Raw genomic sequence first — 115343 nt, forward strand, 5'->3', positions numbered from 1 at the left:
GAGCAAACAGCACATTTCCCTGGTCTTTCGACCAGGTTTTCTCACAGTACAGGGCCTAAGGCTTCCTCAAAGCGCGTCATTTCTTCCTCCAGAGTCCCGCGCTGCCGAAAGCGTCGTCCAGCCCGGTCGTACCAGTTCTCTGCGTCCTCAACATCGCCCTCTTGCAAGTGAAGCAGGCCATGCAGCCATGCGGCAAGAAGGCCTTCATGGTGTTGCACGCGGTCGTGCGCAGCATTCCACTGCCCTGCCCTCATGAGGGAGAGAATGTGGCGCAAATCCGCGTTGGCGTCGCTCATATTGGCTTCCTCTTCGGTCAAGATAGCAGATCCTGCTGCACAAGGTGGCTGTTCACTTACTACACCATGTCCAGACTCTGGCCCTCCATCATTGCAAGGGTTTGCGGCAGCATCCGTGCCGCATGGCCTCAAGTCTACTTTGCATATGCGCGCTGGATTTCCTCGCCGACCAGAGACACCAACTGCTCGACCCCGAACACCTTTAACGGCCGGCCGTTGACAAAGAAGCCAGGCGTCCGAGTGACCTTCAACTCATTGGCGTCGGCGATGTCCTGATTGACTGCCGCCACCACTTCAGGGGACATCATGTCTGCCCTGGCCTTGGGCACATCCAGGCCAGTACCTTCCAGAAAGCCCCAGATCAGCTCAGGCTGAGGTGCATGGTGGGACGCCCAATGAGGTTGGCCGCCAAGCATGGCTTCCGCCACCGGCCAGAACTTGCCTTGCAGTCTGGCTGCTTCAAGAATCTTCACCGCGACGTCAGAGCCCTGGTGCAACGGGGTATAGCGCACGACGAGTTGGACTTTGCCATCGGAGGCATCGACCAAGGTTTTCACTATGGGGTAGAAAGCCCGGCAGGTCTCGCAAGCGGGATCGAAAAATTCAACGATGCGAACCTTGGCGTCCTTGGAACCATAGGTGGGCGAATGCGGCCGGTTAAAGACCGAATTGGATTCGCTGGCCAAACGGCTCAGCGCTTGGTCTTGTTGATTGAAATGGCGGTAGAGCCCAAAGGCAAAGCCCATGAATACCATGAGGCCGCAGAGGATGAGAATCAGTTTCTTGTTGATCATTTTTGAGGTTCCTTGCTTGCCGCCCACAGCAGCAACAAGATGATTGAAAACGCGGCCAGGGACATCAGCGGTATCGTGATGAAGCCCACCAGCTCAAGCTTCTGCTCTGCGCATGAAGCCCCCTTGCCGCAAGGCTGAATGTTCTTGGGGATGAAGCCTGCATAAAGAAGGCAGTGATAAAGGGCAATGAGCCAGCCGACCGCGGCCAGCGGCAGTGCGTACCTCGCCCCACGGGCGTCTTGCGTGTAGGCAGCGATCGCCAGGATGAGCACCAGGGGAAACATGGCGATGCGCTGGTACCAGCACAGCACACACGGCTCCAGGCCCATGACTTCACCGAGGTAGAGCGCCCCCAACGTAGAGATCAGCGCTACCAGCCAGCTCAGCAGCAAATAAAGCCACTGGCGTTCAGATGCAGCGCACGAGTTCAAGGCGGACGACTTATTCATGGGTTTCTCCTCGCATCCGAAATGCCGACCACACCAGCAGCCCTGCACCGCACACAATGCCGATATCCGCGATGTTGAAGGCTGGCCAATGCCAACGGCCGACGTAGAGGTCCAGAAAATCCACCACGTAGCCACGGGTGACCCGGTCGATGCCATTACCCAGCGCACCCCCCAGGATGAGGGCGTAGGCCCATCGCTCACGAGAAGGAAGCGGCTTGCGGAGCGCCCAGATGATCCAGGCAGACACGACAAGTGCGATGACCCCAAAGAAGACGCGCTGCCAGCCGCCGGCGTCCGCCAGGAAGCTGAAGGCCGCGCCGTAATTCCAGGCGTGCACAAGATTGAAGAAGGACGTCACGGGCTGCCGCCAGCCATAGGGAGTGAAGTCGTGCACCCAGTACTTGGTGCCCTGGTCCAGCACAAGGATGAACAAGGCCAGAGCGTAGGCCATCACACGAGAAGACGGGCAAGCGCAGGCGGGACCCGCGCCCACCTGCCGAGCGAAAGAAAACATGGTTCAAACCCCAAAGGTTGAAGGTCAAGCCGCAGATCGGCCCGAGAAAGCAGCCCCTGCCCACGCAGGTCAGCGGTGAAAACGCCGAGTGGCGTGTTCAGGCAATTGGGGGTTTGAAAATGGGCGCCGCCTCTGCGCTGGCGAAGCGCGGCGTCAGCCAGGTAAAGCGGCCTCTTGTAAATGCGGCCAACATAAGCCCTGACAACGTGTCTGCGATGGCAGACGGCTGACCATGGCAGTGGCTGCAAGTTGCACAAGTGGAGCAGGGGGAACAGGAGGTGCAGGAAGAAGCAGACGAGTCGCAGCCCAGTGGGATCTTGGCGTCAGTGGTGTGGGAATGATCTGCGCCTGCGACCTTCTCGACCATGGCGTGCACCGCGGTTTCACCTTCAGGGGATGCTGCCGAATGGACAGGCGTTGCCGGCAAGCCCGCAAGGGCAAGCTGAACGGACGTCAACACCAGGAACAAGAAGATAAAGAGGCGGCGCATGAATTCGGAACGATCAGGCGAATCGTGATTCACCACTTGACCGTTTGATTCTAGCGGCGGACCTACTGCGGCTGACCAATGCCATGCTGGCGCATGGCCTCTTCTTCGTCCCCTGTAATCCAGCCGAATACCTTCAGTGAGCCTGTCGATTCAAGCCGGACCAGATAGGCGTTGGTGAATCGGATCGACCTTTCGCCGCCGTCCACTTCATAAACGGCATTCCAGTCAGTATGAGCCAGCGCATGGAGAGGGTCAACCCCGGTGGCAGTCACGTCTTCTAATTCTATCCGCTTCATACCGACATCCCGATAGCGGCCAAAACCCTCACCGGACGTACGCGTGAAATCGGCGTCATTGGACCCCGTGACGACGCCATCTGGAGCGGCAGCGATGAAGACCTCTGAATACAACGCTGAAAATTTGTTCTCGTCGAACCGGCCATGCAGTCCTTCGTTGAACTGATGGGCGTACCGGCGGAAGAACTCCAACAACGCAGCTTGCCCCAGACGTGAATCTGGCGGCGGAGCGTGGGAAGGACCGTCTTGGGCCATAAAGCCTCCTTGGAAGCTTATTTTGGCAAACGGTGAGCCATGTCCGTGTAGGACACCGGCTTTGTTGAGGTCTCCAACACAGATGGACTTCAGCTCAGGCGACATGCACACCCAGGCCGCTGAGGAGTTGCTGCGCCTGGTCGCTTGAGATCGTGGCGCCCTTGAATACCAACGCCAGCTCTTGCACGGTAATGCTGCCAAGCCTGGCTTCGCGCAGATCGGCACCGTCGAACTTGGCGGCTTTCAGGTTCGCATCCGTCAGGCTCCCGCCTTCAAACACGGCGTCTCTGAAGTCGCAGCCCGAGAGATCAGCGCCGGACAGGTCTAAGCCCTCCAAGCGCTGTTTACGGAACGATACGCCCCGCAAATCGGCGCCGATCAGGCGACATTGCCGCAGGGTCAGGCCGAGCGTTTGCGCCTCGCGGAAAAATGCGCCGTCTAACTTGCAGTCGGTATAGGTCACCGAAGGCATCCTGGCGCGCAGCCAATTGGTCATGTGCAGGTCGCACGCGTCAAAGCTGGCGCCGGTCAAGTCTGCCAGCGCAAAATCAGCTCTGCCAAGGCGGCAACTCTCCCACTTGGTGTCAGACAGTCGAGCGCGGGTGAGGGATGTCCCCGCCAGGCTGCAGGCTGTGAACCGCAGACCACTCAAATCCAGCGAGGAAAGGTCTTCTTCATCGAAGGTGCATTGCTCGAACTGTGTGGCCCGTTCGGAGCTGGAAAGATGGCGCGTGAGCTCGTCACGGGTAAGCGTACTTTGGCGAATAATCATCGGGATCTATTGTGCGGGGTGCGGCGGCTCGTTGGCAGGCGGTCGCCTAACCACCCACACGCCTAAGGTCATTGTGCAGCGCTGTAGCACCAGGTTGAAGTACGTGTACGAATCCAAAAGCCGTTTAATGGCGTATGGACTACATGCCACTATTTTCTAGACTTTCCACCCCTGTTAACCGCCGCCTGGGCCTCATGGGCATCGGTTCGGCCATTGCGACCCTGATGGCCGGCTGTTCTGGTGCCCAGGTGCTGAACCAGCTAGTGGCCCATGACACCTACCACGGCCCCACGGGCGTGCCCTACGGGCCCGATCCGCGGCATCTGCTGGATGTGTACCAGCCAAACACCGGCACGGTGCCCGGCCATGCACCGGTGGTGCTATTTTTATACGGTGGCAACTGGACGAGGGGCGAGAGGGGCGACTATCGCTTCGTAGGCGAAGCCCTGGCCGCCAACGGCATCATCGCTGTGGTGGCTGACTATCGGCTGAGCCCCCAGGTGCAATACGACGGCTTTCTGGGCGATTGCGCATTGGCCCTGCAATGGACCCTGTCGCATGCAGCCCGCCTAGGAGGCGACCCTGCGCGGGTGATGGTGATGGGCCATTCCGCCGGGGCTTACAACGCCGCCATGCTGGCACTGGACCCGCGTTGGCTGGCGCCTTTAAGCTTGACACCTAATCGTCTTGCAGGCTGGATTGGTCTGGCCGGACCGTACGACTTTTTGCCGATTATCGACCCCGAGGTACGGGTTGCTTTTGGCTGGCCGCAAACCCCGGCCAATTCCCAGCCCATCTTCTACGCCAACGCCAAAGCCCCCCGCACCCTGCTGCTGGCCGCGCGCAACGACACGGTGGTGGATGCGCAACGCAACACCGTCGGCCTGGCGAACCGGTTGCGCGCTGGGGGTACCGAGGTGGATATGCGGATTTTTGACAACATTGGCCACGTGACGACCGTCGCCGCCCTGGCCCGGCCCCTGGACTGGTTAGCTCCGATACTGCCGACCGTAGTGGCCTTTGTACGCGGGGAGTCACTGCCTACGGCAGAGTAAGGCGGACTAAGGTGGACAAGGCTCCGAGCCAACATGTCTTTCAAAACCCAGGGAGAAGCCCTTGCCCTCAGGAACGCCGGCACCAACAAAAAAGCCCCAAGTGACGAACACTCGAGGCCTGATTGCAGGACCTTGAAAAAGGTCTGGCTTCAGAACGGAATGTCGTCGTCCATGTCGTCGAAGCCTGACGATGGCCTGGAAGCAGGTGCTGGAGCACGTGGTGCCGCAGCCGGTGCTTGACGTGGAGGAGGCGCTGCACGACGGGGGGCTTCGTAACCACCGTCTCCGCCACCTTGTTCATTGCCGCTGCCGTAACCACCGCCACCACCGCCGCCGTAACCACCTTCGTCGCCACCGCCGCCGCCCATGCCCTGGCGGCTGCCCAGCATTTGCATCTGGTCGACGCGAACTTCAGTGCTGTAACGGTCTTGCCCGCTTTGCGCATCTTGCCATTTGCGGGTGCGAATACTGCCTTCGACGTAGATCTGCGAACCTTTGCGCAGATACTGGCCGACGATTTCTGCCAGGCGGCCGTTGAACACCAGGCGGTGCCATTCGGTGTGTTCGCGCTGCTCGCCGCTGGCCTTGTCTTTCCATTTGTCAGTGGTCGCCAACGTCACATTGGCCACCTGGTCGCCGCTAGGAAAGCTGCGCATCTCAGGGTCGCGCCCGAGATTGCCGACGAGAATGACTTTATTGACCGATGCCATGACTTGAATTCCTGCGCGAGAAAAAAACGAAAACGACTAGTGTCGTGGATTAGAAGTTCGTGGATAAAACAAATTCGTCGAAATCTGTGTCAGGCCAGGAGCGAACCGCAGTGATACCAAGTGTGGTATCGCGAGGAGTTGCAACGACGCATGGCGCTGATTCTCGGCGGATTTGTTCCGCGAACTTCTGATTCACGACACTATTGATTGTGCCAGTAACTGCCATGCCAAAATCAACTATATGAAGGGCGAGCCGGATTTCCTGCGCAGTGTGCGCGACGAGATGACTGATGCACGGGTCTGGATTGACCGCTTGGTGATCGGCATCTTCGCCTTGCTGGCCGGCCTGACTGTGGTGCTGTTCACTCTCTTGACGGACGCGGCGTCGCAATTTTTTGCTGCCATTTCGGACAGGGGCTGGTGGTGGCCGCTTCTGTGGACGCCCGCCCTGACGGCGCTGGTAGTGTGGGCTTTGCGTTGGGCACCAGGTGCCGGTGGATCGGGCCCACCCCAGGTGATGGCGGCTCTGGACTCCCATCTGGATGCCCAGGGGCGCTCCGCATGGGTGTCACTCAAGATCTCGATGGCAAAGGTGTTCGCCGTGACAGGCGGCATTTTGGCCGGCCTGTCCGTGGGTAGGCAGGGCCCCTCCGTGCAGATTGCAGCCGGCGTGATGTATGCAGCGCGTCGGTTTCTTTCCCCTCGCTCAGGCATCACTGCGAGAGAACTTATAGTGGCTGGCGGCGCTGCCGGCCTCGCGGCAGCCTTCAACACGCCCCTGGGGGGTGTTGTGTTTGCCATTGAAGAGCTCTCGCGCAAGTTGGAAACCCGCTCCTCGGGCCTCATGCTGGGCGCCATTGTGGTTTCTGGCCTGGTGGGGGTGGCCGCTTTCGGCAACCTCTCCTATTTTGGACGCGTCCGCATCGAGCGCGTGGGCTGGGGCGTCTTCATGCCGGGCATGCTGCTTGCGCTCAGTTGCGGGCTCGCGGGCGGTTTGTTTGCGCGACTTTTGCTCGCATCCATCAAGGGCTTGCCAGACCGCTTCTGCGCTTATCGCCGCAAGTGGCCTATCCGTTTTGCAGCCGTTTGCGGACTGGCTGTGGCGGTCATCGGCATTCTGACCAGCGGCACCACGGCCGGTGGCGGGCATGACCATACCCGGGCGCTTTTGAGCGGCGAGGAAAATGGTATTCCACTGCTTTGGACCGTGTTGAAGTTCATCTCTACCTGGCTGACGGTGTGGTCCGGTGCGCCAGGAGGCCTTTTTTCGCCAGCCTTGTCCATAGGCGCGAGCCTGGGCCACGATGTGGCGACCCTCATGGCGCCTGAGTACCACATGGTTCTCATGGCGCTGGGCATGGCGGGCTTTCTTGCAGCCCTGACTCAGACGCCCATCACGGCGATGATCATCGTGATGGAAATGGTCGATGGCTACGCCATGGTGCTGGGGCTGATGTCATGCGCCATGGTGGCCAGCCTGGTCTCGCGCATGGTCAGCCAGCCACTTTTCACCACGCTGGCAGAACATATGGTGGAGCAATTGGCGGGGAGCCCTCCTGAACTGAACAAAAGCCCGCCGCCGACCCCTTAGTGTTACACGCCCTAAAGCTTGCTCAGCGTTTGAATCACCTCCTCGCGCAACCAGCGATGGGCTGGGGAGCTTTCTGCCCGTGCATGCCAGTGGACACGTACTTCAAAATCCGGCAGCGCGACCGGGATTTCCACTTTCTTGAGCCTTCTCTGGCTGGCAAAAAGCCCCGCCACGCGCTCTGGAAGTATGACCATCAGGTCGCTGCCCTCCACCAAACTTGGCAAAACTGAGAACTGAGGCACCAGCGCGACAATGTTGCGCCGGATGCCACGCTGTGCAAGCGCTCCTTCGATGAGGGCGTGCCCGGAGTTGGGGGAGGACACCATCACGTGGCGCGCCCGCATGAAGTCCGCGAGCTCGAGTGTGCCGTGCGCCATGGGATGCTCTGCAGAGACGAGGCAGACGTACCGCTCCATGAAGACATGGGCTTCCCGCGTGTGCTGGTGCAGATCCGGAAGATTACCCAGGGCAAGGTCCAGCGCACCTGTCGATAGATCCTCCAGCACCGTGTCAGACAGTTGCACGAACTCGGCTTGAAGTTTCGGTGCCACGGACTGGAAATGCCTCAGCAAAGGTGGAATGAAAAACAGTGCGCCTATATCCGAGGTCGCGATGCGAAAGCGCCGCGTGGAACTGCCCGGCTCGAAGACCTGCTGAGCTTCCAACGTGCCTTCTATGGTGGAAAGCGCGACGTTGACCTGCTCGAAGAGTCGCTCGGCCGCAGCGGACGGGATCAAACCCTGCGCACCGCGCGAGAACAGCCGGTCTCCGTAGCAGACCCTTAACCGGGCCAGTGCGTGGCTCACGGTGGGCTGGGTCAGACCCAGGCGCTCTGCGGCGTGCGTCACGCTGCGGGTCTCGTAGATGGCCACGAAAGCGCGAATAAGGTTGAGGTCAAAAAGCGGTGTCTGCTCGCCCATAGATTTCATCGATATGTAACAGACATTGTATCGATAGGAGGAATGAAAGCTCGAACATAGCATTCGCTTGAACCTTGAAACGACCGTTGAACGCGCCAGAACAGGTTTCATCGGGCGCGTTGACAAGGGTTCAACCCACGAGCTAAAAAGCAGGAGACAAATAATGGAGCGCTCATTTGCCGGAGAGGTGCGGTCGCTCGCCCTCGGAAAAGGCCAGACCTTCCATGGCGAAGGCATTCTGGCGGTGACCAAGGCGCTGCTGCAATCCGGCGTCAGTTACATCGGTGGTTATCAGGGAGCCCCTGTTTCCCACCTTATTGACGTGCTGGGCGATTCGCGCGATCTGCTCAGCGATCTAGGCATTTACTTTGAGGCCAACGCCTCTGAAGCCGGCGCCGCGGCCATGCTGGGCGCATCCATCAACTACCCCGTGCGCGGTGCCGTGACCTGGAAAAGCACCGTGGGCACCAACGTGGCGTCAGACGCGCTGTCGAACCTGGCCTCCGCTGGCGTGCAGGGTGGAGCGCTGGTCATTCTGGGTGAAGATTATGGAGAAGGCTCCAGCATCATCCAGGAGCGCACCCATGCGTTTGCGATGAAGTCGCAGATGTGGCTGATGGACCCCCGCCCCAATCTGACCTCCATCGTCAATTCGGTAGAGCAGAGTTTCGAGCTGTCAGAAGCCAGCAACACGCCGGTGATGCTGCAACTGCGCATCCGTGCGTGCCATGTCCATGGCACCTTTGAATGCAAGGACAACCGCGGACCCAAAATCTCCACGCATGCCCCTATTGAGTCGCCGACCTTCGATTACGCACGCATCAACCTTCCCCCTTCGATTTACGAGCACGAGCGCCAAAAGGTGGAAGAACGCTGGCCCGCCGCGGTGAAATTCATTCGCGAGCGCAAGCTCAATGAGCAATTCGATGGCGATCTGAGTGACGTGGGCATTGTTGTTCAGGGCGGGCTCTACAACGGTGTCATCCGCTCACTTCAACAGCTGGGCCTGGCTGACTCCTTCGGGGTTTCGCGTGTGCCGCTTTACGTCCTCAACGTGGTGTACCCGCTCGTGCCCGATGAGTTCCTGGAGTTTTGCAGCGGAAAACGCGCGGTCTTGATGGTGGAAGAAGGCCAACCCAACTACATCGAGGACTCGCTGCAGTCAGCACTGCGCCGCGCGGACGTAGCCACCATCATGCACGGCAAGGACATTCTGCCGATGGCCGGCGAGTACACCGGCGAAGTCCTGGTGCCTGCCATTGCCCGATTTCTGGAAAAGCTTGAACCCGAAGGTTTTGATGCTCGCCGGGCCATGGCTTTCGCCAATGCGATGAAAGACGCCAAGGAGCGTTCGAAAGAAGCGCTGGGCTCTCCAGTGCCTACGCGCCCCCCGGGTTTTTGCATCGGCTGCCCGGAGCGCCCGGTTTTCTCCGCCATCAAGCAGTTGCAAACAGAGATTGGCAAGGTGCACGTCAACGCCGATATCGGCTGCCATACATTCGGCACGCTGCCGCCGTTCAATGTGGGGAGCAGCGTTCTCGGCTATGGCCTGGGCCTTGCGAGCTCTTCAGGTATTGGCCCCCTGCTGCCCAACCGCACCATCAGCATCATGGGCGACGGTGGTTTCTGGCATAACGGCTTCACCAGTGGTGTCGTCAATGCGGTCTACAACGGACAGGACTCCGTGCTGGTGATCCTGAAGAACGGCTACACCTCCGCCACCGGCACCCAGGCCATTCCCTCGTCACCGACACAGCCAACCGCTCGCCCGCTGACACTCGACATTGAGAAAGCCATGCGAGGCGTGGGAGTGAAGTGGATTCGCACTGTCAGCAGCTACCGTGTGGAAGAAATGGTCGAGACCTTGCGCGAAGCCATGACCACTTCGGAAGGCGGCCTGAAGGTCATTTTGGCGGATGGCGAATGCCAACTGGAGCGCCAGCGCCGGACAAAGCCGCAGGTGGCTCAGAAGCTGAAAGACGGTGAGCGCGTGGTGCGAACTCGGTTCGGCATTGACGACGACGTGTGCACGGGTGACCACTCTTGCATCCGCCTCTCAGGCTGCCCTTCCCTGACCATCAAGCCCAACCCAAGCCCACTTCGCCAGGACCCCGTGGCCACGGTGAACAACGGCTGTGTGGGTTGCGGGCTTTGCGGCGAGAACGCGCACGCTGCTGTGCTGTGCCCATCGTTCTACAAGGCCGAGGTGGTGCAAAATGCCACGCGGTTCGAGCGCTTCATGGCGCGCGTACGCGGTGCCGTACTTGAGAGGCTTGCAGCATGACACGTCCGGTTTGCATTCTGGTGGCCGCATTGGGCGGCGAAGGTGGTGGCGTGCTCGCCGACTGGCTGATAGATGCCGCCACCCACGCCGGCTATCCCGTGCAGAGCACCTCTGTGCCAGGGGTGGCTCAGCGGACCGGCGCCACCACCTACTACGTGGAAATCTACCCGCGCCCACGCCATGAGCTGGGGGGCCGCGAGCCGGTGATGTCGCTGACGCCCACACCTGGTCAGCTGGATCTTGTAGCTGCATCCGAACTCGTAGAGGCCGGCCGTTCCATTCAGGCAGGCTATGTAGATCCCGAGCGGACCACACTGGTGACCTCCACGCACCGCGAGTATGCGGTCTCCGAGAAGTCGGCCATGGGCGATGGCCGCTACGACAGCGACCGCATCATCGACGCGGCAAACCAGCGCAGCCGCCGGGCCGTCATCTTTGATATGCGCACCATCGCTCAAAACAATGGCACGGTCATCAATACAGTGATGTTCGGGGCCATGGCAAGCTCAGGTGTTCTGCCTTTCGATCGCGCTGCATGCGAAGAGGCCATTCGGCGCTCCGGCAAAGCAGTCGATGCCAGCCTGCGCGGCTTCTCAGCTGGTTTCGATGCCGCGCAAGGGCGTTTTGCTGCTGCCGATAAGCTCGATGCCAGCGTAAAGGCCAGGCCAGCGGTATCACCGCGGGTCGCGAAGCTGCCAAGCGCACTGCACGAAGTGGCTACCGCTGGTGTCGACCTGACCACGGATTTCCAGGATGAACGCTACGCCGACTTCTATATGGACCGCGTGCAACGGCTCGTGGACAAAGCCGGCGAAGCCGAGCTTGGTCTTGCGGCTGCGGTGGAAGCTGCCCGGTATCTGGCCCTCTGGATGTCGTACGAGGACGTCATTCGCGTCGCCCAACTCAAGACCCGCCGCGAACGGCTGCAACGCGTGAGACGCGAAGTGGGCGCACGGGTCGGTGAACCTATCCGGATGACCGAGTTTCTGAAACCAGGGCTCGACGAGATTGCATCCGTCTTGCCTCCGAAGCTGGCGGCTTGGCTACGGCGCAAGGCCGCAGCCCGCCAGTGGCACCGGGGCATGTACATCCGCACCGACACCATTCGCGGTTTCCTGATGCTTTGCGGATTGCGAAGCCTGCGCCCGCTGCGCCGGCACATGTCCCGCTATGTGGAAGAGCAGGCCGTTATTGAACGCTGGCTCGCTGCAGTAGAAGCCGCCATGCCTGGCCCGCTAGGACTTGAAATAGCGCTGTGTGGCAATCTGGTCAAAGGCTATGGGGAGACCAGCCGCCGGGGCCACCGAAATCTTGAAGTGATCCTGCAGCAGGTCGCCGAGGGCGCCACGGCGGAGAGAGTCAAAACAGCACGCGTCGCGGCACTGGCCGACCCCGAGGGCCGTCAGCTCTCGGCGGCGGTAGGGCAGCCCATCGTGCGACCTATTCAGATCATCAGACGAAAGCCTTCCAACTAGTTTTTCACCCTCACGATTCAAAGGAGACAAGCATGAAAAATAACCGTAGAACATTCATCGCCGGCATCGCACTGGCATCCCTGGCCACGGCCGCGACTATGGCCATAGCAGCAGATGGCCCCATCAAGATCGGTGCAATCGTGTCTGCTACAGGCCCGGCGTCCTTCCTGGGCGATCCCCAGCAGAAGACGCTGGAGCAGTACGTGGCCAAGATCAATACAGAAGGCGGCGTGCTGGGCCGCAAACTGAGCCTCGTCTTGTACGACGATGCCAGTGATGCGAACAAGGCCAATGCTTTCGCGCGCCGGCTGATCATTCAGGACGAGGTGGACATCATCCTGGGCGCTTCGAGCACGGGCTCCACCATGGCGATGGTGCCGCAGATCGATGCCGCCAAGATCCCCAACATCTCGCTGGCCGCAGCCTCCGTGATCGTGGAGCCGGTCAAGCCCTTCGTCTTCAAGATGCCTCACTCCGACCGTATGGCGGCCTACAAGGTGCTGGAGGACATGAAAAAGCGCGGCTTCACGCAGGTAGCGCTCCTGTCTGACACCGGCGGCTTCGGTAAATCAGGCCGGACCGAGACGCTCAAGGCAGCCGAAGCACTGGGCATGAAGATCGTGGAAGACCAGACCTACGGGGAGAAGGACACAGACATGACGCCGCAATTGACGCGTGCGAAGTCATCGCCTGCACAAGCCATCTTGCTCTTTGGCACTGGTCAGGCGCCTGCGATCATTGCGCGCAACTACCAGCAGCTTGCGATCAAGCAACCGCTCTACACCACCCACGGCCAGGCATCGCTCGAGTTCGTGCGGATTGCCGGCAAGGCTTCGGAAGGGATCCGCATGCCCTCACCCGCTCTGCTGATCGCCAAGGCCCTGCCCGCCAATGATCCCCAGCGCAAGGTGAGTGTGGACTACGCCACCAGCTACGAAACCAAATTCAAATCAGACGTCTCCACCTTCGGTGGGTACGCGCACGACGCGCTCTATCTGGCCGTAGATGCCATCAAACGTGCAGGTGGCACTGACAAGGCCAAAGTCCGGGCGGCGATCGAAGCCACCAAGGGATTTGTGGGCGTGAGCGGTATCTACACGATGACTCCGCAAGACCACATGGGTCTGGACAACTCAGCCTTCCGAATGGTGGAGATCGTGAACGGCGCGTTCAAAGAAGTTCGCTGATTTCCCATGATGCTCCGGACTGCTGATTTCCGGACGCGCGCGCGCTCCCGGCTGCCACGCTTTGTCTTCGACTATGTAGACGGCGCAGCCGAGGACGAGCAATGCATCGTCCGCAACGAGACAGATCTGCGCTCACTTCACCTGCTGCCCACGTGCCTGCGGGATACGACTGAGCAGGACATGTCCATTGAAGTGTTTGGCCAGCGATGGGCTGCCCCGGTGGGCATCGCACCAGTGGGTTTCGCCGGCCTCGTGCGCCCCGGTGGAGATGCCATGCTCGCACGCGCGGCGGCTTCTGCCGGAGTTCCCTTTGTGCTGTCCACCGCATCGAATGAGCGCCTGGAGCTGGTACGGTCGGGAGCCGCCGGGGGCATGCAGTGGCTGCAGCTCTACGTCATGTCAGATCGCGCCATTGCAGAGCAGATGGTGCGTCGTGCGAAGAGCGCAGGCTATGGCGCGCTCGTGCTGACCGTGGACGTGCCGGTGAGTGGTATGCGCGAGAGGGATCTGCGCAACGGCTTCAAGCTGCCCTTCCGCCCGGGTGTGCGAACGCTGGCCGATCTGGTGACTCACCCTGCGTGGTCGCTCTCCATGGCGTTCGCGGGATCACCAGGCTTTGTCAATCTTTCGGACGGCACGGGGAAAACCTCGCCTCAGCTTCAAGCTGCCTTGCTGGCAAGAACGATGGACCGGAGTCTCACCTGGGAGTCGCTGAAGTGGCTGCGCGGCCTATGGGATGGCCCCTTGCTGGTGAAAGGCCTTCTGCATCCGGACGATGCGAAACGCGCGCTGGCGCATGGGGTGGATGGCATTGTTGTCTCCAACCATGGAGGACGCCAGCTCGACTGCGTGCCTTCCACCATCTCAGCGCTCCCGGCGATCGTTCAAGCTCTGGACGGGCGGGTGCCAATCTTCATCGACGGTGGGTTTCGCAGGGGAAGCGATGTCGTCAAAGCCATCGCGCTCGGCGCCACAGCGGCCTTTGTCGGCCGGCCTGCCATCTGGGGCCTTGCAGCGAACGGCGAAGCCGGCGTTGCAGCCACCTTGCGACTTTTCATCGACGAATTCAGCAGAACCATGACGCTCCTCGGAGCTTCACGCGTTTCCGATGTTCAACCGCACCACGTACAAAAAAATGTCTGACCTCCCACAGTTCCTTTTCTCGGGCCTGACGACAGGCGCGGTCTATGCGCTTGCCGCCCTGGGCTTCTCGCTGATCTACAACGCCAGCGGTGTCATCAACTTCGCGCAGGGCGATTTCTTGATGCTTTCGGCTATGGTCACTGCCACGCTACTGACCAAGGGCATGGCTCTCAGCGGCTCGATTGCCATCGGCATTGCAGTCACGGTGCTGGTGGGGGTGCTGCTTTACCGATTAGCCATACAGCCTGCTGGTAACGCGGATGTTGTGACGCTCATCATCATCACCATTGGGGCTTCGATCTTCATACAGGGTGTGGTGCAGGTCACCTTGGGCAAGAACCAGCAGGTTCTTCCTCCGTGGACGGGCGATGCACCCCTTCAGATCCTGGGCGCTTACGTGCTGCCGCAGGCGCTCTGGGTGCTCGGCACGGCTGCGGTCCTGGTTGCCGGTTGCGCGATCTTCTTCAAGGGCACATTGACGGGAAAAGCCATGCTGGCCGTGGCAGCCAACCGCATGGCCGCCATGGCTGTGGGCATCCCCGCCAAGCGCGTGCTTCAACTCTCTTTCGGCCTCTCCGCACTGCTGGGAGCAGTCGCCGGGGTGGTGTCAGCACCTATCACCACCACGGTATATGACATTGGTCTCATGCTAGGCATGAAAGGCTTCGTGGCAGCTACCCTGGGCGGTCTGGGCAGCGGTGTGGGCGCCGTCGTCGGTGGGCTTCTCGTGGGCATTCTCGAGGCTCTGGTGGCGGGCTACATCTCATCGGCGTACAAGGATGCTGTGCCCTTCGTGCTCATCATCTTGCTGCTGCTCGTGATGCCCCATGGCCTGTTTGGATCACGCAAGACGGACCGCGTATGAACCAGCGCCTCCCTCTCATTCTGACGGCGCTGGCGCTGATCGCCCTGCCCTTCGCGCTGCCGAACAACTTCATGCTCGACATCGCGATCCGCATCGGCCTGGCCGCCATTGCCGTGATCGGCCTGAACCTGCTCATGGGCTTCGCCGGGCAGATCAGCATCGGACATGCGGCCTTCGTCGCCATTGGCGCGTATGGAAGCGCCATCGTGGCCACGCGATTCGGATGGCCTCCCTTGCTTTCAATTCCCGTCTCTGCCGTGGGTGCAGCCATCGTCGCCTGGTTGATCGCCAAGCCCATCCTCCGGCTGAAAGGCCACTCACTGACCATGGCCACGCTGGGCCTCGGAGTGATTGTCAACATCGTGCTCATCAACGAAGTGGATTGGACCGGCGGGCCCGACGGTATGCCCGTACCTCCATTGGCTTTCGGCAGCTTTGCACTGGTGAAACTGGGCCACTGGTACATATTGGTGGCAGCCTTGCTGTTTGTCGCCATCGTGCTTTCTCTCAACCTCTTCGGATCGCCTGCGGGTCGAGCATTGCGCGGACTCCATGGATCTGAGTACGCGGCCCGGGTGGTGGGTGTGGATGTCAGCGCATTCAAGGTCAGGGTGTTCATCGCTTCAGCCGTTTTCGCCACTGTATCGGGCAGTCTGACTGGTCACTACCTGGCGTTCATCAGCCCATCCATTGCATCGTTCGCCCACTCGGTCGAGCTGGCAACCATGGTGGTACTGGGCGGGATGTCGAGCACTTTCGGCGCGGTGCTGGGCGCCGCGTTGCTGACGATGCTCCCTCAGCTCGTGGGCGGCCTTCACGGCTACGAAGCCATCGTGTTTGGACTGGTGCTGATGCTCACCATGATGTTCATGCCCAAAGGCCTGGTCCCATCGATTGCCCTGCGCCTGAAGAAGAACAAGGGGAAATAAGTGCTTGCCATCAAATCCCTATCCAGAAGCTTTGGCGGCGTCGCTGCCGTTGACAATGTCTCCTTCGATGTGCAGAGCGGCCATGTGCACTCCGTCATCGGTCCCAATGGCGCAGGCAAGACCACGCTGTTCAACTTGATCAGCGGAGTCTATGAACCCAGCTCAGGCGAAGTGCTGCTGGACAACACGCCGATCAACGGCCTGCCACCGGAAGAGCTGGCGCGTCGCGGCATGTGCCGAACTTTCCAGAACCTGCAGATTTGTATGAACATGACCGCTTGCGAGAACGTCATGCTCGGGGCGCACCTGCACGCCAACACCGGGCTTTGGTCAGGCTTTCTCGGCTTGACGCGCACAGCTGACCGCAAGCTGGAAGCGCGTGCCTACGAGCTGATGGATTACGTGGGCGTAGAAAGCGCCCGCCACGCCCACGCCACCCAACTGTCCTTTGGAGTGCTGAAACGCCTGGAGATCGCACGTGCGCTCGCGGCCAACCCCCGACTTCTGCTCCTGGATGAACCAGCGGCGGGCTTGAACGACAGCGAAACCCACGCCGTGGGCGAACTCATTCGCAAGATCGCAGCAGGAGGCACCACAGTGCTCCTGGTAGAGCATGACATGAAGATGGTGATGGCCATCTCGGATCACATCGTCGTGATGGATCAGGGCAAGAAGCTCGCTGAAGGCACAGCACAGCAGGTTCGCGCCAACCCTGCGGTGGTGGCGGCCTACCTGGGAGTTGACGCATGAGCAGCGCTACCGTTCTGAAAGTGACCGGCTTGACCTCCGGCTATGGGCGTATTGAGGCCTTGCGAGGGGTTGACCTGGAATTGAAGGCTGGTCAACTGGTCGCGCTGGTGGGCGCCAATGGCGCCGGCAAGACCACCTTGCTGAGAACGCTCTCCGGACTGATCACTGCACGCAGCGGCACCGTCGAACTGCTTGGACAGGACATCACGCGCCTGGCTGCAGAGACCCGGGTGCGCCGCGGATTGGCCCAAGTGCTGGAAGGTCGCCAGGTGTTCGGGCCTCTATCGGTGATCGACAACCTGCGCCTGGGCGGCTATACCCACAAGCCCGATCCTGATCGCATTGAAGAGATGTTCAATCTTTTCCCCATCCTGCGGACCAAGAAGGATCAGGCGGCATGGCAACTCTCGGGCGGGCAGCAGCAGATGCTCGCCATGGGTCGCGCTCTCATGAGCCGCCCCAAGGTCCTGCTGCTGGATGAGCCCTCAATGGGCCTGGCGCCTCTCCTTGTGAAGGAGGTGTTCGAAGTCATCAAGCGACTGAAGGACAGCGGAGTACCCATTTTGCTGGTGGAGCAGAACGCACGCGCCGCGCTCGCCATTGCAGACCACGGCTACGTGCTCGAGACGGGGCGCATCGCCCTGTCCGGCCCGGCCAGTGAGCTGGCGGCTGACGAACGCGTCCGCTCGGCCTATCTGGGTATATGAGGCGCTCCGAAGTCTGGGAACGCTTTCATATTCAACGCCCATGCAGAGCAACGCCTGCGGCTTGCGCCAGCGCCTTTTGATTTCCTGCGTTCACCCCCTTGAGGGTGGCGCACAACACCGAGGAGAACTGAGATGAACGCCCCCTGCATCCAATCGATCGAGGCACGCGCGGTCAACGTCCCGCTGGAGTTCCCCGTCAGAACCAGCGTGGGCATCGTAGATACGGCCCCTCTCGTCCTCATCGACCTGAAAACCAACTCTGGCATAGTGGGTCGAAGCTATGTGTTCACCTACACGCCGCTCGCACTCAAGGCCACCCTGGAAATGGTGCACTCACTGGGAGGCCTGTTGACGGGCCTGCCACTCGCTCCTGCCGACCTGGACACCCTCCTCTCGTCTCGCCTCCGGCTGATTGGCAAGACCGGGTTGACTCAGATTGCCTGCGCTGGCCTGGATATGGCCGTATGGGATGCCCACGCCCAGTTCCTTGGCCGCCCACTGGTGGAAGTCTTGGGCGGAACGCGCAGACCCATTCCAGCCTATGACAGCCACAGCATGGACGGCATAGAACTGGGTTGCCAGCGTGCCGAACGGTCAGCGAAAGCCGGCTTCAAGGCGATCAAGACAAAGCTCGGCCACGCCACCCTGGAAGAAGACCTCAAGGTCATTCGCGCTCTGCGCAAGACGGTGGGCACTAGCGTGCAGATCCTTGTCGACTACAACCAGGGTCTCACGGTGCCCGAAGCGATTCGGCGCATCCATGTTCTGGAAGCAGAGGACCTCGGATGGATCGAGGAACCCGTCATTCAGGAGAACTTGCGCGGCTACGCTGAAATTCGGAGCCGCACGCGCACACCTATCCAGATGGGCGAGAACTGGTGGGGCCCGGGGGACATGCACAACGCGCTGGAAGCTGGCGCCTGCGATCTTGCGATGCCCGACGCCATGAAGATCGGCGGCGTGACGGGATGGATGAAAGCAGCCGCACTGGCGCAAGTCCATGGCATTCCCATGTCCAGCCACGTCTTCGAAGAATTCAGCGCCCACCTCATGATGGTGACGCCCACTGCGCACATCTTTGAACGTATGGACCTGGCCGGTCCCATTCTGGCCAGATCCGTCCAGTACGAGAACGGGCATGCCGTTCTGGATGACACGCCGGGGGTCGGTATCAGCTGGAACGAGAGTGCTGTGGCCCGCTACGCTGCCTGATTAGCCAGTGGCGCATCTTCATCTTTACGAAGATCTACAGTAGATTCGAGGCGGCCAAGGCTTGGTTGGAGATCAATTCGCCGTGGCCCGCCACGCCATCGGGATTGCCGTCAGAGGGGACCAGCTACGCCAGGGCCGAGCGAAGCAATGGCCCGATCCATGTTCCCCACCCCTTTGGCCGTGCCGAGGAGCGCAGGGCCAGGGGCGGGCAAGAGCACTGCAAGATGCTCTTGCTTCGTGAACTAGCTTGCGGCAGCTGTTTGACCGAAGAGAGCGAAGTGAACGAAGGGAGTTCTGCCGCGCCGCCCCTGGACCAAGCACCGCAGGTTGCCCGTAGCGAAGTGTGGGGTCGCGGCCGGCATAGGCACGGACTTGGGGCCGCCTTTCTTTTGCCTACTTTTCTTCGGCCGGCGATCCGGGGGCCGGCCATCCGGTGGCGGAGCAAAGAACAAGTAGGTGCGCCGCCGGGCGCACATCCCGGCCTCCGACCTCACTGAAAGAGCAGAAGGTAATTAGTAACCACTGCGACTAAAACAACCGCTGCTTGCCCTCACCGGTTGGCCGGCCCCCCTGCCCTCTCTCGCAAGCGGGAGAGGGAGTAAATACCCCCGACTCGGCGAGCGCGGCTATGACAAGGCGTGCAACGCCTCAGAAGGGCCTATTTCGCAGCCTGCGGGACACGCTGCCCCCACCCCACCAACAACCACAGCAAGGCAAGCCCGGTGGTCGCCGCAAATACCGTATTGGCGCTACCGCTCTTGAGCAGCAACCCACCCAACGCACCGCCCGCAAACAAGCCAAGCGACTGCAAAGTGTTGTACACCCCCAGCGCCGCGCCGCGCGCATGACCGGGCGCCAGGCGCGAGATCAGGCTAGGCTGACTGGCTTCCAGAATGTTGAACGCCACAAAGAAAAAGAACAATACGATGCCCAAGGCCCAAAGACCCGGCATCTGGCCCGACAGTAGCCAAAACGCCACCTGAACTGCGAACAGCAGTGCAATCGCGCCCCGCAGGACCGCGCGCAGGTAACCGCGCCGCTCCAGGGAGAACAAACCGCCCAACAGCAGGAACGAAGCGAGCACCGCCGGCAGGTAGACATGCCAGTGCAGCGCCTTATCCAAGCCGGCCTGAACCAGCAGGCCGGGCACCACCACCCACATGGCCATCTGCACCGTATGCAACACAAAAACGCCCAGGTCCAGACGCCATAGATCCGGATGCATCCACACATCCTTCAAACGGCCCCGGGGTTGGTCAGCGTGCTTGGCGGGTTCAGGCGGCGTCCAGCCCAGAATGACCACAATGCCCAACACAGCCAGCACCGCGGTCAGGATGAACAGACCGGAAAGTCCGAACCACGCCGCCAAAGCCGGTGCTGCCATAAGGGAAATCGCAAAGGTCAGGCCTATGCTGGCCCCCACCAGAGCCATGCCCTTGGTGCGCACTTCATCACGGGTCAAATCAGCCAGGAGCGCGGTGACGGCTGCCGAGATGGCGCCTGCACCTTGCAATCCACGCCCTACAGCCAGCATTTGCACACTGCCTGCACTAGCTGCCAGCAAGCTGCCCAAGGCGAACACGATCAAGCCCAGCACAATGATGCGTTTGCGCCCGAAATGATCGGACGCCAGGCCCAGGGGCACCTGCATGAGCGCCTGGGTGAGGCCGTAAACGCCCATTGCCAAGCCGACAAGGGCTGGATCATCGCCACCGGGCAGGCGCGCGGCTTCCAGTGCGAACACCGGCAGCACCAGGAACAAACCCAGCATGCGCAACGCGAATATCGCCGCCAGCGAAAAGCTGGCCCGGCGTTCGGTGGGCGTCATGCGGTGGGTGGGGGCAGAGATTTTGGGATCGGGGGAGGCAACAGACATGGGCGCAAACAGGCACCAGCCGAAAAATCGGCGACGGCGTATTGTCATTCATCTGACCCGCCTGCACTTGACTCAAGTCAAGCGTGAACAAATTCCAGCGTTCGGCGACCCGCCGGGGAGATGAGAAAGCGCCTGTTTTGAATCAGCCTGACCCATGCAACTGACAAACCTCTGCACAAAAACCCAGTACCGCCGATAATCTAATGTTGCCCTGCCGATAGCCTTATCTTGAACGCACGCATTCCTCCCGAGCCCACTGAGCAGACCCAGCCGACACCGCAGACGGCCCCTGCAACCGATGAATCCCGCCACCTTGCCGCCGCCTTGCGCGCGCAGCGGATCAGTGTGCGCGGCGCACGCACGCACAACCTGAAGAACATCGATATCGATATTCCTCGCAATCAGCTGGTGGTGATCACCGGCTTGAGCGGCTCCGGAAAATCTTCGCTGGCTTTTGACACGCTCTACGCCGAAGGCCAGCGGCGCTATGTGGAAAGCCTGTCTGCCTATGCGCGGCAGTTTCTGCAGTTGATGGACAAACCGGATGTCGATCTGATTGAAGGGCTTTCGCCCGCCATCAGCATCGAGCAAAAGGCCACCAGCCACAACCCGCGCTCCACCGTGGGCACCGTGACTGAGATTCACGATTACCTGCGCCTGTTGTTCGCCCGTGCAGGCACGCCCTACTGCCCCGACCACGACCTGCCTTTGGCCATGCAGAGCGTGAGCCAGATGGTAGACACAGCCCTGGCACTGCCCGAAGAAACCCGCCTGATGATCCTGGCGCCCGTGGCGCGTGAGAAAAAGGGCGAATATGTGGAGATGTTCGAGCAGATGCGGGCGCAGGGCTACGTTCGTTTCCGCGTGGATGGCCAGATTCTGGAGGCGGAGAACCTGCCGGCCTTGAAAAAGGCAGAAAAGCACGATATCGACGTTGTGATCGATCGGCTCAAGGTACGCCCAGACATGGCTTCGCGCCTGGCAGACAGTTTTGAGGCCGCCCTGCGCCTGGCCGATGGCAGAGCCATTGCGATGGAGATGGATTCTGGGCGCGAGCACCTGTTCAATGCACGCTTTGCCTGCCCCGCTTGTGGCTACTCGATTGCCGAACTCGAACCACGCCTGTTCTCTTTCAATTCACCAGTCGGCGCGTGTCCGACTTGCGACGGCATCGGGACCACGGAGGTCTTTGATACAGACCGGGTGGTGGCCTTCCCTTCGCTGAGCCTGGCCAGCGGCGCCATCAAGGGCTGGGACCGACGCAATGGCTACTACTTCGCCTTGCTCGAAAGCCTGGCCAAGCATTACAAATTCAGTGTCGAGACGCCATTCGAAGATTTACCCGAAGCTGTACGCCATGCGATCTTGCACGGCTCGGGTGAGGAAGAGATCAAATTCAGCTATACCTTTGACTCCGGTGCGTCAGCAGGCAAGAAAGTTAACAAAAAGCATGCATTCGAAGGCATCTTGCCCAATATGGCAAGGCGCTACCGGGAAACTGATTCCCAGGTGGTGCGCGAGGAGCTGGCTCGGTACCGCAGCTACCAACCCTGCACGGACTGCGGCGGCACGCGCCTGAAGCGCGAGGCGCGCAGCGTCAAGCTGGGTGACGGCGAGCAACGCCGGGCCATCTATGAAATCAGCCATGTGACGCTGGGTGAAGCCAAAGCCTACTTTGAAACCCTGCAACTCACCGGTTCCCGGGCCGAGATCGCCGACAAGGTGGTGCGCGAAATCGGCAACCGGCTGAAGTTCCTTAACGACGTGGGCCTGAACTACCTGAGCCTTGATCGCAGCGCTGAAACACTCAGCGGCGGTGAATCGCAGCGGATACGACTGGCCAGCCAGATTGGCAGCGGCCTGACGGGCGTCATGTACGTTCTTGACGAACCCAGCATCGGACTGCACCAGCGCGACAACGACAGGCTGATAGGAACGCTGCAGCATCTGCGGGACATCGGCAACAGCGTGCTGGTGGTCGAGCACGACGAAGACATGATCCGCGCGGCTGACCATGTGATTGACATGGGCCCCGGCGCTGGCGTGCACGGTGGGCGCGTGATGGCGCAAGGCAACTTTGAGCAGGTGGCTGCGACCCCTGGCTCCGTCACAGGACAATACCTGAGCGGCACACGCCGCATCGAGATTCCCGAGCGCAGGCCGCCGCCTCCCGGCATGTCGGGCGCATCTGAGGGAAAGCAGGAAACACCCGCACCTGAAGGCGTTCTGCGCATCGTCGGCGCCAGCGGCAATAACCTCAAGAACGTCACGGTGGACTTCCCCGTGGGTCTGCTGACCTGCGTGACAGGCGTTTCCGGGTCCGGCAAGTCCACGCTGGTCAACGACACGCTGCACAAGGCCGCTTCGCGCCATATTCACCGAGCGCACGATGAACCGGCACCCAATGAAGGCATAGAGGGCCTGGAGCAGTTCGACAAAGTGATCGCTGTCGACCAATCTCCCATCGGCCGTACGCCGCGCAGCAACCCTGCCACCTACACGGGCCTTTTTACGCCGATTCGGGAGCTGATGTCAGAGACCAATACCGCGAAGGAACGCGGCTATGGGCCTGGCCGGTTCTCGTTCAACGTGCCGCAATCGAGTGGTGGCGGACGCTGCGAATCCTGCCAGGGCGATGGCGTGGTGAAAGTCGAGATGCACTTTCTGCCAGATGTCTACGTGCCTTGCGACATCTGCCATGGCAAGCGCTACAACCGCGAGACCCTGGAGATCCAGTGGAAGGGCAAGAACATCGCGCAGATTCTCGAAATGACGGTCGAAGCCGCGCACGCCTATTTCAAGGATCAGCCCACTATTGCGCGCAAGCTGCAAACGCTGCTGGATGTGGGCCTGAGCTACATCACGCTGGGCCAAAGCGCGACCACGCTGTCGGGCGGCGAGGCGCAGCGCGTCAAACTGGCACTGGAGCTGAGCAAGCGCGATACCGGTCGCACGCTGTACATCCTGGATGAGCCCACCACGGGCTTGCACTTTGCCGACATCGACTTGCTGCTGAAGGTGCTTCACCAGTTGCGCGAAGCCGGCAACACCATCGTGGTGATCGAGCACAACCTGGACGTCATCAAGATCGCCGACTGGCTGATCGACATGGGGCCCGAAGGCGGTGCAGGGGGCGGCACGGTCGTGGGCGTGGGCACACCGGAAGACCTGGCTGCGAACACAGCCAGTTATACGGGTCGGTATCTCAAGCGCTTGCTGTAGGGCGCGGCTGCACAGCCAGGGGAAACGCCTTCATTCGGGTTGCACGCCAGCTTCTTTGAGGCCTTTGCCCCACGAGTCGTACTGCTGCTGAACGTGGCGCTTGTGCTCTGCGAGGCTGATCAGCTTGACATCGAAGCCTTGAGATTCGAGCCTTTTTCGGAACTCGGGATTGCGCGAAATTTTTTCAAGTTCGGTGTTGACGCGCGACAGAATCTCCGGCGGCGTACCCGGAGGCGCCGCGATGCCGACCCAGACGATCAGGTTGAACGTCGTGATGCCGTTTTCCGCGAGCGTCGGCACGTTGGGATAAGACGCAATGCGCACAGGCGATGCCGCTGCCAGCGCGCGCAGTTTGCCCGCCTTCAACTGGGGGCCAGCAACAGAGACGTCCAGCCAGGCGTAATCGACCTGGCCACCCAAGAGGTCTGTGATGACCTGCGGCACCGTTTTGTAAGGCACGGGCAGCACCTTGATCTTGGCCATCGATGCGAAGGTGGCGGCAGTGGCCTGCTGGCTGCTGGATCCGTAACCGTAGGTCAGCTTGCCGGGATTGGCCGTCGCGTCATCGACCAGTTCCTTCATGGTCCTGAACCGAGACGTTTCGTTGACACACAGCACCAGCGGTATCGTCACCAGGTTGGCAATGTGAGCGAAATCATTGACCGCGTCGTAACCCACGTTCTTCATCAACCACGGCGCTGCCGAATTGGACGATGACCCCGTGATGCCCAGCGTGTAGCCATCCGGCTGTGCTTTAGCGATCATGCCTGCACCGAGTGCGCCATTCGTTCCCGGCTTGTTGTCGATCACCACCGGCACGTTGAGCGCGACGCGCAATTCATCAGCCACCACCCGCGCCATGTTGTCCGCGCCGCTCCCGGCGCCGAAAGGCACGATCAGCCGGATAGGTTTGCTGGGCCAGGAGGGATCTGCTGCAAAGGCATCTGTATGGAAACAGGCCGCCAGGCTAGCGGCACCAGCTGCCAGCAGCAGTTGGCGTCTTTCTTGAAATGCGGTCATGTGTCGCTTGTCCCTTGGCCGTTCGGCCTGTCGGCTCTCGTGAAAATCGCCAATGTTTTGGCGTCTGCCGCCCCACTTCCAGCGACCTCGAGAATTATCAAGTGACCGAAAGAGCCGGCAACAGGGTTTCCACCTAACTATGCAGATACAGCCCCAAGCACTTCAGACCCCAAAGGCCAGTGATCTCATCCACATCGAGCGCAATCAAAAAAGCAAACTGCCCGCTATTCCTTCGCGTTCAGGTGCCATCCATCAGAGCGAGGGCATATCGCTGCGCATCACGCCTTCCGCGCACTCTCCAAAGCCTTTGATCAAAACCTTCTTGGGAGAGGCCCTGAGCCACAGCAAGCCCAGCACGCGCGCAGCCCTGGCTTGCGGCAGCGGAATGCGCACCAGCGCCTGAGCGTCCCTGAAGGGGGAGATGGTGTCAGGCACCAATGCCACACCCAGATCACGCTCCACCATCAGCGACACCGCCAGCAGCGAATTCAACTCAAAGCGCTCCTGCGGCACGATGCCGGCGTCGCGCAAGAATTGATCGGCCAGCTTGCCCCCGCCCAAAGTACGGTCGTAGCGAATGAGAGGTTGTTCGCGCAGCAGCCGCAAAGGATCGGACCCTGCGAAGCGACTGTGGGCCAATACGATCAGTGGCTCTTCCCGTATCACACGCCATTCCAGCGTCTTGGGAATGTCGTACCCCGGCTGCAAGGTGAGCGCCACGTCCACGGCACCTTCTGCGACCAACTCGTTCAACTGGCCGGCCAAGCCAGCCCGGATGGAAACACGCGTCTGCGGATAGCGTGCGGTGAAGGCTTGCAAGATACCAGGCAAAGCGCTGTGCAACATGGTGGCTACGGTGCCCACATGGATTTCATGCTGAAGTTCATCGCCATGCACCCAGGTGCGCAGGCTGGCTGCTTCGCGTACCAGGGCCTCGGCTTTTTCCATCAAGCGGTGGCCGGCCTCCGTGGGGCGAACGGTGCGACCGGCGCGCTGCAACAACGGCGCGCCCAGCTCGCGCTCCAGCACCCGCATTTGCTGGGCCACGGCGGTGGGGCTCAAATCAAGCTGGCGAGCGGCTTCAGACATCGAACCCTTGCGAGCCACGAGCAGGAAAGTGTGCAAGAAGGCAGTATCCACAACCAACATTATGTTGGATGTGATCGCACTCAGACGTGATTCTTTCTTTGTTCCCTAATCCGCATACTCCGGGTCAGCGCGCTCAGGCTTGATTTCCTCCGCGCCCAATTCATCAGGAGACTACCCATGACATCATCCCAACTCACTCGCCGCCACTTGCTCACCCTCTCCGCGCTGGGTGCCGCCATGCCCGCCTGGGCACAAAACGATAGCCAGCCCGTGCGCATCGTGGTGCCTTTCGCACCCGGAGGTGGGAATGACGTCCTGGGCCGCCAGATGGCCAATGGCTTGTCCACTTCGTTTGGCCGCACCTACATCGTTGAAAACAAAGCGGGTGCGGGCGGCAATATCGGCACCGAGTACGTAGTGCGTGCCGCTGGCGACGGCAACACGCTGCTGCTGGGCCACACCGGCACCGTCTCTATCAACCCCTACTTGTACAAGGGGCTCAAGTTCGATGTCCAGAAGGGTTTGAAGCCGGTGGCCATGTTCGCCTCTGCCGCCTTGTTGCTGGTGGTGCCCGAATCCTCACCCATCAAGACCTTGGCACAGTTGGTGGACGCCATTCGCCAATCCAAGGATCCCTATACCTATGCCTCCAGCGGCGCAGGCACGGGCGGTCATCTGGCTTCCGAGATGTTTGCTGAGGCCCTCAAAGTCAAGATGACCCACATTCCTTACAAGGGAACCAACCCCGCCTTGACCGACGTTGTGGGTGGTCAGGTGCAGATGATGTTCAGCGTGATTCCACCCGCTCAGGCCCTGGTCACCAGCGGCAAGCTGCGGGCACTGGCCGTGACGAGCGCGAAGCGCCATGCCCAATTGCCGCAGGTGCCTACCGTGGCCGAATCTGGCATTGCTTCGTTGGCCAACTTCGAGAGCACGCTCACGTACGGCCTGTTGGCCCCAAGCTCCACACCAGCCGCCCGGATCGAGGCGCTCAGCAAGCAGATTCTGCAAGTGGCCGGAACACCCGCCTTCCAATCCAAGCTGGGTGTGGAAGGTGCTGAACCGCTGTTGGGAGACGCCGCGCAGTACGGCGCCCGTATTCAGAAAGAGTCTGCCAAGTGGGCTGCGGTGATCAAGAGCTCGGGCGCCAGCATCTGAACCTCCTACCACCAAGTTTTCTAGCCACGTGAACGCCTTCGGCCAATCCCTGCTGCCCGGTGCTGCACACCAGTTATTCGATGACGCAGCCCTGTGTCGGGCGTTCCTCGATTTCGAATCAGCACTGGCCGAGGCGCAAGCTGCCGAAGGCCTGATCCCCCTCGAAGCCGCTGCGGCCATCACAGCCGCTTGCGAAGCAACGCCACTCAACGCACAAGCGTTGGCTGATGAAGCGCGCCATGGAGGTGCCATGGCGGTGCCGCTGGTGGCGATGATTGCAGCCACACTGGAGCAACGTGGCCAGACGCACGCCGTTCGCTACCTGCACTTTGGCGCCACCACTCAGGACGTGGTGGACACGGCTCAGGTGTTGATGACACAGCAGGCCCTGGCGCAGCTGCTCAGCCCCCTGGAGCAATGCATCGCACTGTTGCAAGACCAGGCGGCTCGCCACGCCAGCACCCCCATGCTTGCTCGCACGCTGCTGCAGCCTGCTCAGATCATGAGTTGGGGTTTGAAATGCGCTTCATGGTTGCAGCCTCTCCGGCGCAGCCACGCCCATCTGCTGAGCTTGTCCAAACAGGCTCTGCTGCTGCAACTGGGCGGCGCCACGGGCAATCAGTCCGCACTGGGCGAAGCCGGCGAGCGCATCGCTGCACGCATGGCCAAGCGGCTGGGTCTGGGCCACGCAGCCAGCAGCTGGCACACACAGCGCGATGCCTGGCTGCGCTTCGGGCTGGAGGTGGCCGTGCTGATGGGGTCCTTGTCCAAGATCGCCAAGGACCTCGCTCTGCTTTCGCAGGCCGAGGTGGCTGAAGTCTCAGAAGGCGCTCCCGCCAGCGCCACCCCGGGCGGCGCGGCACGAGGCGGCTCCAGCGCCATGCCGCACAAACGCAATCCGGTGGCCTGCATGCAGGCCATTGCAGCCTGCGCTCAAGGCCCCGGCATTGCGGCCACCTTGCTGTCCACGATGGCCCAGGCCCACGAGCGAGGCCTGGGCGAATGGCAGGCCGAGATCGCCGTCTGGCCCCAACTGTGGATACAAGCCTTCGGTGCCACCAGCGCGATCCGGGATGCGCTGTCTGGCCTGCAAGTGGACACCGTGCGCATGGCCCGCAATATCGACAGCCTGCAAGGACTGGTTCATTCGGAAGGGCTCACGCAAGCGCTGGCCGCCGCAGTAGGCAAGCCACTGGCCCGCGCCCGGATACAAGCGCTGGGGCCGCTGGCACTCGCCCGGCAAACGCCGCTACTGCAATTGCTGATCGAAGATACTTGCGTCCAGGCTTTGCCCGAGGGCCCACGCACAGCGCTCCATGTTTCACTGGCCGCAGCGTGTGACCTGGGCTTGGTCACCGAGCCATCTGCCCGCCTGTGTAACCGCCTGCTGGAAGAAGCTCGTATTTGAGGTTTTTCGCAACGTGCGCGCGTCCTGAACTTCAGGCCACGCACGCGCTATTGATTGTTTAAAGGGATCTATCCCCATGGCTTCCACGCTGTCGTACACCTTGCAGAACGAGGGCTCCGGCCCGCTGATTGTCCTGAGCCACGCACTGGGCATGGACCGCAACGCCTGGTCACCCTTGCTGGCGCACCTGGGCCCGCAGGTACGCACTCTGATGTTTGATCACCCCGGCCACGGCGGCTCTCCTGGCCAACCCCAGGCGGGGACGATGAACGCATTGGTCGACGAAGCAGCAGCCCTCCTGCGAGACGTGGCGCGTGGGCCGGTGGTCTGGGTTGGGCTATCCATGGGCGGCATGGTGGGCATGGGCCTGGCGATTCGCTACCCTGCGTTGATCCAAGGCCTGGTACTGGCCAACACCACCGCGCACTACCCAGACGCTGCACGACCCAACTGGGACAGCCGCATTGCCACGGTACGAAGCGAAGGCTTGAACGCCATCGCCGACACCGTGATGGAGCGGTATTTCCATGCCGACTTCCGCACCGCTCATCCAGACGCCGTGGTCAAAGCCCGCGCCACGCTGCTAGGTACTTCACCCACGGCCTATGCGGCCTGTTGCGAGGCAGTGCGCGACGTCGACTGGCGCGAGGGTCTGTCCGCCATCCACATCCCCACCTTGGTGATCGCCGGCAGCCTGGACGCCGGTACACCACCGGCCATGGCCCAAGCCATCGCTGAAGCCGTACCCGGTGCCGAACTGACAATACTTCCCAAGGCGTCACACATCAGCGCCATTGAGCAACCTGCGGCCTTTGCGCGCCTGCTGCGCGCCTTTGTGCGTGACCGATGCCCGCCCCCGCCGACCGCGACATCGGATGCCTCAACCACCGACTACACCCAGGGCTTGCAGCACCGCCGCCGCATTCTGGGTGATGCCTGGGTGGACCGTTCGCTGGCGAACCGGACCGCCTTCAACACCGAGTTTCAAGAGTTGATCACGCGCCACGCCTGGAATGACATCTGGGGCCGCCCGGCCCTGGGCGATCGCCTGCGCCGTTTCATGGTGCTGTCGATGATGATTGGCATCCACGCCTGGGATGAGTTTGCGCTGCATGTGCGAGCGGCACTCGATGGACAGGAGGACTCTCAGCTGACGCCTGAGGACCTCAAGGAAGTGGTGCTCATGGCCGCTATCTATTGCGGCGTGCCAGCGGCCAACCATGCGACGGGGATCGTGGGGGGGATTTTGCGCGAGCGCGAATAGGCCACCCCCTGAGGCGCTCGCGCGCCTTCCCCCCAAGGGGGACGCAGCCAGCGGCCGGGCAAAGCCCGCTCCGCGGCTACTCCCGAATGGCCTGCTCCGCGGCCGTCCGTGTCGCTTGGGACTGACGGTGTGGGGCTGGGCGCGACAGGAAGCGCGAGTGGTCTTGGCCAGCCGCTGCGGTTCGACTAAAAAAGCCGAACCGAAGGCCCCGCATGCGAGCGATGGGGCCGGCAAGAGTTGATGAAGAAAGCGTGTGCCAGCGGCGCTGTCGGCCCTCACGCCGCAGCCGGCCGCACCAAGCCCCTTCCCCTAGCCGGGCGCCCACAAGCAGGAGAGGGGACGAAATCTCGTGCAAACGACTAGCTATTCGGGGGCCGAGCGAAGCAATGGCCCGAGTCATGCTCCCCACCCCTTTGGCCGTGCCGAGGAGCGCAGGGTCCAAGGCGGGCAAGAGCACTGCAAGATGCTCTTGCTTCGTGAACTAGCTTGCGGCAGCTGTTTGAGCAGAGTGAGCGAAGCGAATGCCGCGAGTTCTGCCGCACCGCCTTGGGCGCGAGCACCACAGGTTGCCCGGAGCGAAGCGAAGGGACGCGGACAGTGGGGCCGCCTTTCTTTTGCCTACTTTTCTTTGGCGGAGCAAAGAAGAAGTAGGTGCGCTGCCGGGCGCACTCCCCGGCCTCCGACCTCAATGCAAGAGTAGACGGCAATTAGTTCCCACAGCGCCTAAACCATCGCCGCTTGCACTTGCCCTCACCCCGCCCTCTCCCTAGAGGGAGAGGGAGAGGGAGAGGGAGAGGGAGAGGGAAAAGATCATCGATTCTCAAACCCCATCCCCTTCAACGCCTCCACCAACCTATCCCTCCCCTGCAAACTCTCCGCCCCCCGCACCCGATGCAACGAATGCTGAACCCAATCGCCATTGGTCTTCATTCCCTGAGCCTGATAAAAGCTCAGCATCCGCGCCGCATAGTCTTCCACGGGCTGCTCGTTGCGCGCCGCGTCGTAGCGCTCTTCGTGCAAGACGACAGACGTAGGCAATCTCGGCTTGACGTCACTAGGGCGTTCTGGATCGGGGTAGCCCACGCACATGCCAAACACAGCAAATGCGCGTGGCGGCAGCCCCAGCTCCTGCGCCACAGCCTCCGGCTTGTTGCGAATACCGCCTATGTACACAACCCCCAAACCCTGGGCTTCTCCGGCCACAGCTGCATTCTGGGCTGCCAGCGTGGCGTCAATCACACCCACCAGCATGAGCTCCAGATAGTCCAGTCCGCCCCGCGGCAAGTTATGCCTTGCACCCGCGGCCTCCAGGCGGGCCAGGTCTGCAATCCAGACCAGAAACACCGGACACTGTTCAATGTGGCGTTGTCCTCCAGCCAAGGCGGCAAGGCGTTTTTTCCGCTCCGGATCCTTCACCGCCACCACACTCCATGCTTGCAGGTTGGAAGACGTGGAAGCTGATTGCGCGGCCGCCATCATCAGATCCAGCACAGGCTGCGCGACCGGCCGAGGCGAATACGCCCTCGCCGACCGGTGCTGCAGCAGCACCGCCAAAGCCGCTTCCACGGATTCGGACTCTGGATGGAACTCAGCCATCTTCGGCGACGCATCCGCGTAGCGCGCATCCAGAAGAGCTTGCAGGGGGTGTAGGGTTTCTGGCATCAGTTCCTCAGCGTTTAGCAGCGTCGGTTGGCTTGAGCAAACGGCCCCAGCGCGCCAACTCATCGCGGATCAATTTATCGAAAACTTCCGGACTAGTGACTTCCACCTCGCCATCGATAACGGCAAGGCGCTCCACGATAGCAGGATCAGCCAAAGTCGTCTTCAGCGCCGCGTTGAGCTTGGCAATCACGTCCTTGGGCGTGCCTGCCGGTGCCAGCATGCCCCACCAGACCACCGAGTTGAACCCTGGCACACCCTGCTCTGCAATGGTCTTGACCTGCTTGGCCGAAACCATGCGCTTCAAGCCCGAGGTGCCCAGCACCTTGACCTTCTTGCCGTCGAGAAAGGGTTTGACCTGGGACATGCCCGTGAAGGTCAGGTCCACATGTCCGGCAGCTACATCTGCGATGGCCGGGCCAGCACCCTTGTAGGACACGGTGATCATCGATACGCCGGTCGCTTCCTTGAAGAGTGTGGCTGCCAATGCAGAGCCCGATCCTTCGCCCGAATTGGAGATGCTGACCTTGTCCGGATTCTTGGAAGCGAAGGAAATCAGTTCGGGCACCGTGTTGTGAGGAAAATCACTGCGCGCTGCCAGCACAAAGGGGTAGGTGATCACCAGGCCCACCGGCGCGAAGTCTTCTGGCGTGCGGTAGCGCAGCCCGGGGATCAAGGTCGGGTTGGTTGCCAGCGCGGTGCTGGTGAACAAGAGCGTGTAGCCGTCAGGCGCCGCACGGGCGACATACTCCGTTCCTGTGACGGTACCGGCGCCGCCACGGTTTTCAACCACCACAGGTTGCTTGAGCACTTGCGCCAGCCGCTCCGACCAGGTACGCACAATGAAATCGCCGCCGCCGCCTGGTGCGAAAGGCACGACGATGCGCACCGGACGATTGGGGTAGTCCGTGTTGGCGGACACACTGGAAGCCAGCCCCAGCATCAGGGTTCCAAACAGCAATGACCAACGCTTCATGACAGTCTCCTTGAATATTGATTGTTGTGTGACAGTGGATCAGCGGAAGTGCGCAGTAGCTTGCTCTTCCACCATGGTTTTCATTTCGCGTGCAATGGGGTTGCGGCGCTCCTCAAGCACATGGGCCACGAGGCCCACTGCTCTGGCCAACACCCCAATGCCGCGCACGATGTCCCAGGGAAGCCCCATTTCGCATGCAATGGCAGCGATAGCGCCCGTGGCGTTGACCGGCAGCGACTTGCCCAGCTGACGCCCGGCTTCGTCCGCAACCTTTTCCATCAAGGCGATGTAGGGGCCGTCAAAGCCATTCGCGCGTGCGATCGCAAACAGCGCAGGCGCTCTAGGATCTTGCGGCTTATGAATGTGATGGCCTATGCCGGGCAGGCTGCGTCCAGCGGCGATTTCTCGCGCCACAAGTTGCTTGGCAAGCTCCTCGATGTTGGGAGGTGTGCCGGCAGGTACCTCAGACTTCGGCAACGCTTCTTGAAGCAAGCGCGCAGCGTCTTCCATACTGCCCACAAAGACGCTTCCCAGGCCACACAGCCCCGCGCCGACGGCGGCCTGCATGGCCTCAGGTGCCCCTGCCAAGGTCAGGCGGGTCACCAGCGCACTGGGGGTCAGGCCATGCTCGACCAGACACACCGCAATGGCATTGAACACCAGCGATTCCGCTGGCGTGGGCAAGCGGTCCGTCATGCCCAGAAACGCCATATCACCCAGCGACACTTTGCCCAGAATGTCCTGGCAGAGATCCAGGCCTTTGACGGTGATGGTGTCGGTGGTGCTCCAGGCGATGTCGGTGCGAAGAGGTTTGCGGCGAGCCATGTTGATTCCTTGAATACGTTGAAAGGATTGCGACGTTCAGCCGCGTTGCAGATCGGTTGCGCGCTCGCGCAAAGTGGTGTCTTGTCTCATCAAGGACTTGGCAATCTTGTGGGTCGCGGTATGAGGGATGGAATCGACAAACACCACGTAGCGCGGCACCTTATGGACCGCCAGTCGCTCGCGGCACCATTGGGCTAAGGCTTGGGCTTCAAGCGAAGCACCGGGGTGCAAAACAGCGGCGACCAGGATGTCGTCTTCACCCAATTCAGAGGGCACGGCGATGGCAGCGGCTTCATACACCGAGGGGTGCTCACCCACCACGCGGTCCAGCTCCGCCCCCGCAATGTTTTCTCCCCGGCGGCGGATGATGTCCTTGGCTCGGGAGACATAGAAGAACCAGCCATCGGCGTCGCGGCGCACCATGTCACCCGTGCGGAACCAACCATCCTGAAATGCTGCGGCGGTCTGTTCGGGGTCGTTGTAGTAGCCCAGCATGCAGACAGGCGTTCGCACCCACAGCTCACCCACGACGTCAGCTTCTACGTCGTCGCCCTTGTCGTCCACCACGCGACATTGCGCCCAGGGTTGCGCAGGATCAGGGTGCTGCGCCAGCACGCCCATGGAACCGGGTTTTCCGGGTTCGCCGTAGGGATTGCAAGTAACCCCTGGCACTTCGGACATGCCGAAACCAGAGAGAAGGTTGGCAATGCCAAACTCCTGCTGAAAAGCCTGGTAGGAGCTTTGCCTGATGCCGTAGGCCACCCTGATGCGATGGTCTTTCCTGAACTCCGAACGGTCGCGCGACTTCAGGATATTGCCCATGGCCTCAATGAAGTTGACCACCGTGGCCCCCGCGTCCACCACAATGCTCCAGAAGCGCGACGCAGAAAAACGCGGCGTCACGATCAAGGCACACCCTGCGGCAATCATCCCGCACAAGGAGTAGCACAGTGCGTTGACATGAAAGAAGGGCAAGACAATGAGAATCCGGTCCTCAGGCTGCAAACGCATGCGTCCCAGATTGGCTTCGCCCACCAGCAAGATGCTGCGCTGGCTATGCAACACACCTTTTGGATACCCAGTCGTACCGGACGTAAAGATCATCAAGCACGGAGCGTCGGCGGATGGTGCCGCGGGCAAATCAGTCGCAGGTGCGTTGTCTTGCCATTGCTGCAAGCTGGGCAGGCTGGCTCCATCCCCATCGACCAGGACCTGCCAGGCTTCTACGCCTGATCCTTCAAGCGCCTGATCCACGGCAGCGCGGACAGCTTCATCCAGGACCACACCGGACACCTGAGCGTGCCCCAGCGCATAGCGCAGTTCGGCCACGCCAAACTCCGGGTTGATCGGAACCATGATGGCGCCCAACCGTGCCAAGGCAAACAGCAGAAACACATGTTCGCGCCCGTTGCGAGCGACGACGGCCACCCGGTCTCCGGTCTGCACACCACGCGCAGCGAGTGAGCGCGCGAGTGCATCAATGGCCTCAGCCCCCTGGTTCCAGGTCAGCCCCCGGCCTGACTCGTCCAAGATCATCGGTGCCTCGCCTCTCTGGGCGCGGCGGCTGTTCAGGACACCGCTCAGGGTGTAGTCGTGTGGCGCATAACTGCGCAAAACCTCAAGGGGCGTCTTCATGCAGAGGTTCCTGTGAATGGGTCAGAGAGCATGGTGGCAATATGGCGTGGAGTTGGAGGGTCAGTCCGAGCCCAGGCCGAGGGTGTTGGGCTGGCGCTTCTCCACCGCGTTGCGTACCAAGGCAGCGCTGCGGAAGATGCCATGCGCGAACTTGCCATAGGGCATGGTGAGAAACAAGGCCATCACCGCGCCCAGGTGCACACACAACATCAATGCCATGGCCGCCGTGCCGCGTGCCCACCAGAGCAGCATTCCGGTGGACGCAATCAGGAACAGCAGGGCAATGAACCCCAGGTCCATGGGCTTTTGTTCTGCAGCGCCATGCGAAGGATGGCGCTTGCGGTTGAGCTGCCACAAGCCTGCCGTGCCTATCATCAAGCTCACCCCGCCCGCAGCGCCCAGGAGCTTGGGAATCGAGGGCAGGTCATAGGGCGCCACCCATCCAAACAGGTAGTGGTACACCGTGGCGAGCGCGGTGGCCGCAAAGCACAGCGCAAACCCATAGAAGGTGAAGTGGTGCATGCGCCTTCTCGCCAGGGTGTAGGCCTCGTCTGATTCGTGGCAACCTTCGCCATGGCCCCCGTCCAGGTACTTGAGCGTCAACGCATCGCGAGTGGCCTCGCCAGCTGCCGCACCGCCCACGGGCGCGCCGCTGGTAGCGGGCGTGACCTCTTTCAGAAACCGCCGTACACCCATGCCCAGCGCCACAACTGCAAAAATGAAGATAGGAGCAAACAGGCTCACCATCAAGTTGTGCGGAAAGATGGCATAGAAATCACCGCCGGGGGCTGCGCCCCAGATGGACGTCTTGAGCATCGCGGCTAAGGCCAAAAACAGCGCCAAGCCCAATGCCAGTGCCATGCACAACACCAAACCGTTGCGCTGATAAAGCACACCCAGGGCAGGAGGCCATGCGTAGTCCGAATAGGTCTGGCCTCGCACACGCGCCATGGATTGCGGCACATTGACAGCAAACTCATGCGGCGGCGCGTACTGGCATGCATGCAGGCAAGCGCCGCAGTTGTGGCACAGATTCGCAAGGAAATGGACGTCGGCCTTGCCGAACTCCAAGCGCCTTGTCATGGCAGGGAACACCGCACAAAAACCTTCGCAGTAGCGGCACGCATTGCAAATCTGCATTTGCCGCGCCACTTCTGACTCTGCCGCGTTCAGCACCACCTCTCCATTGGCCAACGCTCGCGCATCTCGCGCCAAGGCTTCAAGCGACTGCATGCGTGATCCCCTGCTTCAAAGCTGCACGGGCAGCATTCGTACCGGCAATACGACCGAACGCCGTGCCAATGGACATCCCTACCCCAGCGGTATAACCTTGACCCAGCACATTGCCCGCCATCATTTCTCCGGCTACAAAAAGGTTTTCGCTGGGTTGGCCACCGAAGCGCGCCGCTGCCGTGTCGTCTGTCAACAGGCCCAGATAGGTGAAAGTCACACCTGGCCGGACCGCATAGCCGTAGAACGGCGCCGTATCCACGGGCCTGGCCCAATGCGTCTTGGCGGGAGAGATGCCTTCGGTATGGCAGTCATCCAAGGTGGTGTGGTCAAAAGTGCCTTGCACGCATCCCGCGTTGTAGGTGTTCAAGGTGCGCATGAAGGTGGCTTCATCCAGTTGCAGCTTGCGCGCCAGCTCAGGCAGGGTGTCGGCCACCACGCCATCGAATACAGGCGGCATGAAGCGGCCGATCGCCTTGGCGTCAATGATGGAATAACCAATCTGACCCGGCTGCTGCGCCACCAGGCGGCCCCAGATCGCATACCGCTTGGGCCAGAAGTCTTCCCCCTCGTCATAGAAGCGCTCGCCATCGCGATTGACCACTACCCCCAGAGACACGCAGTCAATGCGTGTGCAAATGCCTCCGTCATAAAGCGGCGCCCGCGCATCGATAGCCACCATGTGCGCCTGGGTCGGGTCGCCAATGCGGTCCACGCCGTGGTCGTCGAGCAGATGCCTCAGCAAGACGCCTTGATTGAAGCGTGTGCCTCGGATGAGAAAGTTGTCGGCCGGCCATTCGCCGCGTGCGTTCTGCCCCCAGGCGTCGCGCAGCCATTCCCGGTTGGACTCGAAGCCGCCTGCAGCCAACACACATGCCCGAGCTTCGATGCGTTCACCGCCGACGTAGGCGGCCACAAAACGGCCATCCTTGATCTCAAGACGGTCCACAGGCGACTCATAGCGGATCTGCACGCCAAGGCTTTCTGCACTGCGGTAGTAGGCATTGATCAGCGCTTTGCCGCCACCCATGAAGAAGGCGTTGGTACGGGCCACGTGCAAGGCACCGGACAACGGCGGCTGAAAGTGCACACCGTGGTGACGCATCCAGTCACGGCAGTTACTGGATGCCCGTATCACCAGGCGAGCCAGGTGCTCATTCGTTTTACCGCCGGTCACCTTGAGCAGGTCTTGCCAGAACTCCTCTTCCGGATAGGCTTCGATCAGCACATCCTGCGGAGCATCGTGCATGCAACGCAGGTTTCGCGTGTGAGCGGAGTTTCCGCCACGCCATTCGCGCGGCGCGGATTCCAGCAGCAGTACGCTCGCGCCCGCCTCGCTCGCCATCAAGGCAGCGCAAAGGGCGGCATTGCCGCCACCAATGACGAGCACGTCGTGCACTCTGGTCTCCTGTTATTTCCGTGGGAGAACAGAATGTAGGCATGCCCAGCCTCCCCGGCAAGGCGGGATTCGTCAACAGGCGTTCAGTTTTTGTGAAGGGTCACGCCCGGCCAGTCACCGCTGCGCACCACGCTGCGTGCCACGTCGCCGAGAACAACGCGTGCAGCCAAGGCTGCAGGAGACAACTCTTCTTCTGAAAGACTCGCCAGGTAATTGCGCCGGCCAGTGGCCACATCTTGGAGAGGTACGCTCAAGAATGCTTGCGCATCGAACCGCGCAATGGCCGCGCTGGGTTGAATGGTGGCCCCATATCCCGCACGCACCGCATCCATCAAGAGAGACAAGCCATCAATCTCCGCCACGATATGGGGAGCGGCGCGCATATGCGCAAACGCGGCGTCCATCAAGGAACGCAGGCCATGGCTGGCACTGGGCAAAATGAGCGGCAACTGGACCAGTTGAGCCAGGCGCACGCTGGGACCGGTGGGCATTCCGGCAAGACCCCTGGCGCCGATGACAAACAATTCTTCATCCAGCAGGGGGGAAACGCTCCAGCCCCGAGGGGCATCCACTCCGAACAGGATCGCCAGATCCAGTTGGCGCGCATTCAACATCGTCGCCAGGTGGCCAGACAAGGCCTCGACCAGGTGCAAGCGTACCGCTGGGTACCGTTCAGCCATGGCGGCCATCAAAGGCATGCCCAGTACGGCGGCAGTGGTGGAAGCCAGGCCGATATTGACGTGGCCGGATAAGCGCGCCGTCTGCGCCGCCCGCACCGCTTCATCGGCGTGGCGCAAGGTCAGATGCGCCTGCTGCAAGAAGGCCAAACCCGCATCCGTAGGTTGAACGCCTGTCGCTTTGCGCTGCAGAAGCCGGGTGGCCAATTCCCCCTCCAGGCGGCTGATCTGCTGGCTCAGTGCAGAGGTGGCCAGCCCAAGCTCAAGCGCAGCCTTGCCCATGCTGCCGAGCTCACAGACCTTGACGAAATAACGTAACTGGCGCAACTCCATGGCTTGGAATGTAAACCTCCTCAGACTCCTCAGGATTTTCAGTGATGAATCTACAAAAGCGTCTAGCTGTTGCAATACCGAGTTCTTTATAAGAAAAAGAAATAAGCATCTTTCCAAACTGTCTAAAGCACCCTTCTCCCGGCCCGGAAAATAGGACGTTTCATAACCCACGTTCAAATGCGCCAAGTTCGCCTTTTAATAGCCATCGTGGCGCTTGGCCTGCCCGTATGGGCCATGGCGGCGCAGGTGCTGCTCACCCCGAAAGAGTTGGATACGCTCAGTCAAGCCCATGCCGTGCGCATTGTGGATGTGCGCGAAGCGGAGGCTTATGGCTTGCAACATGTGCCAGGCGCCGTGTCGGCCCCCTACAGCCGCTGGCGCGGACCGGGCGACAACCCGGGCAAGCTCCCTGCTCTTGGTGAACTCACGTCCCTGGTGCAGGAGCTGGGCCTCACGCCTGAGACGCCTACCGTCATTGTCTACACCGGCATTGATTCCACCGACTTTGGCTCGGCCGCGCGCGTGTACTGGACACTCAAGATGCTGGGCTTGAAGGAGCTTTCCATCCTCAATGGTGGCTTAGCCGCCTGGAAGAGTGATGGTCTACCCGTCAGCAACAAGCCCGCCACGGCCCCGCGCAGCAGCTATCAGCCTCGAATGGACACGAGCATGATCGCCACCGAGTCCGAAGTTCTGTCCAAGATCGGCGACGCTCGCACCAACCTCATAGATTCCAGGCCTGCCCCCTTCTACACTGGCCGCGTGGCACTGGATTCCGCCCGTGCCAGGGGCACCCTGCCAGGCGCGATCAATATAGACAGCGATCTCTACTTTGAACCCGGTAGCGCAGCGCTGATGGACAAGGCTTCGCTGGAACAGGAAGCCGACGCCCCATCGCTCAAACCCGACGGAGATGTCATTGCTTTCTGCAACACAGGCCACTGGTCAGCGACCGAATGGTTTGTACGCTCCGAAGTCCTGGGGCAAAGCCACGTCAAGCTCTACCCGGGCTCCATGGTGGAGTGGACACAGTCTGCCAAACCACTGCCCATGATGAATGAACCCGGCCGGTGGGCGCAACTGCGCTACAAGCTCATGACCTGGTCACACCGCAACCTGGGAACCAAGGCCCCTCAATGAATACGCTTGCCACTACGGCCGACCGCGCCGCGTCACCGCCCACCCCCACACGGGTCAACCTCTGGACCCATCGCCTTCCGCTGGCCATCGCCGTCATGGGACTGTTTGGATGGCTGGTTTGGTCTGTTTCCGCACGCCAGGGCCTTTTGCTGCTGGTAGGCGTTGGCTTGGGTTGGGGCCTGGCCGCCGCCCGTTTCGGATTCACCACAGGCTGGCGCCATCTGGTGGAAAACAAGGACCCTGCCGGCGTGTATGGGCAGATCCTGTTGCTGGCACTGCTGGCCGCAATGTCCATGCCCCTGCTCGGGCATTTTCCTGAAGCCACCGCGGCCCTGGGCCCGCCTTCTTTCAGCCTGCTCATAGGTGCCTTCGTGTTTGGCCTGTGCATGCAGATCTCCGATGGTTGCGGCTCCGGCACCTTGTACAAGGCCGGGCTTGGCGTACCGCTGAACATGGCCATCTTGCCCATGTTCGCGATCGGCAGCTTCATGGGCTCTGTGCACCTGAACGACTGGCTGGCGCTGGGTGCTACAGAGCCCATTGGCCTGGTCGACAAACTGGGCGCCGGCGGAGCACTGACTGCCACGTTGCTCGCACTGGCCGTAGTGGCCGTAGGAATTCGCCTGTGGAGCGGCAAGCGCTTGAGCCTGAAAACCATTCCATCGCGCTGGCTGTGGGGTGCAGCCGTCTTGGCGGTGTTTGCCGCCTTGAACCTACTCATCGCCGGCCAGCCCTGGGGCGTGGTGTATGGTTTCGGTCTCTGGGCCGCCAAGGGCGCCACTGCACTCGGCCTGTTTGATCCCACGCAAAACGCCTTCTGGAGCGACCCTGGCCATGCACAGCGCCTTTCACAGACGCTTTTCCTGGACATCACCAGCATCACCAACATTGGCATCCTGGCCGGCGCGCTTTGGGTTGCCCCCAAACGTCCGCAGGAAACTCGCCCTCTCACGGGTGTGCAATGGAGTGTCGGCCTGTTGGCGGGTTTTCTTTTGGGATACAGCTCCCGCCTGGCCTTCGGTTGCAACGTTGGCGCCATGGTGAGCGGCATCTCTACCGGCAGTATTCACGGCTGGATCTGGGTGCCCATGGCCTTTCTGGGCACCTTGATCGGCATCCGCGTGCGGCGGCATTTCAAGTTCTAAGGCGGGGAAGGACACACATGACCACGACCGCGACCCGCCGCTGGATCTTCTGGCTCGCCCTCATCGGCTTTGCTTCCTGGGACCTGGTGCATTCCGAACCTGTGAACGTACGGCTGGAGCCGCCCATCATCGCCTCAGGCTCTGGACTGCCCACGCAGGGTGGGCATTGCGCGATGCCGAAGTAGTCACCCCTGATCTATTCAGTTTCAGGCCGGTCCCAGGTGAGATAAGCAGCTTCCTCTCCTGGTTGGCCCGACTGTCTGCTCGTGCCTAGGGACCATGCAGACAGTCAGCGCGTCACTTGCCAGGCCGCTATTCATATCTGATGTTCTGATTGATCCAGCCCACACGCGTTGTCATCCAATTGCGCAGATAACGAACCTCCGCCTCATACGAGCCCAGGACGGCTGTGTTGGCGATGACCTGTGTATCAAGAATGGGCCACCGCTGAAAATTTCGTTTCTGTGACGGCTCCATCGCCACGGCCGAACTCTCCAAGAACTTATCGACCCGATTCATCTGAGTGCTCAGGTACTTCCAGCGCGCTTGTCTCAAGGCTCTGAATTTGGGCTCTTCCATCATGGCCTTGAAATACCATCCATTCACAATCGTAGGCAGATGCCAACCATCAGGTTGGCCCACCGGTTGATTAATGTCAGTGTTGGCCGCGGATAAATCAAAATCCCAGATGGGTCCAAAATTCAGCTTCTGATTCACCGAACTTCTGTACATGAAAGTGCTGCTGAAGAACGCGTCTTTGTTTTTCAAGACTTCATTCACCAGAGAAAAATCCACCAAGGATTCGAGGTTGATGTATTTTTCTGCCTGGTTAAACCGCTCCCCAGACGACCCACTTATCAATACGTCTTCCAAGTGGTTGATCCAGCGTTCCACCCTTGCAACCTGCATGGCATCTGTATCCGTCTGCAAGGTATAGGGAATGGTGGAGGCGCTCCTGAACCAATAGTCCGCATCCAGCCGCGCATCCATCTCAAGAAGAAAAATATCGTTGAACTGGTCCAGGGGCATCTCCGTATTCACGCCATCGCCCTTGGCTTGCTTCTTGAGTTCAATTTCAATTTCGTCGGTCTTGTTGGTCAATTGATACTGCCCAACATAGTCGCCATTGAGCGTCAGCTCCACGAACCGGCTCTGCGGCGTATAAGGCATGCCCAGAATCCTTGCCATGCAAAAAGCTAATTCATTGCGCAGCAAAGTTTTATCGGCATAGTTGGCCAGGAGGGTCCAGTCACGCCCACTTTTCATGCCCAGCAAGCTCGCTTCCTTATCCAGCTTGAGCTTGAATGGCATTTTGGGCATCTCCCACGTGTAATTGCCCCGGCCCCGGATCTTGAGGTCCATTTCTTGCGCAAGCGCCACGCCATTGCCGTCTTGCAAGCTGGCAACGGCGTTGATGTAGTTCTCCTTGTCGAGAATGGGAGCACCTCCCTCGGTCGCGATCTCCAGCCGTTGCACCTGCGGAACCGTACAGATATCCAGACCCAGCGTCCCTCGCACATCGGTCTTCACATAATGAGAGGTGACGCCAGGCAATAGCTGACCCGTGGACCCATCGATATAGCGAGCCAGGCTGTCGATCAACGCCAGCGATGCATTGGAGACCACAGGCACCGAATAGTCATCCACGCCAGCCTGCTCGCGGGCGATTTCGGCAGCTTCGCGCAACGCGGATTGCGCGGTGGAATCAATGGCGGCCCAAGACGCATTCAGGCTCACATTATTCGATACGCCAAAGGCCTTCACGATATCGTTGTAGGCCCCACTTGCATCTGCGGCGGATTGGGTCAAGACCTTCGCCGCCACCATGGTGTTGAGCACATTGATCTCTTTCGACCAACCGGCCAGAGTGGCGAGACGAAGTGGTGCAACTCCCTCTGGCGTCGACGCCGGCTCTCCCACCAGCAAGATGGCTGATGTGCCCGACTCTGGGGGCGTCGCAATTTCGTAGCGGCTCTCTGAGTCTGCAAAAGTAGCAGGCTCATCCGCTTCACAGCGGAGATTCTGATTGAGGTCAACGCAAATTTTGGAGCCCGGCCCCAGGCTGGTGGTAGCACCCGTCTTTACAGGCGGGTCTGTCTCGGATCCTCCTCCACACGCGCCCAGAGCAGCAGCGGCCATGACCACCGCCAGAAATTGAGGCCGTACGAAAATACTATTCATCATGGGCATCACGTTTTCCTTTTTATCGCGACACAAACACCACGGCAGAAACCTCTCTGCTGTCGCTGTTAAGTGAGAGTATGCAGAAGAATCGCTGGCCTGTCCTGAGGGCTTGGCGAAGCCTCTTGATGGCGGAAATGCCAGTTTCCAAAAAATGCTCCATAGAGGTAGGGAAACATATTGCGTTGCGCAGCAGGACGCTGCGCTCGCTCACCAAGTTGGCCTAACCTCGAACATGGCCACATCGGCGTGGCTTAAGCGGAAGAATTTGCGCTGCACAACAAAAAACGCCGCAAACAGTCTCCTGTTTGCGGCGCAGCGGCTGATCACTCAACCGGTATATCGGGTCTTGCGTCAGTTGAGGCGCTGACCGCGGCGGCGCACAGCACCAGCGCCCACCAGAGTGAGGCTGAGCAGCATCAAGCCGGCTTGGCCCAGCGTTGGCACCGGTGCAATCATGGCCACTTCCTTTTTCTTGAAGGTGACGTGCACGTTGCAGTCCGCGTACACCGGCAAGGTGGTGTAGCTTGCATTCGCGGCCGTGCCACCGCTGCAGGTGGTGGTGATTTCATCCACTTCGTAGCCTGCGTCCGGCGTGATGGCCAGCGTGGCGGTATTGCCGTCTGCCACCTCCTGGCTGCCAGGGCCGATGCTGCCACCGGGGCCTGCGGTGCCTGTGACCACATGGATGACGCTCGCCACGTCGACGCGTGCGTCTTGCGAAACCAGCACAGGGCTCGTGCCGCTCAAGGTGCCCAGGGCGCGGAAGTTGTTGATGTAATTGCCGCCACCGCCATTGCCTGTGGCTTGAAGGCTGATGTCCACGTTGTAGACAGCGCCGGAAGTCAGCGCAGCCGCCTCGAATCGCAATGCCGTGACTTCAGCAAGGGATGCGGGACATGTGCCTCCACTCAAGCCTGCGCACCAGGTGCTGCCGAGCGTGGCGTTACTGGCGTGGCTCGGGTCAGGATTCAGGCTACCTGGGCCCACCTTGGTGTAGGTGATGGTCACGCCAGGTGGCGCTGTCACGGAAGACAGTGCCAGCGTGCCGGTGAAGTTGGAGCCAGCGGTGGTGCGAATGCCGGCATCACCGTTGTAGGGCAAGATGTCGATCCAGCGGGCATTGGTAACGTCACCGCCAATGCCGGTCAGGGCCAGATTGAAATCAATCGTCGAGTTGATAGGACGCGTGGGCGATGGTGTGGTCTTCGCCAGATAAAACCCTGGAGGAGCCGAAACCAACAAGGATTTATGACTGGCCTTCAGGCACCCTGCCCCACCGAACCCTGTTGCAGGGCCTTGGTAGGTGCAATCACCCGCATAGTCATGCTCCGAATCCATGGTCGAGGAATTCAATAGCTGAGTTCCGCTTGCCACGACACCTACGACGGCGTCGAACTGAATCGCGCCGAGTCGACTGTTCTCGTCCGCATTGTCGAAACTGAGCGCGGGTTGTGTGTCATTGATGGTCCAGACTACGGTCGTGCAAGTCGGGCACCCGGCGGCGCCGGCAGTCACTAAGGGCTCACCCGCAAGAGTTCCTGGCAAGCCGCCTCTATAGCCTGAAGAAATAACCGTCCCGTTCTGATTGGTGTTCGGGGTGTACATACTGCTGCCAGGCACATACGACAGACCAGGTGGGAGAACGTCTGTTACCGTCAAGGTTTCTGGACCTGGATAACCAATGTTGCGGCTGTAGACCGTCAATTGGTATTTCACAGTCTGGCCGATGCCCACCGGGTCTGGAGAGGTTTGGACGGGCGACAGGCTGATCTTGCGTATGGAGTTGAACACGCTAGGACGACGAATACCTACGGATACCGCCGCGGTTGGTTGCGTGGTCCAACCATCAGCTGTCGCAGTCGCCGTGTTGAATACGCGGTAATTGGCATTACCGTAAAAACTGTCGTCTGGGACGATTTGGCTGCCGGCTGGGTAGGTGCCGGCAACCGCAGTTGGGGCCACAACGTTGGTGGTGTAGCGCCAAGTCGATCGCAATTCCACGCCATAGCGCATGGTGATGGTGGCACCCGCTGGTAGACCACCGGCACCCACGTAACGGACACGGATGCGTGTCACATCATCCCACCCGTCGGGGAAGGTCGTGGGATCTACTGTCCATGTCACGCCAAGATCATTGCATCGCGCCTGGTACTGGGCGGAATTAGAGGCCCCCACACTCACCCACTGACCATTTGGATCCAGCGCACCGCCGGTACCGTATTCGATCACGTAGTTCGTCGCAGGAATGACAGGACGGGGGGCACCTGCACTGGGCGCCACTTCCTGCGCAATCACTGAGACCCTGACGCCGGGGGCAGTTTCAATCAGATTCTGGCGTGCATTATCGAAATAATCGCACACGAGAAGGTTGGTAAACGGCATCGTCGTGGCGTTGTTCAGCGTCACACGAGGCCTCCAGCGTGAACCCACGACGGTCGTGTTGACAGCGTCCGCGAACCCGGTAGGAACACCGCCAGGAGCGTCCGTAGGACCCACAGGCATCCCTGGGGTGTCGTAGTGCCACGGGACACTCAACTTGCCGATGGTTCCGGCCCCGCCGTTGCGCAACCCGTACGTGGCCGAATTGTTGGAAGTATTGGGCTCGGTGTAGGTCTGCGCTCCATCCTGCGAGGTGAACGTGGTCGCCGGAACGGTATTGACAATGTCAAAGACATTCCCGTCTGGGGGAACATCAGACTGCGGAATCCAGACGTACAGATTCTTGGAGATGATTGTGGTCGTGCGAATGTCGCTTGTTGGAATGGCATCTCCAGAAAACGTGCTGGGGCGATGCGTCAAGCTGGAGTCCACACCTGTCAAGGTCAACGTGGCCGTCTGCCCGGTCTGCGTAACGGCGCAGCTCCCACCATTAGCCACGTGTACCGTGCTTGTGCTGCTGCTTGGGCCTGAGTCCGCGATGGAGCTCAGATACTGGTTGAAACCCGAAGGATGTCCGGTGCAGGCAGTCGCTTGGTATGGATTTGGGTAATCCATGATGCGCGCATTGGCCGTAGGTAGGGTGTCGTTGATGACGACGGTGGAGGTCAAGGGGGCGAGCCCCTTCAAGGAACCGTCTCCGCCACGGCTCTGGTAGTCCTGAGCTTGCACCATGATGTTGTAGGGCAGGATGTACCCAGGTGCGCCACCAGGACCGGAGTCCACGCGGAACACATGTCCGTAGCCTGCCGTTCTTTTCACCACATCCCAGCGCGGCGCTGCTGAACCAGTGAGCGTGGGAGGTGGGATGTAGGCAGGAGGGGTTGGTGTCTGGTCAGAGGTGAAGACGGCCGTTGGCGGTGCTACGGTGGCGCCCTGCGTGCGGGCTCCCGCATTCATCTCGAAATCGATACTCTGAGTTTGCGGGTTCGGAAGGTCGCCCAAACGGCAAGTCAGTACCAGGCCCGCGATGCTGGAACCCGGCCCGCAGCCGGTAGGCATATAGCTCCAGCGAGCGCCAGCCGGTGCTGTGAACACCACCTGGGTATTGGCGTCGCCACCGGTGGTTTGATAGAAGAAGCGGTATCCGACGCGATCATTGCTCCGAATGACGTTATTGGTCGAGTCTGCATCGTTGCCTGCCGCATTGTCGCTATCGAACGGTGCCGTACCACTGTAGAGCATCGTCAAGTTGCCCGCGGACAAGCTTGCTTGAACAGCCAAGGGTGACAAAGTGGCCACCAACGCCCCCACGGCAACCCACGCGGCCATGCCGCTCCAACGAGCAGGCACAGGGCCCAATTGATTTCCAACTCCCATCGCCCGCCCTCAAATGTAATAATTTATGACTATTCGGCTACGCTGTGCCGGAAAAAAGCGAATTCTATGTTCGTTGAGTTTCAACTATTAGGAACTAGAAATTTAGTGAACCCACAAATCTGCATTTTTTAACGGTTTAAGCCGGTAATTGATTTGCGAGCGCAGTCCAGCATAAAGGCCACAGTGATAAATCGAACCAATGTTTGGTTAGATTAAAAAAGGAGGAAGCCGGGCATACCCGGCTTCCTCTTTTGTCGTCCCGCTCGGCCGGTTGCAGCCTATAGGCCTAAATTGGGGGCCAACGCTCGCTCGACTTCACTTAGTCCCGCACCACTGCGTTCAGCCATGTCGATGGCCTGATCTTTATCGATCTTGCCGACGTTGAAGTAAGTGCTCTCAGGGTGGCTGAAGTAAAAACCACTGACGCTGGCTGCGGGCAACATGGCCAACGATTCGGTCACGCTCATACCCACTTCGTGAGCCTGCAACAGATCAAACAAGGGGCTCTTGACCCGATGATCCGGACAAGCTGGGTAGCCCGGGGCAGGACGGATACCGCTGTATTTTTCGCCAATGAGCTCTTCGTTGCTCAAGCTTTCGTCTGCGGCGTAACCCCACCAGTCGGTTCGCACTCGGTGGTGCAGCCATTCCGCCCCAGCCTCGGCCAGGCGGTCTGCCAGGGCTTTGAGCATGATGGCGTTGTAGTCGTCATGATGGCCGATGAACTCAGCCTCTTTCGCATCTACACCCAAGCCTGCCGTGACGGCGAATGCGCCCAGATAATCCTTGACACTGGCAGGCTCAGCTAGGCTGCGGGGTGCCACGAAATCAGCCAGACAACGGCTTGGGCGCATGCGGCCCTCTGCGTCTTCCTGCTTTTCAGCCTGCTGACGCAGACCGTACCAGGTCAGCGCCACGGCTTCACGAGACTCATCTGCGTAGAGCTCGATGTCGTCATCACGTACGGTGTTCGCCGGCCAGAAGCCCACCACCGCATTGGCAGTCAGCCAACGGCCGTCAATGATCTTTTTGAGCATGGCCTTCGCATCGGCCAGGAGGCGCGTCGCTTCCGCGCCCACGACCTCGTCTTTCAAGATGGCCGGGTACTTGCCCGCCAGATCCCAGGTCTGGAAAAACGGTGTCCAGTCGATGAAAGCTGCCAGCTCTTGAAGGTTGATGCTCTTGATCACCCGGCGGCCAATGAACTTGGGCACGGGCGGCACATAGCCTGCCCATTCGATGGCGGTTTTGTTGGCGCGCGCCTTGCCAAGAGGCCAGATGGGCAGCTGCTTCTTGTTGGCATGTTGATGGCGCACCTTCTCATAGTCGGCCAGGGTGTCGGCAATGAACTTGTCAGCGCTATCGCTGAGCAAGCCTTGGGCTACGCCCACACTGCGCGATGCATCTGGCACGTAAACCACCGGGCCTTCGTAATGGGGTGCAATCTTCACAGCCGTGTGGACACGGCTGGTGGTGGCGCCCCCAATCAGCAGCGGAATTTTCTTGATGCGAAAGTGCTCGTCCTTCTGCATCTCACCGGCCACGTATTGCATCTCTTCGAGGCTGGGGGTGATCAGGCCCGACAAGCCAATGATGTCGGCCCCTTCCACCTTGGCCTTGGCCAGGATTTCATGGCAGGGCACCATGACGCCCATGTTCACCACCTCGAAGTTATTGCACTGCAGAACCACGGTGACGATGTTCTTGCCGATGTCGTGCACGTCGCCCTTGACGGTGGCAATGACGATCTTGCCCTTGCTTCGCACATCTCGGCCTGCGGCTTCGTCGCGTTTTTTCTCTTCTTCGATGTAGGGAATCAGGTGCGCCACGGCCTGCTTCATCACGCGGGCCGACTTCACAACCTGCGGCAGGAACATCTTGCCAGCACCGAACAAGTCGCCCACCACGTTCATGCCGTCCATCAAGGGACCTTCAATCACATGCAAGGGGCGGCCGCCGGGCTGGGCGACGATGATCTGGTAGGCCTCTTCGGTGTCTTCTGTGATGAACTCGGTAATGCCGTGCACCAGAGCATGGCTCAAACGCTCATTGACGTTGGCGTTTCGCCATTCAAGCCTTTTCGATTCGTCCTTGGCCGCACCCTTGGCCGATTCTGCGATTTCCAGCAGGCGCTCTGCCGCGTCTGGCCGGCGATCAAGGACGACGTCTTCCACGCGTTCGCGCAACTCCGGGTCCAGATCGTCGTACACGCCAACCATGCCGGCGTTGACGATGCCCATGTCCATGCCTGCTTGAATGGCATGGTAGAGAAACACGGTGTGGATGGCTTCACGCACCGGGTCATTGCCACGGAAGCTGAAGCTCACGTTGCTGACCCCGCCACTGACCTTGGCACCTGGCAGGTTCTTCTTGATCCACTCCGTGGCTTCAATGAAGTCGACTGCGTAATGGTTGTGCTCTTCAATCCCCGTGGCAATGGCGAAGATGTTGGGATCAAAAATGATGTCTTCGGGCGGAAAGCCCACTTCGTCCACCAGAATTCGGTAGGCGCGCTCGCAGATTTCGATCTTGCGTTGAAAGGTATCTGCCTGACCCTGCTCATCAAAGGCCATCACGACGGCCGCGGCACCGTAACGCCGCACCAGCCGAGCCTGTTGCTTGAACTGCTCAACCCCTTCCTTCATGCTGATGGAGTTGACGATACCCTTGCCCTGCAGGCAGCGCAGGCCAGCTTCGATGACGCTCCATTTGCTGGAATCGACCATGACTGGCACCCTGGCGATATCGGGCTCGCTGGCCATGAGGTTGAGGAATTTAACCATGGCGGCCTGGCTATCGAGCATGGCCTCGTCCATGTTGACATCGATCACCTGGGCGCCGTTTTCCACCTGTTGGCGGGCCACAGCCAGCGCTTCCTCAAACTGGCCGTTCAAGATCATGCGCGCGAAAGCCTTGGAGCCTGTGACGTTGGTGCGCTCTCCGATGTTGACGAAAAGGGTGCCCTCACCAATGCTGACCGGCTCCAGGCCGGAAAGCTTCATGGGCGGAAGGGGAAGTTTGTCTTGGGTAACGGTCATCATGGGCTCACCTGCGCGCGGCAATCAGGTGAGCGTCGTTACCGTGCTACTTAAAAGCCTCCAAGCCTGACAGCCAGTGGCCGCTGCAACGCTCCTTGGGGCAAGGCGAGGATTTTAAGGCAACAGGCAGCCTTCAACATATCAGGGGCATGGAGCGCTCTGAAAGTCGCCCCCAGGAGCTCCCGAGTTCCACCAACAAATTGAATGTTGCCAGCCTCAACGCTAAGCGGGCGCGGCTGCAAGGCCCGCAGGACCGGAGGGGCCAGTGGAACCGTTCGCGCCAGTTTTATCTTCCGAGTCCGCAGGAACAAACTCCTCTGCCTCATGCAGGGCCCACACACCACCCCCCTTGAGTTCCAGCACGTGCGTGTGGTAGTTGAGGACGGCACTTCGGTGCGCAATGCTAAGCAGGGTGGCTTTCATGGCCAGCAATCGCTGGTAGAGCCGCGCCTCGTTGGCCGTATCAAGTGCGCTGGTGGCTTCGTCAAGAATGACAAAGCGCGGCTTGGTAATCAGAACCCGTGCAAACGCCAGGCGCTGTTGCTCGCCCAGGGAGAGTGTTTTGGCCCAGTCGACTTCCATGTCCAGACCACCACTGCGCTCGCACAGCTCCGGCAAGTTGACATCCGCCAGGGCCTGCATCAGGGTTTCATCATCCACATCACGCCCAAGGTCAGGGTAGAGCAACTGGCTGCGCAAGCTGCCGACCTGCATATACGGACGCTGGGGCAGGAACATGCTCTCGGCCACCGGCGGACGTTCGATATCACCGCTACCTGCCCGCCAAAGCCCCGCAATGGCGCGCAGCAAGGAGCTCTTGCCGCTCCCGCTCTCTCCCACGATCAGCAGGCTATCCCCTTTTTGCAGCGTGAAACTCAGATCGTGCACCAGCTCTCGTTTGAGGTCGGGCGTGTGCAAGGTGACATTTCGCAAACTCAGTTCGGGCGCTTCACTGGTCTGAATGACCTGCCGCTTGCGCCTGGGCAGGGGCGCGTCTTCCTGCGCGGCGTGGGCCGCTGCTCCCGGCTCATCGGCTTGGGGAGGAAGCGCCCGCATCAGTCCATGAATGCGCTCTATCCCGGCCGTGAAGCGGGAAAGCCCCTCAAAGTTGTCGATGATGAGCGAAACTGCCCCGAGCACGGCCAAAAATGCACCTGCCGCCTTAATGGCCTGCCCCACCTCCAGATGACCTGAAAGAACCAGATTGGCGATCAGAATATTGGGCAACAAGATAGCGATCTGGTTGTAGGCTTGCTGAAAAAAGTTCAGATTGAGTTGCTGGCGCAATAGACGCTTGTAGTTGCGCAGCGCACCTGCAAACCTGCCTTTGATCTGTTTCAGCTCAGCTTCCTCACCCCGATAGAAGGCGATGGATTCCGCGTTTTCACGCACACGCACCAGACTGAATCGAAAATCAGCCTCTCGTTTGAGCTGAAAGAAATTCAAGCGCATCAAGGGGGCGCCAAAGACCTTCACGGTCAGCCAGGTGCCAAGGGCGGTGTAACCTACCAGCACGTACACCAGCAGGTGGGAAATGCTCCACAACACCCAGCTGAAGGCAACCAGCTGCATCATGGATCCCAGTCCAATCAACAAAAAGTACAGAGATCGCTGCGTAAAGGTGTTGACGTCTTCTGCAATCCGCTGATCCGGGTTGTCTACCGCGGTATCTGCCGTCAGCTCATAGAAGCGCTGGTTGTGAAGGTAGCGACCCAGCAGACGATGCGAAAGCCAACGCCGCCAGTGGTTGCCCAGCGTATCGCGCACAAAGTAGTACAGCGAGCGTGTAGGTACAAAAACCGCGACGACCACCAGGCAGTAGATGATGGCGTTCCAGAAGCGATCTTCTTCCCGAGCCGCCAGCGCGGAAGTCATTTCACCCGCCTGATCGTTCAGCAGAACGGCAATCTGCGTTTCCGCCAGAAGCATGCCGCACAGCACGATAAGGTAAGTCCAGGCCTTGCGTTTCTCGTCTTCTTTCCAGTAGGGAGTGGCAATGGCCCAGAAACGGCGCCAGACTTCTGGCGAGAAGAAGTCGAAATTCGGGCGCTGGCGCTCCGCCCCTGGTGGCACCGACCCGGCTTGCACCGGTGCGGCCAAATTCTGGGGAGAAGCGTCTGGATTGTGCTCTCGGCGGCTCATGGAATCATGGGCCCCGTGGGCCAAAAAAAACTAAGAACGTTCTGTCTTGAACGAATGCTGAGGCTGAGAGCTAAGAGCGGGAATCAGTGGAGTGCTGCTCTCCTTGTAATCCGTTTCCGATGAATCTGCGATCTTGGACCCGCTCCAGCAGATCCGATCAAAGCGCTTCATCCGACGGCACGCTCAAGTTGAGCTTTGTTCATCAACGACCTGCCCTTAACACCCTTGGCTTTGGCTTCGGCGTAAAGCTGATCGCGCGTGCGCCCTCCTGCGCCCTTATGGGAGCGCAGGCCACCTCTGCGTGAAGAAGAGATATCGTTCAAGGACGTCGGGCTGGCTTCTTTGGATTCCCCTGCGCGGGCCCGCTCCTTGTTGACTGTGCGCGCCGCTATCTCTTCCGCGAGTGATTCGCTCTTGCCACTTCGCTTCAAGCCATTCTTGATGTGCTTGTACTGTCGCTCGCGCTTGGCGCTCCATGCACCTTCAGGCATGATTTTTTCCTTGAGAACAGACAAGCAGTCATGTTCTCTCCTGCAGTGCGCTGAGTAAGTCAGAGAACGCCGATAGCTGCGTCGGCGCAGGCCGACTACACGCTTATCCGACCAGATTCACTTCCCACTTTTGCGCCCGAAGCTGGCTGATGATGTCCTTGACATGCTCGTGCCCTCGCGTTTGCAGCACCATTTCAATTTCCACGCTCTGGGCAGACAGCGCAGTGAAGGCGCGCTGATGATGCACTTCGTCGATATTCGCACCGGCGTCGGCCACCAGCGCCGTGATGCGCGCCAGCATGCCCGGCACGTCTCGGGCGCTCACGACAATCCGCGCCAATCTTCCTGAGCGCACCATGCCTCGGCCAATGATGGAGGCCAGCAACAGAGGGTCAATATTGCCGCCGGAGAGCACCATGCCGACTTTCTTGCCCGCAAAGCGATCCCGGTATTTGAGCAATGCGGCCAGCGCCGCCGCGCCCGCCCCCTCCACCAGGGTTTTTTCGATTTCCAGCAACATGACGATGGCTTGCTCAATATCGCCTTCATCCACCAGAAGCAGCTCATCAACCCGCTCTTGAATGACTTCCACGCACAGCGCGCCTGGCGCACCGACAGCAATGCCTTCTGCAATCGTGCTGGCGCCCTGTTCGTACGCCTTCTCTTTGATGAGGTTGAACATGGCCGGAAAGCGTTGAACCTGCACGCCGACCACTTCAATACCTGGCTTGATGGCCTTGGCTGCCGTTGCGATGCCCGAAATCAGCCCGCCCCCGCCTACAGGCACGATCAGGACCTCCAGCTCAGGCTGATCACGCAGCATTTCCAGACCCAGGGTGCCCTGCCCCGCCATGACAGCCTGGTCATCATAGGGATGCACAAAGGTCAGGCCTTCCGTCTTGGCCAACGCCAGCGCATGCGCGCGGGCAGCTTCCAGGGTGTCACCATGCAGCACCACTTCGGCGCCAAAGCCACGTGTGCGAGACACCTTCACGCCGGGAGTGAAGCGCGGCATGACGATCACGGCGCGAAGGCCTAGCCGCTGTGCATGGTAGGCCACACCTTGCGCGTGGTTGCCGGCGCTCATGGCAATCACGCCTGGACGGGAGCCTCCGGCAGTCAGTTCCGCCAGCTTGTTGCAGGCGCCCCGCTCCTTGAAGGAAGCCGTGAACTGAAGGTTTTCGAATTTCAGGAAGACGTCTGCGCCCGTGATCTGGGACAAGGTTCGCGATTCAACACAGGGTGTGTCGAGTACCTGGCCCTGCAGCCGGGCCGCAGCGTTTTGAATGTCTTGGAACGAAAGCATGCACCATTGTGACCAACTTTGTCGGCCAGCAGCAAGGCTGAGGCCTCTCATGGCAAGGACTGCGATAAGCTGCTCCAATGACCGCCCCCATTCTTTATGGCCCTGACCGCCCTGATCTGCTGCGCCCGGAAATACTGGCAGACATCTTTGAGGCCACGGCAGCTCGGGTGCCCGATAAAGCGGCCCTGATTTTTGGTAGCCGGCGGCTGAACTACGGTGAGCTGGACCAGGCGGCCGATCGCGCGGCCCACCGCCTGATGGAAGCCGGCGTGCTGCCAGGGCAGATGGTGGGCCTGTGGCACCCACGCGGGATAGAGCTGCTGGTCTTGCAACTGGCCATCGCCAAGACAGGCGCCGCCTGGTTGCCGTTTGATGCAGACGTTCCCACCGATCGCATGGCCGTTTGTCTGGAAGACGCCCGAGCGGTAGCCCTGCTCATAGACGAGCAACATGGTCAGGCAGCGCGCTCCCAGCCTGATATCTCGGCCCGGCTGTTCACCGCCCATGAACTGCTGGCGCCACTGCCCGCAGGCACACGGATGCGGCGGCGGGAAGGAGCGCTGGCGGAGCACACGGCCTACGTCATCTACACCAGCGGATCGACCGGCAAGCCCAAGGGGATTGCCATTACGCAAGGCAGCATCTGCCACTTTCTACGCAGCGAAAACGCAAGGCTGAAAGTACGTGAAGACGACAAGGTCTACCAAGGCTTCTCGGTTGCCTTTGACATGAGTTTCGAGGAAATCTGGATCAGCTACCTCGTCGGTGCGACCTTGTGGATTGCGCCGAAAGAGATGGCAGGCGACCCGGAAGCGCTGCCGCGCGGCTTGATAGAAAACGATGTGACGGTGCTCCACGCGGTGCCGACCCTGTTGGCCCTGTTTGCGCAGGACGTACCCGGCCTTCGCATCATCAACCTGGGCGGAGAAATGTGTCCCCAGGCCCTGGTGGACCGCTGGGCACACGGACGACAGCTCTTCAACACCTATGGGCCCACCGAGGCTACGGTCTCTGCCAGCCTGGCCGAGCTCAAGGCCGGTGAGCCCGTGACCATTGGTGAAGCTTTGCCCAACTATGGCCTGCTGGTCATCGAGGTGATTGACCCGGACAGCATCGTCAACGGGCAGGTACCTCCTTTGAAGATACTGCCTTTCGGAGAGACGGGTGAGCTGTGCATCACAGGCCCGGGCGTGGCAGCGGGTTATCTGGGCCGGCCTGAGCTGACCGCCGAGAAGTTCCTGCCCAACCCCTGGGCAAGAAATGAACAAGAAGCCCGCCTGTACCGCACCGGAGATCTGGCGCGCGTGGAGACACATGCCCATGGTCAGTCACAAATGCAATGCCTGGGCAGGGCCGACGATCAGGTGAAGATTCGCGGTTTTCGCGTCGAGCTGGGTGAAATTGAGGCGGTGCTGGCGGAACAGCCCGGCGTGGGCACCACCGCCGTCCTGCTGCGAAAAGAAGAAGATATCGATCAGCTCATCGCGTTCTACGTGCCATCTGGCCAGGTGCAGCCCCAGGCGCAGGCGCTGCGGTCCGCCTTGGCTGAGAAGCTGCCAGCCTACATGGTTCCAGCGCGGTTTGAAGCCCTGCCCGCCATGCCTCGCCTGCCCTCCGGCAAGATCGACCGCAAGGCTCTGAAGGCCCTGCCGCTGGCACCTGCGGCCCCGGTTGAAGGCAGTGACACCCCGCAAACCGAGGCTGAGCAAGCACTCTTTGGCGCTCTGGAAAAGCTCTTTCCTGGCCACCCCATCCGGCGTGAACTGGATTTTTTCAACGACCTGGGTGGCCATTCGCTGCTGGCAGCGCGCCTGATTTCCTCGTTGCGGCAGGACCGGCGGTTCGCTCAGGCTGCCGTCACCGATATCTACCAAACCCGCAAAATTGGCCTGATGGCCGAGGCACTGCAAGCCGCCATGTCGGCGGGCGAGTCTACGCAAGCCGAGCGCCCATTCCTGCTCCATTCACCCTGGCGGCGCTGGCGCTGCGGCATGGCCCAGGCCGTCGCCATTCCGTTTCTGGTGCTGCTCAAGATGGCGCAGTGGCTGGCACCTTTTTTTGCCTACCACTTCTATACGGGGGACCCCGCCGATTCAATCGCCCGCGCGGTCGCGATGTCGCTGGTGGCGTTCTTGCTTGCCACCGTGGCGGAGTTTGTTGTCGCCTGGGCGGGCAAGTGGCTGATCGCGGGGCGACTCCAACCTGGCAGCTACCCACTCTGGGGCTTGACCTACTACCGCTGGTGGCTGGCCGACCGCCTGATGGAAGCCGTGCCGGTGTACATGATCAACGGCTCTTCTCTTTATGTCGGGTGGCTGCGGGCGCTGGGAGCCAAGATTGGTCGAGACATCAATCTGGGCGCCATGACCTTGCGCGCCCCTGAGTTGCTGCGCATCGGGGACGGCAGCAGCATAGGCAACGCGGTGAACCTTGAAAACGCCCGAGTGGAGGGCGGTTACCTGCACCTGGGTCCCATCACCATCGGGCACCAGGCCTGCATAGGCTCCTATGTGGTCATTGAGGGCCACACCCATGTTGGTGACTACGGCCACCTGGAAGGCCAGGCGGCATTGCGCAGCGGACAATCCGTGCCAGACCGCAAGGTCTGGGCCGGATCACCTGCGCGCGAACGGAGCGATTTCGATCCTGCCAGCCTGCCGGCCCGCCCACCGGTATCTGGCGGGCGGCAGGTATTCGAGACCATCTTTTTCGCCGTCGGGTCACTGGCGATGGCGGTCCTGTTCTTTATGCCGGTGTTTCCGACCTTCATGTTGATCGATCTGCTGGACATCGAGCAGATATCTGTGCGCCCCCTCCTGGACGCCGGCACCATCACCGCCTTGCAGGCATTCCTGTTGCGCTTTTTGAAATTCTTCCTGCTGGCATTGCCCGCCAGCGTGGTGATGATCGTGCTCACCGCCCTCGTGGCCGCGCTGATCCGGTACGTATTCCTGCCCCGCATGAAAGCGGGGTCCTGGCCCATTCACAGCAACCGGTACCTGGGCAAGTGGCTGGTCAATCAGATTCAGGAAGGCAGCCTGGCGACGCTGCACGGTATCTACGCCACCATTTACTCTGCCTGGTGGTATCGCCTCCTGGGCGCCAAGGTCGGCAAGGAAACCGAATTGTCCACAGCACTTGGCGTGGTGCCCGACATGCTGACCCTGGGTGACGAATGTTTCATAGCAGACGCGGTGATGCTGGGCGACGAGCACATCGACGGCGGCTGGATGACGGTACAACCGACCGTCGTCTCACGGCGCAGTTTCGTAGGCAACGGCGCCTACGTGCCAGATGGCACCACCGTCCCTGAAAACGTGCTGATTGGTGTCATGAGTGCTGTCCCGCGTAACGCCACCATGAAGGACGGTGACACCTGGCTGGGCTCGCCGCCCATGCTGCTGCCTGCGCGCGAAGTCGCCGCGGGGTTTCCGGAACACCTGACGTTTGCCCCCTCACCCTGGCGCCGGGTAGCACGCGGTCTGGTAGAAGCTTTCCGCATTGCCGCGCCCCATGCACTGGTGATTGCTGCCGGCTATGCGATGGTGCTGGACGCCATGCCTTTGGCTGAACAAGGCCGCTGGAGTGCCGTGGCGCTGGAGCTTTGCGTAGGTGGTGTGGTGTTTGGCTTTGCCACCTTCCTGTTTGTGGCCCTTTTCAAATGGCTGCTACTGGGCCGCTATCGGAAACGCTCCGTGCCCATGTGGACCCCCTTTGTCTGGCTGACGGAAGCTGCCACCAATATGTACGAAGGTATTGCGGTGCCCTGGTTTTTGCGCTATTTGCGCGGCACGCCCTGGCTGTCAGACGCGCTCAACCTGATGGGTTGCAAGATCGGCCGCGGTGTCTACATGGACACCACCGACATCACCGAGTTCGACTGCGTGAGCATTGGTGATCACAGCGAACTGAATGCCCTGTGCTGCCCGCAGACCCACTTGTTCGAAGACCGTGTGATGAAAGTCGACGACGTGGTCATCGGCAGCCGGGTCACGCTGGGCCCCCGCTGCACTGTGCTCTATGGGGCCCGCGTGGGAGACGGCGCGCAATTGGGGCCGCTGACGCTTGTGATGAAGGGCGAAAGCATTCCGGCTGGCACTCGCTGGCACGGGTCGCCCGCAGCGCCTTGGCGAAACTAAGGCGAGTCAACGCTTCTTTTTTTACGTCAGTCGGGACTATTCAGCGCGGTTGACAGCCGCTGCGCAGCATAAATGACCTGTGCTTCGACGTTGGCACGAGGTATGGTTCCAAAACGCTCCCTCATGCCAAAAATCGCTATCGCATAAACCACATGGGTACGCGGATCGACGACTGCTGTCGCGTAGCTGAGAATGTCCGGATCAAATTCGTTCTCACAGATGGCGATGCGGCGTTCCCGCACCTCGGCAATCTCTGCGCGGATACTGGCTTCATCGATCTGCGTGTGGGGGGTAAAAGCGTGCCGAGGCAGCGCCAAATAGCCGTCAATGAACTCATCGCTTTGAGATGCCAGCAGTATCTTGCCTGATGCCGCTGCATACAGCGGCATGCCGCGTCCCGGCTGCGCGTAGGCTTTTCCAACTGCAGTCGGTGTACAGGTCGTCATGATTTCCACATTGTGGTCATTCAGGCGTGCGAGGAATGCAGTTTCACCGAATCGGTCTGCCAGCTCAGTCAGGATGGCAACCGCCGGCTGAACAATGTCTGCTCCGTTGGTGAGCAATGAAGTAATTCGCCACAGGGCCTCTCCAGGCACGAACGTTTTGTTCTCGGTCTTTCGAACGATCTGGCAGCCGACGAGCGTCGCCAATTGGCGGTGCGCGGTCGTCACGACCAAGCCACTCTCCCGCGCGATCTCGGATAAAGTCAGCCCATCGGGGTGCAAGGCAAGCACTTCTAAAAGTCGAAACGCCCGTCCGATCGGGCTATCGTCATACGCCATTGCAGCCGTGTTCATATTCTCACGCTTCATGTGCCTCCAGCTTGCCCCGCTTCTGTTGGGCTACCAAACTCAAACATTGGCGTGCCAGACTTTAGCTGCAATCCTCCAACTTCCTTCTACCTTGAGCAAAGTGAGCTCGTTAATGTAGTGGCCGGGCAGGTAGCAGTCTTTCACTCGGGCATGAGCAAGCGTGGGCGCAGATACAGTCAGTGACAAAATCTCGTCCTCGCGCGCGTCGCCCCGCGAACGTGGGGAAGGACGACCCCCCACGCGTTTGAGATACGCATCGTAGTCTAGCGTCATGACGCCCTCGTCCACAGCAGTAAAAAGACGACAGGCGGAATGAAAAACTCTCCCGAATTTTTCGACGTCGCCGTCGTAAAGGGCGTCAAAGTAGTCTTGAATGACGGCGCGTACAGCGGAGGTTTGATCAGACATCTGAAATGTTCCTAGGGTGTGTTGATGGTTGGTTTAAAAGTTAGAACGGTGAGGCTCATTGAGCTTGCTGGGCATAGACAAGATCTGCTGCCTCTAGCGCGTGATCAAGGCCCTGAAAGAGCAACTCCAGTTCGGAGTCAGAAATGATGAGCGCTGGTGCAATGAAAAGCGAGGTCTCCTCACCCGATGTTCCAAGCACGACACCCGCTTCAAGAGCAGCTTTCACTGCGAATGACGCGATCGGTACTTGAGCGGTAGCGGCTTTCCAGTTTTTCCAGTGGCTGCCATGAAATTCGACCGTCCAGTGCAGCCCCCGGCCGTCCACGCGGGCAACCGAGGGATGCCGTTCACCCAGTTGAATCAGGCGCGCCGCGATTCGCGGCTCCAGCGCAGCGACACGTTCGAGCAACTGATCGCGCACGATCGTTCTCAGATAAGCGCTCACACCCTCCATGGCAGTGGGGTGACCACGGAAGGTGGAGTAGTTTTGCCAGGCGGCACCCTTCAACTCAGAGCAAAGCTCCTTTGAAAGAACTACTGCGCCAATAGGCCCGATTCCACCCGCCAGCCCTTTGCCCATGGTCACCATATCGGGCCGGCTTTCGCCTCCTTGAAATGCAAACCAACGTCCGGAGCGACCTGCGCCCGTGACCACTTCGTCGGCTATCCACAATGCGCCAGCTCGCTTAGCTGCACGGGCTACACGATCTTGGTAGGCGGCATGGTGGTAGATCCCTCCCTGCGTGTAATCAATGATGACGGCGGCCGCTCCCTCCAGAGAAGTCGCCATGGCGCCCTCATCCATCTGTGCCAGATCAGCAACGCGTTCACCATAACGTGACGCAGTCGGCGCGGAAAGTACACGGACCTCGTCAATTGACGGTGCGGGCATGACGCGTCCATCCGCCCGGGATAGTCCGCCATGCCATTGAGGCTGTGTCGTCACCGCACGTGAAAGGCCGGTCAGGCCATGGTAAGCACGTTCCCTGGTCGCAATCGGTGTACGTCCAGTCAGCACTTGGCAAAGTGACAAAGCCATGTCGTTGGTCTCAGACCCCGACAGCCCAAAGCGTACCGCTCCCACCCAGGAACGTTCACTACCGTAAGAGATTTCCAGAAGATCTTGCGCCGCCTGTTCGCGGCCCTTCCACGCCCAGCCCTCTGAAACAGTTGGATGCGAGGCGGCGCGTTCCATAGCTTCCACGATGGCTGGATGGCGGTGCCCTAATGCAGCGGCTGTGTTCGATCCGTCAAGTACTTTCCGGCCGTTTGACAAGGTGTACCAGCACCCCTCTCCACCCGTCACAAAGATGGGATCAGAGTCATTGGTAGTAAGCGTAGTGACTAGAAGACTCGACATCGCGTGGGATTCCAATCCAATCGAAAAATGGAAATGAGACCGGAAGGTGTCTGAGTGGGGACTTGAAAAACCGATTTTTTCGGTCCCAGACAACTTCCGAGTTGCGAAAAATCATAGTTTAGTTCATTATTAGGAAACCATCACATCACTTACGAAATCTTATTCCGTTTTTCGGAAAACGTACGTTACTATGAATGCACCTTTGCAATCGCAAACCGGTTGGCGCCTTGGCATTGACATCGGCGGAACCTTCACAGACGTGGTCGCCGTGTCGCCCGAAGGAACGCAGCACCGTTCGGCAAAAGTACCGTCAAAGCCAAACCTGCCGATCGAAGCCATCACTGAGTCCATCGCTGCCGTCGGGCTCGATTGGGAACAGGTGCAGGAAATCGTGCATGGAACGACCATCGTCACCAACGACATCGTCGAGAACAAATTCCGACCCTGCGCGATCGTCACGACCAAAGGCTACGGAGACACTATTGAAGTTGGCCGACTCTCGCGGCGCCACCTCTACCGTCTAGACCTCGAGCCCAAAGCGCGCCCCCTGGTGCCGCGCGAGTTGCGCTTTGAGGTCGATGAACGAGTGCTCTCCGATGCATCCGTTCAAACCCACCTCACCGATGCGCAGATCGAGCACGTCGTTGCCGAACTCAAGGCCAGCGGTGTCGATACGGTTGCCGTGTGCCTCATCCATGCGTTTCGCAACCCAGTTCACGAGATCGCTCTAGGCGCCAAGTTGCGAACTGCCTTCCCATATGTATCGCTAAGCCATGAGATCTCGCCAGAAATAAGGGAGTTCGAGCGGATGTCGACGACGGTCCTCAACGCGATGATGTTGGCAAAGATCAAAAGTCATCTTGGCAAGATCGATGAACGAAAACCTGCAGAGAGCCGCATCTTCTTGATGCACTCGGCCTCAGGCATGGCAACGCCCGACCTCATTAGCGAGAGGCCGTTAATGTTGGCCATGTCGGGGCCAGCCGCAGGAGTAGCAGCCACTTGCCAGGTAGCGCGTAATTTGGGTATCCGCAACGCCCTCACGTTTGACATGGGTGGCACGACAACTGATGTTTGCCTCATCGTTGACGGCCGGGCTGATATCGCCGCGAACCGGGAGCTGGGAGGACAAAAAATTCGACTCCCCATGGTGGCAGTCGACTCCATCGGTGCTGGTGGCGGCTCCATCGCGCGCTTGGTCTCCGGAGCGCTCGAAGTTGGACCTCAATCAGCAGGGTCATCGCCTGGGCCAGCTTGCTATGGAAAAGGTGGCCTCCTGCCCACTGTGGCGGACAGCGATGTGTTGTTAGGCTATCTGAGCCCCACTCGCACGCTGGGCGGCTCCGTCCGCATTGCACCAGCCAAAGCAGAGCAAGCCATCGCCGAACTCGCAAGCGCATTGGACTTCAGCACCGTCAACGCCGCCCTGGGCATCGCCCGTGTCGTGCATTCGACCATGGCTCGTTGTCTGCGCCGAGCCACGGTCGAGCGCGGCGTCGACATTCGAGACTTTGATTTGGTTGCATTTGGAGGCGCCGGCCCCATGCACGCCGCGGAAGTGGCGCGATTGTGCGGCATTCGGAAAATAGTCGTCCCCATGTTCTCGTCTGGCTTCTCCGCATTGGGATGTGTAGATGCCACGATGAATTTCTCACGTCAATTCACAGTGGACATGCGCTCCGCCGAATGGGATGGCGATCGACTGTCCACCGTGCTCGCTGCAGAGGCCGAAGCGCTAGCCCAGCCGCTTGTGAAGGCGGGCTATCCACGTGCAGACCTGCTCATCTCGCGCACTGCCGGGATCAGGTATTCAGGCCAGTCCTCCGAAATATCCATACTTGACGCCGCGCTGGACGATGCCACGGCCCTTGGTCGGCAGTTCACTCAGGCCCACGAGCAGTTCTATGGCTATTCGACCGAAGAGCCTTGGGAGCTTGTCACTGTGCGCACGGAAGTTTCGGCTCCGGCACGCAACTTGCATGCCTCTACACAACATCCGTCCCGAGCAGATGCTGACGCAGCGACGTTTCGCCGCGTGATATTCGAGAACGGCACCCAGGCGGACACACCTGTGCTGAATCGATCCGAGTTACGAACGAACGAGCGATTGCAAGGACCCTTGGTCATTGAAGATGAGTGGTCGACAGTGATCGTGCCGCCACAAGACAGCTTGTGGGCCGACCAGCATGGGAACCTGCATATTGAAGTGGATTTGGCGCAATGAAAATCGATCCTGTATCTCTTGAAGTTATCCGAAACGGCCTGACGGCTATCGCTGAAGAAATGTCGAGTGTCGTGATGCGCGCAGCGCGTTCGCCGCTGCTTCGCGAGGCAGGGGACCATTCCTCTGCTCTAACCGATTCGCACGGCTACCTCGTTGCTCAGGGCAAGGACGTTCCCGTCCATTTGGGGGTCTTGTCTTTCACTGTCAAAGAGTTCCTGAAGCACGTCGGGCTAGATGCACTGCGGCCCGGAGATGTGTGGATTCTTAACCTGCCGGAAATCGGCGGCAATCATCTTCCGGACGTCAAACTTATTCGCCCGGTGTTCGACGACACAGAACTGTATGCGTTCGCGGTCTCGCTGGCTCACTGGGCGGACATCGGTGGAGCCGCCCCTGGCAGCTACTACGCGGCTGCAACTGATAGCTGGCAGGAAGGCCTGCGCATCCCCCCTGTTCGTCTGGTGTCTGGTGACGCCATAGACGAAGAAAAAATGCTTTTCATCATGAGTAACGTGCGCGGCGCCGAAGAGCGCAGAGGTGACGTACTTGCACAGATCTCTGCAACGACGGTCGCGGCTCGAAGGCTGGGCGAGTTGGTCAAAGCCCACGGGACACCGTTTCTGAAAGCATCGTTCAACGCCATCCACGATCGTGCCGAACGCCAAATGCGAGACGCCATACGCGCAGTGCCCAACGGGGTGTACCAAGGCGAGGACTATCTTGACGACGATGGGCACGCAGGTGATCCCGTACCCGTGCGCGTGTCAATCACTATCGAAGACGAAACCGCCATATTCGACTTTTCGGAGTCTGGCGACGCGGTTCCCGGGCCTCTCAACACGACCCCCGTGATTGCTAGCGCGGGTGTTTTCTATGTCATGAAATCCCTCTTCGGCGCGGATATTCAACCATCAGCTGGCTGCTATCGCCCTATTCAAGTCATTACCCGCCCGGGCTCATTGTTTCAGCCCGAGCAGATGCTTCCGGTGGTGGGCGGCAACCATGAAACGAGCCAACGTGTTTGTGATGCTGTGTTCCGTGCCTTCGAGCCCATTGCTGCGCCGCTGCTCACAGCAGGTGGACCTACGACGGCTGGCCTTCTGATATTCAGCGCAAAAAAGGCTGACGGGTCATGGGCGACATTCTACGAAGTGCACGGAGGTGGAGAAGGTGCGCGGGCTGACCGCGATGGCATGTCCGCCATTCGCTGTCATCTCGCGAACGTCATGAATACCCCAGCCGAGGTCGTCGAAAGCGAATATCCATTTCTGATCGAAGTCCAGGGCATCCGGCGCGGCTCAGGAGGCCGAGGCCAATTTCGCGGTGGGGATGGGTTGCTGCGGCACTATCGCATGTTGCAGGACCAGGTGTCGCTGACCACCATGTATGAGCGAGCCGTCATACCGCCCTACGGCTTGCAAGGAGGTGAGCCAGGGGCAACATTCCGAGTCACGCTTGAGCGAGCGAACGGATCGATTGAGCCTCTACGCGGCAAACAGAATGTCATCGTCAATCGTGGGGATCTTGTGAAAGTCGAGACCTGTGGAGGCGGTGGTTACGGGCAGGCTACTGCATAGCATCGACATCGAGCATCAACAAGTGAAGGGAAAATTGTGAAAAAACGCGAATTTCTGCAATTGGGCGCACAAGCCGGTGCAGCCTTGACCGGGCTTTGGTTGTCTAATGCGAGCGCCCAAACGGCGACGCCTTCCGTCTTGCGCGTGTTGCTGGAAGATGGCGCCAATACGCTGGATCCGGCTGGCACTGGCTACAACCAGTCGTCCATTAACCTCACTTGGAATTTATACGACCGGTTGGTGACATACGGAACCAAGCCAGTTGAAGGCGTGCCTGGCGCCATGATTTATGACTATGACAAGATTGTGGGTCAGGCTGCAGAACGGTATGAAGTTGCACCGGACGGGCGTCAGTTCACCTTTCACATGCGTCGCGGAGCCAAGTTTCACGACGGCACCCCAGTCACAGCACACGACGCGAAATGGTCGCTGGACCGCGTGATTTCAGTCACCACCGGTAAAGCACAAATGGCCACCGGATCGCTGACCGACCCTTCACAATTTGAGGTGATCGACGACATGACCCTGCGCGTGACTGTGCCGCAGGCAGACCGATTCACCTTGCCTAACCTCTGTGTCCTGTTTCCTGCCATTCTGAACTCCAAGGTCTGCAAAGCTAATGCCACTGCCAGCGATCCCTGGGCTGAAAACTGGTTGAAAACCAACGCTGCCGGCGGCGGGCCATTCAAGCTTGTGCGATTCGCATCCGATCAAGGCTTCATGCTCGAGCGCAATGAGGGTTGGACCAACGGAGCAAAGCCCGGTTATGCCAGGGTGGCAGCGCAAGTGGTTCCTGTAGCAGCATCGCGCCGCGCCGCAGCTGAACGGGGTGAAGCTGACATCATTCGCGGTTTGAGTGGGCGCGACATTGAAGACCTCAAGGGCCGCGAGAAGATCCGCTTGCTTGGAATTCCTAATCCCGGTGCTGCGACCTTCATCGCCCTCAACACGCAAATGGCACCGTTTGATAACAAGAAGGTACGTCAGGCGATTGCCCATGCTGTTCCCTATCAAGAGATCTTCGATAAGGTGTTCTACCGTCGCGGGGCGCCAATGTTTGGCGGGAAAACCGACGCGGCTCAGCTCGTGTTTCCACAAGCTCTGCCTTACACATACAACCTGGAGAAAGCGCGCGCGCTGCTAGCCGAGGCGGGCATGGCCAGTGGATTTTCGACGACCTTCGTGATTGATAGCTCGCTCGCCAAAATCGCCGAACCCACCGCCATATTGTTACAAGAGTCCTTGGGAAAGATTGGCGTCAAATTGAAGATTGAGACGTTGCCTTCTGGACAAATGGCAACGGCTCAGGCGGAGCACAGAATTCCAATCAATATGGCAACAGGAACGGCCTGGTTGCGCAACCCGGACTATTACTTTCGAGTCTATTATTCTTCGCCCACGCGCTGGAACTACGGGAATTTCAAGAACGAGGAAATGAACCGGCTGACGAGCGAGACTCGGTATGAGACCAACGGTTCGGTCTACAACACCAAAGTCAAGCGAATGATCGAAATCGCGCGTGACGAGGTCCCGTTGATTCTGATGTGGTCCGCTTTCCAGGACACCATTGTCTCGCCCAGTTTGCGCGGCTATACCTATATGTTCCACGGACAGCTTGAGCTGCGACACCTCAGCAGAGCCTGACAGGCAGCAACTAACCGACTCAATTTCCTGCATGTCAAGCAAGACTCTTGTACTGATCGGGCGCCGTATCACCACGGCCCTACCCATTCTCTTTGGCGTCGTGGTGGTCACTTTCGTTTTGATTCACATTTTGCCGGGGGATCCAGCTGCGATGTACGCCTCTGGGCCGAATGCGGGCCCAGACGAAATTGCAGCCGTGCGCACCGCATTGGGACTGGATAAATCGTTGATCGAACAGTTCTGGATTTACCTCCAGCATCTCGCACGATTGGATCTTGGCCGCTCCATGAGCACGGGCCACACCGTGCTTCACGACTTCTCGGAGCGCCTGCCGGCGACCCTTGAATTGGCTGCCTTCGCGTTCACCCTGTCAGTGATCATTGCTTTGCCATTGGGAATTTTGGCTGCGCTTTATCGAGACAGCGTGCTTGATCAGGCCATACGAGCCATTACGTCAGTTTCCGCTGCAATGCCTGGCTTTTTCTTTGGACTCATCCTTATTTTCGTATTCTATTTTTTGCTAGGCGTATCCCCTGATCCGGTCGGACGATTGTCAAGCTGGTCGTTCCCTCCTGAGAGAGTCACTGGCTTTTATCTTGTGGACGCCCTGATGGCTGGCGATTTCGTTTTGATGCGTGAGGCCGTGGCAAAAATGTTGTTGCCTGCAGCGTCAATGGCCATTTTTGCAATAGCGCCGCTCATGCGCATGATGCGAGGGGGAATGATCGACGCGCTCGACAGCGACTATGTGCGCGCGGCTCGTGCGTACGGCTTGGCACCATGGCGCGTCACCCTGCAATATGCGTTGCCCAACGCCATGCTGCCCGTCCTGGCGACGATGGCCATGGTTATTTCAACCATGTTGGGTGCCAATGTCATGATTGAAAAACTTTTTGGCTGGCCGGGGATTGGTGCCTATGGCGTCAACGCACTGGTGGGTCTTGACTATGCGCCGGTGCAGGCGTTTGTCTTGATTGTCGCCGTCATGTTTGTGCTGCTTACGCTGGTGATTGACATTGTGTCGTCACTCATTGACCCCAGATACCAACTCAAGGGGTAGCGCCATGACTCGCCACGCGTTGTTGTACTTTCTCCGGAGGAATGTCACGACGACATTTGCCTTCGTTCTCTTGGGCGTACTTCTGCTTGCGGCAGCTGTCGGTCCGGCTCTGGTACCTTACGACCCACTTGCAACGAACATGGCGAATGTGCTGCAGGCTCCGTCTGCCGCACATTGGTTTGGTACCGACCAACTTGGACGCGACATTTTTTCTCGTGTCATCGTGGCGAGCAGGCTCGACTTTGCAATTGCTATTTCGGCCGTGATGGTTTCGGCGGTGACAGGTGTCTGCGTGGGTGCGTTCAGCGGGTACCTGGGTGGCATCCTCGATTCAGTGCTGTCGCGAGTTGTCGACGTACTGTTGGCATTCCCTCTGTTCGTTGCGGCGATGGCGCTTGTGGCTGTATTCGGAAACTCGGTTCAATCGGTGGTGCTCGCCACGGCCATCATCAATTTTCCATTCTATTTTCGGCTCGCCCGTGCGCAATCCATGTCTCTGCGTACTATCGGATATGTTGAAGCAGCATTGATCAACGGCAACTCAGGCTCGCGTGTCATCCTTGGTTTTATTTTGCCTAATTCTCTGCCGCCCGTGGTCGTACAGATCTCACTCAACCTCGGTTGGGCCATTCTGAATACGGCAAGTCTCGCCTTCATCGGGTTGGGCGTCGGACCTCCTACTCCTGAATGGGGCGTGATGATCCAGGAAGGAGCCGCCTTGATGATCGCTGGCCAGTGGTGGACGGTGGTCTTCCCTGGAGGCGCTTTGGTGCTCGCAGTGTTTTGTTTCTCCCTATTAGGGGATGGCCTGCGCGACATCATCGATCCGCGGCGGCGCAGCTAAAGTGGTGGACTGTATGAGTGAAGACCGAGATCGCATCGATAAATCGGTGCTCGATATCCAGAAGCTTAGCTTGAGTTTCATCACGAGGGCTGGACGCGTTCATGCACTGGACAAGGTAAGCTTGCAAGTGAAACGTGGTGAGTGCGTGGCCCTGATCGGTGAGTCTGGTTCCGGTAAGTCCATCACCGGCATGGCGGTCATGCGACTGCTTGGCACAAACGCCGAGATCTCCGCCGAGCACATGAGCTTGGCTGGCCAAGACATTCTGGGGATGCCGCCAAGTGTGTTGCGCCACTATCGCGGACGGCGCGTCGCCATGATCTTCCAGAACGCGAAAGCTGCCCTGAACCCTATCCGGCGTGTCGGCGATACGCTGGTAGACATTCTGGTCACTCACGCGCCCCATCGCACGACTCGCGCTCAAGCACGCAAAAAAGTGTTGGAAGTCATGGTACAGCTTGGCATTGCTCACGCTGAGGAACGCATGGCCGCCTATCCAGCCGAGCTCTCTGGTGGAATGTGTCAACGCATCATGATCGTAGCGGCACTGGTGTGCGAACCAGAGCTCATCATCGCCGACGAACCCACGTCTGCATTGGATGTCACCACCCAAGTGAAGGTCATGAACTTGCTGATCGAAGCGTGCCGACAACGTCATCTGGCGTGCCTTTTTATTACGCACGATCTTGCATTGGCTGCCGAGCACTGTGACCGAGCGGTCGTCATGCATGCTGGTCAGGTCCTTGAGGTCGGAAGTTCCGAAGAGGTGCTCAGCAACCCTGCCCATCCCTATACCCGCATGCTTGTGGCCGCTATGCCTTCAGGCAAAAGCAGTCATCACGAGCTGCAGCCCATGCGAGGTGGCTTACCGGATCTGCGTCGCAATGATCTCCCCGCCTGCCGGTTCGCCGAGCGCTGTTCGCGAGCAGAAGACATCTGCCTGCGTGTCGATGCGCCACGCCAAACGGTTGCACCCTTTCACCATGTCAGCTGCCACCATCCCCATGTCTCATGATTTCCTTGAGGTCATCAGTCTGTCGAAGAATTTCGACTTAGGCCGAGGTCAAATACTTAAGGCGGTACAGAACGTCACCTTCAGCGCGGCCAAGGGTAAGGTCATCGGATTGGTGGGCGAGTCTGGTTCTGGCAAATCGACGCTGGTGCGCATGATCGCCCGCTTGATACCGCAAAGCTCCGGGGAGGTGCTACTGGACCGCATCAACATCAGTCCCCTGGTGGGTTCCACTTTTTCCCGCCATCCCGCTCGACGGGACATTCAGATGGTGTTTCAGGATCCCTTGGCTTCACTCAACCCGCGATTTCGCGCTCGGCGCGCTATCGCAGATCCGGTTTTGCGATTGGGAACTGAAGCGGAGAAAGCTCGAGTGGATGAACTCGTTGAGCAAGCCGCCACGCGTACGGGCTTGCCTACTGAACTACTTGACCGTTTTCCGCATGAATTGTCCGGCGGACAACGCGCCAGAGTGGATATCGCACGTGCAATCGTCCTCACCCCCAAGCTCGTCATCCTCGACGAGCCGACGTCCGCGTTAGATGCCTCTCTACAAGCTCACGTCGTACGGACCTTGATGGCGTTGCGTGACGAGCTCGATTTAACCTACATTTTTGTAAGCCACGACCTCAATCTCGTGCGCCTTCTCGCAGACGAGATCATCGTCATGTACCAGGGGCAGGCCGTGGAGCAAGGCGACACCCAGCAGGTGTTCCATGACCCGAGCAACGACTACACCAAAACTCTCTTGGCAGCTTTGCCCCATATGCCCAGTCAGCGTTGGTGACAAGAGCCGCCCTCTATAGCTAGGTGTAGCGAGCGCGATGCCGCCAAATCTTTGGGCTCGATCCGTACGGAACGAAGGCGCGATTCTGGTGTGTGGATATTTGCTGGCACAGGATCGATCATTCTCAGCGCGAACGGCTTCGCATACCTCCATGAAAATGGATATCAAGCCGGTGTGCTGCCCTCAGGCCGGCGGGGCAGCCACTACCCTCAACACAATGGCTTGGCAGTTGGCGATCACGCTGCCGCTAGTGTTCCGGTCAAGGCTCTGGGCAGGCTGGCAAGTTCGGCCAGCCGATATAAGTAGTACTTTCACACTACAATACAGAATTCTCGTGAAGAGTTCTAATGACCTATCTTCTGGACCCCTGCGTTCTACACAACGCGCGGTGCAGAGCGACTGATTTCCAAGGCGAGCGACATCTCGGCATCTGTTGCCAGATGGCTCCACCCCTAGTCCACGCCCTTTGTTGCACTGATCCTGACACTGTCGGGACCAAGCGAAGGCTTTGTCGCGCCACGGAACTGTCAGCGTTTTCAGGACGGTTCCTCACGCACAAACCCTACCGGTTGAGCAGCGGAGATGAAGATAAAAAAATTGGAACGAAATGAGTTCTTTAGTTACTCATCTCCGTGTTCAGCGCATTAGCGACAACGCATTCAAAAAACCAAACTAGTCAGAATCATGAAATTCAAACTTGCTGCCCTTTCCCTGATCTCCGTTCTCATGACCGCCTGCGGTGGCGGTGGCGATGATGGCCCTAAAACACCTGAAGCTCCTCCCGCCGCTGCGAGCGCCAGCCCTGAGGGACGCTGGAGCATGAGAGGAAGTGACGGCGTGGCCAGGGTGATGACCGTGCTTGAGAACGGTGAAGTCTGGAGCAGCTACTCACGCGAAGAAGAAATCGGGCAAGTCCATGGAAGTGCCTCCATCGAAGGCCAAGCATTGACCTTCAAACTGATGGATGTCAACTTTGTCTCACGGTACATCAACGAAGTGAGTTTTACTGGGGCGGTCACACCGCAAGTCAGCTTGCAACTCAAGTCGGGCGAACGAATCACGCATGACATGACCTACGACGTGACCTATGACGAGCCAGCGCAGGTCGAGGCTCTGGCGGGACAGTACGCAGGCGTCGCGCACAGCTACACGTACAAGTCCTCGCCTGCTGACAGTGGCGTGGAAACTGCAGATTCCAGCAAAAGCACGGACGGCATCAGAACAAGCTTCACATTTTCAGATGATGAATCAACCGTCGAGATTTCCGACAAGGGCGAGATCAACCTGACGTCAGAACGCAATTGCTCGGCGTCTGGCACCATTTCGCCGCGCGCGACGGGCAAGAACGTACTCGACGTTGCACTGGTCCTCAAGGGAAGCGCTTGCTCGCTGGCAGACGGCGCGAACCTCAAAGGTATCGCGTCCTATGACGCCGACGGCGGTCAAGTGCGTATTCAAACCATGAATGAGTCCAAAGATCAAGGTCTCAGCTTTACCGCCACCAAGACGAAGTAAGCCTGACCACGGCCCCGGGCAATGGCAGGGCGCGGCGCACTTGATTGCATCGGCATGCCTTTCCCTGGGCTCGGTCTTTTTACGTGCGCCCCGCAAAACTGACGGGCTCGCCGCTATGGCACTCACGAAGCCACAGGATCAAAGAGTGGCCGCCAGCGTCTTCTCAGCCTAGAGCAACCATGTACCTTCTACTAAGCCTTCTCAGTGGCGCAGCCTCATACGCGCTTCATAAGAAGGAACAAGACTCCGCCGCCTGGTTTCTTGAGGCGATCGCCCTGATCACCTTGGTGATTTCTGTAGCGCCTTAGGCAGCACGGCCTCCCCCCTTGCACAGTGTGAATGCGATGAGGTACCCTCTGATCGCACGCCAAGCGCACTCGCACAACCATGCTCTTCCTTATCACCCTTGTAAGCACCGTGGGCGCCTACGAACTCCATAAACGGCGGCACCATGCCATCGCCTTGGTTTTGGACGCCATTTGGGTTGTAGCCTTGGTGATGAGCTTCATGCCGTAGTTCGAGACTTGTTGTGCAGGAGTAGATACCTGACCCCAGCGCATGACCTGAAAAGCGTGGAAAGCTTGGCGTTTGCAGCTCAAGCACAATCCCCGCATGACTGCTCTCTCTCGCCGCCAACTAGTCGGGTTGGTCGCGCTCACGTTCATGTGGGGCCTGAACTGGCCTGTGATGAAATTCTCGCTGCGCGAAATTGGACCGCTCCACTTTCGCGCCATCACCATGTCCCTGGGTGCGCTGGGACTGTGGCTGTTCTTTCGCGCCCAGGGCCTGCGCATGCTGCCGCGTGGCGCGAGTGAGTGGCGGCACGTGGTGGTGCTGGGACTGCCCAACGTGCTGGGCTGGCATGGGCTTTCCATCATTGCGCTCACGCAGTTGCCCGCAGGGAGGGCGGCGATTCTGGGGTTCACCATGCCGGTCTGGACCGTGCTGCTCATGGTTCTTTTCTACCGTGAGCCGCTTAGCAAAAGACTGGGGTTGGCCGTGGCAGCTGTGATTACAGGCATAGCACTGTTGCTGGGTGATGAGTTTGTGCAACTGGGCGGCAGCCCCGCCGGAATCTTGTGGATGCAAGGCGCTGCGTTTTGCTGGGCGCTTGGAACCATATGGATGCGGCGCGCCAAGCTGACGCTGCCACCTGAAGCGCTGGTGGTGTGGATGATGGTGCTCTCATCCGTCGTTCTGGCCGTCATGGCCTGGACTTTGGAGCCAACCCAGAAGTGGAACTTCAGCATACCGATGTGGATCAGCCTGATCTGGGCAATAGCGATCAACTACGGTGCGTCACAGGTGGTGTGGTTTCGCCTGGCGCGCGCACTGCCACCGTCCACGAGCGCCATGAGCATCATGGCGACACCGCTCATTGGCATTCTGAGTGCCCCGTTGATCGTGGGTGAATGGCCGCGCTGGCAAGACCTGGCGGCCATGGTCTGTGTGGTGGTGGCCATTGCTGCTGTGCTACTGAAATGGGACGCCAAGCCGGCTAACCCTTAGACAACTCCCAACGCTGCGCGATCCCGATTGCAGGGCTTATCGCCCCTGCTCAAGGCTCACTCACAGTGGCTGCGTTGCTGCCATGCCAATCGGTCGTGATTTCTCTGGCCATAGCCGCGAAGGCCTGCGCCACGGGACTCAAGACAAAGCTTTGGCGCGATAGCAATCCTATGCTGCGCCATGCTCTGGGTTTTTCTATCGGCCTGACCAGCACCTTGCCCACATTCAAGCTTTCCACCGCCAGGCTGGGAATCACGGCATAGCCTAGTCCTGCGCGCACCAGGGCCACAGCCGTGGTGAGCGAATCAACCTCATAAGACGGCCTGAGATCCTGGCCGGCCTCTGCGGCAGCCTGGTCAGCACGCACACGCACACTGGACTGTGTGGTCACTGATATGTAGTCATGCCCCACAAGCGACCGCCACGTGATGCTGGAACGATCGGTCAGAGGATGATCCAGCGGCAAAAGGGCGACGAGGTGGTCACGCAGCAGGGGCTCGAACTGCAAGGCATCATCTGTTTGAAGTACAAGCCCCAACCCAATTTCCGAGCGACCGGAGCGGACCATCTCTGCGAAGTTCATGGCCTGCTCCTCTCGAAGCTCCAACCTAATTCCCGTGTGCAGACCATGGAAGCGCTGCAAGATGGCGGGCAGGAGCCCACATGCCACAGAGGGCACGACAGCCAGGCGCAAGATACCCATACGCAACTCTCTGGCGTCTTCAGCGACGCGACAGGTTTCATCCATGGCCTGCAGGGTACGCCGAGCATAGGCCAGAAGATCCAGGCCGGCCTGCGTGGGCTCCACATGCCTGGTGGTGCGCTGGAACAGCCTCAGACCCAACTCACTTTCAAGTTGCCTGATCAATAGCGAATAGCCAGGCTGGGTCATGCCCATACGCGCCGCTGCGGCCGAAAAGGACGTGCACTCAATACCCAGCACAAAAGCACGAAGCTGGCGCAGCGAGACATTCATACTTTTTTGAAATTAAATATTAATATTTTTAAATTTTACTTATTTAATGCACAGCGCCAGAATCAAGCTTGAACTCACTTCATTCCGGCTGTCCGCTATGTCCGCACCCTCCGTCAACGCTCCAGCGCGCTCCGCATCCACCTCCTCCACCTGGCCCAAAGTCGATGCCCGACAAGTGCAGGCCATGCTCTCTGACGGGCAGGAGCTGGCCTTTCTGGATGTGCGTGAAGAAGGTGCTTTTCACGACGCTCATCCGCTGCTGATTGTGTCGGCGCCGCTCAGCCACCTGGAGACTCGTCTGGCCGACCTGGTGCCACGTCGCGACACCCGCGTCGTGCTTCTCGACGCGGAGGGCGAAGGTCTATCAGAGCGGGCTGCCGAGCGGATGGCCCGGTGGGGCTATACCCAGGTTTCCATCTTGGAAGGCGGGCTCCAGGGCTGGAAGAACGCTGGCTTGCAGGTATTTTCTGGCATCTACGTGCCCAGCAAGGCCTTTGGCGAGTTCGTCGAACACAGTTATGGCACACCGTCCATCGATGCCCAGGAGCTTAAAACCTGGATCAGCGAAGGTCGCGACATGGTGATTCTGGACAGTCGACCCTATAGCGAATTCCACAACTACAGCCTGCCGGGAGGCATCAACTGCCCGGGAGCAGAGCTGGTCCACCGCGTATTCGATCTGGTGGAGCGTGAAACCACGACCGTGGTGGTGAATTGCGCCGGACGCACCAGAGGGATCATTGGCGCGCAGTCGCTGATCAACGCAGGTCTGCGCAACCCGGTGGTATGCGTTCGCAATGGCACGCAGGGCTGGCATCTGAGCGGCGAGACCATGGCCCGCGGCAGCCGCGCTGTGGCGCCGCCACCCACGCCCGAAGGCGTGCGCCTGGCTATGGAGGCTTCCGAGCGCGTGGCACGCCGCTTTGGCGTCAAGGAAATCAACGTGGCCCAACTGCGCGAATTGCAGCAGCAAGCTACCCAGCGCTCGCTCTACATGTTTGACGTGCGCACCCCTGAAGAATATGAAGCTGGCCATATTCCAGGAGCACGCAGCGCTCCGGGAGGACAGATGGTGCAATCTACCGACCATTACGTAGGCACGCGAGGCGCGCGTATCGTCCTGTGCGACGACAACGGAGTGCGTGCCCGCATGACGGCGTCCTGGTTGATTCAACTGGGCTGGAAAGAGGTCTTCGTATTGCAAGGGGGCTTGAGTGCGTGCGGTCTGGCACTGGAAAAAGGCCCCGAAGTGCCGACCCAACTGCCCGTTGAGGCAGCCACGCAGGTGCAGCAACTGAGCGTGCTGCAAGTCCAGAAGAAAGTGCAGTCAGGTGAGGCGGTGGTCGTAGACCTGTCGAGCAGCCTGCGCTTTCGCGATGGGCACATCCCTGGCGCATGGTTTGCGGTGCGGTCTCGACTGGCCAGCGCCATGTCGCAGTTGCCAACGCACAAGCTTTTGGTCCTGACCTCCGTGGACGGCAAGTTTGCAGAGATTGCCGCAGCCGATGCACAAGCTGTGTCGTCCGCACCCGTTGCGGTATTGCAAGGTGGCAACGCCGCGTGGACTGCCGCCGGATTGACCCTTGAGCCTGGCCTGACTCACATGACCTCCACTACGGACGACGTCTGGTACAGCCCTTACGACCATGTGGATATGGTGAAAGCCATGAATGCCTACCTGAGTTGGGAAATCGGCCTGGTCGAGCAGATGGAAAAGGAAACCGGCGCCCTGTTTGAGTACTTCGAGTAGAGCACGGTACCGCAGTGACTTGAGACGCACGCAGAGACCGCGCGGGGCTTCATACACATTAACCAGAAGAAAGAGACATGGAACATTCTCTATTTCGCCCCAACCGGCGTCGCGCGATACAAGCCTTGGGGGCGCTGATCAGCGCCCCGGCTATTGCTCAGCCTGCGGCACAGCGCGCAGGCACCATCAAGCTGATGGTGGGCTACGCCGCAGGTGGCGGCGCGGATGTGCTGGCGCGTTTGCTGACGCAGCACCTGAGCCAGGCACTTGATCAACCCGTGGTAGTGGACAACCGTCCTGGTGCGGGCGGCACCCTGGCGGCCAGCGCTTTGGTCAATGCGCCTGCCGACGGCTCCGTGCTGTACATGGCAGAGTCGGCCGTTCTGGCAGCTCCGGCGATCTACGACAAGATCAACTACGACCCCACGACTTTGACCGCGGTCGGTGCACTCGCCCAGATCCCATTTACGGTGGTGGTGCATCCTGATTTTCCGGCACGCAACGTGGCAGAACTCATCAGCGTGCTCAAGGCCAATCCAGCCAAGTACGCCTATGCTTCACCGGGTGTGGGCAACATTGCTCACCTCAGCGCGGAAATGTTCAAGCGTGCGGCCCATGTAGACATGCTGCACGTACCCTACAAAGGAGGCGCGCCCGCGCTGGCTGACTTGATCGCCGGCCAGATTCCGATCTGCTTCGTCAGCATGCCACCGGTGCTGCCCCTGGCCAAAGCCCAGAAGCTGCGCGTGCTGGGTGTGACGACCACCACGCGCTCTGAGATCGCGAAAGACGTACCGACTATCGCAGAGACATTGCCCGGGTTCAATGCGGCTGCTAACAGCTTCATTCTGGCACCACCGAAAACGCCCGCTGACATTGTGACGCGGCTGAACACAGCGTTTCGCAGCGTGATGGCCTTGCCTGAGGTGCAACGCGAATACGCCGCCCAAGGCGTCACCGTGCGCACCGGAACGCCGCAGGAACTGGCGGCGCAGATCCGCAGCGAGCTAAAAACCTGGGACACGGTGGCGCGAGGCGCTGGCATACGGGCCAGCCTGTCTTGAAGTCTTAAGCGTGTTCAACCATTTTCCGAGATTCGCACATGAGCATTGATCCTTCGCGCAGGTTGATTGAGGCCCGTGCGGCGCTGGTGGACGACACGATGGCCCGCATTCGCTCGCTGGTAACCAACCGTCCGCTGACTCGTCCATTGCTGGCCGAGGTGGCTGCGCTGCTGCAGACCCTGGCAGATCAGCAGCAGTACTTCACTGCCGAAGATTTTCCTGTGGCCCAGGCTGGGGGGAAGGGCATTGCAAGGTATCTGCTGGCCTCGCAGCCCGACGACACGTTTGCCCTGTATCTGAATTCCATCAATCCGGGCATGAGCTCGCCGCCGCACGATCACACCACCTGGGCCGTGATCGTGGCACTGGAAGGGCAAGAACTCAACTGCCTCTACGAGCGGGTGGACGATGCCAGTGAGCCCGAGCGGGCGGAACTGGTCAAGCGCGGGGAGTTCATGGTGGAGCGCGGGCGCTCCATCCAGTTTCTGCCGGACGATATCCACAGCATTCACATCCAGGGAGATCAGCCTACCCGCCACTTTCATCTGTACGGACGAGCGCTGGAGGTATTGGACGATAGGGTGGGCTACAACCTTGAGACTGGAGCGGTGGTCAAGTACAACCGCAACTTCCTGGACAAACCCCTCTTCATGCCCAGATGACCGCCGCGCAAGCACCTGCAAGCGGTCTGCTGGAGCGGCTGCCGACCTACCCCATTCAAAGGCTGACAGCCTTGATGGCAGACGTTCCACCCGCGCCAGGCTTGGCGCCGATTTTCTTTTCCGTCGGCGAGCCACGCCACGCGCCTCCCGCCGCCGTGGCTGAGGCCATGGGGCAATGCGCGCCCGGCAGCCTGGGTGCGTACCCCAGCGTGGTGGGCTCACCAGCCTTGCGCGAGGCCATTTCGGGTTGGCTGGGCCGCCGCTTTGCGCCCGCCACGGTAGACCCCGGGTGTGAAGTCCAGGTGGTCAATGGCACGCGTGAGGGCTTGTTCTCGTTGACGCGCACGGTGCTGGATTCGTCCGGACCGGACGCCTATGTGGTCTATCCCAACCCAGGCTATGCGATCTACGAAGGTGCCACCGTGCTGAACGGCGTGAAATCCTGGGCGTATGACTCCACCACGACATCTCGGCATGGAGAAGTATTTCTGTCAGTGCCTGAGCATGTGTGGGCACGCACGGCACTGCTGTTTGTCTGCTCGCCCGACAACCCGATGGGCGGCGTGCAGCAGCTGCAAGCCTGGCGCACCGTATTCGAGCTGTCAGACCGGCACGGTTTTACCGTCGTGGTGGACGAATGCTATTCAGAGATCTACACGGGAGAGGAACCACCTCTGGGCGCACTGCAGGCCGCTGCCATGCTGGGCCGAAACTTCGACCGCCTGGTGGTGCTCTCCAGTCTGTCCAAACGTTCCAACGTGCCAGGATTGCGCTCTGGGTTCATGGCTGGAGACCGCGCCATTCTGGCCAAGGCTGCGCGCCTTCGTGCGTACAACGGGGGCGGTATGAACCAGGTGGTTGACGCCGCCAGCGTGGCCGCATGGAACGATGAAACTCATGTGCATGCCAGCCGCGAGAAATACCGGGAAAAGTACCGGTTTGTCATTCCGCTCATGCAGCGCTCACTCGACATCCCAACGCCCGATGCTGGCTTTTTTCTATGGGCGGATGTGAGCCGTACCGGGCTCAGCGACGAAGAATTTACCAAGCAACTCTTTATGCAGCAGTCCGTGCTGGTCATGCCAGGTTCCTACCTTAGTTCCGCCTTCTCTCCCGAGCCCATTCGCCAACGTGTCCGGATTGCTTTGGTCGCCAACCTGGAAGAATGCAGGGAAGGCGCCCGCCGCCTGCAGGCATTCGTGGAAAGCCTGGAATCGGCTCAACAATTGAATGGAACGACGGCATGACCGACTCTCGACCCTTGCACCCTCACACCCGGCTGCTGCATGCCGGACAACCCGGCTTCAACGGCGATGGCAATGCACCGGTGAATGCGGCTATCGTGCGCACCAGCACAGTCCGATTTGCCACGGTGGCGCAGATGGACGCGCTCAAGAAACGCCGCCAAGTGGGTGAACAAGTCTCACTCTATGGCCGGCACGGTACTGATACGCACCGTGCCCTGGAGGCCGCCTTGTGCACGCTGGAGGGTGCCAACCATGCCTGGCTCGCGCCTTCCGGTGTCGCAGCCATCACCCTGGGCATGCTGTCATTACTGGGCCACGGCGATCATGTGCTGATTACCGACAGCGTGTACGACCCCGTGCCGCACCGCATCGTCAGTACTTTGTTTGCACGATTCGGTATTGAATCGAGCTATTTCGATCCCCTGACCCAACCCATTGAAGAGCACTTGCGATCCAATACGCGCGTGGTCTATGCGGAGAGCCCAGGCTCCATCCTGTTCGAGGTACTGGATATCCCCGCCATTGCCCGCGCTACCCACGCGCATGGCGCGTTGCTGATGGTGGACAACACCTGGGCCGCCGGTTATCTGCAAGCACCGATGGACCTCGGTGCAGACCTGGTGGCCTGCGCGCTGACCAAGTACCAGGGTGGCCATTCGGACTTGATGCAAGGCGCTCTCCTGGCGCGTGATGACGCGCTGGCGCGGCGAATCCTGGCCACTTACGAAGCCCTGGGTTATGCGGTCTCGGCAGATGACGCCTCCCTGGTGCTCCGGGGGCTGCGCACTTTGCCCGTGCGCATGGCCCAGCATGGCCGCCATGTGCTCGAGGTGGCGAACTGGCTGCTTGCACAACCCGAAGTCGAAAACGTCTATTGCCCCGGCCTTCCATCCGATCCCGGACATGCTCTATGGAAGCGTGATTTCAGCGGCCACAACGGTTTGCTTTCCGTGCAGTTCAAGGACTTCACAGGCCAGCAGCTCAACGCCTTTGCAGACGCATTGCAGCTGCATTCCATTGGCGCTTCGTGGGGCGGTTACGAGAGCCTGGCATTGCCCGTGACCAGCGCCGCATTGGCCCCGCATCAGGGGTGGCAGCGCGCCCAGAAGCAACGCGAACAAGCAGGTTTGCCGCCGAGCGCTGGTGTGGTGCGCCTGCATGTCGGGCTGGAGGATGTGGGCGATCTGACTGCAGACCTGCAACAAGCCATCCAGCATGCGTGTAGCGTGCGTTAGAGCACGTTGGTGCGGCGCGTTGGCTCGAAGTTAAAGCGGAGTTAGTGCAATGAAGCGAGGAAATCAGCGGCGCTGATGTCTGCGCTTCATTGGCGTGGGTTCATAAAAAGGAGACAACCGATATGCGACTGCCCAACCTCTTGCGTGGCCTGCTGGCCACCGCCGCCCTGGCTTGTGGAGCCGTCGCGGCCCATGCAGCCTGGCCCGAGCGTCCGGTCAAACTGGTGGTGCCCTTTCCTGCCGGTGGCAACGTGGATGCGTACGCCCGCCTGCTGGCCCCCGCGCTGTCAGCCGAACTGGGACAACCCGTCGTCATTGACAACAAGGCGGGCGCTACTGGGGCCATCGGTGTGGAGGCCGTGATTCGAGCGGAGCCAGACGGCTACACGGTGCTGATGGGCAACATCACCTCCGTCGTCAGCAACGCCATTGGTGACGCACCCAAATTCTCACCGCTCAAGCAGTTGGTGCCGGTGTGCACGCTGATAGACGCGGACGTAGTGGTTTTTGCCCCCTCGCGCCTTGGCGTCCGCAATCCAACGGAACTCAAGGCCCTGGCGCAGAAATCGAACACACCTCTGACCTATGGTTCCTCAGGTGCTGGCTCGATTGCCCATATGGTGATGGTGCAGCTCACAGATGCACTGGGCATCAAAGCCACTCACGTCCCCTACAAGGGCAACGGCCAATTCATGACTGATTTGCTCGCCGGCCATATTCAGCTGGGCGCCGCCGATTTGCCGAATTCAGCCCAGCACGTCAAAGCCGGCACATTGGTTCCCCTGGCAGTAGGCGGTGCCAACCGTTTCGCTGAGCTGCCAGACGTACCCACCACCCGTGAACTGGGAATTACCAGGCCCAGCTTCACTGCATGGAGCGGCCTGCTTTTGCCCGCCAACACCCCGCAGGCCATTGTGACCCGCCTGGAAGCTGCAGCGCAGAAGGCATCACAGGATCCGAAAGTACGTGAGTTCAGTTCCACCAACGGCAATCACGCCGTGTTTCGCAATGCGGCACAGACGCGGCAAATGATTGAAGAAGGGGTTCGGGACTGGGGGGAGTTTGTGCGGACTACGCCGGCGATGCAGAGTAGTCGGTGAAGTCAGACACGGAAGCAGACAAAGCATCGCTTGCGACTGAAACGTGCAGGGCCGAGCGAAGCAATGGCCCGATCCATGTTCCCCACCCCTTTGGCCGTGCCGAGGAGCGCAGGGCCAGGGGCGGGCAAGAGCACTGCAAGATGCTCTTGCTTCGTGAACTAGCTTGCGGCAGCTGTTTGAGCGTATTGAGTGAAGCGAAAGCAGCGAGTTCTGCCGCACCGCCCCTGGACTGAGCACCACAGGTTGCCCGGAGCGAAGCGCAGGGACACGGACTTGGGGCCGCCTTTTCTTGCGCCAGGTTCTTTTGGCGGAGCAAAAGAAGGTGGCTGCGCTGCCGGGCGCACTCCCCGGCCTCCGACCGCAATAAAAAAGCAGAAGGTAATAAGTAACCCCCTGCTTAAAACTATCGCCGCCTGCCCTCACCGGTTGGCCGGCCCCGCCCTACCCTCTCCCAAAGGAAGAGGGAGTTAAATCACCGGTTGCCCGGCCTCACCTAATCCCGAAGCGAATGAAGCGTCAAGCCGCTTCCCTATAAAACCCCACCCTCTTCACCCCCCGAGGCGCCAACGGCTCCACCGTATTCGCAATAGCCCCAATGTGATCCGGCGTAGTCCCGCAACATCCACCCACGATATTGACCAACCCCTCCGCCGCAAACTCATGCAGCAACCGGCTGGTCACCTCCGGCGTCTCATCAAACCCGGTGTCACTCATAGGATTTGGCAAGCCCGCGTTGGGATAGCAACTGATGAACGTATCAGGCGCCACGCGATTGAGCTCCTGAATGTAGGGACGCATCAGCGCAGCGCCCAGAGCACAGTTAAGCCCAATGGCGAGAGGCTGCGCATGGCGCACGCTGTGCCAGAAAGCGGTCACCGTCTGGCCTGAAAGCACCCGGCCCGAGGCATCGGTCACTGTGCCGCTGATGATGATGGGCAAGCGCTCGCCGGTGTTGTCAAAAAATTCTTCTATGGCGAAGAGCGCAGCCTTGGCGTTGAGGGTGTCGAAGATGGTTTCCACCAGCAGCACATCCGAGCCGCCTTCCACCAGGGCTTCTACCTGTTCGTAGTAAGACGCACGAAGCTCTTCGAAACTGGTGTTGCGCGCACCGGGGTCATTGACGTCCGGGCTGATGCTGGCGGTCTTGGGCGTAGGGCCCAAAGCGCCAGCCACGAAGCGGGGACGGTCCGGCGTGCTGTATTTGTCGCAGGCTGCGCGCGCCAGTTGGGCGGAGACCAGGTTCATCTCGCGCGCCAAGTCCTGCATATCGTAGTCGGCCTGGGCGACTTGAGTAGCGCCGAAGGTGTTGGTCTCGATCAGATCTGCACCGGCCGCGAGGTACTTTTCATGGATATCGGAAATGACATCGGGCCTTGTGAGGCTGAGCAACTCGTTGTTGCCTTTGACGTCCTTGTGGAAGTCTTTGAAACGCTCGCCCCGGTATTGTTCTTCATTCAGTTTGAAGCGCTGGATCATGGTGCCCATGGCGCCATCGAGAATGGCAATGCGTTTCTCAAGGATGGCAGGCAGCTCGGCAGCTCGGGTATAGGCAGGCGATTTCATACCGGGTATTGTAGGAACCCCGAAATGACTTATTGAAACTCACAAAAAAAACCGTTCGGGCTGAGCCTGTCGAAGCCTGGCGCCAGGCTTCTCGGGTTCGCCAGCTTTACCTGCGGTAGGGGGCAATGTGAGCCAGTTGCGAATCCAGGACTTCGCGCACATGCTCGGTAAAAGCGGTCATCAGTCGCGAATGCGGTGCGCCGGGCGCTTGCATCATGCCAAGGCGCACCGTCACCGCCGGTTTGAACGGCCGCACTTCAATATCCAGGTAGCGCTGCTCTTCCAGCGCCGCGAGCGGATTGATCACGCTCACTCCCATGCCGTCAGCAACCAGTGAGCATACGGAAGCTCCCAGATCAGATTCCAACGCGGTCTTGGGCTTGATCCCGGAGGCCACCAATATGCGGTCTATGCGCTCGCGGGGCCCGCTGCCGAGCGGAAAGGACACGAAAGCCTCACCGTCCAGATCCGCTGCGTGAATCTGCTTCTTGTGGGCCAGTCTATGCTGCTTCGGAAGTATGCAGACGCAATCCATGCTGAGCAGCACAGCGACATCTATGCCCGGCGGGTCCTCATCGTAGAGAACGGCAAGGCCCAGTTCGCACAAGCCCGAACTGATCCATGTGTTCACCGTGGACGCCGCGCCCGAATGAATCGTGACCAGGGTGTCTGGATAGTCGCGCTTGAAGCGCGCGACCGCTTTGCTCACGATCCCGCCAGCAATGCGCGGCATGGCCGCCACGGCCAGACGATCCCCCCCAAATGTGCGGATATTGGAAGCAGCCGATTCCAGCCCTTGAAGACCAGCAAAGGCTTTTTCTACATCCTGGAAGAAGCGTTTGCCATCAATGCTGGGCAACAGGCGCGTGCCGATGCGATCAAACAGCGCAAAGCCAACGATAGCCTCCAGCTGGGAGACCAGCCTGCTGACCTGGGGCTGGGAGGTGTGCAACCTGCGTGCGGCCTCCGTCATGGAGCCCGTCTGCATGACGGCCCGAAAAGCTTCGATGTGCTTGAGCGACATGCGGCGCGTTGTCATATCAGTATTGTATAAGCCATATGCATATTCGCATTTCGCGCATTGGTTGATCGCTGCAATACTTGCAGCCATGATCTCCCCCACCTCGCTTTCCCCTGCAGTGAACTCACCTTCTCAGGATGGGACGAGGTTGACAGACCTGCGCAGCGACACCGTGACGCTGCCGACCGCCGAGATGTACGAACGCATGCGCCATGCCGCACTCGGCGACGATGGCCTGGATGGCGATCCCACGGCGCGTGAATTGGAAGCGCTTGCGGCCCGCACATTTGGCAAAGAGGCGGGCCTTTATGTGCCGACCGCCACCATGGGCAATCTGCTGGCCGTGTTGACGCAGGTAGCACGCCAGGGCCAGGTCGTGATGGAAGCCTCGGCACACATGTATCTGACCGAACGGGGTGGCGCCACCCTTGGCGGCATCGCCTACCACGGCATTGCAGGAACCGCCGGTGAAATGGACCTGGGCGCCCTGAAGAACGCCCTGCAAAGCTCCAGCCCCCTCCGCACGGAACTGGTGTGCATGGAAACCACGCACGTCAATGCGGGCGGCGCCGTCTTGTCCTTGGCGCATATGCGCGCGGTCCATGACATGGCGCATGGCGCGGGCGCTCGTGTGCACCTGGACGGTGCGCGCATTTTCAATGCCGCAGTGGCCCTGCAGGTAGCTCCGGACGCCGTGGCCTGCTTTGCAGACACCGTGTCTATCTGCCTGTCGAAAGGTCTGAGCGCCCCCGCGGGCGCGGTGTTAGTCGGGCCTGCGGAAACGCTTTCCCGTGCGCGGCAATTGCGCAAGGTGCTGGGTGGCACGCAGCGACAGATAGGCATTCTGGCCGCTTCTGGCCTGGAAGCCATTGAAGCCATGCCCCAACGGTTGGCGCAGGACCATGTCATGGCGCAGCAGTTGGGCAGGGGCTTGCGCGCGGTGCTTCCTGATCACATCGGTCTGACCGGGCCGGTAACCAACATCATCTTCGTCGAGCTGCCAGAAGGCGTTCCAGACAGTTCCGCGTGGGCGCGTGAAGCCCAAAAACACGGTGTGCTGATTCGACCTTGGGGGCTGCGCCGAATAAGGCTGGTCACGCACAGACATATCGACTCGGCAGGCGTTGCGGCCGCCATCACAGGATTCGAAAAAGCCGCTACCGAACTCATCGGCTGAAATCTCCCCAAGCCAGCCCCTCCCGACCAGCAACAAGCACACCACAGGAGTTATTGCCATGCCTACTCTCTCACGACGTCAATTCTCGACCTCTCTTCTGGCCTTGGCTGCCGGATCAGGAACTCAGGCTGCATGGGCCAACGACTTTCCAAACCGCGTCATCCGGCTGGTCGTACCTTATGGTGCCGGCGGCGGCTCCGATTTCGTGGGCCGGCTTATCGCTCAGAAGCTGACAGAGACGTTCAAATGGAACGTCGTAGTGGACAACAAAGCGGGCGCTTCCAGCATGATTGGCACAGACGCCGTTGCCAAGAGCCCTGCCGATGGCTACACCTTGCTGCTGGCCGACACTGCGCACGCCACCAACGCTGCCGTGGTTCCAAAGCTCTCTTTTGACCCGGTCAAGGACTTCGCCCCGATCACACTGGTGGGCTCTTCGCCCCAGCTGCTGGTGGCGCACCCGTCGCTGCCGGCCAATAGCCTGAAGGAATTGCTGGCGTTGCCGCGCAGCCAATCGCGCCAGTTTGGCGTGGGCACCCCTGGCCAAGGCTCTGCCCCGCACCTGCTTTATGAAATGCTCAAATTGCAAAGCGGCATGGAGCTGGTCAATGTGCCCTACAAGGGCGGCGCCCTGGCACTGAACGATGCCGTGGGTGGACAGATTCCCATGGTGATCAACTCCATGCCTGCCTGCATGCCGCACATCGAGGCCAAGCGCCTCAAGGTCCTGGCCATCGCCAGCCCGGCGCGCAACCCCAAGCTGCCCGGAGTTCAAACCTTTGCTGAAAGCGTGCCGGGCATTCTGGGCAGCGCATGGTACGGGTTCATGGCGCCTTCCAACACACCTGCGGATGTTCTGCAGCAACTGGATACCTCGATCCAGAGCGTGTTGAAGCTGCCGGAAGTTCAAGCCCGCATGGCCAGTGCCTTCATTGACCCCCTGCCACCTGGCCCCCAAGCGTTCTCCAAACTGCTGAAAGACGAGATTGCGCGCTTCCAGGATGTGGTCAAGCGCACGGGCTTCACACCGAATAGCTAATTGCGTCGCGACCCTCCGTACGGTCGCTGCGGATTGAACGCACGCAGGAATCAACCGCCCCTGAATGCTGCGGCTTCCTGCTCGTGATAGGCTCCTGGGCTGCGTGTCTGCAGGCACGCCCTATCTCGAATTGCGCTCTCCGCTAGAAACTCCATGACGACAGAGGTTGATCGCGCGCCCGCGCGCGCGCCGCTTGCCATACTGCAAGAGGTCTTTGGCTATTCCGCCTTCCGCGGCCAGCAGGCTGCCGTGGTCGACCATGTCGCTTCCGGCGGTGATGCGCTGGTACTGATGCCCACAGGCGGAGGCAAAAGCCTTTGCTACCAGGTGCCCGCCATCGCTCGGCAACGCGCAGGGCGTGGGGTGACCCTGGTGATCTCACCCCTGATCGCCTTGATGCATGACCAGGTCGGCGCTTTGGATGAGGCAGGCGTGCCCGCCGCGTTTCTCAATTCAACGCTGGACTGGGAGCAAACGCAGGACGTCGAGCGAAGGCTGCTCTCGGGCAAGATCACCTTGCTGTACGCGGCGCCTGAGCGCATCTCTACCCCCCGCTTTCTGGGGCTGCTGGACACCCTACATGCCCACGGGCAGTTAAGCCTGTTTGCGATTGACGAAGCGCATTGCGTCAGCCAGTGGGGGCACGACTTCCGGCCGGAGTACCGTGCACTCACGGTATTGCACGAGCGCTGGCCCAGTGTGCCGCGCATCGCGCTGACGGCCACGGCCGACGATGTGACGCGGGCGGACATCGTCGAGCGACTGCAGCTTCAGCAGTCGCAACAATTCGTGAGCAGCTTCGACCGCCCGAATATCCGCTACACCATCGTCGAAAAGAAAGAACCCGCTGCACAGCTTCTGCGTTTTATCCAGAACGAGCATGCAGACGAATCGGGCATTGTCTATTGCCAGTCTCGCCGGCGGGTAGAAGAGCTGGCTCAGATGCTGTGCGAGGCTGGCCTGGACGCCATGCCCTACCACGCGGGTCTGCCCGCTGCCGATCGGCAAGCCAATCAGGACCGCTTTCTGCGTGAAGAAGGCGTGGTGATGGTAGCCACCATTGCGTTCGGTATGGGCATCGACAAGCCAGATGTGCGCTTTGTGGCGCATATCGACATGCCCAAGAACATCGAAGGCTACTACCAGGAAACAGGCCGCGGCGGACGAGATGGCGAGCCCGCACACGCCTGGATGGCCTACGGCTTGCAGGACGTGGTCAACCAGCGCCGCATGATTGACGAAAGCCCCGCTGAAGACGCTTTCAAGCAGATCATGGTGCGCAAGCTTGATGCCTTGCTGACGCTGGCCGAGGCCACGGATTGCCGGCGTGCAAGGCTGCTGGCATATTTTGGCGAGCAGATGGTGCCCGCCAAAGACCCCTCAGGCACGCACGCCCAGCCGTACTGTGGCAACTGCGACAACTGCCTGCAACCACCTGACGTCTGGGACGCCACAGACTGCGCGCGCAAGCTGCTGTCCACCATTTACCGGGTTCAACAGATGAGCGGCATAGGCTTTGGAGCCGGCCACATCATGGACATCTTGCGTGGCAAGTCCACTGACAAGATGAAGCAGTTCGGCCATGAGCAGATATCGACTTACGGCATGGGAGCCGAGTTCAGCGAGCCGCAACTGCGCGGCGTGCTGCGGCAGTTGATTGCCATCGGCGCCTTGCAGGTGGATGCGCAGGCCTTCAACACCCTTCGTTTGCTGGATGGTGCACGCCCCATTCTTCGTGGTGAACAAGCCGTCCGCTTGCGCGCAGCGAGCGCCAAGCCGGAGCGCGCGCGCAAAGTGCGTGGCGAGCGCGGAGAGCGCACCTCTCGCAGCCGCACTGCATCACCAGCGGCGGCGGACCTGGACGCCGCCTCGCAAGAGCGCTTTGCAGCACTCAAGGCCTGGCGCGCAGAGGTGGCGCGGGAGCACAATCTGCCGGCCTATGTGATCTTCCACGACGCCACCCTGGCCGCCATTGCCGCCCGCGATCCCCAGTCCATCGAAGATCTGCAGGGTGTGAACGGCCTCGGTGCCACCAAGCTGGAACGCTATGGCGAGGAAGTGCTGAGAGTCTGTCGCCACGCTTAGGCAAGCGCTGCACAAATGAGTTTCCGCGTGCATTCACCGATGCCGCACAGAAATATCCGCTATGACGCCCGATGTATGGCTGAATTGCCATCATCCCCGTAGCGCGCTCTGCACTGTGGATCGAGAATGGTGGGTTGCCTCCGAGCAGCGAACCCGGAAGCACTGCTCACAGCGGAGCTCTCATGTTCGCCGCGGGCGTCATGTGAATTGATAACAAAAGGAGATGGTCAGCATGATTTCAAAATTGGTCGCTCAAGGGGTTGTGGGCGTTTTGCTTGCAAGTTCCACCGTGGCATTCGCTCAGGACTACCCTAACCGCCCCATCAAAATGGTCGTGCCTTTTGCAGCCGGTGGCGGCGCGGACATCGTGGCACGCGCGGTGGCAGCGCCGCTAGCCAAACGTCTGGGACAGCCCATCGTGGTGGACAACAAACCAGGTGGGGGTGCGACGCTGGGCGCCGATCTGGTCGCCAAATCTTCAGCTGACGGCTACACCATCCTGTACACAACGCCTGGCCCTCAGATGACCAATCCGTATCTGATGAGCAAGCTGCCCTATGACCCAGCGCGAGATCTCGTGCCTGTTTCTTCGGTCGCCATCGTGCCCAATGTGCTGGTCGTGAACAAGAACGTTCCTGCGCGCAGCGTCAAGGAATTCATCCAGTTCGCCAAGACCAACCCAGGCAAGGTCAACTATGCCAGCGCTGGCATTGGTGCCAGCAGCCATCTGGCGGGCGAACTCTTCAAGCAGTCCGCCGGTATCCATATGGTTCACATCCCCTACCGAGGGACTGGCCCGGCGCTGGCGGATCTGCTTTCGGGCGAAGTTCAAGCAGCCATCGACAGCATCGCTGTCTACAAGCAGCACATCGACTCCGGTGCACTCAAGGCTCTGGGCGTTGCCACGCGCCAACGCTCCAAAGCGCTGCCCAACGTGCCGCCTATTGCCGATGAGCTCAAAGGCTTTGATGCAGCGCCCGTGAACTACATCTCCGTGCCCGCCAAAACCCCGCAAGCCATCATCGATCGCCTGAACACCGAGATCAACGCGGTGCTGCAGTCAACCGAGTTGCAGGAGCAACTGGCCACCCATGGCGTTATTCCTCAAGGCGGCACGCAGGCCGAGATGGTTGCCCTCGTGCGCAGCGAGGCGGCCAAATGGAAGAAGGTGATTGAAGCTTCCGGCGCCAAGCTGGACTGAGTTCGACTTGTTTTAATCAAGATGAACCGTTCACACTAAGTCTGTGGAAACCCCGCGCAAGGCTTCGACAGGCTCAGCCCGAACGGTTTTCTAATGTCAACGCCACTCACCGATTGACCGAAACAATAGATCATCAACCCGAACGGGGTTGATTGTTCAGACGACACGTGCCGCTTGACGAAATCATAGAAGCTCAGTGAGCAGCATTGTTATTCTCGAAGAGTCAGCGTTCACAACCATCCGTTCGCGCTGAGCCTGTCGAAGCGTTGCGCAAGGCCACTTCGGTGGAGCTCAGCCCGAATGGATTTTTCCTTTTGTCGTGGCGTCCTCAGGCTGCCAATGCTTCGCGCTCGGCCTGACGTTGCTGCCACCAGTTGCGCAGCACACCGTTGGAGCCTCCCACGGCGATGATCTCGCGCAGCACATCGGGCAGCGGCTCATATTGAGCTGTGGCGCCTGAGGTGAGGTTGCTAAAGCGCCCTGTCAGGAAATCCATTTCAGTGCGATCGCCATCGTTCACAAGCTCGGTGATGCCGGTGCAGTCGGTCAGGAACAGCAGCCCTGCGCAAACCGCGCCGCGGTAGGCCAGAAAGGGCATGGATTCGCTCAGCACACCCACGCCTAATGCGCGCAGGCCAATGTAGCCCTGTATCTTGGCCTTGCCTTTCCCAAAGTTCTGGCCCGCGATTACCAGATCGCCGGGTTTGACAGCCTTGGAAAACCCTGGGCGGACCAACTCCAGAGTTCGAGGGGCCAAAACAGCCGGATCAAAAATTCGATCCGACGCGAAGTGCGCGTCGATCAGGCCGTCGTTGTGGCGCAGGTCGTCGCCGAACTTGTGGCAGACACCGCTCAACTTCCATTGGATGTCGGACATAGCTTTCTCCTGTGGAAAATAGGGAAGCGGCCTCAGGCCGCTATGACGCGGGCATCCGCAATGTGACCCGCCAACGCGGAAGCGGCTACTGTGGCCGGGCTGCCCAGGTAGATCTCAGAAGTCTTGTCTCCCATGCGGCCAGCGGTGTTGACCGCGGCAGTAGAAATAGATACCTCGCCAGGCCCCAGCGATCCGGATTTCGCGCCCGCACAGGGGCCGCAGCCGGGCGGCAAGATGATGCAGCCAGCCTCCTGAAAGGCCGACATCAAACCCTCTTCCGAAAGACGCCTGGCAGTCGCCACCGTGCCAGGCACGATGGTCATGCGGGTGCTGGGCGCAATGCGTTTGCCTCGCAGGATATTGGCTGCCACCAGCATGTCCTCGTACATCCCCGACCCACAGGAGCCAATGAAGGCGTGGTTGATAGGCCGTCCGAGTACGCTGGAGAGGTCCACTGACCGCTCCGGGCCGCCCGGCAGGGCGACCTGAGGCTCCAGGCAGGAAAGATCGAACTCGCCCTCGGCTTCGTATTCGGCGTCGTCATCGCTGTAAACGCCGGTGAACGGACGTCCTGCGGCCTTGGACTGACGTTCCACGATCTCACGCGTAGGCGGGATGAAGACATGGGCCACACCCACTTCGGTGGCCGTGTTGATCAACGCCACACGGGCCGCCAGATCAAACTGATCCAGATTGCCAGCCAACTCAATCACACGATAAGCAGGGTTCACTCCGCCGTAAGCGCGGTCGGCCAGGTTGCGTGCCAAGCAATAGCCGACATCGCGACCGTAGACGCCAGGTTTGAGCTGCCCGGTGAACTTGATGCGAATCGTACTTGGCACCTTGATCCACAACACGCCCATGGCGATGGCATTGGCAATTTCTGTCCCTACGCGAAGCGCCACTGCGCCCACCGCACCGAAGTTGGTGCAGTGCATGTCGTTGGCATAGATGAACATGCCAGGGCCCACGAGGCCCATCTCGATCGGAAAGATGTGCCCATGCCCACCCTGGCCCACATCGAAGAATTTGTCCACCTTCCAGGCCTTCGCGGCCTCGCGGATGCGCAGACCGCGTTGGGCGGCCTTGGGCGTCGAATAAACCACCTCGTGGTCGGTCACGAATACCACCTTGGACGGATCGTCCAGCTCCGTGATGCCGATCTCATCCAGTTCAATCTTGGTGGATTCCACTTGCCCGTCGTGCAGGAACATCAGGTCTGCGCGCGGGTAGACGAATTCACCAGGCTTGACAGATGACAGTCCCGCGGCGCGCGCGGTGATCTTTTCAAATGCGGTCATGCCCATCTCAGTTCACCTCCGCCACAGCAGGCTGTTCGGCAGCGCGTGCGGCTAAATCCTTGGCCTTGGCTTCCAGCACCTTCTTGGCACCGGCGGCCACCAGCTTGGCGGAACTGATCTCCACCACGATGTCTTCGCGCATCAGCTTATTCGCGGCATGCACACGGTCAAACAAGTATTGGCGCGCCTTGAGCACTTCCGGATGATCAGGCTCGCCGGGGTAACCCAAACCTTGCGAGAAGTCATTCATGCCGATGTAGAGAAAGTCGACGCCGGGCACAGCCATGATCTCATCGATCTTGTCCATGCCTTCTCGGTCTTCGATCATGACCCCCACCATCATCTGCTTGTTGGACTCGGCGTAGTACTCCCGCCCGTCTTCTTCCCAGAGCTGAAAACCTGCGCCGCGGGCACTGCCTAGCGATCGGTCGCCAATGGGGCCGAAGTACGCGGCGTCCACCACTTGCCTGGCCTGTTCGGCGTTGGAAATATGCGGCGCAATGATGCCCTTCACACCTCGATCGATGTACTGCAAGATGGTGCTGGAGTTGATGTTGGGAATGCGCGCAATGGGCGTCATGCCATAGAGCTCGGCGGCGCGACAGGTGTTTTCCACGTCTTCGAGAGAGAAGAGGCCGTGCTCGCCATCGATCTGCACATAGTCCATGCCCAGCGTACCCAGAATCTCCACCATCTGCGGCGCAGGCCAGGACAGCACGAAGCCGTAGACCTTGGTGCGGTGGTTGGCCGCCTGTTTGACTTTGTTGACTCTGATCATCGTGTTTCCTTGAGAAGACAATACGGCTTATTGAAGTTTTCGTAGTTGAGGACAACCCACCTAGTGCCGTTCACGCTGAGCTTGTCGAAGCGCCGCGCGAGGCTTCGACCTTTCGACAGGCTCAGGACAGGCCAGGCTCAGCCCGAACGGCTCGTTGTCATGCTTTAAAGAAACTTAGCGGCCTCACTGCACCTTGATGTTGAGAGCTGAAATCAACTTGCCCCACTTGGTGAACTCCGCACGAATGAACGTGTTGAATTCGTCGGGTGTGGAGACTTTCACCACCAGGCCAGTGCTGGTGGTGATTTGATCGCGCACCTCTTTGCTGTCCAGTACTTTTGCCACGTCCTGCGCCATCTTGTTGATGACCTCTCGCGGTGTCCCCACGGGAGCCACGATGCCGTTCCAACCCTGGATCACGACGTCATTGAACGCTGCGCCTGCTTCCTGAATGGTCGGAACATCAGGAAACGCGGGCAGGCGCTGCGTGCCGCCCACGGCAATCAGGCGCAAGCGGCCAGAACGTGCATGGCCGGCCACCGCAGGAATGCCCACGAACATCACCTGGGTCTGACCCGCCATCACATCCTGCAGCGCAGGCGCGTCGCCCTTGTTGGGGATGTGGTGCATGCTGAAGCCGCCACGGTCAGCCAGCAATTCAGCCGCCAGATGGCCAATGTTGCCGATGCCTGCGGAGCTGTAGTTCATCTCTCCCTTGAGTGATTTGGCGTAGGCCACCAGTTCCTTCACGTTGTGCACGGGCAGCTTGGGGTTGACCACGAGCGCGAAAGGCACGCTGCCGATCTGCGCCACGGGCACCAGATCCTGCAACGGGTTGAAGGGCATCTTGTAGAGAAAGGGATTGATGGTCATGTTGCTGGGCACGCCCAAGCCCACCGTGTAGCCATCTGCTGGCGCTGTGGCCACGGCTTGCATGCCGATGTTGCCGTTGGCTCCTGCCTTGTTCTCCACCACCATTTGCTCGCCCCACACGTCTGAGAGCTTGAGCGCGATCTGGCGCGCCGTGGTGTCCGGGCTGGAGCCTGCCGGTTGAGCAACGATCAGCTTGACCGGTTTGTTGGGCCACGTATTGGCCAACGCGGGGCTGCTCACACAAGCTGCCGCGAGCAGGCTCGCGCATAGTCGTGCCAAGGTCTTCATCGGGGTCTCCTTCTAGGTATTTTCAATACGATCTCAATCGAAATGACATCGATATCATTTGCAGCGAATGTTATCGATGTCATACCCAACTGTCAACTTGGTTTTTGGAACGTGAGCGGCCAAGCCATTAGCCTCCCACGAGCACCCGGCGATCAGGTGCTTTGGCGCACGTTCAAGGTAAAGCCCAGGTCGATGCTGCGGGAATCGGATAAGGGCGCGCCCGATTCCAGGCTTTCGAGCAGCAGTTCGCCTGCTTGCCTGCCCAACTCATAGCGAGGAATTCGCAACGAAGTAATGCCTGGATCTACATGGGCTGCCAATTCGCTGTCGTCATACGCGGCGACTGCAATGCGGCCAGGCACGCTCCAGCCCTGGCGTTGGCACTCGATCATGGCGCCAGCGGCCAAGTCATCACCGACGAAAAATCCGGCATCTGCCGGCTGCGCAAGCCCCATCAGGTACCGCAGGGCCGTGGCGGCGCCTGCAAAACCGGGTTCAGCGGCCACTTCCAATTCAGGGGCGAAAGTCAAGCCAGCATCAGCCAGGGCTTGCCGGTAGCCACTGCGTCGAATCCAGGTTCGCTCGTTGCCAGGGCCGCGGTAGATGAATGCGATGCGCTTGCGCCCGGTCGCAGCAAGGTGTGCCGTCATGGCGCGCGCCGCCTCGTGGTTCGAATAGCTCACGACATGGCCCAAGGGCTCTGCAATCAAGTCACCCGTCTCGATCAGTGGCACGCCATAACGAAGAAGCTCCTCCCGAGTACGCGCGGTATGCACTGTGTTGTGCATCAGGATGGCACAAGGCCGCAAAGGCAGGAAAGCGCGAATGGTGCGCTCTTCCCCTTCAGGCGTTTCCTCGGTGGTCCCTAGTACGAGGTGCAGGCCGCGGGGGGAGATCACATCCGATATGCCTTGGATCATGTGCGCCAGATAGCTGTGCATGATGCTTGGAATGAGCACCAGTACCAGGTTCGTGCGGCGTGACTTGAGGCTGCCCGCGACGCTGTCAAACACATAGCCTGTTTGCTGGATGGCCTGCTCGATGCGCTCCCGCGTGGCGGGCGCCACCGTTTGAGGCGCACGCAGTGCCCTCGACACCGTGATGGTGGACACGCCAGCAATTCGAGCCACATCGGCCATGGTCACATTCGGCGAGCTGGCAGGGTGCGAGAAAGACATGCAGAAAAGAAAAACCTGGTTGGGGGTACAGCACCTGGCGAGCCACTTGCACGCCAGGAGGCTGAAGCGCAGACTGTAACTGCAACACCCAGGAGCCCAGGCAATCAAGGTCCTGAAATTATGTTCATGACAGGGAAACGGGCAAGTCGCACGGCGAGCGCATCAATGGCCCGAGCACGGCCGCGCTCTTGCTAGACACCGCAAAGCCTAGGCCTGCCGATTGCCGAGCACGAGCTCGGCGCCCCCAGCAGTCACGACCCACTCCTAATGCATGAACCCCATCGACCGGTGCTCCCGCACCTCAGGCTTGATGCGATGCTCGGCTTCAAGTTGCTCGATAAATTCCTCTATCGAAAACTCTACCGCCAGAATGTCGCACTGGCGCTTCACGGCAGCGAAGTCGCCAGGAGCCAACTGCTCCAGTTTGGACAGGCGCCGGCTCACTTCAGGAGTGAGTCTTTCGGCATTCCCCGCCAGCGCTTCCGTCACGAACATCTTCTCGCGTTGCAGCGGCGTCAGCGGCATGAACTTGATCTTGAAGGTAAAGCGCCGAAGTGCAGCCTGGTCCATACGATCAAGCAAATTGGTCGTGCAGATGAACACGCCATCGTGGCGCTCCATCTGTTGCAGCATCTCATTGACTTCAGTCACTTCGTAGCTGCGCTGAGCGCCGCGGCGATCAAGCAGGAAGCTGTCGGCTTCATCCAGCAGCAGCACGGCTTTTTCCTGCGTGGCCTCAGCGAACATGGCGGCCATGTTCTGTTCCGTGTCGCCCACGTATTTGCTCACCAGGTCGCTGGCTTTCTTGATGATGAGCGGCTTGCCCAGGTGCTCGGCGATGTATTCACCTAGCGCGGTCTTGCCGGTACCAGGCGCGCCATAAAAGCACAGTGCGCCATGGCCGCGCGCCTTCAAGGCCTCGACAATGCGCGGGATCTCAAAGCGGGTCTCCACGTTGAGCATGTCCAGGTCATATGTGGTGACCTGGCGGCGGCCTTTTTTGCCGGTGTCGGGCCTGCGGCCCAGGGCTGCGTCCGAATTCTTCAGTTGCCGCTCTATCAGCGCTTCGAAAGCTTCTCCACCGGCTTCAGTACCTTCATGAGCCAGATCGGCAAAGCGCACAGCGGTACGTATCTGCGCAGGCGTGAGGCCTTTGCGCTCCGTCAGGGATGTCACGAAGGCATCGCTCAGTGCCACACCCTCCAGTGTCTTGCGAATAAGTTGCTCGCGTGCGCCTGGCGGGGGCGATTTCAATTCCAGGTGGTAGGCAAACCGGCGGCGGAACGCCGGGTCGATCTGCTCGATCCGGTTGGTTACCCAGACTGTGGGCACGGGGTTGGATTCAAGAATCTGGTTCACCCACGCCTTGCCATTCACAGAATGGCTCACGGCGGCGCTCATGGCCTGTTGCTCGGCGCGCGCCATGAGGCCTGCTGCATCCACACTGATGGGCGGAAACACATCTTCCACTTCATCAAAAAGCAATGCGGCTGCATCCGCGCCTTTGAGAAACACCTGCGCAATCTGCAACGAGCGGTAGCGATCCCGGCCCGAGAGGCTGTTGCCATCACGGTCTGCGTATTCCACTTCGAACAGATCCAGCCCCGCCTCACGGGCCACCACCTTGGCCAGCTCTGTCTTGCCCGTGCCGGGCGGGCCATACAGCAGCACATTGACGCCCACTGCCTTGGTCTGCATGGCCTTGCGAAGCAGGTTGACCAGCACCTGGACGTCGTCGCCGACAAACTCGAAATCACCCGCTTTCAGTTCGCTCTGCGTCGCCGGCCGGGTAAACACCGCCATCAACTCGGCGCGATCGCGGTATTCCCGCATCAACACGGGCGGAAGCTTTTCACTAACCTTCATGAGGTCTGCCAGGTCCGTGATGCTGTGCTCGGAAATCAAATTCTCCACCAAGCCTATGCGCTCGAGTCTGCCTCCCGCACGCAAGGCGTCTGCCACCTCCGTGGCCGACACGCCTGCAAGATCAGCAATGGCCGCATAGGCTTCCGGGGCGTTATTGACCTTGAACTCAACCAGCAAGCTGCGCAGGTCGCGTTGATAGCGAGCCAGCGTGCCATACAGCAGCAGCGCACGCTCTGCCTTGTTGAGCTGCAACAGGTTCGCCAGTGAGTCAATATTCTTCTCGACCAGCGTGGACTGCTTCTTGAGCGCATGGCTGAGCCACTGGCCCGTGCTCGTCAGCAACGCCAACAGATCCTTGGGCGAATCCTTGGCGTATTCGTCCAGATAGAAAAACAAGGTGCCTTCTTCATACGGCCCGCGCCATATGCCGTGGCGCTCCAGGAACTCGGCATTGGAGAGCTGCTCATGCGCACGCCAGAAATCGTTTTCCTTGCAGCGGCGGCCCAGAAATTCGCGCACCCGTGCCAGCACGGGCTCTGGCCACATCAGGTGCCGGCCAGCCAAGGCCATCAGTCCATTGATGTCCCTCCGCACATTGAACTTGGCCCCTTGTTTGGCGGCCAGCGTCAGAACAAAGTGAGAGCACATCAAGTCCAGCACCGGAGCAGCGTGAAGCCCTGGCGATGCCAGCATGCCTGCAGGTTCACGAACCTGAATCATCCGCTTAGTCATAACAGGATCTCCTCAAGAACGCGTTGACGATCTATTAGGAACGGGGGCCTTCGCTCACACAAGTTTCACCATAACGCAATCCGATGCCATGCGGAAGACATCTGTGCATGATCACCTTCAAAAAATGTGGTGTGAGATTGACAACTATTTCGCATATGAGCTGATTGATCGCGTTCCTGGACCTCCTAGGGAATAACTCGTAAGCTCTAAGGTTGACGCTGGCGCGTGCTCTCTGCCATCATGGGGCGGTTTCAAACTGTGTGAGGAGTAAGGGCATGAACATGACCACCATGTGGGACTCGCTTCAGAGTTCAATGGGGGTGCATCTTCCCCAGGTGCTGGGTGCATTGGCGATCTTTATCATTGGCTGGTTAGTGGCAGCTCTTGTGAAAGCTGGTGCACGCAAAGCCTTGGGACTCTTGCGCCTGAATGAACGCTTTTCGGGCAGCACCGGCCAACGTGTCGATATCGAAGGCGTCATATCGCTCAGCCTGTTCTGGCTGGTTCTGTTGCTCACACTGGCGGCGGTGTTCAATGCGCTGAACCTGGCCATGGTGTCAGGGTCTCTGTCAGCCCTCACAACCCAGTTGTTCGAATATGCGCCACGTGTGCTTGGCGCCTTGTTGCTTGCTCTGCTGGCCTGGCTTCTGGCCACACTGGTGCGTGGCCTCACGCAAAAAGTGCTGGATCGGACCACCCTGGACGAAAGGCTTTCAGAGCACGCCAATATCTCGCCCATCAGCGAGAGCCTTTCAAGTGCGCTGTACTGGCTTGTGATCCTGTTGTTCCTGCCCGCCATTTTGGGCGCGTTGCAGATGGACGGCCTGCTCAGCCCCTTGCGCGAAATGACTACCAAAGCGCTCGATATGCTGCCTAACGCAGTGGCAGCGATGATCATCGGTGGCATCGGCTGGATTGTCGCCACCGTGTTGCGCAACCTCACCACCAATCTTCTGCGTTCGGCAGGCATTGATCAAGTCGGCACCAAGGCCGGCCTGTCAGACACTGTGCAGCTGTCGGGCCTGGCAGGCCTGCTGGTATTCATTCTGGTGTTCGTGCCGTCGCTGATCGCAGCGCTTGACGCACTCAGGATTGACGCCATCTCGGCTCCGGCTACACAGATGCTCGCTTTGCTGATGGAGTCCGTTCCACGCATCGTGGCGGCTGGGTTGATCCTGGCCATTACCTGGATGGTCGCATCCTTCGCTTCTCGCCTGCTGGCCAATCTTCTGGCCAGCGTGGGCCTGGACACTGTGCCAGCCCGGATAGGCATGTCGCATGCGTTTCAGAAGACACCCCCGTCCGTGCTGATAGGGCGCATCACCCTGGTCTTCGCGATGTTGTTTGCCGTCGTAGAAGCAGGCAACCAGCTTGGTTTCCAGCGCTTCTCGGACATGATCACCACCTTCATCGAGTTTGCTGGCGATGTGCTCCTGGGATCGGCGATCCTGGTGATCGGGTTCATGCTGGCCAACCTGGCCTATGAAGCCATTGCACGCGCCAGTGAGCATGAAGACGGCTCCAGCAGCGATGGCGGCATCGGTCTGGCACGCGTTGCCCGAGTCGCCATTCTGGGCATTGTCGTGGCCATGGGCTTGCGCGCCATGGGCATCGCCGATGACATCGTCAACCTGGCGTTCGGACTCACTCTGGGCGCGGTGGCCGTTGCAGTGGCATTGGCCTTTGGCCTGGGTGGCCGTGAAGCCGCGGGACGCCTGGCCTCCCGCTGGGTAGATCGCTTGTGCAACAAGCAAGACCGCACGGTCTCCGCCACTCCACCCGCTGCACCCCCCACATCGCATCCATCGCCCATATCTCCCTCAACATCGGTCGCGCCCGTAACGCCGGAAGCTTCCACTCCTTCTGTCCCTGGCGTGCCACGCGCCAATCCCAACGATCAACCTTAAGCCGCGCTGTTAATAAGCCCCATGAACCCTACTGTCGACATCGCTAGCCTTCAATCCGCTCTCAAGGAACTATTTGCGCCCTGGGTGCAGGCTTTGGACCTGCAAGTTGTGCAGGCCAGTGAATCATCCGTGGTGCTGCGCCTGCCCACCAGCGATCAGCTCGCACGCACAGGCGGTATGCTGTGCGGGCAGGCCATGATGGCTGCGGCAGATACCGCCATGGTGCTGGCACTGATTCAGCACTTTGGCGAGTTCCGGCCCTGCACCACCGTGCAGCTTTCCACCAGTTTCCTGCGGCCGCTTTCCAATCAGGATGCCTTGGTAGAAGCGCGGGTGTTGCGCGCCGGCAAGGCACTGGCGTTCGGCGAGATTGAGCTGCGTGGCGCTGACGATGGCAAGAGCGTAAGCCGGGCCAGCACCACCTACGCTCTACTGTAAGTACCGTTTGCGATCTGTCCGAGCAGTCGGAGCCGCTAAAGAAGGGATGGCCATAGGCATCTGCCTCATTGAAAAAATTCGCGCAGATTGTCCAATTCCCGCCGCAGCAGACGCGCCGTTTCCATTTGGCGCTTGATGGGCATGCGATCGGTGATGGAGCTGACACTTAATGCCAGTATAGGAGCCCCATCCTCGCGCGTCAGCGCGCAGCCCACGCCCAAAGCACCGCTGACCGCATAGTTCTGCATCACCGCATATCCGCGCTCTTGAGCATTCAGACGTAAGCGGTGGATCATCTCGGCGGACAGGCCACCGTACTCCTCAAGCCTGGAGGAGTTCGCCTCCACCACCGCTCTGGCTTCGGCGTCAGGCAGTGCTGATAAAAGCGCCATGCCGGCCGAGCCTACCCCGAGCGGGTGGCGCTTGCCAGGAAAGCTGGCCAGGATCTGCATGGGGTAGTCGCCGATTTCGCGGTGGATGCCCACAGATTCAGCGCCATCCCTGCCTATAAGAAACACTGCATCCCCCAATTGCTTGGCGAGCCTTCGCATGCCCTCCATGGCGGCATATATCAACTCTCGGCTGACATGATGGGGTGCCCAGAGCAGCGCGCTGAGGCCACCTACCTCGCCCCCTGAATAAAAACGTTTACCGGCTTTGTTGCGTCGGACCCAGCCACCATTCTCCAATGCGAGAAAAAGCCGCTGAACGCTCACGCGGTCTATGCCTGTTCTGTTGGCTACTTCGGTCGCTCCAAATCCGTCAGGCGCGGCGGATTTCAAGAGGCTCAGAACCGTCAAGCCCTTCTGCAAAGTGCGCGGCCCGGCAGATTTGGCGGAAGGAGCGTTCTCAGTCTTCATCGATCTTGGAGCAGGTGTGAAACCGATTTCATTGTACACATAGTGAACTATCAATTATTGAATACTGGTCACTACTCGTACTATTCATCCGTTCGATAAAGACTAAGGAGAGAAAGATGATCGGATTGCGGATTGGCAAGCTCCAGTGGGCCTTAAGTGCAGTCGTAGCGATTTCGTGGGGTGCGCTGGGGCTGGCGAGCAGCAGCCATGCGGCCTACCCGGACAGGCCGATCACTCTGCAAGTGGGATTTGCAGCGGGCGGGCCGACCGACGTCATGGCGCGCGTCATTGCCTTGGAGATGGGCAAAGAGTTGAACCAGACTGTCGTGGTGGACAACAAGCCAGGCGCGGGTAGCAACATTGCGGCAACGCTGGTAGCCAAATCAAAACCTGACGGCTACACGCTCTTGATGATGGCAGTCACCAGCGCCATCAACCAGACGCTTTACTCCAAGCCAGGCTTCAACCTCAGTACAGATTTCGAGCCCATCGGGTTGGTAGGAACGATACCGAGCATGCTGGTGGTGAACCCTGAGTTGCCGGTCAGAAGCGTGCAGGAGCTCGTGGCGTACGCCAAAGCCAATCCAGGCAAGCTGACATTTGGGTCATCCGGAAACGGCACGTCTATTCATGTGGCCGGTGAGCTTTTCAAAAGCGCCGCCAATATTGACGCCATCCACGTTCCTTACCGGGGAAGCGCGCCAGCAGGGGCTGCTGTCATTGCAGGACAAATTTCCTACATGTTTGACAACGTGCCCACCGTCTGGCCGTTTGTGCAGAGCGGGCGCATGCGCGCATTGGCGGTGACCACAAAGGAACGCATTGCGACGGCGCCGAACATCCCGGCGATGTCCGAATCTGGATTTCCAGACTTCGATGTGTCCTCCTGGTATGGATTGACAGCGCCGGCCAAGACACCTGCGGAAGTCATTCAAACGCTCAACCAGGCGCTGCAGAAAGTTCTAGCGCGCAAAGATTTCCAGGATCGGATGAAGGGCATGGGCGTCATCGTTAAGGAGGGCAACCCTCAATCCTTTGGCGCCTTCATCAAGGCCGAGACCGACCGTTGGGCGCCCATCGTCCGGGCCTCCGGAGCAAAGATCGACTGATGAAGACGCCGAAGTTTTGATTGAGAAAACGATGAGTTTCACCATTAACAAATCAGCTCTGGACGGAGTCGTGGTTCTGGATATTTCCCGCGTTCTGGCCGGTCCGTTCGCCGCGCAAATACTGGGTGACCACGGCGCAGAAGTCATTAAGCTGGAGTCCTACGAAGGAGATGACACCCGCGCCTACGGGCCGCCCTTCCTGGATGGAGATGCGCCCTACTACATAGGCTTGAACCGCAACAAGAAAAATCTCGCGGTCGATCTTTCCACTGCCGCAGGTCGCGAAATCTTGTTCCAGCTATTGCAAGACGTGGATGTGCTGGTCGAGAACTTCAAGATGAGCACATGGCGCAAATGGGGGATTGAAAACCCCAATGAACTGGCCCGTAAATTCCCAAGGCTCATCCATTGCCGCATATCTGGCTTCGGCGAGGAAGGCGAATTTGGCGGCTTGCCGGGATACGACGCAGCAGTGCAAGCCCTGTCTGGGCTGATGTCAATCAATGGAGACCCTTCGCTCGATCCTGTGCGGATTGGCATCCCTTTAGTGGATACGACAACGGGCATGAACGCGGCCATCGGGGTTTTGCTGGCCTTGTATGAGCGCGAGAAATCCGGCAAAGGACAGTCGATTGAGGTCACCCTGTTTGACACGGCACTTGGCATGCTGCATCCGCATACGAGCAACGCTCTCAACGGCGGTCGATCGGCCCGCACTGGCAACGGTCATCCCAATATTGTTCCGTATGACCTCTTCCCAACTAAGACAGAAAAGCTGTTCGTTGCCATCGGCAATGACCGTCAGTTTGTTCAGTTGTGCGAAGTGCTTGGAAAGCCCGAACTGGCCACCAACGAGTTGTACCGAAAGAACCGTGATCGCGTGGTTAATCGCGACTCACTGCGCAATGAACTCATCGCGTTGCTCAGCCAGTTCGATGGAAAGAAGCTCTTTCACCAACTGATGGAGCTCGGCGTCCCGTGTGCCCCCATGCTCGGCGTAGAGCAAGCCCTTGCGCTGGAACACACGGCCACTCGGAAGATGTCCACCTCCATCGGCAAATACCGGATGACGGGCATTCCGATCAAGCTGGAGCGCACACCGGGCGCGCTGCACCTTCCGCCATCAAAGATTGGCGAGCACAGCCGTGAGCTCTTGAAACGATTCCGATTCAGCGACGCCAACGTGGACGCCGCGCTGGCAAGCGGAGCCATCAAACAATTGCAAGAGGTATGACATGAACCCACAAAGCGAATTTGAAATGATCAAGGTCCAGGAAGCGGACTCCGTCGCCATCGTGACCTATGACCGTGGTGAGCGCCGCAACGCGCTGTCTCTCAAAGCCATGAACGAGTTGATCCGGGTCGCAGACAGTTTTCAAGCGCGCTTCGATATTACGGCGGTCGTGCTGACAGGCAGTGCCCAGGCTTTCTCAGCTGGTGTTGACCTCAAAGATCCCGAGCGCTGGGCGATTGACGACAAATCACTTGACGAGCGGCGCTACGTCGCCTCGACTGGCGCCCGTATGTGCAAAGCCTGGGAAAGCCTCCCCCAACTCACCATCGCAGCCATTGAAGGTCTGAACGTGGGAGGAGGTATCGCGTTGACGCTCGCTTGCGACTGGCGCGTGATGGCTGAGAACGCGTTTCTCTATGTGCCAGAAGTTCAAATTGGCATCCCCCTTGTGTGGCACACGGTTCCGCGGCTCGTGAACATGGTGGGCGCTTCGCGTGCCAAGCAGATCATGCTTCTAGGCGACAGGATGTCCAGTGCAACCGCCAAGGAATGGGGTTTGGTGGACTGGCTTGTGGCTGAAGGCCAAGCGGTAGAGCACTCGAGGATGTTGGCCACCAAGGTAGCGCAATCACCCTCCCATGTTGTGAAGATGAGCAAACAAAGCGTCAATGCCCACGCTAACGCGCTGAACTTCGTCAGTACCTATATGGACGTCGATCAGGCGCTGGTGTGCGGGCAAAGCGACGAGGCTCGCGAGGCTCGCCAGAACTTTAAGTAAGCACTCATGCCAGGTAAGAGACAAGAGATAGAAATGCACAAGAACACCATCCTTTCCATCGTTTCCCTCACGGCGCTACTGCACACGGGCTTGGCTCACGCAGATTGGCCCGATAAGGCGATCACCTGGGTCGTACCGTTCGCCGCAGGTGGCCCGATGGATGTCGTTTCCAGGCCGGTGGCCAAGAAAATGAGTGAAATCCTGAAGACGCCCATCGTCGTTGAAAACAGGCCAGGCGCGGGAGGCGCCATGGGCATAGACTATGTGGCACGCGCCAAGCCTGATGGGTACACGATTGGCATTGGAAGCGTGGGCACGCAAGCCATCGTGCCTAATCTGGGCGGCTCGATCAAATACGACCCCATTCAATCATTCACCAATATTGGACTGCTGGGTCGATATACCAATGTGCTTTTGGTGAACGACAAATCGCCCATCACCAAGGTATCCGAGCTGGTGGGCGCCGGCAAGAAGCCCGATTCAAATGTAACATTCGGATCAGCGGGGAACGGCTCGTCGAACCATCTCTCCGGTGAGTTGCTACGTGCATTGAGTGGGACCAAGATGACGCATGTGCCGTATCGCGGCAGCGCGCCTGCCCTGACGGATTTACTAGCCGGCAATACGACCTTCATGTTCGATACGTTCAATACGAGCATGTCCCGCATTGAAAACCGCAGCCTTCGAGCCCTGGCCGTCACGAGCCCTAAGCGCTCGCCCTTCCTGCCCGGTGTTCCGACCATGGACGAGGCAGGGGTGAGTGGCTACGCAGACGCCGGCGGCGAGCTTTGGTGGGGCGTGGTCGGTCCTGCAAAGATAGCGCCCACCATCATGGAGAAACTCAACGCCGCTTTGCGGGATGCGCTGAACTCCCCGGAGGTGCAAGCTCAACTGAAGAATCAGTATGTCGAAATCTGGAGCAGCACGCCCGACGAATTCGCCAAGGTGGTTCAATCCAGCTTCCAAAAATGGAACAAGCTGGTACGTGAAGCCAAGATCGACACTCCTAACTAGTTGATTTATTTAAATTTTAACTAATTGTTAGTATTCATAGACGCGTCGATCGAGCCATAGGGCGCAAGCTCCGCGGATGCAGAATGCGCCCGTCCCAGACAGGGAACAGGTGCCCTTTGCACCTTCCCAGGCGGTAAAAAAGGGGGTGGGCTTTCTTTATTTCGCCACACCGGTAAAATCAGCCCTCCCCCGTTAGAAGAGGTCTCCATGTCCGCGCCAGTATCCGAACACGCCCACGACGAGCATCCGGTTGATCCTGTCGAAGAAGTTACCAAGCACATCCCCGTAGTTCTGCCGGTGGCTGGAGCCATCATGATGTTCTTGCTGGCCTTTATCGCCGTCAACATGGCCTGAGCCTGCGGGCACCGAATTGCGGGCCATGACCTTTGTAGTTCCTGACCGCCATTCAGATGTTTCCAGTTGGGTAATTTCAGGCGCCAAGACGGCGCCTGGGGTATTTCATAGAATCGTCACCTGTTTTCGATAGCCATGGGCGGCCTCTCGGCTGCCTACAGGCGCAGGCGCGCTCTTTTTGAATAGACAGCCTGAGTCGCCGGGCCGCACCAAGACAATGAGGTGCGACCTGACCCCCCTTACAGAGGGAACAGTGGACCCAAGCGTAGCAGTCAGGCGTGGGGTTCTTCTACCACCAGTCTTCTTTCCCAAGGTTGCCGTCCGCGGCTTTCGCAAAGAAGATTTTCAACTTGAGGACTCTTTTCATGAACGCACCAGTCATGCAGGGCACACCCATTAATGCCCCTGATTTCGTCAAAAACGCCCAACTGATCTCCTGGGTCGGCGACATGGTGGCTCTGTGCAAGCCCGCGCAGGTGTATTGGTGCGATGGCTCTGAAGCCGAGTACCAGCGTCTCTGCCAGCAACTGGTGGATGCCGGCACCCTGACCAAGCTCAACCCGGCCAAACGGCCCGGCTCCTTCCTCGCCCGCTCTGACCCATCAGATGTTGCCCGCGTGGAAGATCGCACCTTCATCTGCTCTGAAACACAAGAAGGCGCTGGCCCTACCAATAACTGGACGCCACCCGCAGAAATGCGCGCCAAGCTGCAGCCCCTGTTTGACGGCTGCATGAGCGGGCGGACCATGTATGTGGTGCCGTTCTCCATGGGTCCGCTGGGCTCTCCCATTGCCCACATCGGCGTCGAACTCTCAGACAGCGCCTATGTGGCGGTCAACATGAAGATGATGACCCGCATGGGCAAGGGCGCCATCGAGGTGCTGGGCGAGAACGGTCATTTCGTTCCTTGCGTACACACTGTGGGCGCGCCCCTGGCGGCAGGCGAGAAAGACAAGACCAGCTGGCCTTGCAACCCAGATGTCAAGTACATCGTCCACTACCCAGAAACGCGTGAAATCTGGAGCTACGGCTCCGGTTACGGCGGCAACGCACTTCTGGGCAAAAAATGCCTGGCTCTGCGCATTGCCTCCAAAATGGGCCAGGACGAAGGCTGGTTGGCAGAGCACATGCTGATTCTGGGCGTCACGAACCCCCAGGGCAAGAAATACCATGTGGCGGCTGCTTTCCCAAGCGCCTGCGGCAAAACCAACTTCTCCATGCTGGTGCCACCAGAAGGCTTCGAAGGCTGGAAAGTCACCACCATTGGCGATGACATCGCCTGGATCAAACCAGCGGCTGACGGGCGCCTGTACGCCATCAACCCAGAGGCTGGCTACTTTGGCGTGGCCCCGGGCACCAACACGCTCACCAACCCGAACTGCATGTCCACGCTCACCAAGGACGTGATTTTCACCAACGTCGCGCTGACCGACGATGGTGACGTCTGGTGGGAAGGCATGGAAAAGGACCAGGGCAATCAGTTGCCTTCGCACCTGATCGACTGGCAAGGCAACGACTGGACCCCTGAAGATGGCAAGGCCGGCAAGAAAGCTGCTCACGCCAACGCCCGCTTTACCGTTTCCGCCACCAACAACCCAGCCATCGACCCCGCATGGGACGACCCTGCTGGCGTGCCTATCGATGCCTTCGTCTTCGGTGGCCGCCGTTCGACCACCGTGCCGCTGATCACTGAAGCGCGCAACTGGACAGAAGGCGTCTACATGGCCGCCACCATGGGCAGCGAAACCACTGCGGCCGCCTTTGGCGCGCAAGGCGTGGTTCGCCGTGACCCGTTCGCCATGCTGCCATTCTGTGGCTACAACATGGCTGATTACTTTGGCCACTGGCTGAATCTGGGCGAGAAGCTTCGCGCCCAAGGCGCCAAGCTGCCAGCGATTTACTGCGTGAACTGGTTCCGCAAGGGCGAAGATGGCAAGTTCGTATGGCCCGGCTACGGCGAAAACATGCGCGTGCTGAAGTGGATCATCGACCGCGCTGAAAACAAGGCCGCTGGCGAGCAGACACTGTTCGGCATTGCTCCGTCCTACGGCGAAATCAACTGGACCGGCCTGTCGTTCACCCCCGAACAGTTCGCCACAGTGACCAGCGTCGACAAGGCCGCCTGGCAAGATGAGTTCCGCCTGCACGACGAGCTGTTCGCCCAGCTCGCGCAAGGCCTGCCAGAAGCCCTGACAGCCACCAAAGCTTCCCTGGAAGAGCGCCTGGCCGAATTGCGCTGAGCGTTTGAACTGCTGAAATCAAGCCGCCACTGACCTGGCGGCTTTTTTTATTTCACCATGACTTCAGTGCGGCTTCAGTGCGGCATTACGCAGGACTACGCCGAAGCTCGAAACAGCAGTTTTATCAATAACTTAGGCGCGCTCATCATATGCCGGTGCTTTCTGAGACCCGATACCGGCTTGTGAGTTGGCCGCGCCGGAAAACCGGCAAGACGGCAACCGTTTCATCATCGCCGGACGCGACAGCGCCCAGGACTGCATCCATCCGGTCGGGCAGGAGATGACCCGACGCAGCGCGAGCGGACAGAGTGCAGCGGTTAACGTCGCGGAGGATGCGAGAAGGCTCCCATAGCGCCGCTTAACCCGCCATACCCTGCAGGCGCAGCATCAGCGTCAACCGGCTCTGGGACGATGCCGGAAGCCAAAGTGCCTATGGAACCACCGCAGGCACCCATGCAACGTGCGCGCCAGCAGCCATCCTCACAAACACCCCTGTGCCACACGGCCATCGCCAAGCGCACCGCCGCGCTGAAATCGGCATGGCCTTCAATTCAGTTCAAAGGTCAGGCACCCACCGGCCGTGATGTTGAACGTGCTTGGCGCCCACCTGAGGTTGGAGGCTGTCGAAGCCTCGAGCGTATGTGGGCCCACGGAAAGGGTCTTGGTAATGGTGCCTTCATCGCCACAGGTGGGCTTGGAGCTGAAATACCGGGTCAGTGTGCCCACGGCCGCGTTGTCGATGCGGACATTGATGTAGCCCGAGGACGAACGGCTGGTCCACACTGCCACCTGGCCTGTGGAGCCAGAGCCAGAGCCAGAGCCAGAACCAGAGCCAGAACCAGAGCCAGAACCAGAACCAGAACCAGAGCCAGAACCAGAACCAGAACCAGAACCAGAACAATACCCCCCATCTCCCTGTGTGGCTTCAGCCCAACTGCTGACGGGCACATAATCGCCAACTCTATTCCCCTGGTAAGTCAACGTCAGGCCTGAAGGCGTTTGCTGAACCTGAAAAATGGTGGAGCGGGTGTTTCCCTGGGTATCGACCGGGATATCCCAGTCGATGTAGCTGCCATGGTCTGCGCCATTGACCTTGACCCCACAAGTAGCGCCGCCGGGGCAACCAGCCCACGCGCAAAAGTACGAGGAAGAACCATCCAGCGCCAGCGCCGTCGAGCGATCATCAACGCGGCGATAGAACTTGGCGCCACTCCCGCCCGGCGTATTGCCTCCGCTACCCGCACCCGCACCCGCACCCGCACCCGAACCCGAACCCGAACCCGAGCCTCCGCCACCCACCGGCTGGTAGTCGTCTCCTCCCCCTCCGCCACCACATCCAGCCAGGGTTAAAGCCAATACGAGCGCCGAGGCGGTCAGAGCTAATGCGCGCATGCGCGGCATGAATTCGGATGAAAACAACATGGGGTTCTTCCTGTAGTGATTGGGCAGGCCAAACCTTAGCCTTGACACAAAAGAAACAAAATCATGCAAATGCAGTATTTTGGATATAGATTTTTTCCATTTGCACCCAGCCCGCTATGCTCCCTACCCCCGACAGCTACAACCAACTGTTGCTGCACCTGTACCGCCTGTCGCACGAGTTGCCGCTCGACCGCTTCCAGGACGCGGCGCTAGAGCTGGTCAAGCCCGTACTGCCGTTCGATTCTTCAATGTGGGGTTCGGCCACGCTGAACCCAGCGGGCATCGACGTGCACACCATCCACTTGCACCGCCAGCCGCCCGAGATGCTGCTGGCCTACGAGAAAGTCAAGCACCTGGACACGGCCGCGCTGCAAGTGGCCCGGCACCCCGCGTCCACTCTGGGCTTTCACGCCGACTCCTGGTTTGGCTCGCCCGAGCAAGAGGCATTGCGCGCCTATGGCAAGCGTTTTTCGCAGGCCCACTTCTTCATCAGCGGCACATTCAACCCCACGACCCGCTTCACCCGCTGGCTGACGCTCTTCCGCGCCAACGATCGCGCCTATGGCACCGAGACGGAGCGCGTGCTGCTCGCAGGCCTGATGCCGCATGTGCAGCAGGCGTTGGAACTGAACCGACTCACGCACCTGAACCAAGCCGTTGTGGCGGCAGGCCATGTTGCGGGTCGGGGGGCCGCTATTGCCGACCTGCGCGGGGTGCTCTACCACTCGGATACGGCGTTCGAGCAGGCGCTGCGCGCCGAGTGGGACGATTGGCGTGGCCATGCGCTGCCGACGGTGGTGATGAAGACGTTTTTGCAAGGGGCCACCCGCTTCATGGGGCGCGACCAGGTCCTGACGCTGCGGGTGGAACACCAATTGCTGTTCCTGCAAAGCCGCCCGCGTTGCGCGGTGGACGAGTTGACGCCCCGGGAGTTCACGGTGGCACAGTTGGCGGCCCGGGGCAATACGCACAAAGAGATCGCCGACATGCTGCACCGCTCGCCCGCCACGGTACGAACCCAGATTCGCTCGGTCTATGACAAGCTCTGCGTGGGCAACGTGGCGGGGCTCATCGAGACACTGCGGCTAGCGGAATGAAGCAAGGAAAGCGGCAGGAGCCCGCGGAACGGCGAACCTCGCCTAACCCCATGCCACACAAGACCTTTCGCGCCGCTGCAGGATCACATCAAAGACTTGACAGCGGACATTTTTTATTGCCGGGCCGCCCCAAAATAAAAAGCACCCCCTTGGGGGGGCGCCCGGCGTAGGGGCAGCGGACCTCGCGAAGCGGGGAAGCTTGGGGGCCATTTTTTACTGCCGGGCAAGCCGACGATCTAACAGTGGCTGGGATAGCAGATTGCCGCAACTATCGGGAGCGACACCTTGGGCATATGAGGCCAGGAGTCAACGCATGCGATCGCTCTTGGTGTGAAGAATCAACCCGCCATGGAGCGCAGGCGAGCATCGCGCTCTGTAGGTGATTCATTCCGCAGTTCATTGATCACATCCTCCCGTGTCTTGCCTGGGCCTACCCTGGGCAGGGGACGCGGGTAGTTGCTTTCGCCGTAAGAGAGGCGACCTTGATGTATAGCAGCTTCGGCCTCCGCTTTGATTTGGGCCCGGCTTTTCTCACTCTTGAAGTGTTCCGAGTGAACGACTACACCAGCTTCATTGCTAGCGGGATGCTCGTATGCTGCTGAAGCGATCCCCGGCAGACCCAAGGTGGCCGCAATGGCCACTGCTACGATCAGGGATGAGAAGGAAGGGTGACGTCGAGTCATGGTGAAAGTCCTTATGGAGGTCAATAAAACTTGCATCTCCCCTGTCCATTTCAGGGGATGAGATGATGTGACCATGGTAGAAATACCTACCCAACAGAACCGAGACAGCACGGTGATATTTCTGTCAGTTTCTGTTGCCTTGGGTTCTATTGCGGTGGTGATGCGTACCAGGCCATCCGGAGTTATTGCTCGGAGCCACTTGACAAAACTGACCGTGTTTTTGCCCCCTCATTGGTGTGTTCGGTCAATCCCCACCCAATGCCTTGTAGAGATCAATCAGATTCCCTTCCGGTCGTGCCTGGGAAACCTCAATGTGAAGCGTGTCTGCCCTTGCGAAGAGCTGGCCATGACGCTACCGCCATGGGCTTGCGCAATGGCACGAGTGATGGCCAACCCTAGACCGCTTCCATCGGAGTCAGGGTGGGCTCGCGAGGGATCGGCGCGGTAAAAACGATCAAACAGCCGAGGCAAGACTTTGGGATCAATGTCTTGGCCTGTGTTCTCCACAGTCACTGAAGTGGCGTGCTCTGCGGTCGAGATAGTGATCGTGATTGCACCTGCATCCGGTGTATGGCGCAAGGCGTTGGACAGCAGGTTGCTCATCGCACGGCGGAACATCAGGCGATCCCCCTCAACGCTGCCCTCCCCATAGAGCTTGAGCTGGATGTGCTTTTCCTCTGCCACGGCATCGTAAAACTCAAGCAAGGCCTGCGCTTCCTGGCGTGCAGAAAACCACTCCTTGTGCGGCAAATCTACCCCACGCTCGGTCTTCGCCAGGAAGAGCATGTCAGACACCATGCGCGCCAGACGCTGAAACTCCTCAGCATTGGAGGCAAGGATGTCTCGGTACGTTGCGGCATCGCGCTTGGTCACCAGTGCGACCTGTGTCTGGGTCAGCAGATTGCTGATGGGCGTGCGCAACTCGTGTGCAAGATCCGATGAGAAATCAGTCAGCCGCTGAAAGTCATCCTGCAACCGATCCAGCATACCGTTGAGTTCCTGCGCCAGGTCAGCCATTTCCACTGGGACGGCTTCGACGGGCATACGCTCCGACAGCTTCTGACTGGTGACCACTGCTGCACGTGACTTCATTTCACGCAAAGGCGCCAGCCCTTGGCGCGCCGCGAACCAAGACAACAGACCGCACACGATGATGGCCGCAATCACATACAGCGCCAGACTGCTGCGCAGGCCACTCAGAAACTGTGTGTGGTGTTTGGTATCTGCAGCGATCAACACCTGTAGTGCTGACGGAGAGTAGGCAGGGGCAACTCCAAAGCTCAAGGTACGGAATTCGGCATCCTGGTAACGCCACATCCCAAAAGTCCCTTTTTCATCGGAGCGAAAGATGTTGCCGCTCTGTACATTGACACTGGATGCAGAAGATTGAAAGACGATCTCCCCACGGGCGTCCTTCACCAGAACATGAAGATCATGGTGATACCCCAAGGCATCGCTCAAGCGCCGGTGTGCATCATCCGCCGACTGGGCATTTCCAAGAATTTCCTCAATCAAATGCTGCTTGTCCTGCAAGGCCATCTGATCAAGCACGACGAAATGCCGCTCAGTCTCCACCAGGAATAGCCCGCCCAATCCAAGCACCACGGCAGCCGCCACCACGGTGAAGAAGAGCGTCAGGCGACGCGTCAACGAAAGCTTGCCCAACCGCGATTGCACCTACTCCTCCTCCGGCACGTCCAGCACGTAGCCCATGCCGCGCACAGTCTGGATGAGCTTGACTGCATGGCCTTCATCAATCTTCATGCGCAGGCGGCGCATCGCTACCTCGATCACGTTGGTGTCGCTGTCGAAATTCATGTCCCACACTTGCGACGCGATCAATGAACGGGGCAGCACTTCGCCGTGGCGGCGCATCAGCAATTCCAGCAGACCAAATTCCTTGGCGGTGAGATCGACACGTTTACCGTTTCTGGATACCCGGCGGCGCAGTAAATCCAGCTCCAGATCGGCCACTCGCAGGACGGTGCTTTCACTGACCGCAGGACCGCGCCGCAGGATGACCCGCACTCTGGCCAGAAGCTCCGCAAACGAGAACGGCTTGACAAGGTAGTCATCAGCCCCCAACTCCAGCCCTTTGACACGATCCTCCACCTGATCGCGCGCGGTCAAGAACAGGACTGGCATTTCCAGCCCTCGGTCACGAAGAGCCTGCAAGACCTTCCAGCCGTTCAGGCCGGGCAGCATGACATCCAGGATCACCAGGTCGTATTCGCCCTGCAGGGCCATATGCAAACCGTCCGCACCGTTGGGCACGAGATCTGAAACGTATCCAGCTTCGGTCAACCCCTGACGCAGGTACTCCCCCGTCTTGGGCTCGTCTTCGACGATCAATATTTTCAAGTGCGCGCTCCGTTCAGTGCTCTGGCGAGAGTTTGCCGAGTTTGATGCCCTCTGACATGAAGATAACAACAATGTAATGTTCAGCACATCTGCTCGAAAGGGTGGTCTCTCCAGAATCTCCACATCATGAGATCGAAGATTCTTTCCGAGGAGACTATGGTCATTCCCAATTCCCTGCCGCCCCTCAAGGCTCTGCTGCTTTGGACATTGGCGCTGTTTGCGGGAGCATCGTTCGCCCAAGCCTCCCCCGATACAGAAGCGCCCAAGCCTACAACACTGACGAAGCTGAGTTACTCGTCACCCTTCGAGACTTACCAGGGCTATGCGGATCAACCGGTGCAATCCTGGCGCAAAGCCAATGACCGTGTGGGTCAAATTGGCGGCTGGCGCGCCTATGCCAAGGAAGCCAAGACAGGGGATCCAGCACTCGACAAGGATGCGGCTCCCGCAGTTGACCCGCATTCGGGCCACCACGGTGGAGGCAAGCCATGACAGGCTTGCGTGTTATTCAGGCCAAGCGGGCTTTCTCCGCACTCGGGCTGGTGGTGCTGAGCGGATGTGCCAGCATCAGCTTGGATCAGAACATCGGCCGCGTCAATAACGAAGCCAGCAGCTTCACCGAGGGCCAACTCACGCTCGCTCGCACTCAAGATGAGCGCAACACGCGCGCACAAACCGCGCAAGCCTTTCTAGCTCAAGCTTTGGAACAGAAACACGCGGTCCAACTGGCCTTGGCAAACAGTCCGTCCTTGCAAGCTCTCCTGGCGCAAGGCTGGGCGGAATCCGCCGACGCCGCGCAGGTAGCCCGGATCGCCAACCCCATTTTCAGTTTTGAACGCATGGTCGCTGGCGATGAGCTGGAGCTGGGCCGTGCCTTGTCTTTTGGCTTGCTGGATCTGTTGACTCTTCCCGCGCGGCACGATGTGGCTACCCGGCGCATTGAACAATCGCAATTGCGTCTTACCAGCAATGTAGTGGATCAGATCACGGGTGTGCGTCAAGCGTGGGTGCGGGCCGTGGCCGCCCAGCAAAGGCTCGAATACGCCAGGCAAGTGTATGAAAGCGCGCAAGCAGGGGCCGAGTTGGCAAAGCGCATGCAGGCGGCGGGCAACTTCAACCGGATTACACGCGCTCGCGAGCAAGCTTTCTACGCCGATGCCGCCACTCGGCTGAGCGCCGCGCAGCACCAAGCTACGGCCAACCGAGAGGAGCTCGTGCGACTGCTGGGTTTGAATGAGGCACAGGAGCAAATGCTTCGTCTGCCTGAACGGTTGCCGGATCTTCCCAAGCAGCCATTGGAGCCGCAAGCCGTCGCGACGCAAGCGTCCCAGGCCCGCCTGGATGTCCGTCTGGCGCAGGCTGTGTTCGATGGTGCAGCAAAAGCCCAAGGGCTGAGCACGGTGACCAGTTTCACCGACATCGAACTGGAAGGGCGTCGCAACACCTCATTTGACCGCACTGAGGGCACGCGTTCGACTGCACGCGGCTGGGAAATCGCCGTGCGCCTGCCGATTTTCGACTGGGGTGGAATGCAGCGCGACGCGATGAATGCCCGCACTTTGGCTGCAGCCAACCAGCTCGAGGCCACCGTGCGTTCTGCGGGCTCCAATCTGCGCGAAAGCTACTCTGCCTATCGGACCGCCTACGACGTGGCGCTTCACTACCGCGATGAGGTCGTGCCATTGCGCAAAGTGATCTCGGAGGAGAACCAGCTTCGCTACAACGGCATGTTGATCAGTGTCTTTGAGCTATTGGCCGATGCTCGCGATCAGGTCAACGCGGTGGTCGCTGCGATCGATGCTCAACAGCAGTTCTGGTTGGCCGACGCTGCCATCCAGGCCTCCGTGATCGGCCGTCCCACCAATTCCAATCTGTCCGTTACCGCCAGCGCGCCCAGCGGCGGCGATGCAGGCCATTGATGCAGAAACATTCGCCATGACATCCAGAAGAGAGTTTTTCAAGTTTGCGGGCATCGCTGGCGGTGCGGTGGCAGCCAGCGCGGTGAATCGCGTATCGATGGCGGCCTTGCCAGAGCCCGTGATTCAGTCGAGTCCCAACACGATGGCCCCGCTGGTGCCCAACTCAGGACGTCCGTACAACCCGGTGGTCACACTCAACGGCTGGACGCTGCCGTGGCGGATGAACCAGGGCGTTAAAGAATTTCACTTGGTGGCCGAACCGGTAGTGCGCGAAATGGCGCCAGGTATGAAGGCCCATCTGTGGGGCTACAACGGCCAAAGTCCTGGGCCCACGATCGAAGTGGTGGAAGGTGATCGCGTACGCATTTTCGTCACCAACAAGTTGTCTGAACACACCAGCATCCACTGGCATGGCCAGCGTCTGCCCAACGGCATGGATGGCGTCTCGGGTCTCACGCAGCCAGCGATCCAGCCTGGCAAGACCTTTGTCTACGAATTCGTGGCGCGCCGACCCGGCACCTTCATGTATCACCCGCATGCAGACGAGATGGTGCAGATGGCCATGGGCATGATGGGCTTTTGGGTCACGCATCCCAAAGCCAGGCACCCTCTGATCGACGAGGTACAACGGGATTTCTGCTTCCTGCTCAGCGCCTATGACATCGAGCCAGGAGCTGCAACGCCAAAGGTCGCAGAAATGACGGACTTCAATCTATGGTCATGGAACAGCCGCATCTTTCCTGGCATTGACTCGTTGAACGTCCGCCTCGATGACAAGGTGCGCGTGCGCATCGGCAATCTCACCATGACCAATCATCCGATGCACTTGCATGGTCACGAGTTTTTGGTGACAGGCACCGATGGCGGACCTACGCCAAAAAGCACGCGCTGGCACGAAGTGACCACCGATGTAGCCGTGGGGCAAATGCGCCAGATCGAGTTCCTGGCTGACGAGGAAGGCGACTGGGCCTTCCACTGCCACAAAAGTCACCACACCATGAACGCCATGGGCCACGACATACCCACGCTCATTGGTGTGGACCACAGCGGTCTTGCCAAGAAGATCAACAAGCTCATCCCGGATTACATGGTCATGGGCGAACGCGGCATGGCGGACATGGCCGAGATGGAAATGCCGATCCCCGACAACACCGTGCCCATGATGACCGGCCAGGGGCCTTTTGGATCGGTTGAGATGGGCGGGATGTTCAGTGTGCTCAAGGTACGCAAGGATCAAAAACCCGGCGACTACAAGGATCCCGGTTGGTTCAAGCATCCTGAAGGTACGGTCGCCTATGAGTACACCGGCCCGACGGCCGAACCTGCGCGCTTCAGTGCCGAGGGTGGGCAATCCAT

92 protein-coding genes and 1 riboswitch (1 of these 93 cut by a window edge) are annotated in these 115343 nt (G+C 59.8%); of the genes, 50 read left to right on the top strand and 42 right to left on the bottom strand.

Translation table 11 applies throughout. The features are described from left to right. Positions 1 to 41: 41 nt before the first annotated feature. The 7 genes from ABIE13_RS15855 to ABIE13_RS15885 form a co-directional block, all read right to left on the bottom strand. Positions 42 to 296: a hypothetical protein gene (locus tag ABIE13_RS15855; RefSeq protein ID WP_354445134.1), complete on the bottom strand. Its 255-nt coding sequence runs from the start codon at positions 294 to 296 to the stop codon at positions 42 to 44. Positions 297 to 430: 134 nt separating this feature from the next. Further along, a complete protein-coding gene (locus tag ABIE13_RS15860) occupies positions 431 to 1090 on the bottom strand; it encodes a DsbA family protein (protein ID WP_354445136.1) in 660 nt (219 codons plus the stop codon). After that, the gene (locus tag ABIE13_RS15865) at positions 1087 to 1539 is read right to left on the bottom strand and encodes a disulfide bond formation protein B (protein ID WP_354445138.1); all 453 of its coding nucleotides are present in this window, start codon (positions 1537 to 1539) and stop codon (positions 1087 to 1089) included. The genes ABIE13_RS15860 and ABIE13_RS15865 overlap by 4 nt, the downstream gene beginning before the upstream one ends. After that, entirely contained in the window at positions 1532 to 2053 is a 522-nt protein-coding gene (gene lspA / locus ABIE13_RS15870) for a signal peptidase II (protein WP_436278425.1), read from the bottom strand. The genes ABIE13_RS15865 and lspA overlap by 8 nt, the downstream gene beginning before the upstream one ends. A 97-nt stretch (positions 2054 to 2150) precedes the next feature. After that, a complete protein-coding gene (locus ABIE13_RS15875; protein ID WP_354445140.1) occupies positions 2151 to 2576 on the bottom strand; it encodes a hypothetical protein in 426 nt (141 codons plus the stop codon). 29 nt (positions 2577 to 2605) lie between these two features. Next, entirely contained in the window at positions 2606 to 3094 is a 489-nt protein-coding gene (locus ABIE13_RS15880) for a nuclear transport factor 2 family protein (RefSeq protein ID WP_354445142.1), read from the bottom strand. A gap of 94 nt (positions 3095 to 3188) precedes the next feature. After that, positions 3189 to 3866 carry a pentapeptide repeat-containing protein gene (locus ABIE13_RS15885; protein WP_354445144.1) on the bottom strand — a complete coding sequence of 226 codons (678 nt, stop codon included), beginning with the start codon at positions 3864 to 3866 and terminating at the stop codon, positions 3189 to 3191. Positions 3867 to 4009: 143 nt separating this feature from the next. Between ABIE13_RS15885 and ABIE13_RS15890 the strand changes: the two genes are divergently transcribed. Beyond that, positions 4010 to 4921, top strand: a complete 912-nt coding sequence (locus ABIE13_RS15890) for an alpha/beta hydrolase (RefSeq protein ID WP_354445146.1) — start codon at positions 4010 to 4012, stop codon at positions 4919 to 4921. Positions 4922 to 5070: 149 nt separating this feature from the next. On the opposite strand, the gene ssb is transcribed toward ABIE13_RS15890, so the two are convergent. Further along, positions 5071 to 5631 (bottom strand): single-stranded DNA-binding protein, encoded by a 561-nt coding sequence (gene ssb, locus ABIE13_RS15895; RefSeq protein ID WP_354445148.1) that lies wholly within the window; start codon positions 5629 to 5631, stop codon positions 5071 to 5073. A gap of 241 nt (positions 5632 to 5872) precedes the next feature. On the opposite strand from ssb, the gene ABIE13_RS15900 reads away from it, so the two are divergent. Beyond that, entirely contained in the window at positions 5873 to 7222 is a 1350-nt protein-coding gene (locus tag ABIE13_RS15900) for a chloride channel protein (protein ID WP_354445150.1), read from the top strand. A gap of 11 nt (positions 7223 to 7233) precedes the next feature. On the opposite strand, the gene ABIE13_RS15905 is transcribed toward ABIE13_RS15900, so the two are convergent. After that, a complete protein-coding gene (locus ABIE13_RS15905; protein ID WP_354445152.1) occupies positions 7234 to 8151 on the bottom strand; it encodes a LysR family transcriptional regulator in 918 nt (305 codons plus the stop codon). Positions 8152 to 8305: 154 nt separating this feature from the next. Here ABIE13_RS15905 and ABIE13_RS15910 point away from each other — a divergent pair, with 154 nt between their 5' ends. The 9 genes from ABIE13_RS15910 (at position 8306) to ABIE13_RS15950 (ending at position 18694) form a co-directional block, all read left to right on the top strand. Then, a complete protein-coding gene (locus tag ABIE13_RS15910; protein WP_354445154.1) occupies positions 8306 to 10426 on the top strand; it encodes an indolepyruvate ferredoxin oxidoreductase subunit alpha in 2121 nt (706 codons plus the stop codon). After that, positions 10423 to 11901, top strand: a complete 1479-nt coding sequence (locus tag ABIE13_RS15915) for an indolepyruvate oxidoreductase subunit beta family protein (RefSeq protein WP_354445156.1) — start codon at positions 10423 to 10425, stop codon at positions 11899 to 11901. The genes ABIE13_RS15910 and ABIE13_RS15915 overlap by 4 nt, the downstream gene beginning before the upstream one ends. Positions 11902 to 11933: 32 nt before the next feature. Further along, positions 11934 to 13088 carry an ABC transporter substrate-binding protein gene (locus ABIE13_RS15920; protein WP_354445158.1) on the top strand — a complete coding sequence of 385 codons (1155 nt, stop codon included), beginning with the start codon at positions 11934 to 11936 and terminating at the stop codon, positions 13086 to 13088. Between the two features lie 6 nt (positions 13089 to 13094). Further along, positions 13095 to 14231, top strand: coding sequence for an alpha-hydroxy acid oxidase (locus ABIE13_RS15925; RefSeq protein WP_354445160.1), 1137 nt, complete (start codon positions 13095 to 13097; stop codon positions 14229 to 14231). Then, positions 14224 to 15096, top strand: coding sequence for a branched-chain amino acid ABC transporter permease (locus tag ABIE13_RS15930; protein WP_354445162.1), 873 nt, complete (start codon positions 14224 to 14226; stop codon positions 15094 to 15096). The genes ABIE13_RS15925 and ABIE13_RS15930 overlap by 8 nt, the downstream gene beginning before the upstream one ends. Next, entirely contained in the window at positions 15093 to 16025 is a 933-nt protein-coding gene (locus ABIE13_RS15935) for a branched-chain amino acid ABC transporter permease (protein WP_354445164.1), read from the top strand. Before ABIE13_RS15930 ends, ABIE13_RS15935 begins: the two co-directional genes overlap by 4 nt. Beyond that, positions 16026 to 16775, top strand: coding sequence for an ABC transporter ATP-binding protein (locus ABIE13_RS15940; RefSeq protein ID WP_354445166.1), 750 nt, complete (start codon positions 16026 to 16028; stop codon positions 16773 to 16775). Beyond that, positions 16772 to 17482: an ABC transporter ATP-binding protein gene (locus ABIE13_RS15945; RefSeq protein ID WP_354445168.1), complete on the top strand. Its 711-nt coding sequence runs from the start codon at positions 16772 to 16774 to the stop codon at positions 17480 to 17482. The genes ABIE13_RS15940 and ABIE13_RS15945 overlap by 4 nt, the downstream gene beginning before the upstream one ends. Positions 17483 to 17614: 132 nt before the next feature. Beyond that, on the top strand, positions 17615 to 18694 hold the full coding sequence (locus ABIE13_RS15950) for an enolase C-terminal domain-like protein (protein ID WP_354445170.1): 1080 nt from the start codon (positions 17615 to 17617) through the stop codon (positions 18692 to 18694). Between the two features lie 658 nt (positions 18695 to 19352). Here the strand turns inward: ABIE13_RS15950 and ABIE13_RS15955 are convergent. Next, positions 19353 to 20522 carry an MFS transporter gene (locus ABIE13_RS15955; RefSeq protein ID WP_354445606.1) on the bottom strand — a complete coding sequence of 390 codons (1170 nt, stop codon included), beginning with the start codon at positions 20520 to 20522 and terminating at the stop codon, positions 19353 to 19355. Between the two features lie 372 nt (positions 20523 to 20894). Here ABIE13_RS15955 and uvrA point away from each other — a divergent pair, with 372 nt between their 5' ends. Next, a complete protein-coding gene (gene uvrA, locus ABIE13_RS15960) occupies positions 20895 to 23792 on the top strand; it encodes an excinuclease ABC subunit UvrA (RefSeq protein ID WP_354445608.1) in 2898 nt (965 codons plus the stop codon). 30 nt (positions 23793 to 23822) lie between these two features. Here uvrA and ABIE13_RS15965 read toward each other — a convergent pair whose 3' ends face one another. Both ABIE13_RS15965 and ABIE13_RS15970 read right to left on the bottom strand, forming a co-directional pair. After that, positions 23823 to 24812: a Bug family tripartite tricarboxylate transporter substrate binding protein gene (locus tag ABIE13_RS15965; RefSeq protein ID WP_354445172.1), complete on the bottom strand. Its 990-nt coding sequence runs from the start codon at positions 24810 to 24812 to the stop codon at positions 23823 to 23825. Between the two features lie 252 nt (positions 24813 to 25064). After that, positions 25065 to 25952 carry a LysR family transcriptional regulator gene (locus ABIE13_RS15970; protein WP_354445174.1) on the bottom strand — a complete coding sequence of 296 codons (888 nt, stop codon included), beginning with the start codon at positions 25950 to 25952 and terminating at the stop codon, positions 25065 to 25067. A gap of 126 nt (positions 25953 to 26078) precedes the next feature. On the opposite strand from ABIE13_RS15970, the gene ABIE13_RS15975 reads away from it, so the two are divergent. The 3 genes from ABIE13_RS15975 (at position 26079) to ABIE13_RS15985 (ending at position 29731) form a co-directional block, all read left to right on the top strand. Next, on the top strand, positions 26079 to 27059 hold the full coding sequence (locus ABIE13_RS15975) for a Bug family tripartite tricarboxylate transporter substrate binding protein (RefSeq protein ID WP_354445176.1): 981 nt from the start codon (positions 26079 to 26081) through the stop codon (positions 27057 to 27059). 28 nt (positions 27060 to 27087) lie between these two features. Next, positions 27088 to 28467 (top strand): lyase family protein, encoded by a 1380-nt coding sequence (locus tag ABIE13_RS15980; RefSeq protein ID WP_354445178.1) that lies wholly within the window; start codon positions 27088 to 27090, stop codon positions 28465 to 28467. Positions 28468 to 28543: 76 nt separating this feature from the next. After that, positions 28544 to 29731: an alpha/beta fold hydrolase gene (locus tag ABIE13_RS15985; RefSeq protein ID WP_354445180.1), complete on the top strand. Its 1188-nt coding sequence runs from the start codon at positions 28544 to 28546 to the stop codon at positions 29729 to 29731. An 810-nt stretch (positions 29732 to 30541) separates the two neighbouring features. On the opposite strand, the gene ABIE13_RS15990 is transcribed toward ABIE13_RS15985, so the two are convergent. From ABIE13_RS15990 to ABIE13_RS16020, 7 genes are all read right to left on the bottom strand, one after another. Continuing rightward, positions 30542 to 31393 carry an NADPH-dependent oxidoreductase gene (locus tag ABIE13_RS15990; protein WP_354445182.1) on the bottom strand — a complete coding sequence of 284 codons (852 nt, stop codon included), beginning with the start codon at positions 31391 to 31393 and terminating at the stop codon, positions 30542 to 30544. 7 nt (positions 31394 to 31400) lie between these two features. Further along, positions 31401 to 32366, bottom strand: coding sequence for a Bug family tripartite tricarboxylate transporter substrate binding protein (locus tag ABIE13_RS15995; RefSeq protein ID WP_354445184.1), 966 nt, complete (start codon positions 32364 to 32366; stop codon positions 31401 to 31403). Between the two features lie 39 nt (positions 32367 to 32405). Continuing rightward, positions 32406 to 33191 (bottom strand): citryl-CoA lyase, encoded by a 786-nt coding sequence (locus ABIE13_RS16000; RefSeq protein ID WP_354445186.1) that lies wholly within the window; start codon positions 33189 to 33191, stop codon positions 32406 to 32408. A 36-nt stretch (positions 33192 to 33227) separates the two neighbouring features. Next, positions 33228 to 34826, bottom strand: coding sequence for an AMP-binding protein (locus tag ABIE13_RS16005; RefSeq protein WP_354445188.1), 1599 nt, complete (start codon positions 34824 to 34826; stop codon positions 33228 to 33230). Between the two features lie 60 nt (positions 34827 to 34886). Then, positions 34887 to 36059 carry a tricarballylate utilization 4Fe-4S protein TcuB gene (gene tcuB, locus ABIE13_RS16010; RefSeq protein ID WP_354445190.1) on the bottom strand — a complete coding sequence of 391 codons (1173 nt, stop codon included), beginning with the start codon at positions 36057 to 36059 and terminating at the stop codon, positions 34887 to 34889. Next, positions 36046 to 37455 (bottom strand): FAD-dependent tricarballylate dehydrogenase TcuA, encoded by a 1410-nt coding sequence (tcuA, locus tag ABIE13_RS16015; RefSeq protein ID WP_354445192.1) that lies wholly within the window; start codon positions 37453 to 37455, stop codon positions 36046 to 36048. Before tcuA ends, tcuB begins: the two co-directional genes overlap by 14 nt. 83 nt (positions 37456 to 37538) lie before the next feature. Continuing rightward, positions 37539 to 38465 carry a LysR family transcriptional regulator gene (locus ABIE13_RS16020; protein WP_354445194.1) on the bottom strand — a complete coding sequence of 309 codons (927 nt, stop codon included), beginning with the start codon at positions 38463 to 38465 and terminating at the stop codon, positions 37539 to 37541. 177 nt (positions 38466 to 38642) lie between these two features. On the opposite strand from ABIE13_RS16020, the gene ABIE13_RS16025 reads away from it, so the two are divergent. The 3 genes from ABIE13_RS16025 (at position 38643) to ABIE13_RS16035 (ending at position 40935) form a co-directional block, all read left to right on the top strand. Beyond that, positions 38643 to 39605, top strand: a complete 963-nt coding sequence (locus ABIE13_RS16025) for a sulfurtransferase (RefSeq protein WP_354445196.1) — start codon at positions 38643 to 38645, stop codon at positions 39603 to 39605. Positions 39606 to 39700: 95 nt separating this feature from the next. Further along, positions 39701 to 40750 carry a YeeE/YedE thiosulfate transporter family protein gene (locus ABIE13_RS16030; RefSeq protein WP_354445610.1) on the top strand — a complete coding sequence of 350 codons (1050 nt, stop codon included), beginning with the start codon at positions 39701 to 39703 and terminating at the stop codon, positions 40748 to 40750. Between the two features lie 17 nt (positions 40751 to 40767). Beyond that, a complete protein-coding gene (locus ABIE13_RS16035) occupies positions 40768 to 40935 on the top strand; it encodes a hypothetical protein (RefSeq protein ID WP_354445198.1) in 168 nt (55 codons plus the stop codon). A 127-nt stretch (positions 40936 to 41062) separates the two neighbouring features. Here the strand turns inward: ABIE13_RS16035 and ABIE13_RS16040 are convergent, their stop codons facing one another. The 6 genes from ABIE13_RS16040 to ABIE13_RS16065 all read right to left on the bottom strand — a co-directional run bounded on the left by ABIE13_RS16040 (position 41063) and on the right by ABIE13_RS16065 (position 53667). Further along, a complete protein-coding gene (locus ABIE13_RS16040) occupies positions 41063 to 42940 on the bottom strand; it encodes a CotH kinase family protein (RefSeq protein WP_354445200.1) in 1878 nt (625 codons plus the stop codon). Between the two features lie 345 nt (positions 42941 to 43285). After that, positions 43286 to 46690 (bottom strand): IPTL-CTERM sorting domain-containing protein, encoded by a 3405-nt coding sequence (locus ABIE13_RS16045; protein WP_354445202.1) that lies wholly within the window; start codon positions 46688 to 46690, stop codon positions 43286 to 43288. 278 nt (positions 46691 to 46968) lie between these two features. Continuing rightward, positions 46969 to 49692 (bottom strand): methionine synthase, encoded by a 2724-nt coding sequence (gene metH, locus ABIE13_RS16050; protein WP_354445612.1) that lies wholly within the window; start codon positions 49690 to 49692, stop codon positions 46969 to 46971. A 59-nt stretch (positions 49693 to 49751) separates the two neighbouring features. Further along, positions 49752 to 49831: riboswitch (S-adenosyl-L-homocysteine riboswitch) on the bottom strand. A 119-nt stretch (positions 49832 to 49950) separates the two neighbouring features. Continuing rightward, positions 49951 to 51870 (bottom strand): ABC transporter ATP-binding protein/permease, encoded by a 1920-nt coding sequence (locus ABIE13_RS16055; RefSeq protein WP_354445204.1) that lies wholly within the window; start codon positions 51868 to 51870, stop codon positions 49951 to 49953. Positions 51871 to 52037: 167 nt separating this feature from the next. Beyond that, complete coding sequence (locus ABIE13_RS16060; RefSeq protein ID WP_354445206.1) at positions 52038 to 52361, bottom strand: plasmid stabilization protein; 324 nt, start codon at positions 52359 to 52361, stop codon at positions 52038 to 52040. Positions 52362 to 52464: 103 nt separating this feature from the next. Further along, positions 52465 to 53667 (bottom strand): threonine ammonia-lyase, encoded by a 1203-nt coding sequence (locus ABIE13_RS16065; protein WP_354445208.1) that lies wholly within the window; start codon positions 53665 to 53667, stop codon positions 52465 to 52467. Between the two features lie 77 nt (positions 53668 to 53744). Between ABIE13_RS16065 and ABIE13_RS16070 the strand changes: the two genes are divergently transcribed. Next, on the top strand, positions 53745 to 57806 hold the full coding sequence (locus ABIE13_RS16070; RefSeq protein WP_354445210.1) for a Pls/PosA family non-ribosomal peptide synthetase: 4062 nt from the start codon (positions 53745 to 53747) through the stop codon (positions 57804 to 57806). Between the two features lie 26 nt (positions 57807 to 57832). Here ABIE13_RS16070 and ABIE13_RS16075 read toward each other — a convergent pair whose 3' ends face one another. From ABIE13_RS16075 to ABIE13_RS16085, 3 genes are read right to left on the bottom strand one after another with little or no spacing between them, the layout of a single operon-like run. Then, positions 57833 to 58618, bottom strand: coding sequence for an IclR family transcriptional regulator (locus tag ABIE13_RS16075; RefSeq protein WP_354445212.1), 786 nt, complete (start codon positions 58616 to 58618; stop codon positions 57833 to 57835). Between the two features lie 39 nt (positions 58619 to 58657). After that, positions 58658 to 59026, bottom strand: a complete 369-nt coding sequence (locus tag ABIE13_RS16080; RefSeq protein WP_028604243.1) for a nuclear transport factor 2 family protein — start codon at positions 59024 to 59026, stop codon at positions 58658 to 58660. Between the two features lie 55 nt (positions 59027 to 59081). Continuing rightward, positions 59082 to 60386: a class-III pyridoxal-phosphate-dependent aminotransferase gene (locus ABIE13_RS16085; RefSeq protein WP_354445214.1), complete on the bottom strand. Its 1305-nt coding sequence runs from the start codon at positions 60384 to 60386 to the stop codon at positions 59082 to 59084. A 190-nt stretch (positions 60387 to 60576) separates the two neighbouring features. On the opposite strand from ABIE13_RS16085, the gene ABIE13_RS16090 reads away from it, so the two are divergent. The 9 genes from ABIE13_RS16090 to ABIE13_RS16130 all read left to right on the top strand — a co-directional run bounded on the left by ABIE13_RS16090 (position 60577) and on the right by ABIE13_RS16130 (position 72558). Next, positions 60577 to 62610, top strand: coding sequence for a hydantoinase/oxoprolinase family protein (locus ABIE13_RS16090; RefSeq protein ID WP_354445216.1), 2034 nt, complete (start codon positions 60577 to 60579; stop codon positions 62608 to 62610). Next, positions 62607 to 64187, top strand: a complete 1581-nt coding sequence (locus ABIE13_RS16095) for a hydantoinase B/oxoprolinase family protein (protein WP_354445218.1) — start codon at positions 62607 to 62609, stop codon at positions 64185 to 64187. The genes ABIE13_RS16090 and ABIE13_RS16095 overlap by 4 nt, the downstream gene beginning before the upstream one ends. A 36-nt stretch (positions 64188 to 64223) precedes the next feature. Next, a complete protein-coding gene (locus tag ABIE13_RS16100; protein WP_354445220.1) occupies positions 64224 to 65831 on the top strand; it encodes an ABC transporter substrate-binding protein in 1608 nt (535 codons plus the stop codon). 31 nt (positions 65832 to 65862) lie between these two features. Then, positions 65863 to 66891 carry an ABC transporter permease gene (locus ABIE13_RS16105; RefSeq protein ID WP_354445222.1) on the top strand — a complete coding sequence of 343 codons (1029 nt, stop codon included), beginning with the start codon at positions 65863 to 65865 and terminating at the stop codon, positions 66889 to 66891. A 4-nt stretch (positions 66892 to 66895) separates the two neighbouring features. After that, the gene (locus tag ABIE13_RS16110) at positions 66896 to 67735 is read left to right on the top strand and encodes an ABC transporter permease (RefSeq protein WP_354445224.1); all 840 of its coding nucleotides are present in this window, start codon (positions 66896 to 66898) and stop codon (positions 67733 to 67735) included. 13 nt (positions 67736 to 67748) lie between these two features. Then, positions 67749 to 68750, top strand: coding sequence for an ABC transporter ATP-binding protein (locus tag ABIE13_RS16115; protein ID WP_354445226.1), 1002 nt, complete (start codon positions 67749 to 67751; stop codon positions 68748 to 68750). Continuing rightward, positions 68740 to 69534 carry an ABC transporter ATP-binding protein gene (locus ABIE13_RS16120; RefSeq protein WP_354445228.1) on the top strand — a complete coding sequence of 265 codons (795 nt, stop codon included), beginning with the start codon at positions 68740 to 68742 and terminating at the stop codon, positions 69532 to 69534. The genes ABIE13_RS16115 and ABIE13_RS16120 overlap by 11 nt, the downstream gene beginning before the upstream one ends. Positions 69535 to 70218: 684 nt before the next feature. Continuing rightward, a complete protein-coding gene (locus ABIE13_RS16125; RefSeq protein WP_354445230.1) occupies positions 70219 to 71049 on the top strand; it encodes a hypothetical protein in 831 nt (276 codons plus the stop codon). Between the two features lie 612 nt (positions 71050 to 71661). Then, a complete protein-coding gene (locus ABIE13_RS16130; RefSeq protein WP_354445232.1) occupies positions 71662 to 72558 on the top strand; it encodes a DMT family transporter in 897 nt (298 codons plus the stop codon). 49 nt (positions 72559 to 72607) lie between these two features. Here the strand turns inward: ABIE13_RS16130 and ABIE13_RS16135 are convergent, their stop codons facing one another. Next, positions 72608 to 73534, bottom strand: a complete 927-nt coding sequence (locus ABIE13_RS16135; protein ID WP_354445234.1) for a LysR family transcriptional regulator — start codon at positions 73532 to 73534, stop codon at positions 72608 to 72610. Positions 73535 to 73631: 97 nt separating this feature from the next. On the opposite strand from ABIE13_RS16135, the gene ABIE13_RS16140 reads away from it, so the two are divergent. From ABIE13_RS16140 to ABIE13_RS16165, 6 genes are all read left to right on the top strand, one after another. After that, a complete protein-coding gene (locus tag ABIE13_RS16140) occupies positions 73632 to 75284 on the top strand; it encodes a rhodanese-like domain-containing protein (protein ID WP_354445236.1) in 1653 nt (550 codons plus the stop codon). A 77-nt stretch (positions 75285 to 75361) separates the two neighbouring features. Continuing rightward, positions 75362 to 76348 carry a Bug family tripartite tricarboxylate transporter substrate binding protein gene (locus ABIE13_RS16145; RefSeq protein WP_354445238.1) on the top strand — a complete coding sequence of 329 codons (987 nt, stop codon included), beginning with the start codon at positions 75362 to 75364 and terminating at the stop codon, positions 76346 to 76348. Between the two features lie 38 nt (positions 76349 to 76386). After that, positions 76387 to 77010: a cysteine dioxygenase family protein gene (locus ABIE13_RS16150; RefSeq protein WP_354445240.1), complete on the top strand. Its 624-nt coding sequence runs from the start codon at positions 76387 to 76389 to the stop codon at positions 77008 to 77010. After that, positions 77007 to 78257, top strand: coding sequence for an aminotransferase class I/II-fold pyridoxal phosphate-dependent enzyme (locus tag ABIE13_RS16155; RefSeq protein ID WP_354445242.1), 1251 nt, complete (start codon positions 77007 to 77009; stop codon positions 78255 to 78257). Before ABIE13_RS16150 ends, ABIE13_RS16155 begins: the two co-directional genes overlap by 4 nt. Further along, positions 78254 to 79492 (top strand): cystathionine beta-lyase, encoded by a 1239-nt coding sequence (gene metC / locus ABIE13_RS16160; RefSeq protein WP_354445244.1) that lies wholly within the window; start codon positions 78254 to 78256, stop codon positions 79490 to 79492. The genes ABIE13_RS16155 and metC overlap by 4 nt, the downstream gene beginning before the upstream one ends. A 122-nt stretch (positions 79493 to 79614) precedes the next feature. After that, on the top strand, positions 79615 to 80592 hold the full coding sequence (locus tag ABIE13_RS16165; RefSeq protein ID WP_354445246.1) for a tripartite tricarboxylate transporter substrate binding protein: 978 nt from the start codon (positions 79615 to 79617) through the stop codon (positions 80590 to 80592). 516 nt (positions 80593 to 81108) lie between these two features. On the opposite strand, the gene ABIE13_RS16170 is transcribed toward ABIE13_RS16165, so the two are convergent. Then, complete coding sequence (locus ABIE13_RS16170) at positions 81109 to 82155, bottom strand: homocysteine S-methyltransferase family protein (RefSeq protein ID WP_354445248.1); 1047 nt, start codon at positions 82153 to 82155, stop codon at positions 81109 to 81111. A 106-nt stretch (positions 82156 to 82261) separates the two neighbouring features. After that, positions 82262 to 83194 carry a LysR substrate-binding domain-containing protein gene (locus tag ABIE13_RS16175; RefSeq protein WP_354445250.1) on the bottom strand — a complete coding sequence of 311 codons (933 nt, stop codon included), beginning with the start codon at positions 83192 to 83194 and terminating at the stop codon, positions 82262 to 82264. A gap of 70 nt (positions 83195 to 83264) precedes the next feature. On the opposite strand from ABIE13_RS16175, the gene ABIE13_RS16180 reads away from it, so the two are divergent. The 4 genes from ABIE13_RS16180 to ABIE13_RS16195 all read left to right on the top strand — a co-directional run bounded on the left by ABIE13_RS16180 (position 83265) and on the right by ABIE13_RS16195 (position 88678). Beyond that, positions 83265 to 84353: a GntG family PLP-dependent aldolase gene (locus tag ABIE13_RS16180; RefSeq protein WP_354445252.1), complete on the top strand. Its 1089-nt coding sequence runs from the start codon at positions 83265 to 83267 to the stop codon at positions 84351 to 84353. 58 nt (positions 84354 to 84411) lie between these two features. After that, a complete protein-coding gene (locus ABIE13_RS16185) occupies positions 84412 to 85392 on the top strand; it encodes a tripartite tricarboxylate transporter substrate binding protein (protein ID WP_354445254.1) in 981 nt (326 codons plus the stop codon). A gap of 153 nt (positions 85393 to 85545) precedes the next feature. Next, on the top strand, positions 85546 to 87477 hold the full coding sequence (gene recQ, locus ABIE13_RS16190; RefSeq protein WP_354445256.1) for a DNA helicase RecQ: 1932 nt from the start codon (positions 85546 to 85548) through the stop codon (positions 87475 to 87477). Positions 87478 to 87709: 232 nt separating this feature from the next. After that, positions 87710 to 88678 carry a Bug family tripartite tricarboxylate transporter substrate binding protein gene (locus tag ABIE13_RS16195; protein ID WP_354445258.1) on the top strand — a complete coding sequence of 323 codons (969 nt, stop codon included), beginning with the start codon at positions 87710 to 87712 and terminating at the stop codon, positions 88676 to 88678. Between the two features lie 328 nt (positions 88679 to 89006). On the opposite strand, the gene ABIE13_RS16200 is transcribed toward ABIE13_RS16195, so the two are convergent. From ABIE13_RS16200 to ABIE13_RS16225, 6 genes are all read right to left on the bottom strand, one after another. Then, positions 89007 to 89555 carry a hypothetical protein gene (locus ABIE13_RS16200; RefSeq protein ID WP_354445259.1) on the bottom strand — a complete coding sequence of 183 codons (549 nt, stop codon included), beginning with the start codon at positions 89553 to 89555 and terminating at the stop codon, positions 89007 to 89009. A 32-nt stretch (positions 89556 to 89587) separates the two neighbouring features. Beyond that, complete coding sequence (locus ABIE13_RS16205; protein ID WP_354445260.1) at positions 89588 to 90856, bottom strand: 3-isopropylmalate dehydratase large subunit; 1269 nt, start codon at positions 90854 to 90856, stop codon at positions 89588 to 89590. A 7-nt stretch (positions 90857 to 90863) separates the two neighbouring features. After that, on the bottom strand, positions 90864 to 91634 hold the full coding sequence (locus ABIE13_RS16210; protein WP_354445262.1) for an HpcH/HpaI aldolase family protein: 771 nt from the start codon (positions 91632 to 91634) through the stop codon (positions 90864 to 90866). A 183-nt stretch (positions 91635 to 91817) separates the two neighbouring features. After that, on the bottom strand, positions 91818 to 92795 hold the full coding sequence (locus ABIE13_RS16215; RefSeq protein WP_354445263.1) for a Bug family tripartite tricarboxylate transporter substrate binding protein: 978 nt from the start codon (positions 92793 to 92795) through the stop codon (positions 91818 to 91820). A gap of 152 nt (positions 92796 to 92947) precedes the next feature. Further along, entirely contained in the window at positions 92948 to 93973 is a 1026-nt protein-coding gene (locus ABIE13_RS16220) for a LacI family DNA-binding transcriptional regulator (protein ID WP_354445265.1), read from the bottom strand. Between the two features lie 264 nt (positions 93974 to 94237). Continuing rightward, the gene (locus tag ABIE13_RS16225) at positions 94238 to 96571 is read right to left on the bottom strand and encodes an ATP-binding protein (protein ID WP_354445267.1); all 2334 of its coding nucleotides are present in this window, start codon (positions 96569 to 96571) and stop codon (positions 94238 to 94240) included. Between the two features lie 275 nt (positions 96572 to 96846). Between ABIE13_RS16225 and ABIE13_RS16230 the strand changes: the two genes are divergently transcribed. Continuing rightward, complete coding sequence (locus ABIE13_RS16230; protein ID WP_354445269.1) at positions 96847 to 98478, top strand: mechanosensitive ion channel; 1632 nt, start codon at positions 96847 to 96849, stop codon at positions 98476 to 98478. 21 nt (positions 98479 to 98499) lie between these two features. Continuing rightward, positions 98500 to 98916, top strand: coding sequence for a PaaI family thioesterase (locus tag ABIE13_RS16235; RefSeq protein ID WP_354445271.1), 417 nt, complete (start codon positions 98500 to 98502; stop codon positions 98914 to 98916). Between the two features lie 65 nt (positions 98917 to 98981). Here ABIE13_RS16235 and ABIE13_RS16240 read toward each other — a convergent pair whose 3' ends face one another. Continuing rightward, complete coding sequence (locus ABIE13_RS16240; RefSeq protein ID WP_354445273.1) at positions 98982 to 99776, bottom strand: IclR family transcriptional regulator; 795 nt, start codon at positions 99774 to 99776, stop codon at positions 98982 to 98984. Positions 99777 to 99892: 116 nt separating this feature from the next. On the opposite strand from ABIE13_RS16240, the gene ABIE13_RS16245 reads away from it, so the two are divergent. The 6 genes from ABIE13_RS16245 to ABIE13_RS16270 all read left to right on the top strand — a co-directional run bounded on the left by ABIE13_RS16245 (position 99893) and on the right by ABIE13_RS16270 (position 106505). After that, the gene (locus ABIE13_RS16245) at positions 99893 to 100885 is read left to right on the top strand and encodes a Bug family tripartite tricarboxylate transporter substrate binding protein (RefSeq protein WP_354445275.1); all 993 of its coding nucleotides are present in this window, start codon (positions 99893 to 99895) and stop codon (positions 100883 to 100885) included. A 31-nt stretch (positions 100886 to 100916) separates the two neighbouring features. Continuing rightward, a complete protein-coding gene (locus ABIE13_RS16250; RefSeq protein ID WP_354445277.1) occupies positions 100917 to 102119 on the top strand; it encodes a CaiB/BaiF CoA transferase family protein in 1203 nt (400 codons plus the stop codon). Position 102120: 1 nt separating this feature from the next. Then, positions 102121 to 102897, top strand: a complete 777-nt coding sequence (locus ABIE13_RS16255; RefSeq protein ID WP_436278426.1) for an enoyl-CoA hydratase/isomerase family protein — start codon at positions 102121 to 102123, stop codon at positions 102895 to 102897. A gap of 33 nt (positions 102898 to 102930) precedes the next feature. Further along, positions 102931 to 103911 (top strand): Bug family tripartite tricarboxylate transporter substrate binding protein, encoded by a 981-nt coding sequence (locus ABIE13_RS16260; protein ID WP_354445279.1) that lies wholly within the window; start codon positions 102931 to 102933, stop codon positions 103909 to 103911. Positions 103912 to 104118: 207 nt separating this feature from the next. Further along, a complete protein-coding gene (locus ABIE13_RS16265) occupies positions 104119 to 104265 on the top strand; it encodes a hypothetical protein (RefSeq protein ID WP_354445281.1) in 147 nt (48 codons plus the stop codon). A gap of 365 nt (positions 104266 to 104630) precedes the next feature. Next, positions 104631 to 106505, top strand: coding sequence for a phosphoenolpyruvate carboxykinase (GTP) (locus ABIE13_RS16270; RefSeq protein WP_354445283.1), 1875 nt, complete (start codon positions 104631 to 104633; stop codon positions 106503 to 106505). A 546-nt stretch (positions 106506 to 107051) separates the two neighbouring features. Here the strand turns inward: ABIE13_RS16270 and ABIE13_RS16275 are convergent. Then, a complete protein-coding gene (locus tag ABIE13_RS16275) occupies positions 107052 to 107927 on the bottom strand; it encodes a hypothetical protein (RefSeq protein WP_354445285.1) in 876 nt (291 codons plus the stop codon). A 116-nt stretch (positions 107928 to 108043) separates the two neighbouring features. Here ABIE13_RS16275 and ABIE13_RS16280 point away from each other — a divergent pair, with 116 nt between their 5' ends. After that, positions 108044 to 109024, top strand: a complete 981-nt coding sequence (locus ABIE13_RS16280) for a helix-turn-helix transcriptional regulator (RefSeq protein ID WP_354445287.1) — start codon at positions 108044 to 108046, stop codon at positions 109022 to 109024. 338 nt (positions 109025 to 109362) lie between these two features. On the opposite strand, the gene ABIE13_RS16285 is transcribed toward ABIE13_RS16280, so the two are convergent. From ABIE13_RS16285 to ABIE13_RS16295, 3 genes are all read right to left on the bottom strand, one after another. Continuing rightward, complete coding sequence (locus ABIE13_RS16285; protein WP_354445289.1) at positions 109363 to 109707, bottom strand: DUF4148 domain-containing protein; 345 nt, start codon at positions 109705 to 109707, stop codon at positions 109363 to 109365. 276 nt (positions 109708 to 109983) lie between these two features. Next, positions 109984 to 111384, bottom strand: a complete 1401-nt coding sequence (locus ABIE13_RS16290; RefSeq protein ID WP_354445291.1) for a heavy metal sensor histidine kinase — start codon at positions 111382 to 111384, stop codon at positions 109984 to 109986. Beyond that, positions 111385 to 112068 (bottom strand): heavy metal response regulator transcription factor, encoded by a 684-nt coding sequence (locus ABIE13_RS16295; RefSeq protein ID WP_354445293.1) that lies wholly within the window; start codon positions 112066 to 112068, stop codon positions 111385 to 111387. A gap of 126 nt (positions 112069 to 112194) precedes the next feature. Between ABIE13_RS16295 and ABIE13_RS16300 the strand changes: the two genes are divergently transcribed. The 3 genes in view from ABIE13_RS16300 to ABIE13_RS16310 are tightly spaced (at most 16 nt apart) and all read left to right on the top strand, a layout consistent with a single transcriptional unit that may run on beyond the window. Further along, a complete protein-coding gene (locus ABIE13_RS16300; protein WP_354445295.1) occupies positions 112195 to 112560 on the top strand; it encodes a hypothetical protein in 366 nt (121 codons plus the stop codon). After that, complete coding sequence (locus tag ABIE13_RS16305) at positions 112557 to 113987, top strand: TolC family protein (RefSeq protein ID WP_354445297.1); 1431 nt, start codon at positions 112557 to 112559, stop codon at positions 113985 to 113987. The genes ABIE13_RS16300 and ABIE13_RS16305 overlap by 4 nt, the downstream gene beginning before the upstream one ends. A 16-nt stretch (positions 113988 to 114003) precedes the next feature. Beyond that, positions 114004 to 115343: the 5' portion of a multicopper oxidase family protein gene (locus ABIE13_RS16310; protein ID WP_354445299.1), read on the top strand. It continues 73 nt past the right edge of the window; 1340 of the gene's 1413 nt are visible here — the first part of the coding sequence; its start codon is at positions 114004 to 114006; its stop codon lies beyond the right edge, outside the window.

This window comes from Ottowia thiooxydans, from assembly GCF_040548795.1.
GTDB classification, from domain to species: domain Bacteria; phylum Pseudomonadota; class Gammaproteobacteria; order Burkholderiales; family Burkholderiaceae_C; genus Ottowia; species Ottowia thiooxydans_A.

What these genes read in the sequence shown, in the direction of transcription:
- ABIE13_RS16170 (WP_354445248.1), bottom strand. Translation starts at nt 82,155, where the DNA reads ATGAAATCGCCTGCCTATACCCGAGCTGCCGAGCTGCCTGCCATCCTT.
- ABIE13_RS16005 (WP_354445188.1), bottom strand. Translation starts at nt 34,826, where the DNA reads ATGAAGACGCCCCTTGAGGTTTTGCGCAGTTATGCGCCACACGACTAC.
- ABIE13_RS16125 (WP_354445230.1), top strand. Translation starts at nt 70,219, where the DNA reads ATGAAATTCAAACTTGCTGCCCTTTCCCTGATCTCCGTTCTCATGACC.
- ABIE13_RS16070 (WP_354445210.1), top strand. Translation starts at nt 53,745, where the DNA reads ATGACCGCCCCCATTCTTTATGGCCCTGACCGCCCTGATCTGCTGCGC.
- ABIE13_RS16205 (WP_354445260.1), bottom strand. Translation starts at nt 90,856, where the DNA reads ATGACCGCATTTGAAAAGATCACCGCGCGCGCCGCGGGACTGTCATCT.
- ABIE13_RS16215 (WP_354445263.1), bottom strand. Translation starts at nt 92,795, where the DNA reads ATGAAGACCTTGGCACGACTATGCGCGAGCCTGCTCGCGGCAGCTTGT.
- ABIE13_RS15985 (WP_354445180.1), top strand. Translation starts at nt 28,544, where the DNA reads ATGGCTTCCACGCTGTCGTACACCTTGCAGAACGAGGGCTCCGGCCCG.
- ABIE13_RS15915 (WP_354445156.1), top strand. Translation starts at nt 10,423, where the DNA reads ATGACACGTCCGGTTTGCATTCTGGTGGCCGCATTGGGCGGCGAAGGT.
- ABIE13_RS16150 (WP_354445240.1), top strand. Translation starts at nt 76,387, where the DNA reads ATGAGCATTGATCCTTCGCGCAGGTTGATTGAGGCCCGTGCGGCGCTG.
- ABIE13_RS16075 (WP_354445212.1), bottom strand. Translation starts at nt 58,618, where the DNA reads ATGAAGCGTGAGAATATGAACACGGCTGCAATGGCGTATGACGATAGC.
- ABIE13_RS16030 (WP_354445610.1), top strand. Translation starts at nt 39,701, where the DNA reads ATGGGACTGTTTGGATGGCTGGTTTGGTCTGTTTCCGCACGCCAGGGC.
- ABIE13_RS16240 (WP_354445273.1), bottom strand. Translation starts at nt 99,776, where the DNA reads ATGAAGACTGAGAACGCTCCTTCCGCCAAATCTGCCGGGCCGCGCACT.
- ABIE13_RS15950 (WP_354445170.1), top strand. Translation starts at nt 17,615, where the DNA reads ATGAACGCCCCCTGCATCCAATCGATCGAGGCACGCGCGGTCAACGTC.
- ABIE13_RS16250 (WP_354445277.1), top strand. Translation starts at nt 100,917, where the DNA reads ATGAGTTTCACCATTAACAAATCAGCTCTGGACGGAGTCGTGGTTCTG.
- ABIE13_RS15900 (WP_354445150.1), top strand. Translation starts at nt 5,873, where the DNA reads ATGAAGGGCGAGCCGGATTTCCTGCGCAGTGTGCGCGACGAGATGACT.
- ABIE13_RS15930 (WP_354445162.1), top strand. Translation starts at nt 14,224, where the DNA reads ATGTCTGACCTCCCACAGTTCCTTTTCTCGGGCCTGACGACAGGCGCG.
- ABIE13_RS16120 (WP_354445228.1), top strand. Translation starts at nt 68,740, where the DNA reads ATGTCTCATGATTTCCTTGAGGTCATCAGTCTGTCGAAGAATTTCGAC.
- ABIE13_RS15935 (WP_354445164.1), top strand. Translation starts at nt 15,093, where the DNA reads ATGAACCAGCGCCTCCCTCTCATTCTGACGGCGCTGGCGCTGATCGCC.
- ABIE13_RS15865 (WP_354445138.1), bottom strand. Translation starts at nt 1,539, where the DNA reads ATGAATAAGTCGTCCGCCTTGAACTCGTGCGCTGCATCTGAACGCCAG.
- ABIE13_RS16275 (WP_354445285.1), bottom strand. Translation starts at nt 107,927, where the DNA reads ATGTTGTTTTCATCCGAATTCATGCCGCGCATGCGCGCATTAGCTCTG.
- ABIE13_RS15925 (WP_354445160.1), top strand. Translation starts at nt 13,095, where the DNA reads ATGATGCTCCGGACTGCTGATTTCCGGACGCGCGCGCGCTCCCGGCTG.
- ABIE13_RS16095 (WP_354445218.1), top strand. Translation starts at nt 62,607, where the DNA reads ATGAAAATCGATCCTGTATCTCTTGAAGTTATCCGAAACGGCCTGACG.
- ABIE13_RS15860 (WP_354445136.1), bottom strand. Translation starts at nt 1,090, where the DNA reads ATGATCAACAAGAAACTGATTCTCATCCTCTGCGGCCTCATGGTATTC.
- ABIE13_RS16080 (WP_028604243.1), bottom strand. Translation starts at nt 59,026, where the DNA reads ATGTCTGATCAAACCTCCGCTGTACGCGCCGTCATTCAAGACTACTTT.
- ABIE13_RS16210 (WP_354445262.1), bottom strand. Translation starts at nt 91,634, where the DNA reads ATGATCAGAGTCAACAAAGTCAAACAGGCGGCCAACCACCGCACCAAG.
- ABIE13_RS16085 (WP_354445214.1), bottom strand. Translation starts at nt 60,386, where the DNA reads ATGTCGAGTCTTCTAGTCACTACGCTTACTACCAATGACTCTGATCCC.
- ABIE13_RS16040 (WP_354445200.1), bottom strand. Translation starts at nt 42,940, where the DNA reads ATGCCCATGATGAATAGTATTTTCGTACGGCCTCAATTTCTGGCGGTG.
- ABIE13_RS16180 (WP_354445252.1), top strand. Translation starts at nt 83,265, where the DNA reads ATGATCTCCCCCACCTCGCTTTCCCCTGCAGTGAACTCACCTTCTCAG.
- ABIE13_RS16200 (WP_354445259.1), bottom strand. Translation starts at nt 89,555, where the DNA reads ATGTCCGACATCCAATGGAAGTTGAGCGGTGTCTGCCACAAGTTCGGC.
- ABIE13_RS16135 (WP_354445234.1), bottom strand. Translation starts at nt 73,534, where the DNA reads ATGAATGTCTCGCTGCGCCAGCTTCGTGCTTTTGTGCTGGGTATTGAG.
- metH (WP_354445612.1), bottom strand. Translation starts at nt 49,692, where the DNA reads ATGAAGCTTTCCGGCCTGGAGCCGGTCAGCATTGGTGAGGGCACCCTT.
- ABIE13_RS16055 (WP_354445204.1), bottom strand. Translation starts at nt 51,870, where the DNA reads ATGAGCCGCCGAGAGCACAATCCAGACGCTTCTCCCCAGAATTTGGCC.
- ABIE13_RS15955 (WP_354445606.1), bottom strand. Translation starts at nt 20,522, where the DNA reads ATGACGCCCACCGAACGCCGGGCCAGCTTTTCGCTGGCGGCGATATTC.
- recQ (WP_354445256.1), top strand. Translation starts at nt 85,546, where the DNA reads ATGACGACAGAGGTTGATCGCGCGCCCGCGCGCGCGCCGCTTGCCATA.
- ABIE13_RS16260 (WP_354445279.1), top strand. Translation starts at nt 102,931, where the DNA reads ATGCACAAGAACACCATCCTTTCCATCGTTTCCCTCACGGCGCTACTG.
- ABIE13_RS16140 (WP_354445236.1), top strand. Translation starts at nt 73,632, where the DNA reads ATGTCCGCACCCTCCGTCAACGCTCCAGCGCGCTCCGCATCCACCTCC.
- ABIE13_RS15990 (WP_354445182.1), bottom strand. Translation starts at nt 31,393, where the DNA reads ATGCCAGAAACCCTACACCCCCTGCAAGCTCTTCTGGATGCGCGCTAC.
- ssb (WP_354445148.1), bottom strand. Translation starts at nt 5,631, where the DNA reads ATGGCATCGGTCAATAAAGTCATTCTCGTCGGCAATCTCGGGCGCGAC.
- ABIE13_RS16265 (WP_354445281.1), top strand. Translation starts at nt 104,119, where the DNA reads ATGTCCGCGCCAGTATCCGAACACGCCCACGACGAGCATCCGGTTGAT.
- ABIE13_RS15995 (WP_354445184.1), bottom strand. Translation starts at nt 32,366, where the DNA reads ATGAAGCGTTGGTCATTGCTGTTTGGAACCCTGATGCTGGGGCTGGCT.
- ABIE13_RS16230 (WP_354445269.1), top strand. Translation starts at nt 96,847, where the DNA reads ATGAACATGACCACCATGTGGGACTCGCTTCAGAGTTCAATGGGGGTG.
- ABIE13_RS16045 (WP_354445202.1), bottom strand. Translation starts at nt 46,690, where the DNA reads ATGGGAGTTGGAAATCAATTGGGCCCTGTGCCTGCTCGTTGGAGCGGC.
- ABIE13_RS16245 (WP_354445275.1), top strand. Translation starts at nt 99,893, where the DNA reads ATGATCGGATTGCGGATTGGCAAGCTCCAGTGGGCCTTAAGTGCAGTC.
- ABIE13_RS16235 (WP_354445271.1), top strand. Translation starts at nt 98,500, where the DNA reads ATGAACCCTACTGTCGACATCGCTAGCCTTCAATCCGCTCTCAAGGAA.
- ABIE13_RS15945 (WP_354445168.1), top strand. Translation starts at nt 16,772, where the DNA reads ATGAGCAGCGCTACCGTTCTGAAAGTGACCGGCTTGACCTCCGGCTAT.
- ABIE13_RS16185 (WP_354445254.1), top strand. Translation starts at nt 84,412, where the DNA reads ATGCCTACTCTCTCACGACGTCAATTCTCGACCTCTCTTCTGGCCTTG.
- ABIE13_RS16145 (WP_354445238.1), top strand. Translation starts at nt 75,362, where the DNA reads ATGGAACATTCTCTATTTCGCCCCAACCGGCGTCGCGCGATACAAGCC.
- ABIE13_RS16020 (WP_354445194.1), bottom strand. Translation starts at nt 38,465, where the DNA reads ATGGAGTTGCGCCAGTTACGTTATTTCGTCAAGGTCTGTGAGCTCGGC.
- ABIE13_RS16285 (WP_354445289.1), bottom strand. Translation starts at nt 109,707, where the DNA reads ATGACTCGACGTCACCCTTCCTTCTCATCCCTGATCGTAGCAGTGGCC.
- ABIE13_RS15905 (WP_354445152.1), bottom strand. Translation starts at nt 8,151, where the DNA reads ATGAAATCTATGGGCGAGCAGACACCGCTTTTTGACCTCAACCTTATT.
- ABIE13_RS16305 (WP_354445297.1), top strand. Translation starts at nt 112,557, where the DNA reads ATGACAGGCTTGCGTGTTATTCAGGCCAAGCGGGCTTTCTCCGCACTC.
- lspA (WP_436278425.1), bottom strand. Translation starts at nt 2,053, where the DNA reads ATGTTTTCTTTCGCTCGGCAGGTGGGCGCGGGTCCCGCCTGCGCTTGC.
- ABIE13_RS15910 (WP_354445154.1), top strand. Translation starts at nt 8,306, where the DNA reads ATGGAGCGCTCATTTGCCGGAGAGGTGCGGTCGCTCGCCCTCGGAAAA.
- ABIE13_RS16025 (WP_354445196.1), top strand. Translation starts at nt 38,643, where the DNA reads ATGCGCCAAGTTCGCCTTTTAATAGCCATCGTGGCGCTTGGCCTGCCC.
- ABIE13_RS15920 (WP_354445158.1), top strand. Translation starts at nt 11,934, where the DNA reads ATGAAAAATAACCGTAGAACATTCATCGCCGGCATCGCACTGGCATCC.
- ABIE13_RS16000 (WP_354445186.1), bottom strand. Translation starts at nt 33,191, where the DNA reads ATGGCTCGCCGCAAACCTCTTCGCACCGACATCGCCTGGAGCACCACC.
- ABIE13_RS16090 (WP_354445216.1), top strand. Translation starts at nt 60,577, where the DNA reads ATGAATGCACCTTTGCAATCGCAAACCGGTTGGCGCCTTGGCATTGAC.
- ABIE13_RS16165 (WP_354445246.1), top strand. Translation starts at nt 79,615, where the DNA reads ATGCGACTGCCCAACCTCTTGCGTGGCCTGCTGGCCACCGCCGCCCTG.
- ABIE13_RS16195 (WP_354445258.1), top strand. Translation starts at nt 87,710, where the DNA reads ATGATTTCAAAATTGGTCGCTCAAGGGGTTGTGGGCGTTTTGCTTGCA.
- ABIE13_RS16065 (WP_354445208.1), bottom strand. Translation starts at nt 53,667, where the DNA reads ATGCTTTCGTTCCAAGACATTCAAAACGCTGCGGCCCGGCTGCAGGGC.
- ABIE13_RS16270 (WP_354445283.1), top strand. Translation starts at nt 104,631, where the DNA reads ATGAACGCACCAGTCATGCAGGGCACACCCATTAATGCCCCTGATTTC.
- ABIE13_RS16300 (WP_354445295.1), top strand. Translation starts at nt 112,195, where the DNA reads ATGAGATCGAAGATTCTTTCCGAGGAGACTATGGTCATTCCCAATTCC.
- ABIE13_RS16105 (WP_354445222.1), top strand. Translation starts at nt 65,863, where the DNA reads ATGTCAAGCAAGACTCTTGTACTGATCGGGCGCCGTATCACCACGGCC.
- ABIE13_RS15975 (WP_354445176.1), top strand. Translation starts at nt 26,079, where the DNA reads ATGACATCATCCCAACTCACTCGCCGCCACTTGCTCACCCTCTCCGCG.
- ABIE13_RS15890 (WP_354445146.1), top strand. Translation starts at nt 4,010, where the DNA reads ATGCCACTATTTTCTAGACTTTCCACCCCTGTTAACCGCCGCCTGGGC.
- ABIE13_RS16035 (WP_354445198.1), top strand. Translation starts at nt 40,768, where the DNA reads ATGACCACGACCGCGACCCGCCGCTGGATCTTCTGGCTCGCCCTCATC.
- ABIE13_RS16115 (WP_354445226.1), top strand. Translation starts at nt 67,749, where the DNA reads ATGAGTGAAGACCGAGATCGCATCGATAAATCGGTGCTCGATATCCAG.
- ABIE13_RS16060 (WP_354445206.1), bottom strand. Translation starts at nt 52,361, where the DNA reads ATGCCTGAAGGTGCATGGAGCGCCAAGCGCGAGCGACAGTACAAGCAC.
- ABIE13_RS15855 (WP_354445134.1), bottom strand. Translation starts at nt 296, where the DNA reads ATGAGCGACGCCAACGCGGATTTGCGCCACATTCTCTCCCTCATGAGG.
- ABIE13_RS16110 (WP_354445224.1), top strand. Translation starts at nt 66,896, where the DNA reads ATGACTCGCCACGCGTTGTTGTACTTTCTCCGGAGGAATGTCACGACG.
- ABIE13_RS16280 (WP_354445287.1), top strand. Translation starts at nt 108,044, where the DNA reads ATGCTCCCTACCCCCGACAGCTACAACCAACTGTTGCTGCACCTGTAC.
- ABIE13_RS16130 (WP_354445232.1), top strand. Translation starts at nt 71,662, where the DNA reads ATGACTGCTCTCTCTCGCCGCCAACTAGTCGGGTTGGTCGCGCTCACG.
- metC (WP_354445244.1), top strand. Translation starts at nt 78,254, where the DNA reads ATGACCGACTCTCGACCCTTGCACCCTCACACCCGGCTGCTGCATGCC.
- ABIE13_RS16175 (WP_354445250.1), bottom strand. Translation starts at nt 83,194, where the DNA reads ATGACAACGCGCCGCATGTCGCTCAAGCACATCGAAGCTTTTCGGGCC.
- ABIE13_RS15885 (WP_354445144.1), bottom strand. Translation starts at nt 3,866, where the DNA reads ATGATTATTCGCCAAAGTACGCTTACCCGTGACGAGCTCACGCGCCAT.
- ABIE13_RS15965 (WP_354445172.1), bottom strand. Translation starts at nt 24,812, where the DNA reads ATGACCGCATTTCAAGAAAGACGCCAACTGCTGCTGGCAGCTGGTGCC.
- ABIE13_RS16155 (WP_354445242.1), top strand. Translation starts at nt 77,007, where the DNA reads ATGACCGCCGCGCAAGCACCTGCAAGCGGTCTGCTGGAGCGGCTGCCG.
- ABIE13_RS16255 (WP_436278426.1), top strand. Translation starts at nt 102,121, where the DNA reads ATGAACCCACAAAGCGAATTTGAAATGATCAAGGTCCAGGAAGCGGAC.
- ABIE13_RS16225 (WP_354445267.1), bottom strand. Translation starts at nt 96,571, where the DNA reads ATGACTAAGCGGATGATTCAGGTTCGTGAACCTGCAGGCATGCTGGCA.
- tcuB (WP_354445190.1), bottom strand. Translation starts at nt 36,059, where the DNA reads ATGCAGTCGCTTGAAGCCTTGGCGCGAGATGCGCGAGCGTTGGCCAAT.
- ABIE13_RS16220 (WP_354445265.1), bottom strand. Translation starts at nt 93,973, where the DNA reads ATGTCTTTCTCGCACCCTGCCAGCTCGCCGAATGTGACCATGGCCGAT.
- ABIE13_RS15880 (WP_354445142.1), bottom strand. Translation starts at nt 3,094, where the DNA reads ATGGCCCAAGACGGTCCTTCCCACGCTCCGCCGCCAGATTCACGTCTG.